Below are 88,697 nucleotides of genomic sequence, written 5' to 3'. Positions count from 1 at the left end.
TGACGTTCACGTTGTTTGTTTCATTCAGTTTTCAAAGAACTAAAAGCGGGTGAAGAGAATCGAACTCTCGACCAGAGCTTGGAAGGCTCTTGTTTTACCACTAAACTACACCCGCGTGGTCGGGAAGACAGGATTTGAACCTGCGACCCCCTGGTCCCAAACCAGGTGCTCTACCAAGCTGAGCCACTTCCCGTTATAGCGCGCCCGAGAGGAGTCGAACCCCTAACCTCTTGATCCGTAGTCAAACGCTCTATCCAATTGAGCTACGGGCGCTTATTCATGATGTTTTTTCGTCGTTGTATTTTGGCGACTCAATTATCTTACCATACTACATTTTCAAATGCAAGTACTTTTTAAAAGATTTTTTGATGCGGCCGAGAGGACTTGAACCTCCACGGGGTTTCCCCCACTAGGCCCTCAACCTAGCGCGTCTGCCGTTCCGCCACGACCGCGCGGAAAAAACAAAAGTGAGCCATGAAGGATTCGAACCTTCGACCCTCTGATTAAAAGTCAGATGCTCTACCAACTGAGCTAATGGCTCGTAAATGGCTGGGCTAGCTGGATTCGAACCAGCGCATGACGGAGTCAAAGTCCGTTGCCTTACCGCTTGGCTATAGCCCATCGAAATAGTTATCTTCTTTTCAAAGACAAATGTTATTTTACCATAATGTCCAATAAAAAACAACTGCTATATAGCAGAAGTTAAAATGGCGGTCCCGACCGGGGTCGAACCGGCGATCTCCTGCGTGACAGGCAGGCATGTTAACCACTACACCACGGGACCATTTGGTTGCGGGGACAGGATTTGAACCTGCGACCTTCGGGTTATGAGCCCGACGAGCTACCGTACTGCTCCACCCCGCGATAATATTATTTATATAATTTATATGGTGGAGGATGACGGGATCGAACCGCCGACCCCCTGCTTGTAAGGCAGGTGCTCTCCCAGCTGAGCTAATCCTCCGAAGTGGTGACCCGTACGGGATTCGAACCCGTGTTACCGCCGTGAAAGGGCGGTGTCTTAACCACTTGACCAACGGGCCAATATGTATGGCAGAGAAGAAGGGATTCGAACCCTCGCACCGCGTTAGCGATCTACTCCCTTAGCAGGGGAGCCCCTTGAGCCACTTGGGTACTTCTCTGTATGGCTCCGCAGGTAGGACTCGAACCTACGACCGATCGGTTAACAGCCGATAGCTCTACCACTGAGCTACTGCGGAATAATGAAGACAATTTGTATCTTATAAAAAATCTCATCGTAAGTCAAGAGGTTTTTTCACAACATCTTGCGCAAACGTGACATGTTTATAATATACTGGATTACGTTTTCACTGTCAAGATGTTTTCACTACCAGTTTTAGTTGTCCTTTACACTTTCCACATACATATCTTTGTGTATTTATTTGGCGTCTTCTTACATATTGAAAAGAACACCCCATACATTCATACATAGAAACTCTCGTTTCCTCCTCACTAATCATTCGTTTACAAAAACGTGGTGCACCTACTTTCTTTAATAACTCACGAAAATCTCTATCTCGATGCTTATACCCTTTTCCTGTGATATGTAAGTGATAATGACAAAGTTCATGTTTAACAATCCCGACTAACTCTTCTTTTCCATATACTTCGTAATATCGATAATTCAATTCTATATTATGATTCTTCAATAGATAACGCCCACCAGTTGTACGTAACCTACTATTAAACATCGCTTTATGTAAAAACGGCATTCCAAAGCATTGTAACGATACCTCTTCCACTAACCGCTGAATTTCTTGTTCATCCATTCTCATTCCTCCTAAACTAAAAAATATTTCCACACTTTTCTCCCTTCTTATACATATAGTAAATAGTACATATACCCATCCTCATTCAAGAAGCGTGATTTCTAAAAATGCAGCATTGCTAGAAATCCACTCACCAACCTCTCATCAAAGTTACTTTAACTAAAAGGAGCTACTTTTTTTGAGAGCAGGATTAAACAAGGAGGGATTCCTATGCCCACGTGGCTAAAGAAACAAATGCAACGTGCATATTTTGAGAAAAACCGGTATCAAATCAAGTTACTAAATGAATGCTGGTTTTATTATAGTAAAATACATCAAAGCTCATAATCAATTAAACTTTCCAGTTCATAAAAAAAGAGCAGTTTCATCTGCTCTCTTTTCTTACTATTCAATCGGTAACATTGATAATGCAACACGACCTTTTTTCGTATCAATATCATCTACCCATACCTTTACAATTTGTCCCACGGATACAATATCTAATGGATGCTTTACAAATTGTTTGCTTAGTTTAGAAATATGTACTAAACCATCTTGCTTCACACCAATATCAACAAAGGCACCGAAATCAACAACATTGCGGATCGTTCCCTCTAATTCCATACCACGCTTTAAATCTTCTAATTTTAAAATCCCCTTTTTCAAAAGTGGCTTTGGCAACTCATCCCTCATATCTCGCTCCGGGCTAATTAAAGCATCCATAATATCAACTAATGTCGGCTCACCAATCTCCGTCTCTTGAGATAATTTAGAAATATCTACTCCTTCGAAACTCTTTTGCAAGTTTGGTTTCCCCACATCATTCTTTGATAACCCTAAGCTCTTCAATAGCAATTCAACATTTTTATATTGTTCTGGATGAATCCCTGTGCGATCTAACGGATTCGCTCCTTCTAATATACGTAAAAACCCGATACATTGTTCATATGTTTTTGCACCTAAACGTGGGATTTTCTTTAATTCAGTACGCTTCGTGAATTTCCCATCTTCCTCACGCTTAGCTACAATGTTTTTCGCAACTGTTTTTGATAATCCCGAAACATATTGCAACAATGCAACTGAAGCTGTATTTACATTAACACCAACTCGGTTAACTGCTGTCTCTACTACAAATGTTAATGATTCATTTAATCTCTTTTGAGATACATCATGTTGATATTGTCCCACCCCGACAGATTTAGGGTCAATTTTCACAAGTTCTGCAAGTGGATCTTGTAGACGTCTCCCAATTGAAACAGCACTTCTTTCTTCAACCTGTAAATTTGGAAACTCCTCGCGAGCTACATCAGATGCTGAGTACACACTAGCACCCGCTTCATTTACAATAATGTAAAATACATCTCGCTCTACATTTTGTAATACATCTACTATAAATTCTTCCGTTTCCCTCGAAGCTGTACCATTTCCAATCGCTATCATTTCAACTTCATATTTATCTATAATTGAAATGATTTTCGTTTTTGCATCCTCATATTTACGAGCAGGCGGATGCGGATAAATAACATCTATGTGAAGAACTTTTCCTGTATCATCTACTACAGCTAATTTACAACCGGTTCTATATGCTGGATCTACCGCTAACACAACTTTCCCTTTCATCGGAGGTTGTAATAATAAATTACGTAAATTCTCAGAGAAAATATGAATCGCTTGTTCTTCGGCCGTTTCCATTAATTCTTTACGAATTTCTCTTTCTATTGAAGGTTGAATTAATCGCTTATATCCATCTCCCATCGCTAATTGTACATAATGCGCACTTTTAGAAGCTTCATCAAGAATCATTTTTTTATGTAAAAACTGAAGAATTTCTTCAATTGGCGTGATAACAGAAACTCTTAATACGTCTTCCTTTTCACCACGATTCATAGCTAGTACACGATGCGGCACTACTTTTTGCAACGGTTCTTCATAGCCATAATACATTTCATATATATTCTTTTCATCTTTTTCTTTATCTTTTACAGATGAAGACATAATCCCTTTTCGGAAAGTAGTATTGCGAATCCAACTACGATATGCCGCATTATCCGAAACAAGTTCCGCAATAATATCTTGCGCACCTTGCAACGCATCTTCTGCAGACGCCACTTCCTTTTCTGCATTAACAAATTCCATAGCCTTCTCTGCTGGATTTTCTTTTTTATATAATAATAGCCACTCAGCTAACGGTTCTAATCCCTTTTCTTTAGCAATTGTAGCTTTCGTTCTTCTTTTTTCTTTATATGGACGATATAAGTCTTCTACTTCTTGAAGTTTTGTTGCAGCAACAATATGACGACGCAACTCTTCGGTTAGTTTACCCTTTTCACCAATAAGACGAAGAACCTCTTCTTTCCTATCTTCTAGTTGCATCATATATTGCCATCTTTCTAAGATTGCACGAATTTGCACCTCATCAAGAGACCCTGTCCATTCTTTTCGGTAACGAGCGATAAATGGAACTGTGTTACCTTCTTCTGTTAATTGAATAACATGACGAACTTGCTTTTCTGTAAAGCCTAATTCTTTCACTAACATTTTCATTAACCCTTGTCGATTATCTACCATTTCCATATCCAACCGCAACCTCCTCTATAATAAAAAAAAGTTGCCCTGTAAAGAGAGCAACTTAAACTGCCGATTTAAAAATCTATTAGTCCTAAACTAATTTGTAACGCTTCATCTACACGACTCATCATCACTTCATCCAAATGAGTGATTTTGTCCGTTAAGCGTTGCTTATCGATTGTTCGAATCTGCTCAAGTAAAATAACAGAATCCCTCTCAAAACCGTACTTTTTCGCATCAATTTCCACATGAGTGGGTAATTTCGCTTTTTGAATCTGTGCAGTAATAGCCGCTACAATCACAGTCGGACTAAAACGATTTCCGATGTCATTTTGAATGACAAGAACCGGACGAACGCCTCCTTGCTCAGAACCAACAACTGGGGAAAGGTCTGCAAAATACACGTCGCCGCGTTTTACAATCAAAATATTACCCCCCGCTAACTAAGCGTTCTACTGTATGAGCTGCTTCATACTCTGCTAAGAAAGCTTCAGATGCAATACCAAGATTAATTTTTCCCATTTCAATGTACCCACGTCGCATTGATTCATGTTGGTAGCGTTTCTTCGTCTTATGTTGACGCAATAACAGTTGTGTTGCCTGGCAAATTAGTTCATGGCGATTCTTATTCTCTTGTTTTCCAATTCCGTCCAATTCCGTTACCATTTGCTTTGGCAACCGAACCACGATTTCAGTAGTTACACTTGATTCGGACACAAAAATACACCTCCACCGTCAACTACACACCCAAATATATATATGACACCTATTGTAATAATACCATTGTATGGAGCCTGTTGCAAAGACTTCCTTATTCCTTGCTTATGTTTTCCAATTCATAAATAAAACATTCATCTTCTTTTACTTTTTATCTCTTTCAAACAAGAAATAAAGCAATCCTTCAGTAATATTTCATTGCAACTTATATTAATAACAAGTATAAAAAGAAGCTCCCCAGCGAAAAAGAGCCTATTCTTTATTAGTGAAACTCCTCCAAATGACGAGATGCTGAGTAATAATACCTTCTTCTATATATCGTTCAAATAATTGATTACTTCTACAACTTTACCGTGTCGTATAAATATTCTAGGTACACGGAAGCTTATCGTTGCGATAATTTCATAATTAATAGTCCCGGAATATTCAGCAACCTCGGTAGCACTAATATACTCATCACCTTGTCTTCCAATGAGTGTAACTTTCGTACCAAGTGGCACTTCACAAGGCAGATGTATCATGAATTGATCCATTGTTACTCGCCCTACAATCGGTACTCTTTCACCTTTTACAAGTACCTTAAACCCTTGCAATCTTCTAAGCCAGCCATCTCCATATCCAATTGCAACTGTCGCAATCCATTCTTCAGTTCTCGTTCGGTATGTGACATTATAACTAATCCCATCTCCTTTAATCACTTGCTTAATATGAGCAACTTTCGTGTGAAGTGACAACGCCGGTTCCAATTTAAATGGTAAAAAAGGACGTATTTCTACAGATGGGGATAATCCATACATCGCAATACCAATTCGCACCGCATTAAATGTAATCCCTTGAAACCTTAACGTTGCGGCACTATTGGCTGTATGGACAAATTTAGGATTCACTACAAATTCTTTCAACCAACGTAACTGCTGCAAAAATGTATTATATTGCTTATCAAAGTAAGAAGTCTCAACCTCATCCGCTGTTGCAAAATGCGTATATACTCCTTCTAACTCTAAAAATGGCGCACCTTCTAAACTCTTTAAGAACCCTTTTAATTCTTTTCGTTCACGTATTCCGATTCTCCCCATACCACTATCAAAATTAATATGGAATTTCATTATTGATGAACCATCCCAGAGCTTTATCGCTTCTTCCACCCATTCTTTTTGAAAAACAGTTAATGCTACATCATTTTCAGCAGCTACATTTACATCACGGGGCGGGGAAGGACCTAATACTAAAATCGGTGCAGTAATACCAGCCCTCCGAAGCACTAAAGCTTCATCTAAAAAAGCAACTGCTAATCTTGTTGCTCCTGCTTCTAATGCAGTTTTAGCCACCGGTACATAATCGTGCCCATATGCATTCGCTTTAACTACAGCAAAAATCTCTACATCACTTGGAATGTACTCTTTAATATGTGTAACATTGTTATAGATCGCATCTAAATCCACTTCCACCCACGTGTCACGGTAAAACGGTGCTTCTTCCATAAATACACTTCCTTATACACGATATGCGAAGCTTATTCTTTTATATGCTTCTTTTATGAAATCCACCTTCAAACTAAGAAAAGACGTGGTGCACATATATCACCACGTCTAAGAAGTTTACTTCACCTGCTTCGCTGTAACCGAACGAGCAACCATCAACAACTCATTCGTCTCTAAACCTTTAGACACGAGCATATATTCTACTCCGTTATGTGACCACGTTACAGAGTCTTTCGTCAATGCACCAATCGTGAAACCAAGATCAACCGGCTCTCCACTTACACTTACCGCCGATGAGGCCTCTGCAACTTTTGACTTTTCTTGTATTAAAGTAAAGGATTTCTTACTTCCAGTGTATGTGAGTATTGCACGCTTGCCACTGTCTGTCTTCAACTCTTCTTCCTCTTTCAAAGTCATACCTTGCGGTGTATCACGTGGATACAAAATAGCAAACGGTTTGTCTTCTTTCGCTGCCGTCTGAACATCCACTTGTGCTCTAGACATATTTTGTTTCGTATCAAATGCACCTTTATCAAACTTTGCATCAAACTTTACTTTAGTGAAATCTACTTTTACAAGGACATTTTGATCATTATCCATCAGTTTCACAGAAACTGGTGTTAAATCACTTTTATTCAGCTTAATTTCTTGTTTCGGCAACATATTTTGATGTTGATAATTTGTTTTTGTTTTAAACACATAATACTTATCTGTTTTCTCGAAAGAGAGATTTTTCTTATCTTGCAAAATATCTCTTACAAGTGATTCATATAAATAAGCCTGGCTACTATTTTGCGGCCAATCACTTTGAAAACGGAAACTCTTATTAAGTGCCGGTGTTAATACAAATACACCTTCATCATTCCTTAAAATAATTTGACTCTGATCCTTTTTCGCATTCTGCAAATTCACACGATAATACGAAGGTTCTTTATGCCAAATTTCTACATTGTACTCTTGAGGTTCATTTCCTGTTTTAATAGATAATTTCGCTTCAGCTTGATAACTCTTCATACTTTTAACTTTCGTTTCTAAATCTCTCACAACATCTTCCTGTTTCTTTTCCATACAACCCGCCAACACAAAAACGGTCAATAAACCGACAAGAACTAAAAACAGACGCCTTTTCATCACTTCAGCCCCTTTGCCCCTATAAATGAATGGAAGATATGCCTTCCTTATCGCTACCTCAAATATATGAGACAAAGATATAAAATATGCAGACTAGCGTGACGAGCTTTCCAAAACAACTTGAGCAACGGCAAATTCTTTACTATGACTAATTGATAAATGAACAATATGCTCTGTATTTGTAATGATAATCGGCTTACCTCTATCATCATTCCTTACTTCAATATCTAAAAAACTCACTTCTTTCCCGATACCGGTCCCTACCGCTTTAGAATACGCCTCTTTTGCTGCAAATCTTCCAGCTACAAATTCTGTAAGACGACTTCCTTTCAGCCCCTCGGCAACACCACGTTCTCTTTCAGTTAAAATACGTTCCATAAATTTAAGCTTTCCATCTAGCATTTTTTCAATTCGATTTAACTCAATAATATCGATTCCAATCCCTACAATCATTTCAAAATCCCCTTCTTCTATTTAGCTTTCTTCATTCATATTGTAAGAATAACAGGAATCTTTCTGATGCAAAAGGAGTGATACTAACAACATGCTAATACCATCCACTCGCATTTCCTTACAACCGATTATCATTTCTTTACTTCTTATACAATTAGTCATGATTATATTGAGCGACTTTTCCCTCTTTCACCTGGCAGCCTACAATGAATATATCGCTAAAGGAGAATGGTGGCGTGTCATAACTTCCTTACTTGTACACGTAGACTTACAACATTTCCTTTCTAATAGTATTTGTTTATTCGTATTTGGTTCTTCCATCGAAAAACAACTAGGACACTTTTCTTTCATCATTATTTTTTTCCTTTCTGGCATTCTCGGGAATATTTCTTCTTATATTATTATGCCTCTTGAATATATTCACGCCGGAGCATCTGGTGGTATTTTCGGATTACTAGGCGCCCAATTATTTTTATTGTATAGTCGATATCGTTCTTCAAAACCAAGAGACATCGCTATTTTTTCAATAATGATACTTATATTACTACTATTTACTTTCTTTAATCCCTCTGCCAATCCTATAAGCCATTTAACAGGACTGATCATCGGCGGCATGTGCACCCCTTTTTTAATAAAGTGAAACTTTAATCAGTGGGGGGGTTCCATCCCCCACTGATTATTAGCCCGCACCAATCGGGCTTTTACGGGCAGCCCGACTCCCACCTAACTCCCTCGCATTCGCCGAATTTTGAGGCGGGAGTCTTACTGCCCGGCAAATAGCGGGACAAAAAAAAACGATGGCGCAGAGCTTATTTAATATAGAAGCTCGCACCATCGATAATTTCCACATCTGTTTGTTTACTTAACTCTCTCATTAGTTGAAATAAAGACTCGTCCTTTTTCTTCGCCTCAATCATACAATCAATTCGCGGAACACTCCCCTTTATCTTTTTCAAAAAAGATAAGAAAGTATCTACATCAATAAAATCCGCATGTGCTCTCGGGTTTTTTCCATCTCTAGGACTGGAGATGTGCATTTTAACCGGTAACAAAGACGATTCCCACGTATGTACAACACGCGCCCAATCTTCATGCCAATCTTCCTGGTCATTATTCATCATATGATGGTGCAAATCAAACACGACTGGAATGTCTAATTTCTCACCTAAATACAATGTTTCTTCTAAAGAAAAGGTCGTGTCATCATTTTCTAATATAATCATCTCTTGAATACCTCTTGGAACAGTTGACCAATTTTCTATAAAGCGTTCTAATGCAAGCTCCTTATCTTTATAACCTCCTCCCACATGTAATACACATCGTTGCTTATGTTCAATTCCCATACCCTTTAACAATTTTTTGTGCATCTGCAATGTCTTTACAGATTGTTTGAGAATACTCTCCTCAGGTGAATTTAGTACAACAAAGTGATCTGGATGGAAGTCAATTCGCATATTCATACGAATTGCATATTCACCTAATTCTTTCAGATTTTCTTTTAACGGACGAATATAGTTCCAATCTAACAACTCCTCATGATTCGCTAAAGGAATAAGCTTGGAACTAAGTCGAAAGAAAGATATATCATGCCCTTTATTATGTTTTAATAACCGTAAGCAATTTTCCAAATTCGAATTAGCGATTCTTTCAAGTTTACGAATCGCAGCCTCTCGATCATCAATCCGCTGAAACTGTGCATACGTCATCGTTTGAGATGGAGAAGCATTCTTCAAATGTACACTCATCGCAACATACCCAAGTCTTACAAGCATATAGCACCTCATTTCTATACGAGTTACTATGTAGTATGCACAATTACAGAAATAAAAAAAGAGAATGCCAGCAAAGGGCATTCTCTTTTTTATTAAGCTTGTGGACGGCTATGATGTTTTCTTTCGCCGCGTCCATTTGAAGATCCAGGGCGACCTTCACCTTTACGACCACGGTTGCCATCACGGCTACCAGCATCACGGCTACCGCCATCACGATTACGATCACGGTTACGACCATCGCCACTTCCGCTTCCACGTCCATCACGATTGCGATCACGGTTACGACCATCGCCACCGCCGCGTCCATCACGACTACGATTACGGTTACCATCACGGTATCCACTTCCGTTACCACCGCGTTTTTTAGAACCGCCACCGCCACCTCTTGAAACAACTGGTGGTTCTGATGTTAAAGCGATCGGAGTTGTATCCGGCTCTTTTGTCATCATTTTTAAAGCAGCAGCTACTACTGTTACAGAATCATTCTCTTCTAACATTTCTTCTGCAATACGCTTGTAGTATGATAAGTTATCATTTTCAATTGTGCTTTGAAGTTTTTCAGCGATTAAACGTTGTTGACCTTCTAACGCCTCGTCAAGTGTCGGTGCGTCCATACGATCAACCTTACGTTTTGTTGTACGCTCGATATTTTTTAATTGTCCTGATTCACGTGGTGTTACAAATAACATTGCAATACCTTTTTTACCGGCACGGCCAGTACGACCGATACGGTGAACGTATGATTCTGGATCTTGTGGGATATCGAAGTTGTATACGTGTGTTACGCCTGAAATATCAAGACCACGTGCAGCAACGTCTGTTGCAACAAGAACTTCAATAGTACCTTCTTTAAATTTACGTAATACAGACATACGCTTCGCTTGTGTTAAGTCACCGTGAATACCTTCTGCTGCATAACCACGTAAGTTTAATGCTTCTGATAATTCATCAACACGACGCTTTGTACGACCGAATATGATTGCAAGCTCTGGAGATTGAATATCTAGTAAGCGTGTTAACACGTCAAACTTTTTCTTTTCTTGCACTTCTAAATAGAACTGCTGAATGTTTGGCATTGTTACTTCTTTTGCTTTTACTTTAATGTGTTGAGGCTCAGTCATGAAACGCTCAGCAATACGACGGATTGGATCTGGCATTGTCGCTGAGAATAATAATGTTTGATGTGTTTCTGGCACATCTGTTAAAATCGCTTCAATATCTTCAATGAAGCCCATGTTTAACATTTCATCCGCTTCGTCAAGAACAACAGTCTCTACGTTTTGTAAGCGAAGTGTTTTACGGTTGATATGATCTAAAATACGACCCGGCGTACCTACAATAATGTGTGGGTGTTTTTTTAGAGCACGAATTTGGCGGTTAATATCTTGACCACCATAAATTGGTAGAATACGAACACGTTTATGTTTACCAATTTTGTATAGCTCTTCTCCAACTTGAATTGCTAATTCACGCGTTGGCGCGATAACAATACCTTGAACTGCTTCTTTATTTGTATCCACTTTATCTAATAGTGGTAATCCGAATGCTGCTGTTTTCCCTGTACCTGTTTGCGCTTGCCCAATAATATCCTTACCTTGCAATGCATGTGGAATTGTTTCAGCTTGAATCGGCGTAGCCTCTTCAAAGCCCATACTTTCAACAGATTGTAGTAAAGACTCACTTAATCCTAGTTCTCGAAATGTTGTCAATGTTACTTCTCCTTTTCTATCCTATACTTATCATTTAAAAAAAGGCGTTTTCCGAACTTGCGGAAAAGCCATTTTCCTGAATACTTACGTATATAACCGGGCGTATATTCTTCACGAAAATACTTCTAAACGTTATTACACTTTATCAATTATAAGTTTTGTAGGTGTAAAAAGCAAACCCCAACTGTTACCTTATTTCATATTCAGAGCTTTTTTCTTTACTTTTATTTTTTTATCGTTTACTGTAAGCGCTTATTATAAGTTTCCACTATTTTCGTGGCTATCATCCCTATTTATATACACCAATTATTTCAACATCGTAATTACTTCTTCTAATTTCATGCCGCGAGATGCTTTTACTAATACAACATCTTTCGTACCGACTACTGCTTGCAACTCTTTTATTAACTCTTCTTTACTATCATACGCTTTTACACGGTCTTTAGGGAAATTAATTTTTGCACCTTCAGCAATTTGAGCCCCTAATTTACCATATGTGAATACATATGAAATTTTTGCTGGATCAATTAATTTACCTACTTCATAATGAAATTGCACTTCTTGATTTCCAAGTTCTAACATATCACCAAGCACAACAATTTTTTTAGCAAATCCATCTAAACCATTCATTAGGTGGAACGCAGCTTCCATAGCTGTTGGACTAGCATTATAAGCATCATTGATAATTGTTAAACCACTATCTGTTTTTACAATTTCCATACGCATACCTGTCATTTGAAGTGTTACTAAACCTTGTTTCATTTCTTCCCACGTTACACCAAAATGTTTTGCAATTGCCATTGAAGCAAGCGTATTATATACATTATGCTTTCCTAGTACTGGCAAATAGAATGACAAAGTTTCATCCCTGTTCATCTTAAAGTGTGTCCCAGTAGCCTGCAATGTTACAGTAGTTGGATAGTAATCATTTGCTCTCGCATCACCAAATGTAACTGTTTCAGCTGCTAAATTCATTTCTGGAACACGATTCGTTAATAGCGGCTCATCTCCATTATATACGAACACGCCACCCTTTTGTAAACCTGTAACAATTTCTAACTTCGCTTCAGCAATCGCCTCACGAGAGCCTAAATCCATTAAGTGCGCCTCACCAATGTTCGTGATAATAGCTGCATTAGGACGAGCTAACTTAGATAGAAATTCAATTTCTCCTCGGCTTGACATGCCCATTTCTAATACAGCTACTTCTGTATTTTCCTCTAAATTTAAAATAGTAAGAGGTAAACCGATGTGGTTGTTGAAATTACCTTCTGTTTTTTGAACTTTAAATTTAGTCGCAAGAATACTTGTTACAATATCTTTCGTAGATGTTTTACCATTACTACCCGTTACACCAATAACTTTTACATCCAATTGATCACGATAGTTTTTCGCTAACATTTGCAATGCTGCTAGTGTATCTTCTACAAAAATAACCGGAAGATTTTCAGGTGGGTTTTCTACATCTTTCATCCATAATGTAGCAATCGCCCCATTTTCAACAGCTTTGTCTACAAAAGCATGTCCATCGAAACGTTCACCTTGAATTGGAACATATAAATTTCCATTTTCAATTTTCCTCGTATCAATAGACACTCCTTGTATAGTAATTCCCTCATACCGCTCTGCTAATCCAGTACCATTTATCATCTGCTCTACTTGTTTTAACGTTCGATTTATCATGAAAACACTCCCTACATAGAGGAAGCACTATTCCTTCGAATAGTGCTTCCTCCTTTTTTGTTAGATTGTATATTTAATTTTTTGTTTTTCTTCGTGACGCTCAATCGCTAAGCGAATTAGCTCTTCAATTAATTCCGGATACGGTAACCCTGTATGTTGCCATAATAGAGGGAACATACTAAACGGCGTGAATCCTGGCATTGTGTTTACTTCGTTAATATATACTTCTCCATCTTTCGTTAAGAAGAAATCAGCTCGTGTTAAGCCCGAACCATCTAATGATTGGAATGCGATAATTGCATCTCGCTTAATTACATTAGACTCTTCTTCTGTCATTTCAGCTGGAATAATTAACGCTGTATCACCATCGATGTATTTCGATTTGTAATCATAAAAATCTTTTTTCGGTACAATTTCACCTACAACTGAACATTTCGGCTCATCATTACCTAATACACCAACTTCTACTTCACGACCTACAATATTTTCTTCTACAATAATTTTACGGTCAAATTGGAATGCCTCTTCGAATGCATTCTCAAGCTCTTCACGATCATTACACTTATTAATACCAACACTTGAACCAAGGTTTGCTGGTTTTACGAAGCAAGGATATCCTAATACTTCTTCTACTTTTTCATACGCTGTTTCACGATCTTTTTCCCATGCACTCCGAATGAAAGATGCATATTTCGCTTGTTTCAATCCAGCTTCTGCAAAGATATTTTTCATAACAACTTTATCCATACCAGCAGATGATGCTAATACACCGTTACCTACATATGGAATGTTTAGTAATTCTAATAACCCTTGTACTGTTCCATCTTCGCCATTCGGTCCATGTAATAATGGGAAAATAACATCAATTGCATCTTCTTGTTTAGAAGTTGCCGTTGGGATAATTTCTGTACTTAATGATACAGGAGAAATTGTATTCTCTTCCCCACTCATTTGTAATGCCTCAACATTTGTTACTTCGCCTTCAATACGCTCTCCACGCATCCATTGGCCTTGTTCTGTAATATAAATTGGATGAATCTCGAATTTATCTTGATTTAATGCTTTAATAGCAGCAAGAGCCGTTTGTAACGAAACTTGATGCTCAGCTGATTTTCCACCGTATAATAAACCTAATTTAATTTTTGTCACTGAAATCACCCTAACCAATTGTTTTCATTTTTCTATTTTAGCACTTTTTATAAAAATAGGTAGTTCCTATTTGAAATAAAATGTAACTTCCACAAATAATTAAAAGACACCACTTATTGGTTTTCTACACTTTTTCCCTTTAATTTCTACACACCTAAACAAAATTAAACTTTAGAGCAAAATTGCTATCTAATCTAGTTATGTACCTAAAATATGTAGAAATCCACTTTGTGTGTATGTCATCTATATTACCTTACCATTTGTGGAGAATGAAAAAACACTGATTAAAGTTTCATTTTATTAAGAAGACTGTTTTGTAGGCGTATCTTTTTGCCTCTGCTCAACAAGACGATCTAAAGAAACATATACAAAGCCTGCAACTACACACCCTACACTTAAAATTGTAAATAAGTAGTGACCAAGCAAACGATCCAATAAAAAACCACCAAGAAGTGGACCGAATGCACTTCCTGTAATCCACTGCAAACTCGCCGCCCCCATATAGGTTCCTCTCAAATGCTCAGGCGCCAAATTCGCTACAAACGTCATCTGTACAGGCGACATAATCATCTCGCCTAACGTATATATGGCATAAACAAACATTAACGTCATTAAAATAATTGTAGCATTTGTATCATATTCTCCAAACCACTTCGGTAACCATCCTATAAAAAACAAACCAATTCCGAACAAACACGCACCGTATAACATCGTCTTTCCAACAGGTTTATCTGTCGCCCATTTTGAAATTTGAAATTGAAATAAAACAACTAATAGACCATTTAATGCCATTAAATATGGGTATGGATTGTTGACTCCAAAAATATCCTTCATTTCGTTATCAAAGTGAAGCGGTAACATGCCTTCTGTTTGAGAAAACCCCATAGAAATAATGATCCCCGCTAACAAATAAATCATTAACGCCTTATCTCTCATTAAAATTTTCCAAACTGCTCCGGATTCCTGCTCTTTACTTTTTTCCGTCATATCCGTAATTTTTGGCATTGTTTCTTTAATAAGTACTAACACTAGTAGCGCATAAAACAACATAGCGGATGAAGCAATAATAAACACGAGGTTCTTTGATAAAACAACTACTGATGCTCCCATTATCGGTCCAATTGCAGCACCAATATTGTGTCCCATTCGCAATAAACCATATGCTTCTGTTCTTTTTTCTGGCGCCGTCACATCTGCAACCATCGCTGATGCTGCTGGATGAAATAAAGAATTACTTAACCCTAAAAAAATAGATAAAATAGCGTATGGAATAAATCCTTCGATAAATAAAAAACCGAGCATTAATAACGCATTACTCGCCATTGAAAATATCATAATTGGCTTTCTTCCATATATATCAGCTATTCTTCCGCCTATAAGCGAGCCAAAGCTTGCAGCAATTGGAGAAAGCGCCATAATAATCCCAACTTGTAATAAAGAATCTACCTTATCTTTTAAATATAGTGCAAAAAAAGGCATTAACATCATCATCGCAATTCCGTTCAAAGTCTCACCGATAAATCGAATCCATACGTTACGATCCATCTCTCTTAGCTCACGCCATGTATTTTTCACATTTTCACCCCTTTAGTTCGCCAACAATTATCTTATAATACATTCAGAAAAATGTAAATTTTCAAAACAAAAATCCATCCTAACAGAATTAGAATGGATTTTTCCACTTATAAATTTGCTACATCTTCTTCTTTTTTACTATTATTTAAAACACTACGCTTTCTACTATAGGCGAAATAAACTACTATACCGATAACCATCCAAACACCAAAACTAATCCAAGCTGTCGCTGATAATTGAAGCATCAAATATAAGCAAAAGATAACTGTTAATGCCGGTAAAAATGGTACGAGCGGCGCCTTAAACGCCCTTGGTAAATCAGGATGAGTTCGTCTCATCACAATGACAGCAACAGCTACAAGTGCAAATGCTGACAAAGTTCCCATATTTACAAGATGTGCTAAAACATTTAAATCTATTAATCCTGAAATAAGTGCTGCAATAATACCTGTTGTCCATGTATTTAAAAATGGTGTTTTAAATTTCGGATGAACTTTAGCAAGACGCTTCGGTAACAATCCATCTCTGCTCATTGCATATGAAACACGAACTTGCCCATACATCATAACTAGCATTACAGTTGTAATTCCTGTAATTGCTCCTACTGATATCACTCCCGCCAAACTATCTTGTCCAATAAATTGAAGTGCGAAAGCAACTGGATCTGATATATTCAACTGACCGTATGGAACAATCCCTGTCAAAATAAGTGAAACAACAATGTAAAGAACCGTACAAACTAGTAACGATGCAATAATTCCAATCGGCAAATCGCGTTGTGGGCGCTTCACTTCTTCTGCGGCTGTTGATACAGCATCAAATCCAATGAATGCGAAGAAAACTGTAGCTGCTCCAGCCATTACACCATCTAACCCAAATGGCATAAAAGGTGTCCAATTTTCAGGTTTTACATAATTAAATCCGGCGAAGATAAAAATGAGAACAACTGCTAGTTTAATAAATACCATTATATTATTTACACGTGCACTTTCACGAACACCTCTAGATAAAAGAACCGTCATAACTAGAATAATTAGAACTGCAGGTAAATCAATTATTCCACCCTTTCCAGTACCAGGGGCCGAGGAGAGAATGGTGGGAATATGAATCCCAAATCCCTTTAATAACGATTGCAAATACGCTGACCATCCATTGGCTACAGCAGATGTGGCTAATAAATACTCGAGCATTAAATCCCATCCAATTAAGAATGCAAATACTTCTCCCATCGTCGCATACGTGTACGTGTAAACACTCCCTGAGACAGGAACTGAAGAAGCAAATTCAGCGTAACAAAATGCAGCAAAGGCACAAGCTAATGCAGCTATAGCAAATGATAATATAATAGCTGGTCCAGAATGTTTCGCTGCTACAACGCCAGTAAGAACAAAAATACCAGTTCCAACAATTGCTCCGATTCCAAGCATTGTTAAATCAAGTGCCCCTAACGTTCTCGATAATGTCTTTTGTTTACTTTCTTGCAGTAACGTTGAAATCGGCTTCTTTTGAAAAATTTGCTTCATACTGTGCTCCTCCATGATTTTAGTTTTCTGAAAATTTAATTTACTTTTTCATTTTACCCACGGCATGTTTTTTAGTCAATACTTTTGTCGAAATAAACAGAAAACTATCGAGATACATACTATACTCTTATCATCCTTTCGATAAAAAGATTCAGACAATCATATCTATATATATTTTCATAACTTTTTTTGGTATTATTATACATGTCGATTCCATAAAAGAGGCATGCTCCCGTAGTGAGCATGCCTCTTTTTACTTATTTCACAGTATATGAACCCTCTTCAATCCAGCTATACATATATTTTTCATCTTCCGTCTCATGTGCTTGTTTTACAATACGAAGCGGACGGAATGTATCTATCATAACAGCCAGTTCAAGTGTCTCTTTCTTCCCTATACTCGCTTCTGTTTTCCCTGGATGTGGCCCATGCGGGATCCCGCTTGGATGAAGCGTAATAGAACCTTCTTCTACACCTTTTCGGCTCATAAAATTACCTTCTACATAGTACAGTACCTCATCACTATTCACATTACTATGATAATATGGTGCCGGAATAGATTCTGGATGATAATCGTATAAACGCGGTACGAAAGAGCAAATGACGAAATTATGCCCTTCGAATGTTTGATGTACTGGTGGTGGCTGATGAATACGACCTGTAATTGGTTCAAAATCCTCCACATTAAAGACCCACGGATATAAATACCCATCCCACCCAACAACATCTAACGGATGGTGCCCTAACACATGCTTGTGCATATAACCTCTCGACTTTGTCATTACGACAAACTCACCTTTTTCATCATATGTCTCCAATTTCTCCGGTCCACGCATATCTCTTTCACAAAACGGACTATGTTCTAACAATTGCCCATATTCATTGCGATAGCGACTTGGTGTTGTAATTTGGCTATTTGCCTCTACAACAAGAAACTTAGTCTCTCCCTCATCTGGAATAACACGATAAATCGTTCCAATTGGAATTGTTACATAATCACCTTTTCTATAGTGAATCGTTCCAAACATCGTTTCAATTTTTCCTGTTCCATAATGAACAAATAACATTTCATCGCCATCACCATTACGGTAAAAATAATCCATTTTTTCTGTTGGACTCACTACTCCAATTAATAAATCCTCATTCCCAAGCATAAAGTTTCTTCCGCTTACTGCATCACCAGTTTTTTTATTTTCTTTCGTACGGAAGTGGCGATGAGCAAGAAGGGCATCCTCTTCATACTGTAACTGACAAGAATGCGATAATGCCGCGTGCCCTACTTCTGTTGGCATATAATGATGATACAAAATAGACTGGGTACCAGAGAAACCTTTTGTCCCCATTACCTGCTCACGATAAAGCGATCCATCTTTTTTACGAAATTGTACATGTCGTTTATGAGGTAGCTCCCCCATGTGACGATAAAACATGCCCATCACCTGCTTTCATGTCTTTTTTGACCGTATTACGTAACGTACCTAAACCAGTAATCGACAGCTCTACAACATCTCCATCTTGTAGCCACTCTTCTGTACCAAGTTCTAAAATACATCCTGTTCCTACTGTCCCAGAACCAATCACATCTCCTGGATATAACGTAACGTCTTCCGAAGCACGTTCAATCATTTCAGCAAATGTATAGTAAATATCTTGGAAGTTTCCCTTTGATAATATCTTTCCATTTACATGAGCAGTCATCTCTAAATCATAACGATCACCGTTACGATAAACGTCTAATTCCTCTTTCGTAACGAGATACGCTCCTAATGAAGTTGCAAAATCTTTTCCTTTCGCTGGACCGAGTCCCACTTTCATTTCTGTTGCTTGTAAATCCCTTGCACTCCAGTCGTTCATAATGCAGTAACCAAAAATATATTCCTCTGCTTGTTCACGAGAAATGTTTCGTCCCTCTTTCCCAATTACGCAAGCAATCTCTAACTCATAATCAAGCTTTTTAGACTTCTTCGGACCAATAACAAAATCATCTGGACCAATAACAGCACGGTGGTTCGTAAAATAAAAAACCGGGATATCATACCATTCAGGTACAACATCTAGCCCTCTTCTCCCGCGAGCTGTTTTTACATGCTGCTCAAATGCATAAAAATCTCGAATGCTACTCGGATTAGGAATTGCCGCTGCTAATTGAACTTCCTCTAAGGAATATATACCCTTTTCAGGATTCTTAATATTACGCAATACTTCTACATACTCATCTGCTTTCTCTAAAAAGGCGAACATAGAAGAAGGTAATTGTCCATCACTCGCAAGATTCATATCGATTACTTTGTCACCTTCAAGCCATCCAGCTCGCATTTCTTTCGATGGGAGACGAAATGTAACAAATTTCATCGTGATTCCTCCCTATGAAAATGAAATTTCCACCAACAAAGGAACTCTTGCTGGTGGATACAAATTTTATAAATTTCCGCGACGCTCTTGTTCTCTTTCAATTGATTCGAATAAAGCTTTAAAGTTCCCTTCGCCAAATCCACGAGAACCTTTACGTTGGATGATTTCAATAAATAGAGTTGGACGATCTACAATTGGTTTCGTAAAGATTTGTAATAAATAACCTTCTTCGTCACGGTCTACTAGAATCTTCAATTCTTTTAATCTATCAATTTCTTCATCAATTTTCCCAACACGTGCAGTTAACTCATCGTAATACGTATCTGGCGTATCTAAAAACTCCACGCCATTCGCACGAAGCACTTCAATTGTTTTTACAATGTCACTTGTTAATAAAGCAAGATGCTGTACACCCGCTCCGTTATAGAACTCTAGATATTCTTGAATTTGTGACTTTCTTTTTCCGTCTGCTGGTTCATTAATTGGAAACTTAATACGGCTTCCATTCGTCATAACTTTTGACATTAATGCCGAATACTCTGTGCTAATATCGTCATCATCAAAGTGAATCATTTGTTTAAATCCCATGACGTTCTCATAATAACTAACCCATTCTTCCATTTTCTCAACGTTACCAACGACATGGTCTACAGCAATTAAACCGGATTCTTCAAATGGAATATTGAACTCTACCTTTTGAAATCCTGGCATGAATGTTCCTTTATAATTTTTACGCTCTACAAGCGTATGAATTGTATCACCATACGTACCAATAACCGCTTTCTTCAAGGTACCGTCCTCATCTGTTAACTCTTCAGGAGGAGCAATCGCAACAGCGCCACGTTTTACAGCTTCAGAGTATGCTTTATCAACGTCATCAACAAGTAAAGCTACATCTTTCACTCCATCACCATGAGTCTTTACAAACTCTGCAATACGGCTATCGCTACTTAAAGCTCCAGACACAACAAAACGCATATTTTTTTGCACAAGAACATAAGATACCTTTTCACGGTTTCCTGTTTCTAATCCAGAATAAGCAACAATTTTGAATCCAAACGCTCTCGCAAGATAATAACTTGATTGCTTTGCATTCCCTACGTAAAATTCCAAATGATCTACATCACGTACCGGAAAAAAGTCCTCCATTTGTGCAGCTAGCGTATCCATAGATTTTTGTTTCATAATATCTTCATCCCCCTGTAAATAGATTAAATAGTCCATACTTAAAACCAACCGAAAACGCTTCCAACATCAATTAATAGAAATTAGTTAGCAAGCTAACAATTTCCGACCTTTAAAATTTTCTATCTTTTCTGTCAAATTCCTCTTTTTTTCTTACATATAAAATTCGACTTTTTTCTCTTTAAAGTAAGGGGAAAATATTAATACTTGAAGGTATATATGAGAGGAAAACAAAAAAGACTCCAACATATTAACTACTTACTAATACGTTAGAGTCTTTATTTTTTTTGAATGATTGTATTTATATTTTTCATACTAATATATTTGCAAGGAATAGAATAAATGATGTTAATATTACCGCTCCGCCTAATGATCCTAATAAATCTGTTTTTGTTACTTGTAACACTTGTTCACTGTTCATATTCCTCATTCTCCTTTCATTTCGTACAATTTAAAACTTTTATTATACTAATACGCTTGATAGAAATACGATTAATGCTGTTAATACTACTGCTCCGCTTGCTGATCCTAAGAAATCACCTTTTGTTACTTGTAATACTTGCTCTTTCATATCTTTCATTCTCCCTTCATTTATCTTTTGTTACAAAATTTCTATTATACTAATACACTTGATAGAAATACGATTAATGCTGTTAATACTACCGCTCCACTTGCTGATCCTACGAAGTCACCTTTTGTTACTTGTAATACTTGCTCTTTCATATCTTTCATTCTCCCTTCATTTATCTTTTGTTACAAAACTTCTATTATACTAATACGCTTGATAGAAATACGATTAATGCTGTTAATACTACCGCTCCACTTGCTGATCCTACGAAGTCACCTTTTGTTACTTGTAATACTTGCTCTTTCATATCTTTCATTCTCCTTTCATTTATCTTTTGTTACAAAACTTCTATTATACTAATACGCTTGATAGAAATACGATTAATGCTGTTAATACTACTGCTCCGCTTGCTGATCCTAAGAAGTCACCTTTTGTTACGTTTAATACTTGCTCGTTGTTCATATCATTCATTCTCCTTTTTTATAAGTTATCTATATGTAATTACTAAGAAATGATTAGTTCATAGTTTTCATGTTAACGTTACATTGAAATTAATTACGTAACGTTTGTAACACTAATGTAACATAACTATTATTACGTTGCAATATAATTACGTAAATTTTATTACACTTTTTTTACGTTTTTTTAAATAAACACTCAAAAACCTTGTTTTAATGCGTTTTCTACTACAATCATATTTGTAACACTAGTGTAACATTAAGGTCATAAAGCGAAATATAATATTATTCGTCTCTATTTTGTTAAAAACCAAAGTGAAACTTTAATCAACGAGAGTTCCATTCCCTACTAATTATTCCCCTCACCAATCGCACTTTTACTAGAAATTAATGCGGGATAAAATACTATCTTTCCAAGATAAGTTTATATGTTTCCTCTATATAACTATGTATAATGGAAACAAAGAGGTGGTCATTTTGAAATTAATCGCACTAGATATGGATGGTACACTACTATCATCTAATCTTGAAATCTCCAAAGAGAACTTACAAGCTATCCAAACCGCAAAAGAGGCTGGTCATATTGTAATGATTTGTTCTGGCCGCGCGAAAGAGGATGCTTTGAAATTATTGGAAGAATATAAACTATCTCTTCCAGTTGGAGCAAGCAATGGGGCAATTGTTTATGTGGACGGAAAAGTAATTAACTCGCGTTGTTTACAAAATGATAAAGTATACAAGCTTGCAAAATTACTAGAATCTGAAGGTTTTCCATATAAGTTGTACACAAATAAAGGGGTTTACTCTCCTTATACATGGCAAGATCAAGTTATGCAGGCATTCGAAGAAAATAAACATACACTAGATGTTACACTTGAGGAACTTGAAAGAATTACAGAAAAACAAAAGAAATCAAACTTAATTACTGATTTCCAAAAAATCGAAGATGTCGTAAATAATCCAGAATTAGAAATATCTAAATTCTTCATTTTAACATTTAATGCTGCTCATCGTTCACAGCTATTACAAACTTTACAAGAAGATACGGACATTTCAGTTACGGCATCAGCTCCTACTAATGTAGAAATTATGGATAAGCATGGCCATAAAGGCAATGGTTTGCAAGAAATGGCAGCTTATTTCAATATACCAATTGAAGATACTGTTGCAATCGGCGATAACTTTAATGATGTGCCAATGTTACAAGTAGCTGGCTTATCAGTTGCAATGGGAAATGCTGAAGAAGACGTAAAAAAATTATGTGACGTTGTTACATTAACAAATAATGAAAACGGTGTTGCTCATGCAATTGAGCAATTTGTATTAAAACAAACTTCATCTAGTAAATAAAGTTCAACTTTAATCAGAGGCGGGGTAAAAAAAGGACTCTTTCATATTTTGAAAGAGTCCTTTTCTTTTACACATGATGACAAGCAACAAAATGATCTTCACCCACATTACGAAATTCTGGTACATTCGTTTTACAAATATCTGTAGCAAAGGGGCAACGTGTATGAAAACGGCAACCTGATGGTGGATTTGCAGGACTTGGAATATCCCCTTCTAGAATAATCCGTTCTCGCTTAACCGTTGGATCCGGTATTGGCACTGCTGATAACAATGCTTTTGTATATGGATGAAGCGGATTCGCAAATAACTCATCACGTGGTGCTGTTTCCACAATAGTTCCTAAATACATAATTCCAATTTTCGTACATAAGTGCTCCACAACACTTAAATCATGTGAAATGAATAAATAGGATAATCCCTTTTTCTCCTGTAATTCACTAAACAAATTAATGATTTGCGCTTGAATAGATACATCTAATGCCGCAACAGGCTCATCAGCTACAATAAATTCTGGATCTAATACCATCGCCCTTGCAATAACGATACGTTGACGTTGCCCACCGGAAAACTCATGAGGGTACCGGTCAATATGATACGGCGCTAAACCACATAACTCCAATACTTCTATCACCTTTGCACGGACATTTTCTTTCGTCGCTAGTCCGTGAGCCAACATTGGCTCACCAAGCGCTTCTCCAATTCTCATTCTTGGATTTAATGAGCTAAATGGATCTTGAAAGACGAGCTGCATATTAGGACGATGCTTTCTCAGCTCTTCTTTTGATAAAGCATGAACATCTTGACCTTTAAATTTCACTTCGCCTTCTGTTTTTTGAACGAGACGGAGAATTGTTTTTCCTATCGTCGTTTTCCCACTTCCAGACTCTCCTACAAGGCCAAACACTTCTCCTTTATCAATTGTAAAGCTTACCCCATCTACCGCTTTCACATGTCCAATCGTTCTACTAAATACGCCGCCCTTAATCGGAAAATACGTTTTTAAGTTCTTCACTTCTAATAATGGTTCACTCATTGCCCAGCACGCTCCTCATATAACCAACAAGCTACTTTATGATCCTCGTCATGCACATTAAGATTTGGCGCTTCATTTTTGCATATTTCCATGCAATGTTCACAGCGACCACTAAAGTAGCAAAACTCATCTAAGCCAACTAAATTTGGAACTTGCCCTGGAATAGAATAAAGTTTATCTGTTCGTTTCCCCATTACTGGTTTTGATTTTAGCAACCCTTGCGTATATGGATGTTTCGGATTTTGAAATATCTCTAGTACCGGTGCCTCTTCAATAACTTTTCCACCATACATAACGACAACATAATCGGCCATTTCTGCTACAACACCTAGATCATGTGTAATTAATAAAATCGATGTTTTAAATTCCTCTTTTACTTGCCTTAGTAAATCTAATATTTGCGCTTGAATCGTAACGTCCAGAGCTGTTGTCGGTTCATCTGCAATTAATAACTTTGGATTACAACTAAGTGCAATAGCAATCATAATACGTTGTAACATGCCACCGCTTAATTCGTGCGGATAAGAATGGACAATTTCATCAGCACGAGCAATACCAACTTTACGAATTAATTCAATTGCTTTTTTGTATGCTTCGTTTTTGCTAAGTAGTTCATGCTCTCTTAACGTCTCAACAATTTGCTCTCCAACAGTAAAGACCGGATTAAGTGATGTCATCGGTTCCTGGAAAATCATCGCGATATCATTTCCTCTTAAACTACGAAGTTCTTTCTCTTTCATTCCTAAAAGACTTTTTCCTTCATAAAGAATATCGCCACCAACGATGCCGCCAGATTCAGCAATAAGTCCCATAATAGATAAAGCCGTTACACTTTTCCCGCAACCTGATTCGCCTACTACACAAACTGTTTCACCTTCTCGAACTGAAAAGCTAACATGATTGACGGCCTTTACTGTACCTTCTTCCGTCTGAAAGTGTGTTTGTAAATCCTTTAGCTCTACTACTGCCCTACTCATGCTTTCTCACCTACCGCTTCATCTTTGGGTCTAATGCATCACGAAGTGCATCGCCAAGTAAATTAATTGATACAACTGTTATAAAGATTGCAAAACCAGGTGGTATCCATAACCACGGACGCTTTTGGAAATCGATTAATGAGTTTGCTGCGCTAATCATATTTCCCCACGATGGTGTAGGCGGGACAACACCAAGACCTAGGTAGCTTAGTGCAGATTCACTTAAAATAGATCCTGCCACACCTAATGTCGCTACAACAATTAATATCGGAAAAACGTTTGGAATTAAATGATGGAGAATTTTACGAGAATCTTTTAATCCCAATACGTCCGCTGCCTGCATAAATGCTTGCTCCCGCAGCGTTAAAATCTGCCCTCGCACAAGACGAGCAAGTCCTGGCCATCCTACTAAACTTAAAATAATCATTACGACATATAACCGGTATTCTGATGGTAGTTTCCATTCTGATAAAATTGCCCCCATTATAATAAGCAACGGTAATCCTGGAATGGACATTAACACATCTGCAATACGCATAATTAGATGGTCTACAATGCCACGATAAAAACCAGCAATGGCTCCTAACAAAGCACCGAGTATAACAGATAGTAACATCGATGCTAAACCGATTGTTAATGAAATACGTCCTGCTTGCATAAGCCTAGTTAAAATGTCTCGTCCTAATTGGTCTGTTCCGAGCCAATGTGAAAGGTTAGGTGGTTTATTAATTTGCGTTACTTGTACTGTCCCCGAAGCATATGGTGAAAAGATTGGACCAATGAAACTAAATAAAAACATAAATATTAAAACGTATAAACCAAACAATGCCATCTTATTTTGCTTTATTTTTTTATAGGCTTGACGCCATGGTGATGATTCGTTTCTTTTTTTCGGTTCTTTCTTTTTCTTTATTGTTGTAATAGTCTCCATATCTTCCCCCCTTACTTCAGTCGAATTCGTGGATCAACAAGCCCATATACAATATCTGCAAAAAAGTTCGCCATAATTGTTAAACAAGAAAGAAACATCGTAAATGCCATTAATACTGTATAATCACGAAAGTTCAATGCTTCTAATTGAATACTTCCAATCCCTGGCCAGTTAAAGATTTGTTCAATAATAATTGCGCCAGAAAATAAGCCTGGTAATTCAAACGCAAGTAAAGTAATCGCTGGTAAAATTGCATTTTTCAATGCATGCCTATAAATAACTTTTCTTTCTTTCAACCCTTTTGCACGTGCAGTACGAATATAGTCTTGTCTTACAACATCCAACATACCTGTTCTAAAATATCGTGTTAATGACCCTACACCGAGAAGCGTTAAAATAAATACAGGCAGAATCATATGACGTAGTACTTCCAATATGTATGTGATACCTGTCGAATTACTTCCAATATCAATCATGCCGCCAATTGGTAATAAATTTAAATCAACTGCCAATAATTTAATTAAGAACAATCCTATAAAAAATGATGGGAATGACATTGCAGCAAAAACACCAATTGTTACAAGTCTATCAAACCATGAATGCTGTTTTGTCGCTGAAACAACACCAATTATAAGAGCAATAATCCAAGTGAAAAATAAAGCTGCAACTGCAACAATAAATGTATTCCAAATGAACTTATTAAGTAATGATGTTACTGGTTCTTGATATTGTAATGAGAAACCAAAATCACCGTGCAATGCGTTACCTAGCCAGTGAAAGTATCTTTCAATAATCGGCTTATTTAAACCATACAGTTCCCTTAATTCTTGAGCTCTCTCTGGTGTTAACTTTGGATTTGAATCAATATAATCACCTGGCAAGAGTGCAAATAAGAAAAAGATAATAATGGACGTACCAAACAATGTAGGAATCATTTGTAGAAACCTACGAATGATGTATGTTTTCACCTTTTGTCTCCCCAATCCTATTTACTTAAAAATAGAAGAACATTTTTTCAAAGCAGCGTTTATTCCTTGCTGTATGAAAAAATGTCTTCTATTATTTCAGTTAATCTTTATTTTTCAACTGATAGCACTGGTAAGTTAGAACTAATACCATCATATTTTTCTGGATTGATGCCTTGTATACGTGCATTGTGAGCGTAAAGTAGTTTACGATAGTTTAGTAAAATAACCGGTGGATCATCGCTTAACTCTTTATACAGTTCTTTATAAACTGCTTTACGTTTTTCAATATCTGTCGTCTCTATGCCTTTTACAATTAATTCATCAACTTTCGGATTACTATAACCTGTATCACTTTTTGGGTTAGTTGATAAGTAGTCACTTACCACTTCACTTGGATCACTAATTCCTGGTGTTGAAACCGCTGCTAAATCATAGTCACCTTTTCCCACTTTTGAAAGCATCGTATTAAAGTCCATTAGCTCTGGATTTATTTCAACACCGATTGCTTTGTAGCTTTCTTTTGCAATTGGAATAAAGATATCATTTGTTTTTCCTGTATTTGATGCGTAGTATGTTAATTTTAATTTTTGACCATCTTTTTCACGAACCCCGTCAGAACCTACTTTCCAACCAGCTTCATCCAATAATTTTTTAGCCTTTTCTACGTCGTATGGATATTTATTAATTCCTTCTTCCGTATATGCCCACGAAACTGGAGCAATTGGTACGTTAGCAACAGAACCATATCCTTGTAAAGCTGTATCAACATACTTCTTACGATCTAACCCATAAGTAAGTGCTTGGCGGACTTTCTTATCTTTCAAATATGGCTTCTTATTATTCACATAAATATAAGCGATATCACTAGAAGACTCGAGATTAATATTCGCAAAACCTAATCCTTTTAATTGTTCTATATTTTCAGGATTTGCTCTAAATCCACTATAATCCAGTTCACCTGTTTGGAATAATTGGAATCCAGTATCGCCTGATGTTATTTTGTAAATAAAGTTTTTGATTTTCGGTTTTCCTGCATAATAATGTTCATTGGCAACAAAGCGAACTTCTTGACCTGGAACATATTTCTCAAATTTATATGGTCCCGCAGCAATTGGTTGCCCATATAATGCTTTTAAATAGTCTAAACTTGTATTTTGTTTATAATCTTTTCCATAATAAGCTTTTGATAACACTGACCCACCTAAAGCAGTTAATGCCTGAGAATTAACTTTTTCAGTTACAATTTTAATTGTTTGTGGATTAACAACTTGAATCCCTTCAATAGAAGTTGCTTTTCCTTCTTTATATTCTTTCCCACCTTTAATGGCATACTGAGCAATATCCACCCCACCTTCATATGCTTTATCATGGAGTAGTGTTAATGTGAATGCTACGTCATCCGCTGTTAAAGGGGAACCATCACTAAACTTTAAATCTTTACGTAAATGGAATGTATATGTTAACTGATCAGCAGAAATATCCCATTTTTCTGCAAGGTCTAGAGCAGGTTTACCTTGTTTGTCTGTTGTTACTAATGATGCAAAAATAACAGACGTTACGTTTCCATCCCAACCATTCTCTTGGAAATATGGTAAGAAAACGCCTCCTGGCTTAGAAATAGCCGTGATAAAAGTGTCCTTCCGCTGATTTGCTTTTTCTGGACTTTTCTTCTTATCTGTAGCTGGAATTGTTTCAATCTTAGAGTCTTTTAAATCCTGTTTTTGCACTGGTTCTGTAGAAGCCGTATCCTCCTGTCCCCCACAAGCAGATAACACAAGCGAACTACTCAGTAATACCGAAAATACACCAGCCCATTTTTTTGTCTTTTTCTTCATTGTCCCCACCCTAACTTTTTTTTAATAATTACACCTTATGAACTGCTTGACTAATGTATGCCTCCCACAGCAACATTTATAGCCAATCGGAAAAGTCGGTTTTAATCGTAAAAAAAATAGATGTTTTTGAGGGGTAACAATCTTATTCCGACCTTTCCGGTAGACTTTATGGTTATTAGCTTATATCTTTCAGTATATTTTGTCAATTATTTCTATATAAATATTTTGAGAGTTTTTTCAAAATTATTTATCAATCTTTAATTTAGGCAAACTTAGTAAAAAATTCATTCTATTATCTAATAGCCCAGCATAGAATAATAACAATTAACTACCAAGAAGGGGGCGAAAATATGGACAACCTATTCCAATATGTCCTGCACTATGTATTATTAACAATCATAATAGTCGGGGCGTTATTACTGTTCCCTTTCTTCCCAAAGTTCGTCCTCTTTTTAGCTTTTTTTATTATGCTCGGGATCGCTATTATAATTTCAACGAGGGAAGATACCACACAAAAAGAAAGCAGAGTTCAGCGCGTAAAGCTGTAACTCTGCTTTCTTTTTTTACTTTCAACCATGAGTCTCTATCACGCATACTTATGTCTCGGGAAATAATTAGCCTACACTTCTTTAATTACTATTATTGAAAAAGCTTTTGATAACATTTATTTTTCTCTTTACCAGTTCTTCAATTTCGATATGGAATTTTTGCTGGATGAAAATTGCGTAACATAAATTTATCAAAATTACTGTTTCACGTGAAACACATTTTTTATTTATCCCTTACGTAAAATATTATTATAAAGTTAAACTTTAATCAGTGGGGGTTTTGTTCATCCCCCACCGATTATTAACCCTCACCAATCGGGCGTTTACGGGCAGCAGGGCTCCAACCTAATTTTGAGGTGGGAGTCTTACTGCCCCGCAAATAGCGGGATAAAAAAGAAAGCTAATCCCTTCAGCAAAACTGAAAGGAATTAGCTTTCTACTTTTTACTCCACAATATTCTCTAACTCATTATATAACTCCGCTCGAAAAAACTCTTTTTTCGTTTTTTCTTCATATAATTGTTCAAGCATTTCAACATCAACTACATTTTCCATTTTACATTCGAGTGCATATATATCTTCTTCTATATGCATTAACTCATTTTCAACTGCCTCTAAATCCCTAGACTTCTTCTTTTTTATAGGCATTACTTCTAACGCTTTATTCCCTTGCTGTTGCTGCTTCTGTTTTACTACTTGTTTCTCAATTCTTTCTTCCCACTTTTGACGAGCCCATGCATAGTTCCCTGCAAACTCAAATAATTTGTGCTCATCAATCCAATATGTCTTTTCAAACAATTTATTTAAGAAATAACGATCATGTGAAACAGCTAAAATCGTCCCATTATATTGTTCAAGGGCCTCCTCTAAAACTTCCCTTGATTCAATATCAAGATGATTCGTCGGTTCATCTAAAATAAGAAAGTTAACATCTTGATACATAAGTTGCGCGAGCCTTAACCTCATTTTTTCTCCACCGCTAAGTTGTGTTACTTTCTTAAAAACAGCTGGACCATAAAATAAGAAACGAGCTAATATATGTCTTGCTTCTCCCTCTGTTACAGCCACGCAATCTCTGAAAGCTTCCAATACATTGTTCTTCATATTCTCGTACGCATGTTGCGATAAATAACCGATTTTCACACTACTACCAATCCGAATTTCTCCAGCATCTTGCTGCATTTCTTTTAGTAATAGTTTTAATAACGTAGTCTTTCCTGTACCATTACGTCCAACGATAGCTGCGCGCTCCTGAAAACGAATATGCAAATTTACTTTCTCGAATAAAGATCGTTCATCAAATCCTTTACTCACTTCTTTCATTACAACAACATCTTTCCCGCTTCTCTCTTGCCCTTCAAACTGAAGTCCCATCTGTTTTCTATCCAAAATGGGTCTCTTTAGTTTCTCTATGCGCTCTAATGCACGTTCCATATTTCTGGCTCTCTTATGCAATCCTTCATTCGGCGGATTCGCTTGATTTGCCCATTCACGTAGACGCTTAATTGCTTCTTTCATTTTCTTTATTTTCTTTTGCTGTTCTTGATACGCTTGAAATTCTTGAAGCAGCCTTTCTTCCTTTTCCTCAACAAACTGTGAATAGTTCGTATGATATACGTGAATTTCTCCATCTTCTAAATCAAAAATTTTCGTTACAACTTCATCAAGGAAATAGCGATCATGCGAAATGACCATAACTGTTCCTGTATATTCTTTTAGAAATTGCTCTAACCACTCGACTGCAAATAAGTCCAAATGATTTGTTGGTTCATCTAACAAAAGTAGATCTGGTTTCTGCAATAGCATATACGCAAGGCTTACTTTTGTTTGTTCTCCACCACTTAACTCCATAAATGATCTTGGAAATAGTTCCGTCACCTGTAGACCATTTGCTACCTTCATAATATTCGCTTCTATTTCATAACCACCGAGAAACGCGTACCTTTCTTGAATTACTCCGTATCTCTCCATCAATTTTTGTAAAGCAGATGATTCCTGTTCTTCCGCCATATTTTTTTCTAAAGCATGCATTTCTATCTCCAACTCTTTTTCCTTTTTAAAAGCGGAGCTTAATACATCATATACATTCATTTCATTATTAAATTTTGGAATTTGTGCTACATGACCAATGCGCGTACCTTTCTTCACATGAATAGCCCCTGCATCCAAACCCTCAATTCCTGTTAAAAGCTGAAAGATAGTTGTCTTCCCACTACCGTTACGACCAACTAATCCAATACGTTCTCCATTCTTTATTTCAAGCGATATATTTTCAAATATGATGTTTCCACCAAAAGATTTCTTTACATTATTTACACTACAAATTGTCATTTTCCGTACTCCTTTCAATATAAAAAACCATGGGAAAGAAACATTCCCCATGGTTTTTGTCATAGAAAAAGGAAGCCAAATAGCTCCCTTTTCACACGTTTATCAAAAATGGGTGAAGAGACTTCTATCGTTCAATAGCTACTATGCAATTGTTAAAAAAGGGCATACGTATCCCGTTAACAACTGCATCATGAAAAATCGCACGACAAATATAGATATAATCTAAAAATTTTGCGCGCGTAGCTAAAGAACATTTCATCTCATTCACTCCTTTCGTACGGAATTTAATACTTACTTCTTTATTATACTTCCCCGATTTATGTTTGAATAGTCATTTTTCTGAAAATAATGAAGATAGACTAAACATTTCAATAAGTGACATCAAATCTTACAAAACTGTTATGTTCACGTAATGGAAAGCGATAGTACGAAAAGATGCCTCCCTATACAATAAAGATATAAACAAGAGAGACAAAAACAAGGAGGAAACAATCATGATGAAAGAAATCGTAAAAGCAATCTTTGAGGTATTAGTGAACGGACAAGCAGTTGTAAAAGAACTAAACGAACTATAAAAGGGAGGAAAGAACTATGATGAACATGGTAAAAATGATCTTACATGCTTTAGTTGATGCGAAAGCAGTTAGCCAAGAATTAAACCAACAATAAAAAGGGGTATATGAATATGAAGAAAGCCATTATTGTAATCGCAAGTACAGCAATTGCCTTATACACAATAAAAAATAGAAAAAAGAAACAAAATGAAAATGCTCTATATTATCCATACACACTATTAAAGAAAAAATAAAAGACAAGGTACCCTATTGCAATGAGGATATCTTGTCTTTTATTTTTCCCTATTCCCTTTAAAGGATTTCCTTCTCCTTTTCCCGAATGTATTAAGCGGGATTTTTACATATATTTTAAAGGGGCATATACAAATGGATACACAACAACTATATTTTTTAAACGATATCGGTAAACAAAAACCAGAAAGCATTCGGAACAGAAGCGCTGCATGTCCTTTTTGTGACAGAGAAAATTTAACGGATATTTTAGCAACTGAGGGCTCTATTATTTGGTTAAAAAATAAATTCCCTACATTAAAGGATACCTTTCAAACCGTGCTAATCGAAACAGATAATTGCGAAGACCATATCGCAACATATACAGAAGAACATATGAGAAAACTAATTCGCTTCTCTATTCTCCATTGGTTAAACTTACAGGAAAATGAAGAATTCACTTCTGTGATTTTATACAAAAATCATGGTCCATTTTCAGGCGGAAGTTTGCATCATGCACATATGCAAATTATCGGAATGAAACATGTAGACTATCTTGAAAATATTGAGGAAGCAAATTTCCAAGGGGTAATTGTTCAAAAAAATGAACGCATTGAACTCAACATTTCAGGGCGTCCTATTATCGGCTTTACTGAATTTAATATCATCATTGAAGATATTGCATTTATAGATGAAATGGCCAATTATATTCAGCAAACTGTACGTTACATACTGACAGATTTCCATAAAGGATGTAGTAGTTATAACTTATTCTTCTATCACTTAAACAAGAAAATCATTTGTAAAGTTGTTCCTAGGTTTGTCGTTTCACCGTTGTATGTAGGATATAAAATACCGCAAGTTTCTACAAAACTAGAAGATGTGAAAATACAACTAGCGCAGTATTTCACGAAAGAAAAGGATGAAATTATTCATAAAAAAACAGAGTAGGTATAGAAAACCTACTCTTTGATTACACCTTTATTTCGATAGTATACATCCTCTAATCCGATGTTATACTTCATATTGTTATCCGTCCACTCTGGTCCTAAATTCCCTGGCCATCCAGATGTATTCGCTATATATTTCAGTAATGCAAAATCAGTCAAACCTTTTTGCACCCCGCGCTTATAACCTTTCATTAAATGCGGCATTGCAATTTGCGCATTTGTACGTGGATCTTTCAACTCTTCATCAGTTAAATGATCTGGCGCAAGCCCACCACCGCGGTGTAATTGAAACAATCCGAATGAAGTTCCGTTATCTCCAACACTTCTTGGATTTAACCTACTTTCGTGTTCGGCAATTGTAAGAGGTATCCATTCCGGAAGGTTTACTTTCTTTGCTTCCTCTATAATGATTTGTTTCATCTGTTTTGCTTCTTCTGAATCAACATAGCTTGTCTCATTCATTAGCTTACCCATTCCTTCAGACTTTCCTTGGAAATATAAATACACTCCAAGAACAACTAAAAATCCTACAAAGAATTTCTTCACTACCTCTACCTCTTTCTCCGCTGAAATTTGTCCCCTTTCAGCCTTTCTTTTACAATTACCAACACTCTATCATTCTCTTGCCTTTCAATCATAGCAAATTACTATACATATTATCATCATGCTTTAGACCGATTTTGTGAAAAAACAGTTGGTAAATACGTGCAAAAATGTAACTTACATGGACTATAACTTATTTCTTGTATATAATTGTAAATTGAATTCTACATATAGAATAGGAGCACACAAAATGAAAAAATGCCTAATACTCTTGTTCAGTATTTTACTACTCATACCTGTACACACATCCGCACAAACATCATCAAAACCAAAGGTACTTATTTTATATAGTACAGAAAATAATACAGTTACAAACAATGTACACATCCTTAATACTCAGTTAGGGCACTTTACAAAAGATATAACAGTGAAAAGTTTAAAAGAGATAAATCAAATTACTAACTCATCTTCTTATACACATATCGTTTATATCGGAGAGAAAAAAGAAGATCTTTCTACTGAAGTAAAACAATTTCTGGAAAGCTTCTCAGGTCCAGTATTAGTTTTAGGTCAAAATGTTGAGCAATTATCTAATCGTTTTTCGTTCATTACCTCGGATGAAACTGATATACGAACTCATACTATAGAATATCCGACACACAAATTTAAAAATGAATTACAAGAAGAACGCTTAATGAAGAAAATTGAAGCAAAAGGAACAACTCTTGCTTATGCCTTGAGTGCCGATGGAAACCATCCGTTAATCGTTCACCAAGGAACATCATATTATGTTGCAACTCCAAACCTTTTCGATTGGATGTCTCATTACGTCGGTGAAATGTTATTTTCTTATTTCGGACAAAAACCTGAAACAAATAAAACTTCAGCTTATTTACGTCTTGAAGACGTTCATCCAGCTGTAGATGTAAAGCAATTAAAAGAAATCGCTGAATTACTAAAAGAGAAAAAGCTCCCTTATATGATTACCGTTATCCCTGTTTACAAAGATCCAGACACAGGAAAAACAGTACATTTAAAGGATAACTCTGAATTAATCGATGTTTTACACTTTATGCAAGATAATGGTGGCTCTATCGTTATGCATGGTTACACACATCAGTTTTATGATAGTGAAACTGGCGAAGGTTTTGAATTTTGGGATGTAAAAACAGATCAACCAATTCGCCAACCAAACCATGAAAAATCAAAAACAAAAAAAGATTTTCAGTCTACAGAAGACTATAATAAATACGTAAAAAACGGGAAAGCCTTCGAAGAAAAATATATTAAAGATCATATTGAAAAAGGGATTACAGAGCTTGTAGAAGCTAAATTATATCCAGTTGCCTTTGAAGCTCCGCACTATACAATGTCTCAAAAAGGATATGAAATACTATCACAATATTTTTCAACTTATGTAGGACAAATACAACTAAACGATACAACTTGGAAATCAATGCACTCACCAGCTTATATAAGTACACCGTCATTTTTGCATGGGATGAAATTAATTCCTGAAACTGTTGGCTTTATTGAAGAAGGTAAGCCACAAGCTATAGCAAAAATGAAAGAACGTGCTTTATCTATCACTAAACTATATGATGGAATTATCGGTGCATTTTATCATCCTTACTTGGGCGTTGAACCATTAAAAGAAGTATTAAAAGAACTAGAAAGTATTCCAAACATAGAGTGGATTGATTTACAAAAAGACATAAATGAAGTAAAAATGAAAGATATTCATATTACTACTAATAAAGAAGGCATTCACGTTGAAAAACCAACAAGTGCGAATGACATAATTGATTATATAAAACAATATGGGTTCTTCCTTATAATTGGGTTCATTATAATTGTCTTTCTTTTATTATTAAGACGTGCGAAAAAATTAGAGTCATAAAAAAAACACCAAGCGAGATGCTTGGTGTTTTTTTATGACTCACTAACTTTATAAAATCGCACCGTATTCGCATATATTTGCTCAGTAACTTTCTCTACTGATATTTTTTTTATTATACTAATTTCTTGTAATACATCTTTTATCATATAAGGATGTGTCATCACATCCTTCTGAAATTCCCACGGCCCATCTGTTTCTACCATCATATATTCAAGCGGATAATACGAAACTATTTTTCTAATTTTCTCCTTATGTAAAACATCCGGTGTGATAGAAATATAATAACCGTTCCTCATCATCCGTTTCATTGTCTCTTCACTTCCTTTAAACCAATGAAAGTGTGCACGCGAAACTTTATATTCTTCAAGTAAACCACATACAGTGTCAGTATCTTCATAAACCGCATGCAATATAATTGGTAAATCGTATTTACTAGCTAGTTCCACAAACTTTTTTAACACCGCTATGTATGGATCAATAGCAATATTTTCATCTTCTTTCCTTAAATAATATGGCAAGCCCACTTCACCAATCGCAACGATTTCCTCTACATGATCTTCAATTAATTTATAAATTTGCTCACATTCCTCTTTATGAATCGGCTGCTCCGGATGAAAACCTATTGCTGGATGTACAAAAGGATATCGCTTTGCTAAAGATAAAGTTTCTAGACATGATTGATAATTCATAGATACTGCAATAAGCCCTTGTATCTCTTTACTGTTTTCCACATCTATAAATAATCTACTTTTCTCTTCATTCTCATATTGATCAACATGTATATGACTATCAATCAATTTCATCTTTATGCCCCCATAAAAAAAACAAGAAAGGGTCTTCCTTCTTGTTTTATCATCTATATTAGTTAACAATTAAATTTGTTATTATATCAAATAATCCAATACATACTACGGCAACAGTAAAGTAGCTACAGAAATCTTTAATTGGAAACTTCACTATTTCTTCTTTACGCATCCCAGTTTTCTCCCTTCTTAATATATCCCTAATTATTTTTTATCTATTTGTATCTATTATGCAAAAAATATGACAAATTTACTATCGAATTAACTTACGTAAACCTTACAATGTTGTAAGGTTTGAAAAAGAGCCTCATCTAAATAGAGATGAGGGCTATTAAAAATTAGTTGGTTTTTCATTCTTCATTAACATTACAAACAGAAAGTGATACAGTGAGACTTTCTAGTTACACTATATGAAATTTACTATATTTTAACCATCGAATTACATTACAGAAGGCTTACATGTTTGTAAGCTATGTGTAATGTAATTCGATAGTTTCCCTTACCTATATTTCGTACAATAAAGTTAGAAAGTAAGCCAAATAAGAAGAACACTCACATAACCAAATTACATTGCTAGTAGCCGACTCTTCTTATACCTTTCACTCATGCTACTACAATGTACCCCCTTCCCCTTTATATAATAAGAAAAGCCTTAGTCCATATGGACTAAGGCTTTTCCACGAACCTAAAATACCCCTACCTAGTATTTTTATTTTCGACAAAAAATAGGCGGGGGTATAATTCGCTATCTCATCGTTAAAAGTTTACTCTTCGCATTAATAGGAATATTTACAGCTTCAATTTCTTCAATTGCCTCGCCGTAGCGTCCTTTTGCGTACACCTTTAATGCTTCATCTCTCTTTAACATATGCTTAACAGTCTTCTTTATTTTTTGTTCTCTTCCACGTTCATCAAATGCAATAAATTCATATTCATACCATTCATCACCGACATGCTGACCAATCGCATCCACAATTGTATAGTATTCTTTCGTCGTATAAAGCGGATTATATTTATCAATAACTGGTCCAAGTTTCGTAGGTAGTAATACTACTACTATCACTACCATAGCTATTACAGTAGTAATTATTTTTTTCTTCATAATACTGATCTTCCTCCTCTGCAGGATACTTATACATCCATTCTAAAGAGCAGGAATTTAATCTACCATTCAATCCCATTACATTACCCTTACATTTTTGTAAGAATAAAGTGAAACTTTAATCAGTGGGGGTTTTGTTCATCCCCCCACTGATTATCGGCCCTCACCAATCGGGCGTTTACGGGATAAAAAAAAGATGAACGAATTTTCTCGTTCACCTTTTAGCTTGCTTTAAAGCCACCGCCAAGTACATCACGCACATCGTGAATGACAACAAAGGCATCTTCATCAACTCTACTAATAGCTTGCTTTAACTTAACAAGCTCTTGTTTATTAATAACGATATATAAAACTTCTTTATTTTTACCAGTATATCCGCCGCGTCCTTCTAATACAGTGACACCGCGTGTCATGTTTTTTGTAATAGTTTCACGTATTAAATCCGGTTGATTTGAAATGATTGTAACAGCTGTTTTTGTATCCATACCTTCCACGATGAAATCAATTACTTTCGCTCCGACAAATACAGCTACAAGTGTATACATTGCCTTTTCTTGTCCTATTATAAATACAGAACCCGCAATTACAACGATATCAATAATAAGTACGCCTTTACCAACGCTCCAACCTAAATATTGATTTGCTAGTCGAGCTAAAATTGCCGATCCTCCTGATGTACCTCCAGCTTTGAACATACAGCCTAATCCGATACCTACAAATACACCAGCAAATAAAGCTGCTAGTAACGTATCACTATTTACTTGATATTCGATATGTTCTGTAACATATAAAAACAAAGAGGTTTCCACAATACCTATAATTGTGTAAACCATCGTTTTCTTATCAAAAAATTTATAACCTACAGCTAATAAAATTGCATTCAAACCAAAATTCACAATTCCTGGTGACCAATCAAATAAATAGTACGTAACAACCGTTAAACCAATAATTCCACCCTCTGATAAACGGTTTGGAATTGCAAAGTAATTAATACCAATTGCGAATAATAATGAACCAATTGTAATTAGTGTTATTTCCTTTATACGTTGATTAACCATAGTTCATACCTCCCCCCATTTGACATTGTATCACTATCTCCTAGAGGTTTAGAAGTTGTTTTTATTCCGCATTTCCCCTCACAAAGACCAAGATATTATGTTTAAACAAAGGGGTGATTAATTATTCATATTCGCTCTAACTGTACGGACAAAGCGCTCCACATTCCCACTCTGAATATACTTAGCTCTAATGGTTTCACGATTACAAGTACATTCGAAATATGGACGGAAATCTATGTCATCTATATGCAAATATGAATACTCTTCAAATATCGCAGGATAGCACGAAAATTTCCCGTAAAACAGAAGACGTCTAGTAGTGGCAACAAAAATCCCATGTTGATAACATAAAGTAAAGTCATCCTTTTCAAATATCCCTACGACAAACGCTAAAATCTTTTCGTCATCCTCTACATATTTTTTCATACTTAATAAAAGTTCATTCATGCATATTCCTCCAAATTCTATTCATTGTTTTAATACTTGAAAAGAATCCATGGATTATTACAGACCGGTGTAACTCTTTTATAAAGTATGAAACGCGTTTCCTGTCAAAGACATTTCAAAAAATAATCCGTTATGTGATTATACACATAACGGATAAATACTAAACCGTCGAGCGTTCCACAAGTTTATACGGAATTTCCATCTTTTCTTGTTTAGAACTCTCATCACTTACTTGCCTATAAAACATTTCAAAAGCCGTCTTACCTATTCCCTTTAAATTTTGGTCAATGGTTGTCAGTTGTAAAACTTGAGAAATCGGTTGATTATCAAAACCAATAATCGCTAAATCCTCAGGAACTTCAATACCTAATTTTTCAACTTCTGTCATGATCCCAATAGCAACTTCATCTCCTGCCACTATTAATGCTTCAGGAGGATTCTCCATCTCCTTGAATTGATGTGCAACTCTTACACCATCTTCTAACGTAAAGCACTCTGTGAAAATTCGATCTTCCATCACTTCTTCATCTATTAATTGTAGCTGTTGTTTATAAGCATCAAAACGTTTCTTACTACTTGGCCCTAACTTTCTTCCCGTACAATATCCAATCTTCTTATAACCTTTTTCAATAAGGTAACTCATCCCTAATTGAAAGGCATTAAAATGATCTGTATATACACTCGATATGCTTTCAATATCATTATCCTCACAAGCAATAACCGCCCCATACGCTGCATAAGGCTCTATAGTTTCCCACTCATTGGCACGAGAACAAATGATAAGACCGTCTAGTTGCTTTGTTTTCAACATATGTAAACTTTTCATTTCTTCTTTTTTATTGTAGTTCGTTTGACAAAGAAGCACTCTGTAATTATGAGCTAACGCAACTTCCATCATTCCACCCACCATCGCATCAAAAGACGGATGATTAATATAAGGTAAAATCACGCCAACAATATTCGTCTTCCCTTTTGATAAATGAACAGCATTTGCATTTTGCGAGTAATTCAATTTCTCAACTATTTCTAAAACAACTTTCCTTTTTTCTTCACTTACATATGGATGATCATTTAATACCCTCGAAACAGTCGTAACTGAAACCCCAGCCATCTTTGCAATATCTTTAATATTAGCCATACACTCACCTCTACTTTTAACTTAATGAATCACATGAACATATGTCAAATCTTCTCATCATGACACTTTCATTCGTTTTTCTTACAAAAGTGTAATTTTCCTGTAAGCTAATTCGATAGTGACTCTCCGCAACATTTCATATAATTAAGTCAGAAACAGGGCAACAACCATTTGAAAAGGAGCGGATCTATATGATGAACAAAATGAAAACGAACAATTTCTTAAATATAATGAGCTTGATATTTTCCGCTCTTATCGATGCAAAAGCTGTTGCTTCTACATTAAACAAGTAAGGAGAATGCATTATGAACAACATCACTTTTAATAAATTAGATTTTTTAGGGCTAGCTAGCGGCACGGTTCTTCTTACTACTTTCATTTACGCTGCTACACTATAACTTCGTGTCCCCTTTCCCCTTTATATAAATAATAATAGAAAAGACGACCGTCTATGCACGATCGTCTTTTCTTATTTTTGATTTGGCTGCAAAACTTCCTTTAGTTCTTCAAACTTTTCATTTAATTCATCTGTCATCATTTTCATAGCCGTTTTTCGGTCTATTTGTTCTTCAGCATCGATTTGAATTGGGTCTCCAAAAACTAATCGCGCTTTTTTTCCTTTTATCAATTCTTTTATACTTGATGGACCAACATAAGCTGCCGGTATTAACGGAACGTTAGAACGCATTGCAATCGTAACAGCCCCAGCTTTTAGTGAAACGTCTTCTGATGACCTCGTCCCACTCGGGAAAATCCCTACTACTTTTCCTTCTTTTAATAAACGTGATGGAATTTTTAATGTGCTTGGCCCTGGATTCGCACGGTCTACAGGGAATGCATTTACATTTTTAAAAAACCAATTTTTAAATTTCCCTTCAAACAATTCTTTTTTTGCCATGTAATGAATTTGGGTTGGGTACATTCCTGCCGCTAACATTAAAACATCCATAAAACTTGTATGTGTACACGCAACAACGTAAGGGCCATCTTCCGGTAATTTCTCTCTCCCTTGTACTTCTACCTTCCCAGCCATTTTAAATATATATTTCAACGAAAATGTAATTGGTTTATACATTTGTTTCGTTCCTTTCTGAATATCCGAAGTATAATTATTTTCTTACAACGATTATAACACTAAGTTTTAGGAGTTGGTAATAAAAATAAGTATTTATTGTTAAATTTCAATTCTTACAAAAGTGTAATTTTCTTGTAAGCTAATTCGATAGTGACTCTCTCCACTATCTTATACAATTAAGTCAGAAAGTAACAACAACCATTTGAAAAGGAGCGGATCTATATGATGAACAAAATGAAAACGAACAATTTCTTAAATACAATATGCATGGTATTCTCCGCTCTTATCGATGCAAAAGCTGTTGCTTCTATATTAAACACGTAAGGAGAATTTATAATGAATAACATGACTTTTAATAAATTAGATTTTTTAGGACTAGCTAGCGGCTCGATTCTTCTTACTGCTTTCATTTACGCTGCTACGCTTATATAACTTTGTGTCCCCTTTCCCCTTTATATAAATAATAATAGAAAAGACGACCGTCTATGCCCGGTCGTCTTTTTAATTTTTTCTTTCCTTCAAGTCTTTTAAAAGCTGTATCAGTTCAGCTTGTTGTTTTATATTTTTACGACCGTTTCGATTAATTGCTGCAAGCTCGCAGGCAACTCCAGCAGCAAAGAAAAACAATAAACTTTCTAACATATAAAATCCTCCAGTTGCCTATTAAACAGCTTGACGCAATTGCTTTTCTTGCAAAATTTGTTTATTTATATTTTCTTCTTTTCTCTGACAAACATTATTACGAATAAGCGCTGCAATAACAAATAATGTTCCTAATACATCAAATGTCGTTATTTTATATCCTTGTATCATCATAATAACTAAAGTAGTAATTGGCACAAAGTTAATAAATAAAATACCATTAATTGATGATAAGATTTTCACACCGTAGTTCCAAGCAAGTAGCGCTACAATACCTGGTAATGTCATCATAAATAATAAATCATATTTCACAATAGAAATCGTTTCCATACTTGGAACAGATACATATCCAAGTGACGTAATGATTATAGTTATAATTCCTGTAACTGCTGTCCCAAATATACAAGTTAATGTTGAATAACGTAATGTTGACCAATCGCTACACGTTTGACCACCCATCGTATAAATAACCCATCCTACAACACCAACAAATATAAATACTAGTGAAAACATATTATCTTTCAATGTTAAAAAGAAACTCATATCACCTTTCGTAATAACAAATACAGCCCCTACAAACGCAATAATCATGCTCGTTATCATATATTTCTTCGGCTTTATATTTTTATATCCCCATAAAATACAAATTGAAATCATTGGCATAAGCGCCTCCATAATAGAAGCTACCATTACACCTGATTTTCCCATTAACATTTGTCCTAGAAAAATTAATACATTATATACGGTAAAAGCCATTGTTCCAAAAAAGACGAGTAACTTCCCTCTTCCTTCTAAGCGAAATGCCTTCTTTCCTTCTTTCATTAGCAATAATACAATCAATACAATTGCTACCGCACCATAACGAATAAACGAAAAATAAAATGGATCTATGTATTCTAGAGCATGATCAGCAACCGGAAACATCGCTCCCCATGACATACTTGCAATTAAACATGCCAAAGCACCTATTATCATTTGACCTTTTCTCACCACAATCCCCCGCTTCTTTCTATTTGCACAAAGAGAATTGTAAAAGAAAAAATATATCACGTAAAATGATTCAAAATGATGTTAACTATCATTTATAATGATAGTTAACATCAAGGAGGAGCATAAAATGGAATTACGAGACTTACAAATCTTCCAGAGCGTTGCCGACCGCGGTAGTGTAAGCGGCGCAGCAAAGGAATTAAATTACGTACAATCAAATGTAACCGCACGTATTAAACAATTAGAAAACGAGCTGAAAACACCTCTCTTTTACCGTCATAAGCGAGGCATGACTTTAACAGCTGAAGGAAGAAAAATGCTCGTTTACGTTCATAAAATTTTGCAAGATGTTGAAGAGCTAAAACAAGTGTTTTTAGATAGTGAAACACCATCTGGTATATTAAAAATCGGTACAGTCGAAACAGTCAGTACATTGCCTACCATTTTGTCTTCTTACTACAAAAGCTATCCAAATGTCGATTTATCATTACAAGCCGGTCTAACGGAAGAGCTTATTAGAGAAGTACTCGATCACCAATTAGATGGCGCCTTTATATCAGGTCCTATTAAACATCCACTAATTGAACAATACGATGTTAGTACTGAGAAATTAATGCTTGTTACACAAAATAAAGCTTTTCATATAGAAGAATTTACTACGACGCCCCTACTCGTTTTTAATCAAGGATGTGGATACCGTTCCAAGCTTGAAAGATGGCTTAAAGATGAAGGTTTGCTACCAAAAAGAATTATGGAATTTAACATATTAGAAACTATATTAAATAGCGTAGCGCTCGGTCTTGGGATTACACTCGTCCCCCAGTCTGCGGTGCAGCACCTTTCTACAGCAGGTAAAGTCCACTGCCATCCAATTCCGGAGAAATACGGCAGTATTTCAACTGTTTTCATACGCCGTAAAGATAGTTACATGACCAATTCGATGCGCAGCTTTTTAAAAACAATTAAAGAGCACCATCATATCAATATGCTTTAAAAGACATTCTTACATGAATGTCTTTTTTTCTTACAAAAGTGTAATCCTCCCGTAAGCTAATTCGATAGTTGCAGGCGGCCATATTTCATATAATTAAGACAGAAAGCAGGGCAACAACAATTCGAAAAGGAGCGGATACGCATGATGAACAAAATGAAATCAAACAAATTTTTCAATACAATGGGCATGGTGCTATCCGCACTTGTCGATGCAAAAGCAGTTGCAACTACATTAAACAAATAAGGAGAGATTATAATGAACAACATTACTTTCAACAAATCAGACTTTGTCCCGCATTAACGGGCAGTAAGACTCCCACTTCAAAATTCAGCGAAATCAAAGAAGTTAGGTTTGGGATCAACTGCCCGTAAAAGCCCGATTGGTGAGGGCTAATAATCAGCGAGGGATACCCCGCCCTCACTGATTAAAGTTTCACTTTATCGGACTTGCAAGTGGAGCTACTCTTCTTACTGCATTCATTTATGCACTTGCTCAAAGTCTTATTTAACACTTTGTTTCCCCCAACCCCTTTATATATAGAAAAGGCTGCTCGTCTTATAGACAAGCAGCCTTTTAGTTTGTTTCATATATAATTTGGCCTGTTTTCGTAATATCGTATCCGCCAATCGCTTTTAACTCATTATGAAATTCTTCCGATTGCAGAATGTCTTTCATAACCTCAATAAGTTCCTCATTTTCTTTATTCTTCAGAAGTACTAAATCATACTGTTCTTTCATTATTGGAATAAAGTCCACGTTCACAATTTGGGAAAACTTTTCTGATCCTACCCCAACATCAGCTTTTCCATTCGCGACTTGCGAGGCAACGCCAAGGTGATTCGATTCTTCCCATTCATACCCGTTAATATCTTCTTTACTTAATTTTTGAATTCGCAATTGCTCATCCACTAACACCCTAATACCAGAACCTTTTTCTCGATTTACAAATCGTATAGATGACTGAGCTAAATCAGCCCATGTTTTTATATTTTGTGGGTTCCCTTTTTGCACATAAAACCCAACATTTCTTGCTAATAAATTCATCATAATATATGGTTGTCCAACTAAAATACGTTTTACGTAAGGAACATTATATGTACCCGTTTCACCATCAAATAAGTGTAAACTAACGACGCTTCCTTCTCCCTGGTACATCTTCACTAAACTCGTTAAACTACCTTGATACGCTCTCAATATATTAGAATTTGGCAATCGATTTTCTATATGCTTTGCCAACATATCTAACGTTAGTTCTTGACCACTAATGATGCGTGTATTCGAACTACTAATTTCGTCCTTCTTTACAGGAGTAAATTGTACCTTCCCTGTTTTCATTTGCTTTATATATTGTTCTAAATCAGCTGCATCAATGCGCATTTGTCTACCAACCCTATAAGAAGGAAGTTCTCCTTTTTTAATTAGGTCGTATACAGTTAATTTTGATACTTTTAATTGCTTTGCTACTTCTTCCGTTGTGTAGGAATGATGATCCATAGACGATTCCTCACTTTCTTCCTTCATTGTAACAAAGAAAAGAATATTTCTCCTAGTTTTAAAAAACAACTATATCGTTCAAATTATATTCAATTATAACTAGTTATAATTAGTTATATTTAGTTATAATTAATTTAGTAAACGAAGGGAGATTTTTTATGAACAAATTTACTTTACTATCCATTGGGGTACTTATACTTTCTTTTCTTCTTATATTCAGTGTAGCTTGTTCAAGTGAAGAAAAGTCAGCTGCTAAAGAGGGAAAATCAGTGGAGCTGACTATATCAGCGGCTGCAAGTTTACAAGATTCACTAAAAGAAATTGAAAAACAATATAAAGAGAAAGAACCAAACATTAAACTTTCTTTTAACTTCGGTGCTTCTGGTGCACTTCAACAACAAATCGAACAAGGTGCGCCTGCTGATTTATTCTTCTCTGCAGCAGAAGATAAATTCCAAACTCTTGTTAAAAAGGGATTCATTAATGAAAAAGAAGGGAAAAACCTTCTTGGAAATGAACTAGTTCTAGTCGTTCCAAAAGATAGTTCTCTTACAAAATTTCAAGATTTAAAGGATGCGAAAATCAAGAAAATCGCACTTGGTACACCCGAATCTGTACCTGCAGGAAAATATGCAAAAGCTTCTCTCACATATGAAAATCTTTGGAATGACGTTCAAAATAAAATCGTATTTACAAAAGATGTTCGCCAAGTGTTAACATATGTAGAAACAGGTAATGTTGATGCCGGTATTGTATATAAAACAGACGCTCTCGTTTCAGACAAGGTAAAAATTGTAGAAGCGGTAGCAGCTAATTCTCATGAGCCAATCCACTATCCTTTAGGTGTTATAAAGGAATCTAAGCATAAGAAAGAGGCGACTTTATTCTATGAGTATTTACAATCAAAAGATGCACAATCTATCTTTAAGAAATATGGATTTACAATCCTGCCATAATCGCTATGAACTTTGATGCAATTTTGTCACCTGTCTTTCTATCCTTGCGAGTAGCTGCGTGCGCCACAATAATCGTTACGATCTTAGGAACGATTATTGGACGAGCATTAGCGCGCTCCTCGTGGCGATATAAAGTACTACTAGAAACTATTTTCTTATTACCAATGGTGCTTCCACCAACTGTTATCGGCTTTTTTCTAATTATCATTTTTGGAAATAACAGTCCCATTGGAAAGTGGATTGAATCATTATTTCAGCAGTCCATTATGTTTACATCTACTGCTGCTATCATTGCTTCTACAGTCGTTGCATTTCCGCTCATGTACCAATCAGCAAAAACAGGATTTTCTATCGCAAATGTACAAATTGAAGATGGCGCGCGCGATCTTGGTGCAAGTGAATATCAAGTTTTTCTACATGTTACACTCCCGCTTGCATTCCCCGCACTACTTAGCGGTATGATTTTAAGCTTTGTTCGCGCACTCGGTGAATTTGGTGCAACTTTAATGTTTGCAGGAAATATACCTGGCAAAACTCAGACGATTCCAACGGCGATTTATATGGCTATTGATGCGAGTAATATGCAACTAGCTTGGACGCTTGTAATCATAACGATTAGTATGTCCCTTCTATTCTTACTATGCATTCAACTCATTAATAGAAGAATTACTACTTCTTAAAGCAACTTTCGACAAAAGTTGCTTTTTATTTCCCGGAAAATAAAATGATTTGATTAATAACTGAATTTTTTCTCTTATTTAAATATACATTTTATTTGAATTCACTTTCTAAAATAGGTAATTTCCTGTTATTATATGAAAGTGTTTCAAAAAATGAAGAAATGAAAACGCATTTATATCGTAAATTCTTCATCCTGTTTTAGCGATCGGTAATCTTCTACTCTATTAGTGGGGCATTACCGATCGTTAGAACGCTATGTAATTATATTGGTATAGAAAACCGAAGGGAGTCTTGTAATGGACATTTTATTAGCGCTTCTTCCTGCAATCGCATGGGGAAACATCTTATTAGTAAGCGTAAAAATGGGCGGTGGTGCATATAGCCAAACGGTAGGTATGACAATCGGTGCTCTATTCTTCGCAACAACTATGTATGTATTTACTCAACCAACTTTAACAATGACAGTCTTGATTGTTGGCTTTATTTCAGGTTTATTCTGGGCTTTAGGACAAGTAAACCAATTAAAAACAGTTGAAAAACTAGGTGTTTCAACTACTGTAACTATTTCTACTGGTATGCAACTTGTTGCAACTTCTATCTTTGGAGTTATCGCTTTTCGTGAGTGGACTACTACTACAACGATTGTTCTGGGAACGATTGCAATCCTATTAATCGTAGTTGGTGTAGTATTCACATCACTAGATGATAAAGAAAATGCACAGCCACCAGGACAATTGAAAAAGGGACTTCTTACTTTAATTGTTTCTACTTTCGGCTATCTTGTATATGTAATTATTATTCGTTGGTATAATATCGATGGTTGGTCTGCTATTTTACCACAGGCAGTTGGTATGTTCGTTGGTGCGGTTGTACTGACGTCTAAACATAAACCATTTAACAAATATGCAATTCGTAATGCTGTATCTGGTTTACTTTGGGGAACAGGAAACTTATTCTTACTTCTTTCATTACCACGTGTCGGAGTAGCGACAAGCTTCCCATTATCTCAAACTGGAATCGTTATCTCAACATTCGGTGCGATTGTCTTCTTAGGTGAAAAGAAAACAAAACGTCAATTGATCTTTATTGCCCTAGGTAGTGTTTTAATTATCGGCGGCGCTGTATTGCTTGGTATGACAAAAGCATAAATTCACACTATATTTAAACCCCCTGAAACGTATATGCTTCAGGGGGTTTTTTGATTACAATTATTTTCTAAATATAATTATTTACACGTTCTCGCTCTTTATGGTTTTTCTTCCATTCTAGCAAGCCATCGATACATAAACATAGATTAATAATAGCTAATACTAACATGACGTATAAGCCCGTTGAAATATAAATCACAATGCTAACTATGTTATACAAAATCCATAAATGCCAATTTTCTAAGATTTTTCGGCTCAGCATAAATTGAGCTACTAATCCTAATACAGCGTTTAAAGCATCTAAATATGGACTTGTCGATTCTAAATAACGGACTTGATAATATCCCCAACCAATCCAAGCAACTAAAATAAAAAGTATATAAATAATCCATCCTTTCAAATCTAAGCGAACTGTCGGTTTTACCTTCTCCTCCCCACTACGCGCAATCCAGTAATACCAACCGTACACATTAAATATAAATTGGAAGGCTGCTAATACTGCCATTGCGTATAAGCCTTGTGTAGTGAAAATATACAGAAATACCGCAACTGTAATCATCCCAAATAAAAAGTTTGATACCTTTTCCCTTGCAAGTAACCAAACATTAATAACCCCCATAACCGATGCGAAAATTTCAATATAACTTGATCGGATATAGAATCCAACTAATATGCAAACAATACTAGAAATGAGTAAAAAAAGTGGACTTCTAACCATATTTATCTCTCCCCAGATATGTAATAAACTCCCTATCAACAGTATAAGAAATAACTCTTATACTTACTATAAATTTTCTCCTGTAAAACTCCCCACTCATCTATTCCACTTACGATAAGCCGTTTCTTTTTACAAAATTCTCTTAAAAATGGTATCGTTTTTTATAACATATTCTCATCAGAAAGGAATAAAGGATATGCCTAATAAACATCGAATTTTATTTATTGGTGCCGGTCGTATGGCAGAAGCTATATTTGCTGGACTACTTACAACAAGTAAAGAATACATCGAAGAAATTATTGTTTCCAACCGAAGTAACATAGAAAAACTAACGCAATTACAAACTCAATATGATCTATCGATTACAACAGATTGGAAACAGCATATTAAATCTGTAGATACAATCGTTTTAGCAATGCCGCCTGTCGCACATGAACAGCTATTAGCGGATCTATCCCCTCTTCTAACTAATCAATTTGTCGTGACAGTTGCTGCCGGAATCGGACCATCTTATCTAGAAGAAAGACTTCCCCAAGGGACACCTGTTGCTTGGATTATGCCAAATACAGCTGCTGGGATTGGAAAGTCTATCTCCTTATATACGACGGGACATTCTGTAGATGAAACACATCAAGAAACGTTACAACTTCTTTTAAAAGGTATCGGTACCTCACAGTTTTGTACCGAAGAGGAAGTTCACCAACTTACCGCAGTTACTGGTAGTGCACCCGCTTTTCTCTATCACTTTGCTGAAGGTTTAATTGAAGCAACGAAAAGCTATGGTATTGATGAGGAAACAGCAAAACACCTTGTCATTCAAATGATTGCTGGCTCTGCCGCTATGCTCCAGCAAAATCAGGATCCAGCTATGCTCCGCGAACAAGTAACAACACCAGGAGGTTCAACGGCTGAAGGCTTAAAAGTTCTATATGAAAATAATTTTTCAGAAGTCATTCAACAAGCAGTTGAAGCGACCAATAAAAAAGCTAGGGGGAATTAATATGACTTTAACAAGTTTAAACGACTATACAACATTACATAACGGCGTGAAAATGCCTTGGTTCGGCTTGGGTGTTTTTAAAGTTGAAGATGGTACAGAAGTAATTGATTCTGTAAAAGCAGCTATAAAAAATGGATACCGTAGTATCGATACTGCTGCGATATATAAAAACGAAGAAGGCGTTGGACAGGCAATTCAAGAATCTGGTATTCCTCGTGAAGAGTTATTCATCACTTCAAAAGTGTGGAATAGTGATCAAGGTTACGAGTCAACACTACAAGCATTTGAAACTACATTAGAAAAATTAGGTCTAGAATATTTAGATCTATATTTAGTACATTGGCCTGTAAAAGGAAAATACACTGAATCATGGAAAGCTTTAGAGCAGCTTTATAGAGATGGTCGTGTTCGTGCTATCGGTGTGAGTAATTTCCATATTCACCATTTGCAAGACGTATTTGAAATTGCAGAAATTAAACCAATGGTTAACCAAGTGGAATACCACCCACGTTTAGCACAAGGAGAATTACATGCCTTCTGTAAAGAACATAACATCCAGCTTGAAGCTTGGTCACCATTAATGCAGGGGCAGCTACTTAATCACCCAACATTACAAGAAATCGCTACGAAATATAATAAATCGACTGCACAAGTTATTTTACGTTGGGATCTACAAAATGAAGTTGTAACAATCCCTAAGTCTATTAAAGAACACCGCATTATTGAAAATGCAAACATCTTTGACTTTGAATTAAGCTCGGATGATATGAAAGCAATTCAAGCTTTAAATGAAAATCATCGCGTTGGTGCAGATCCAGATAACTTTAACTTCTAGTAGGGAAACCACTGCCATATGCAGTGGTTTTTTTATTTTTAATAAAACTGAAAATTCAAATTATATTCCATTTGATTGACACTTCATTATCTAAGGTGTAAGATTTTGAATTATCAAAGAAACACAAAAATTAATAAAATTTATTTGTTTACTCATTGTATCAAGAGAGGTGGAGGGACTGGCCCTTTGAAACCTCGGCAGCAGGTTCATTTTGAATACTGTGCCACTTCCTGCAAGCTTTGTGCTTGAAAGATAGAATGAGGGACTTCGTTTATATACGGGTGCATAACTTGTACGTAAAAATCCCTCTTTCTCAATACGAAAAGAGGGATTTTTTGTTTTTCATTTCCCTCATCATCATCCAATCTTATTAACTATTTAGGAGGAAAATCAAATGAAAAAGAAGTTTGTACCCGGTATTGCATCAGTTGTAGGAGTAAGTATTTTATTATCTGGTTGCGGTAGTTATAAAAACGAAGCGAGCGGAGCAAATGCAAAAGATGAGGCACCTAGTAAGCAAGTTTTAAACTTATCTTCACCTACTGAGATTCGAACAATGGATACGGCTCGTGCTACAGATACTGATTCTGGTCAAGTAATGAGAAACGTATTTGAAGGTTTATACAATCTTGGTGAAGGTAATAAACCTGTTCCTGGCGTTGCGAAATCTCATGAAGTAAGTGCTGATAAAACGAAATACACATTCCATTTACGAGATTCAAAATGGTCGAACGGCACACCTGTAACAGCGAAAGATTTTGTCTTCGCTTGGCAAAGAGCTGTCGATCCAGCAACAGCTTCTGAATATGCTTTTTTATTCCTGGATATTAAAAACGCTAAAAAAATTAATAGCAAAGAACTCCCATCCGATCAACTTGGTATAAAAGCAGTTGATGACCATACGTTTGAAGTAGAATTAGAGCGCCCTGTTCCGTATTTTATTAGCTTAACGGCGTTCCCAACATTTCTACCAATCAACGAGGAATTCTTTAAAGCACAAGGTGATAAGTACGCTTTAGAAGATAACAAAATCTTGTACAACGGAGCTTTTACACTAAGCGATTGGAAGCATGAACAAAGCTTTAAATTTAAGAAAAACCCTACCTATTGGGATAAAGATAATGTCAAACTCGAAGAAATCAATTTCAACGTTGTGAAAGAGAAATCAACAGAAGTAAATTTATTCGAATCCAAACAATTAGACCGTATAAAACTAACATCTGACTTCGTTGATAAATATAAAAAGGATGCTAACTTTAAAGAACGTCCGAACGTAGGGGTACAGTTTTTACGTATGAATCAGCAAAACAAAGTACTTCAAAACGTTTCTGCACGCCAAGCAATCGATCAAACAATTGATCGAAAATCTTTTGTAAATACGTTATTAAATGATGGCTCTACACCAACCTTTAGTCTCGTGCCGAAAAACTTTGCAAAAGGGCCTGATGGAAAAGACTTCCGTACTGCAAACGGCGATTTAACAAAAGTTGATACAACATCTGCACAAGAATTATGGAAGAAAGCAAAAAAAGAACTTGGTTCTGAAAAGATAACATTAGAATTATTAACAAGTGATGGTGACCTTGAGAAGAAAACTGGTGAGTTCCTAAAAGGACAACTAGAAAAGAATTTAGATGGCTTAACGGTAAATATAAAACCGCAACCACGTAAACAACAAGTTTCACTCTTATTAAAAGGTGACTACGAGATTGGAATTGACGGTTGGAGCCCTGACTTTGCTGATCCAATTACATTCCTTGAACTATTTACGACGAATAACCCTTACAATTTAGATCATTACTCTAATAAAGAGTTTGATGACACAATTGAAAAAGTTAAAACTACTTTGGCTGGTGATGAAAAAGCTCGCTGGGAAGCGTTACTAGCATCAGAAAAAATCTTATTTAAGGACTCTGTTATCGCTCCTCTTTACCAAAAAGGAGAATCTTATTTAGAGCGTTCTTATGTGAAAGGCATTGTGCAAGTAGACTTTGCAGGTCAATTAAACTTCAAATGGGCAAAAATCGAAAAATAAAGTGAAACTTTAATCAGCCCTCACCAATCGGGCTTTTACGGGCAGTTGATCCCCCCTAACTTCTTTGCTTTCACTGAATTTTGAGGTGAGGATCTTACTGCCCGTTAATGCGGGATAAAATGCAACTTAGATCATCGTGTTCTCACCCACACCCATTGTTTTTTTAGCAAAATATATTAAAAGCAGATTCCCTAATATGAGGAAATCTGCTTTTTCAATATATTATTCCAAGAAATTAACACTCCACTTTTTATTATTGACATATAGTTCTTTCTAGTGTTAATATTCTAAATAATCAAAGAAACAAAATATTTTACCATCAAAATGTAATGTCTACTAAGTTGAAACATATAACGATAGATTATAGTTCAACATGTATATACATATAGAATACCTGATTACCTATATACACATATTTATAATAGGTTTTCTCTCCTTCTATAGCTACACTTCAAGACATGGACATTATGACGTTACGAACAACACATTTAGGGAGGAAAGAACAATGAAGAAAAAAGTTGTACCTGTTGTTGCATCTGTTTTAGGGGCAATTCTACTACTAACTGCTTGCGGGGGAAATAAAGATAATGCAGGCGGAGCAAAAGCGAACGATAAAGCACCTGATAAACAAGCGATTAACTTATCATTTGCTTCAGAAATTCCAACAATGGATGTTGCAAAAGCGACGGATGGGGAATCCATGAATGTAATGAGAAATGTTTTTGAAGGTTTATATGCTATAGGAGAAGATAATAAACCGATCCCTGGTGTTGCTGAATCGGTTGACATTAGTCCGGATAAAACAAAGTATACTTTCCATCTTCGTGATTCAAAATGGTCAAACGGTACTCCTGTTACAGCAAAAGATTTTATTTTCGCTTGGCAACGTGCCGTTAACCCTGAAACAGCTGCTGAATATGCATTCTTATTCTTTGATATAAAAAATGCGAAACAAATAAACCAAAAAGAAGTAGCAATCGATCAATTAGGCGTTAAAGCTCTTGACGATAAAACTTTAGAAGTACAACTGGACCGCCCTGTTCCCTACTTCTTAAGCTTAACGACATTTGCAACATTCTTACCAATCAATGAAGAGTATTTAAAATCTCAAGGCGATAAATACGGTTTAGAAACAAATCATTTAATTTACAATGGTGCTTTCACATTAGATAACTGGAAACATGAACAAAGCTTCCAATTGAAGAAGAACCCTAACTATTGGGATGCTAAAACTGTAAAACTAGAAGAAATCAACTTCAATGTCGTTAAAGATAAATCTACAGAAGTTAACTTATATGATTCAGGACAAATTGATCGTGTTGCTTTAACTGCGGAGTTTGTTGATAAGTATAAGAACGATTCCAACTTCAAGGAACGCGCTGAAGTCGGTATCCAATTCTTACGACTAAATCAGAAAAATGCAGTATTAAAAAATCAACATGCACGCCTCGCTATTAACGAAGCAATGAATAAAAAAGCGTACGTAGAAACAATTTTAAATAACGGTGCAATCCCAGCAGAAGGAATGGTTCCTGCGAAATTCGCAAAAAGTCCAGACGGTAATGACTTCCGTAAAGAGAATGGAAATCTAGTCAAAGATGATGTGAAATCTGCAAAAGAAAACTGAAAAAAAGCGAAACAAGAACTTGGTACTGACAAAGTAACAATTGAACTATTAACAAGTGATAATGCTTTAGCTAAGAAAACTGGTGAATATTTAAAAGGTGAATTAGAAAAGAATCTAGATGGATTAACAGTGAATTTAAAACCTCAACCACGTAAACAACAGTTAAAACTACTATTAAGTGGTGATTACGAAATTGGAATCGATGGCTGGGGCCCTGACTTCGCGGATCCTATTACATTCTTAGATCTATTCACAACAGATAGTGCTTATAACTTCGATAAATACTCTAACAAAGAGTACGACGAGCTTATTCGTAAAGTAAAAGCTGATTTAGCTGGTGATGAAAAAGGTCGCTGGGAAGCAATGAAGCAAGCTGAAAAAATCTTATTACAAGATGGTGCTGTCGCTCCTTTATACCAACAAGGTCGCTCTTACTTACAACGCTCTTTCATTAAAGGACTTGTAACAACTGACTTCGGCGGTGAATTTAACTACAAGTGGACAGAAGTTGCAAAATAATAAACACTAGTAAAAAAGGTATCCCACGAAGGATACCTTTTTTACTTTATGCTTCTTTAACTACAGAACTTCCCCTCTTTACTATCACTTTTATACCTATAGTGATTCCCGCTACCAATTGTGTAACTAGTATAATAAGTAATAATGAAATAATATTTTCCGCTAAATTAACTCCACCGAATATTATTGTGTAATAACCATTCGCTGCATGTGTTGCGGGAAATAATCCACCGATTGTTTAATATGTTTTAGAAAGCATCACTGCATTTCCAAATACAGCGATGCTTATTTGTGTTAATGATTAGAAAGCGCAAAGATATTTTTTTAAAATCTCCATATACATACAAATTACTTTCAATTTAATTAATAAGCATGTGTGTCCCCCTTAAGGAAATAATTTATTAGGTTTATACATAATTACATAAAATTAGGAAAAACTTGTATAGAAAGAAGTTACATAAGGAGGAATTTATAATGAGAATTTTACTATCAATTTTATTAGCTCTTATGCTAGTACCTGCATTAACAGGATGTAAAGCTCCTGCAAAAGAAGATACAACTTCTAATAAGAAAACGACTGAAGAAGCAAAAAATGAGGCTCCTGCAGATTTAAAACTAAACTTTAATGAATTTGATTTAAAAGCAGACTATCAAGATACGAAGAAAGACTACGAAGCTGATTATAAAAGTGTAGCAGCGGACAAGAAAATGGAAGCAAAGATTGAAGACCATAAAACAGATGTAAAGTTCACAGGCGACGAGGCTATTACAAAATTAAGCCCACTTCTACAAGAATTAAAATTTGATAAAGATACTCCTGACCAAGAAGTAATCGATCAAGTAGTAAACGTGTTCAAACTTGATAAAGACTACCAAAAATTCGATTTAGAAGTTGTCTTCTCTGATGGAACGAAAAAAGAATATAAAAGAGAAATAAAATAAAGAAGTAGGCGGTTGCCTACTTCTTTATTTTATTTTTTAGCATATCGTAAGCTCGGTTGAGATCCTACGTAGTATTCTAATCCAGATACAGATGATTTTTGTAAATAAGAATCTGTTGGGAATACAAGTGGGATTAAAGGATATTCGGTAAACATAATATCCTCTGCTTGATGTAATAAGTCAAAGCGTTTATTTTCGTCTTGTTCTAATTTTGCTTGATTAATTAAATTATCGAAGTCTTTATTAAACCATTTTGCATAGTTATTTGGTCCATCCCCTGCATAAATTTCTAATTGAGCAGCTGGATCTAATGTAGATCCTCCCCATCCCATATATGCGATTTGGAAGTCACTTTGTTTATACATATCAATATAACTTTTCCACTCTTTACCTTCTATTTTTACATCTACACCAAGATTTTTCTTAAACATTTCTTGAAGTGTTTCAGCTATTTTCTTCTTAACTGAATATTTCACTGTCACTTCTGGAAGAGTAGTCCATCCTTCTTCTTTCATTCCTTCTTCTAATAACGTCTTAGCCACCGCAGGATCATATTTAAAATAGTCACCTTTCTCTTTACGGAAGTCGCGACCACTTTCTGTTTTTGCTCCTTCTGGTACAAATCCATATGCTTCTTTTGCATTATTCTTTAATACTTTCTCTACGATAAACTTACGATCTACAGCCAATGCAAAAGCTTTACGAATTTTCGCATTTGTAAATGGTGGCTTCTCTGAATTAAATGAGTAAATATGAGTTGAGTAGTCTTGCATTTTTTTAAACTCTTTATTTTTTTGTTCTTTTTCAACTAAATCTGTTGGCATGTTAGATAATAAATCTAATTCTCCAGATTTATATAATTGATACGCTGTTTTACCTTCAGGAATAATACGGAATTCGATTTCCTTTGATGCTACTTTTTTATCATGAAACTCTTTATTTTTTTCTAGAATAATCGCTTGATTATGCTTCCATTCTTTCAATGTGAAAGGACCATTTGTAATTAATTCCTTTGGATCTACTTTTAGTTTACCTTTTTCATCAATAGATTTTTTATTAAGTGGAATATATAACGACTGAGATAATGTTCGTTTAATAGATGTTACTGGATGTTCAAATTGTAGCTTTAGAGTTACATCATCTACCGCTTGAATTCCTACTGCATCTTCTGCACCTTTCCCTGTATTAAATGCTTCTCCACCTTTAATGAAATATAGTTCTGTTGCATTCATAGAACCCGTTTTAGGATTTAATATTCTCTTCCAAGCGAATTCAAAATCTTTTGCTGTTAACGGGGAACCATCAGACCATTTCAATCCTTTTTTCAAATAGAATGTGTACTCTTTTCCATCTGCCCCAGCTTCCTCTTTCTCTACTAAATCCTTTTCAAATTTCCCATCAGTTGTCTGTCTATACAAAGTTGCAAATAAATGCTCAATTACATAATTAGAGTTATTATCCGTTGAAATTGCTGAATCTAGCGTATAAGGATCACTACCAAGATTCGTTACAAAACGGTCTCCTTTACTAGCACTTGCTTTTGAAGTATCTTTCTTGCCACAAGCGACAGAAGTAATTGCTAATACGGTCATAATGACAAATAATAAAAACTTCTTCATCTTACATTCCCCTTTAACCTAAAATTTTTGGTGTTGATGCCAATAATGTTTTTGTATAAGAATGTTGAGGATTACGGAACACTTCATCCGTATTTCCAAATTCAACAAGTTCTCCTTTATATAAGACAGCCACTTTTTCACATAAGTAGTGAACCCTCGGTAAATCATGTGCGATAAATAAATATGTATAGCCTTGTTCCTTTTGAATCTTTTGCAGCAAATGTACAATTTGGATTTGCAGTGAAACATCTAATGCTGAAATTGGTTCATCAAGGATTAATACTTCTGGCTCACATAATAGCGCTCTCGCAATGGCAATACGTTGACGTTGTCCTCCGCTAAATTCGTGTGGGTATCGATCAATATATCGCCTATCTAATCCAACACGTTCTAGCGCATCACCTGCCACCTTATCTTTCAATCCTTTATCTCCTAAACCGAATGAGATATATCCTTCTGTTACAATATCGCGTACTTTCCAGCGCGGATTTAATGCAGCTGTGGAATCTTGAAAAATGAACTGTACTTTCTGTAAAAAATCTCGCTTATGAGCTGACTTCAGCTTGTGAACAACTTGGCCGTTATAATCAATTTCACCAGACGTTGGGCCCTCGATCCCAGCTATGAGCTTACCAAGTGTTGTCTTTCCTGAACCACTTTCTCCAATAATGCCAAGAGTTGTTCCTTTTGGGATAGAAAATGATATATCTTTTAACGCTGCGATTTCTTTATTTTTACTTCCATACGTTTTCGTTACTTGCTTTACAGTAATTAAATCTGTCGTCATGAGGCATTCACCCTCTCTTTTGATTTCGCTTTATTATGCTCCAGAATATGCTGCCAGCAATGTGAACTATGCTCCTCAGAATATGTTGTTCTCTCTGGGAAGCGATGAATACATTCTTTTATCGCTACAGGACAACGATTCACAAACGGGCATCCAAAACTATTTAACGTTTCAATTGAAGGTGTTGTTCCCTCAATTGCTCTAAGTACCTTTTCTGAATCATCCATATTCGGAATTGCTTGCAATAAACTTTTTGTGTAAGGGTGCTTAGGTGAGCCAATTACTTCTTGAATCGTTCCTTTTTCAACAACACGTCCCCCGTACATAACTACTACTCGGTCAGCTACTTCACGTACAAGTGCCAAATCATGTGTAATTAATAAAATACTCGTATTTTGTTTTTCCTTTCTTTCTTTTAACAACTCCATAATTTGCTTTTGAATCGTTACATCTAATGCTGTTGTAGGTTCATCTGCAATAACGAGCTTCGGTTGACAAGCAAATGCAATTGCTAAACAAATACGCTGCCTCATACCTCCGCTCAACTGATACGGGTATTGTTCAAAGCGTTTCTCTGCTTCATGTATCCCTAAATCATTTAGTAAGTTAATTGCAATTTCTTTTGCCTCTTTTTTCGATTTCTTTTCATGCTGCACAATTACTTCTGTAATTTGTCTTCCAACCTTCATCGTCGGATTTAAAGATGAAAGCGGGTCTTGAAAGATAAAGGAAATATCTTTCCCGCGAATTTGATTCCATTCTGATTCTTGTAAATCCGTTAATTCCTTTGATTGGAAAGATATATTTCCATCATCAATATGAATCGATTCTTGATTTAAGCCGATAATTGATTGTGCTGTAACACTTTTCCCTGAACCACTTTCTCCGACAAGTGCAACTATTTCACCTTCGTTAATAGAAAAGGAAACATGCTTCACAATTGCTTGCTTACTATTCTCTTTTTCAACGGCCAACGTTACGTTTTCTAAAGATAAGATTTGTGCCATGTTTTTTCTCCTTTCGATTACGTTTTACGATTTTTGGATCAATCGCATCTTGCAAACCGTCACCAATCGCATTAAATGCGAACATGATGAGCGCAATCATCAGCGATGGGAAGAAAAGTTGCCACCATTCCCCGCTTAATAATGTCCCGAGCGCATCATTTGTCATCGTCCCCCAGCTCGCTGCTGGTGATTGTACCCCTAGTCCGATAAAGCTTAAAAATGATTCCGAGAAAATAGCTGCTGGAATTGTAAATGATAAATTTACGATAATAATACCTGTTAAATTCGGAATGATATGTCCGTATATAATCTTCATATGCGATGTACCTAATCGTTCTGCCGCAATAACAAATTCTCTTTGCTTTAAAGATAAGACTTGCGCCCTAACGAGACGTGCCATACCAATCCACCCTGTTAATGCAAGAGCAATAATGATTGTAAAAAGTCCTGGTTTCATAATGATTAGTAGTAAAATAACAATTAATAAATATGGAATACCGTATAGTACTTCAATCCCTCGTACAATCCACTCATCAATTAACGTTCCAAGGCGATTACGCCCTCTCACATATCCACTAAAGCCACCGATAAGTACACCAAGTCCTATATCAAGAACGGCCGCTACTAATCCAACTACTAATGAAATTTTCCCTCCAGCCCAAGTACGTGCCCAAATATCCCGACCTAAATCATCTGTTCCAAACCAATGCTCACTACTAGGAGGTAAATTTGTCGCCTCTTTTACTTGTTCACTCGCAGTAAAAGGAGTTAAACTTTCACCGATAAGAGAGAAAATAATAATGAGTAATAATGTCACCGTTCCTAGAACTGCGATTGGATTTGATACAAACTTACGAAACACTTTTTTTTTCGGCTAATCGTTTGCTGCTCTTTATTTATTGTTAATTCTTTTTTCTCTTCATTCGTTAATAGCTGTTTATTGATTTCATAAGCTCCCATTTAAATATCCTCCCTCCTTATGTAATAGAACGAATACGCGGATCAACAATACGGTGAATAATATCTGTAATGAAAATACAAGAAATTAATAATGAACTATAGAAAATTGTTGTTCCCATAATGACTGGATAATCCCGGTTAAAAATACTATCTACAAAATATTTTCCGAGACCAGGAATTGCAAAAATCTTTTCAATAATGAACGTCCCTGTTAAAAGCCCAGCCATTAACGGCCCAACAAACGTTAGTACTGGAACAATCGCATTTCGAAGGGCATGCCTTATAATAATCTTCTTAATTGGTATACCTTTCGCTCTTGCTAATTTAATATAATCACTCTGCAAAACCTCAATCATATTAGAGCGAACAAATCTTGTAATAACCGCGATTGGCCCTAATGCTAATGCAAAGGATGGCAATACCGTATGTTCGAATGTGCCCCAAGATGCAACCGGTAAGAGTTCAAATTGAATAGCAAATACTTGTATAAACAATGGTGCTAAAATAAAACTTGGAATAGAAATACCGAGAATCGCAAGTAAGCTCACACTATAATCAATTACTTTCCCATGATATAGCGCGGCAAATGTACCTGCTGCAATTCCGACTAATAATGAAATAACAAGTGCTTGTAAACCAATAATCGCTGATGGACCAAATCCTGTCGTTATAATTTCTGATACGCCTTGCCCCGTCGATTGAACGGATTCACCAAAATCAAAATGAACTACACCGTCTAAATAAGCAACATATTGATTCCATAATGGTTCATCAAGGTGATACTTTGCTCTCATGTTCTGCACAACTTCCGCCGGAAAGATCTTTGCATCCGATGAAAATGGATCCCCCGGAATAATGTGCATAATCAAAAATGTTACTGTTGTAATAATCCATAGTGTAAACACCATAACTGATAGTTTCTTAACAACATACACTCCAATAACCCCCTAAACTCATAAATTTACTTTGTTTTATTAACGTATCTTTCCCATTACTCCCTTTCCTCTTCTTAAAACACAAAAAGCCTTGATCTTAAAAAATAAGATCAAGGCTTAATAAACGAAGGCCCATCACTTATCTTTCAAGACTTGCTTGCTGGAATTAGCACGGTGTTCCTGTTACAGAACCCGCTGCTGAGGTGTCATAGGGCCAGTCCCTCTACCTCTCTGGATAAGTAAATTGCTATATTATTATTTGGTTCAAATTGTATATTTTGAATTATAATTCTGAAAAAATGAAAAGTCAATCAAATTTGATATTTTTAGAAAAATCAGTTTTCTATTATATTAGTTATTGAAATTACAATCTTTCGCTTATAATAAAAAGAAATTGTATTAAAGGAGTTATAAAATTGATCCCTTACTTCTTGCTACTATAGGATTACCATTAACAATCGTAATACTTGTACTTGTCATCATCGGCTTCTATAAAGTGAAACTTTAATCAGTGGGGGTTTTGTTCATCCCCCACTGATTATTAGTTGAACCAATCGGGCTTTTACGGGCAGTTGATCCCCTACCTAACTTCTTTGCTTTCACTGAACTTTGAGGTGGGGGTCTTACTGCCCGTTAATGCGGGATAAACTCTTCATTAAAAAGAAAAGCATCACTTCTTTTTACACTCCATTCGATAATATTACTGGCCAAACAATTTCAGAATTTCACGAAGAACAGAAGGTATTAGTATCCGAGGATAAAGACGGAGATGGTAAAAAGAAAAAATAACCTTGCGCATGCGCAAGGTTATTTTTTCGCCTCTGTTTGAAAGCGTTTATAGTATGTCGATGCTGTTGAAAAATTAATTTCTATATCACGAATCAACGATGAATCTTCTTCTTTAGCTAACTTCTGTAATTTTTTCATCGCTTGTTCTGCTTCATTTAAGAAACCAACATATAGTTCATGTTCGTCCTCTTTCGACTTCGGCACACGAATTTCTTTACGCATATGATCAATATCTTCTAACATGCCCGTCGTTACCTTCTGCACGTCTTCTTTATATTTAGCATTCGTTATTTCCTTACCGCCCTTTTCTTTTGCCACTTCCCATAACTGTAATGCTTTATTAATTTCTTTGTTCATCTTCATATCATATTTTTCATGTATTTCGCGATACACTTTCATCTCTTCTGTTTGTTCAGTAGATTGCTCTACCTTTTCTTTCGGTTCTTTCGTATCTTTATTTCCATTACACCCTGCTAGAAGGAGCATACTTCCCATTACAGCAATACCCAAAACCTTCTTCATCTCTTCTTCTCCTTTTATCTACAGCTATTACTCATTATAGTTTCTTTTATCTCCACTTGTTATTATACCGAGAACACCCTACTTTTTACACTTAAGACGAGATCTTAATATACACACCAACATTTTTGTCACAGTATCGTCACTTTATGCAAATAACTTTTGCATCACCTTACAACACTGTATAAGTTATTTCAAAGAAATGAAAAAAGAGCTGATTCAAAACATGTTTGAATCAGCTCTTTTTTATAAATTAAGCCTCTAAATTTGGTCTTTGTTGCAGTTCAAACTGCTTCTCACTTCTTCTGGCCATAAATAGATAACATAACACAGCACCAATTTCACAAAGAGCTATAACAACCCCCATAGGAAGTGCTGTATTGCTTCCACCAATACCTACTAGCGGTGCAACAAGCGCTCCTGAAATGAACTGTAATAAACCTAGTAAAGCTGATGCTGTTCCTGCTGCTTGTTTTTGATTTCTCATCGCTAACGAGAAGCCAGTTGTTGATACAACCCCAACACTTGATACAACAAGAAATAGCGAGCATAAAACACCGATTAGCCCTATTCCTAATACGATTGTAAGTAGTAATGATAGACCGCCAACAGCCGCAATAATAATACCAGCAACAAATAAAGTTTTCTCATTAACTTTCCCCGCTAAGCGGCCAGTAACTTGGCTAGCAATAATAATACCAATACCGTTAATTGCAAAGAACAAACTAAACTGTTGTGGTGATGCCCCGTATATATTTTGCAACACAAACGGTGAACCAGAAATATAAGCAAACATCGCAGCTGTTACTAATCCTTGCGACAATGCATACCCCATAAATAAACGATCTTTCAGAAGCTTTCCGTATGTTGCAAGCGTTCCTGATAATCCACCTGTCTCTCTTTCTTCAGGAGGTAATGTTTCACGTAATACGAAAGTAGCTGATATTAGCATGAATACACTAATTGCTCCAAGAACGATAAAAACGCCGCGCCATGATGTGAACTGTAATAATTGTCCCCCGATAATCGGTGCCAAAATAGGCGCTGCTCCGTTTACTAACATAAGCAGTGAGAAAAATTTCGTCATTTCAGAACCTGAATACATATCACGTACCATTGCACGTGATATAACGATACCAGCAGATCCTGAAGCACCTTGTAAGAAACGTAAAAGCACTAAACTCCAAATCGATGGTGCAACAGCACAAAGTAAAGAAGAAGCAACATAAATAATAAGAGCGATAATAAGAGGTTTGCGTCTTCCGTAAATGTCACTAATTGAACCAATAAATAACTGCCCTACTGAAAGCCCAAGCAGACAAGCAGTTAATGTAAGCTGCGCGAGGGATGCACCCGTTTGTAAATCATCCGTTAACTTTGGTAAAGAAGGCAAATACATATCAATAGATAATGGCCCAATTGCCGTAAGTGTCCCTAATACAAGAATCATCCATAACCTGTTTGTCTTTACAGGTTTATATATTTCGTGATTAACTCCATTCACTTTTTCCATTCACCCTTTCATATAAACACTTAATCGTAACAATTATAGTTACAACATGAATATACGTCAAGTATACCGTATTTTCCTGTTTAATAATGTAAAAAAAGCGATAGAATCTCTATCGCTTTACTTTTTCAAATTACTATTTGTAAATTTAGATACAGATGCCATCATTTCTCCTGTGTCTAAATATGTGATTTGAATTGGATCTCCTACTTCTGTAAACATTGCATATGGGAATTTCTTCGCCGGTACCATGAATACTTTTTGCTCGTTTTCTAATAGTACGTACACAATCGTATTTTCACCTGATTTTTCTTTATACACACGTTGTACAGTACCTTCTTTTTGCGCTTCTTTCCCATTTGAAGTCGGTCTAAATGAATCACCACTTCCGCTCAGCGCATTTTTATAATTCTCAAGTGCTTCTTTTTGCGTTGAACCTGTTGCAAACACTTTTGCATTAGAAGCATATATGACAGTATGAGCACGTACTAATCCGCCGTCATCAATAACCGGTACAATCCAAGAAGGTTTACCATATACGTTATAAATAACCGGCATTGTTCCATGCCATTTCTCTCTCTTAAAGGAATTATCCACTACTTCTGTAGCAGCCGAACCATCCATAATTCCCTTTACTTCTTTTCCGTTATAGTAATACAACTTACCTGTACGCGCATCAATAAGCGAATAGCCTAGTGCAGAATCTACTCCTTCTTTCGGAGAGGTGAAATCAGTAAAATAATATAACGTTCCATCCTTACCAAAGATTGGTGTAACTCCTTCTTTCGTTCCCCACTCAGTCGGAATCTTCATATCCGTTTGTGAGAATTTTGTATTCCAAAATCCGTGAATATATTTACCAAAATACGTATTTAATGTAGATGCAGTCTCGTGATTTAATACGCCATCAACGAATTTAGGTGCCTTTCCTTTGTTGTATCTTTTCACTTCACCTGTTTGTGCGTCTACTACTACAACACCTTCTACTTCAAATCCAGATCTTCCTGAAATAAATTCACCATACGTCATTGTATAATACGGTTTCCCTTTATCATCAACTTCAAATTTTGGTTTCCCTTTAAAAACTAAATCTGGCTCTGCTTTTCGAACGACACGTTCTAATTTATTACCGAAAAACATGCTTGGCACATATTTCATTTTATAACCAAGGTGCAGTTTCGCTTCCGCATCAGGATTCGTACCTGACATCGTTACGTACCCTGGAATTGTCTCAGCTTTACGTGCTTTAAAAAATCCTGAAACTTCAATTGGTGCTACATATAAGGCCTCGCCATTTACCATTTGTGGCGTTAATTCTCCTAGCTCAAAATAAGCTACTTTCGGAATATCCCCAAATACTTTTTTCATCTTATTCTCCGCTGTCTTTGGCGGCACTGTAAACGGCTGATCATTTTCAGTAAATGGCTCTGAAATATCTTTCTCGATCTTCACAACAGAATCATATTTTTTTTGCGTGATTACTATATCGTGCAAATAACCAAAATAGCCGTAACTTGCGAGTAAAACAAACATTAGAAGTCCCTTTAACGTACCTTCTAATTTCCCTACCTGCTCTTGTGAGAATAAAACAAGCCCAATTAAAATCGCTACTGCAACAGAATAATGAGTAAGAATAGAATCTGCTCGATCATCAATTAGCCAGAAATATTCATAGATTGCAATACCTATCCAAAATAAAACAGGAATAACTAAAATAGATGATTTCTTACCCTTTACAACTTTCTCATTTCCTCCTTTATCCACCGCGCGAATTTTATTACCGCTTCTAGTCCATGGAATCAAAAACAAAGTGAGAATAGCTAAAACTATAAATTTCATCAAAGGCAATGTCCCCTTTTCTTTTGTCTTCTCCATAAGTATAACAAATAAAGGGTAATCAGGTAAAAATGGGTATGATTATATTTTTTTGCTACTTAATACAATTCCACTCACTGCATATAAAATAGATGCTATATAAAAAATGGTGCCAATCGTAAAGAAATCTACTAAATATCCCGTTGCAATAACTGCTACTGCTCCTCCAACCGATGTCCACACATGATATTTTCCAATCTCATAACCAGCTTTTTTCTGTTCTACCTTTCGTGCTAACGATGTCTTCTCCGTATTACGCTGCACAGCACCTAAAATACCCATTAAAATTTGGAGAATGTATACATGCCAAACTTCTGTTGCAATAGGGAAAAAAAGCATTAATATAGCCATGGACCATGCGTATATAATTAATAACTTTCTATCACCTACCCTATCAGAGATTCTTCCAACTAACGGATATACTAGAGCTGAAGTTAAGGCAAATAAGCCGTACGCCCAGCCAAATTGCGAGAAACTATTTCCTACATTTCGAAGCAATAGTATATAAAAAGGAAATACCATACTACCTGCCATCATAATAATGCTTTGTGAGGCTACAAATCTTCTATATGTCATTTGCTATACTCCTTATAAAATAAATTCACAAACCTTTCCTCTGGGTCTACTTCCTTCTTCTTCTGAAGGAATTCTTCTATGCGAGGATACGCTTTCTTTAGTTGCTCCTTTTCCGGATAAGAATAATACGGTAAATAATAACTTCCATTATGCTTTAACGTAACATCAATCATCTTTTGAATGACCACTTTTGTTTTCTTTATTTCATCTTCAGAACGCCCTTGATTAATTAGAAGCACAAGCGCAAACATATCATCTTTCGCATAAGATAGCACCGCATTCTCATTCTTTTCTACATAGCGGATTGTAATGTTAAGAAGGTTTAATTCCTCTTCATTTAAAACGCTTCGCAAATCATCTATATACTCTGCAAAACCATCTATCGGTACAAAGTACTCTTGTAAAACTTCGGTCAAGTTTGGATTATCGTATTCCATAAAAGCACTATCAGATCTCATTACGTTATTTCGAGTTTCGTACTTACCATCTGTACGTTCAAAATAACTTCTTTGTATATCCCAAAATGCGCCCTTTCCCCAGTCACTATAACGTGATAACCCAAGTAAAAATTTCGGTGCAGCTATAATATTTTCTTCTTTTAATTTGCTGTACTCTCCCAGCTTCTGTTGATCTTCTGCCAGTACATAATCTGTTACATACATTTCTTTTAAAAATGAATTTGGGGCAACAGAAATACGTGCTAAATGCATACGTATATTCTCATCCCTTCGCACTTTATTCTTAAAGTATGAAGAGTATTCTTTATAATCTAGTACTTTCGTATGCGTTTCATACAATTCATCGTTTGTTAACTGTAGCGTCACATCTAAAATCACACCAAATAATCCATATCCCCCAATTACATATGGAAACAAGTCAGCATTTTCTTCTCTATTTACATTACGCACCGTACCATCTGCCATTAACAATCTGAACGACTCTACTGTATCAATCAATGCTTCATGACGAATATCACGCCCATGTACATTTACACTTAATGAACCACCAACAGTAAAAATATTTTGAGATTGCATCACTTGAACTGCAAGACCATATGGATTGATTTTCTTTTGAATGTCATTCCATGTGACACCGCTTTGCACCCTAATCCTCTTCTTCTCCGGATCGAATTCTAATATTTCATTATATCCTTTCATATCAAGCATCGTACCGTTCGGATAATACGTCTGTCCGCCTTGGCTATGTTGCATACCTGCAATAGAAATCTTCTCTCCAGAAACATTTGCATCTTGCACTAACTGTTTTAATGAACGTTCATCCTCAGCATTTTCAACACGTTTAATTTTCGTTGGAAGCAACTTCCCTACATCACTCATAATAGGATGATCCAGTTGCCCTTTGTATGTATATACAGATGTCGCGAGCAACACTGTATACGCTACAATAACAACTGCTATCTTTCTTTTTTTCAAATGGCACTCTCCTCTTCTAACGTTCTTCCTCTTCATATTGTACCTACTTTCCTACGAAGAAGGTATTAACAAAAAAGAGAGAGACCCTTTATTTTAGGTCCCTCCCTCATCAAGACTGTTACTTTGCTGCTGGCAGCTGTATTGGCTCAAACTTTTCGTACGATGTATATTTTGCATTCGTAATAATGTGTGCCTTATCCTTACCATTACTACTCATAATCATATCTATCTTCGCTGATTCATATTTAAAATCTTTTGTAATGATATATTCTGCATCCACTTCTTCTATCTTTGCGTTTTGTGCTTGTAGCATTTTCTTCTGCGTTTCATCCATGCTAGTTAACATACTTTCTGTTTCTTGCCCTTTTAATGTAAATTTCAGTTTATATTTATCTCCGCTTTTCTCCATCTTCATTTTATCTAAAACTACTGCTGGTACTTCTAACTTATCTATAATATCTTGAGTCGCTTTCATTCCACCAGCGTTTAATTGCTCCTCTGGTACGGTTATAACTTCTCCTGTATTAGGGTTTTTCACCTCACCAGCAACTTTACCATCCACTGTATACACTACAACATCTGTACCAGAAATATTCATTTCAGAACGAGAATTCTTTGTCTTTGGCTCTAATTGCATCTTAGCCTTTAATATATCCATCTCTGTTCCCTCAGCTTTTATCCCTACATCATATGTCATCGTTACATTTTCTTCATTTTTAAAAGCTTCGTTCGTTTTCTTGAAAACATCCTTCGCTGCTAATTCCTTTTCTTTTTGCATGGCTTCTTTTTTCGGTTCATCAGTCTTTGTTGTTTTCTCATTGCTACACCCTACCCCCAGACTGATTGCAAGCACTAAACTTGAAATAAAAATAGTTTTTTTCATAATGTCGCCCCCTTTCTCAAAATAATATCACCTCTTTTCCTACGAAATCTATATAATTTTTAATCTTTATTCGCTATATAGCGACATGTTTGATGAGAGTTTTAAATATGATGTAAATAACAACAACTCATTTCAGGAGGTCATTATGAAGGCGATCATTTGCACACAGTATGGACCACCTAACGTTCTTCATCTTCAAAATATAGAGAAACCTACACCTAAAAAGAACGAAGTATTAATTAAAATTCACGCAACAAGTGTAACGACTGGAGATTGTAGAATACGCGGCTTTAATAGCCCCCTCTTATTTTGGATTCCTATGCGGATCATATTAGGTTTCAGAAAACCGAGAAAACCTGTACTCGGCGTAGAGTTATCCGGTGAAATCGAGGAAGTAGGAACAGATGTAACTCAATTTAAAAAAGGTGATCCAATTTTTGCATTAACAGAACTAAACCTCGGTGGTTATGCCGAGTACACATGCGTACATGAAAGTGGATTAATAACATTAAAACCTACCAATGTGACGTATGAAGAAGCGGCAGTTATTCCTTTTGGTGGAACTTCAGCATTACATTTCCTGAGAAAGGGCCGTATAAAAAAAGGGCAACAAGTGCTCATATATGGTGCCTCCGGATCAGTAGGAACAGCTGCTGTACAACTTGCTAAATATTTCGGCGCGACCGTTACGGCTGTTTTTAGTAATTCAAATTTTGAACTCGTGCAATCTTTAGGAGCTGATAAAGTAATTGATTATACGAAAGAAGATTTTACTAAGCAAGGCAAATGCTACGATATTATATTTGATGCAGTTGGGAAGTATAAAAAATCCCTTTGTACAAATACATTAACACCCAATGGAAAATATGTATCTGTTAATGGAATGATGGCCAAGGTAAGTAAAGAGGATATGATTCTATTAAAAAAACTAGTCGAAACGGAAAAACTAAAGCCCGTTATTGATAGAACTTACCGATTAGAAGAAATTGCTGAAGCTCATATGTATGTGGAAAAGGGACATAAAAAAGGGAACGTTTCGATTACCTTAAAATAAAATATATTCAGAAAATAATATTGACAATTCTTTTTGTAAGATTTACTATTAGTACCATATTTAAAAACTACATACACATACTCTTATCAAGAGTGGCGGAGGGACTGGCCCGATGATGCCCGGCAACCGAGCTTAGAACGTATAAGCTAAGGTGCTAATTCCTGCAGAACGATTTTCGTTTTGGAAGATAAGAGAGGAACCTATTTCGTCTATTCGGCACCTCTCTTATTTTTGAGAGGTGCTTTTTATTTTGGAACGTATATTAAGGGGGAATTATAAATGAAAAAGGTATTATTAAGTATTGTAAGCGGAGCTGTATTATTGTTAGGTGCGTGTGGCGCTAATTCTGATAAAGAGGTAAAAGCATTAGATGAGAAAAAGATTACTGTCGGTGTAACAGGCGGACCGCATGAACAAATTTTTGAAAAGGTAAAAGAAGTGGCAGCAAAAGATGGTCTCGAAATTGATGTAAAGGTATTTAATGATTATGTAGCACCAAACGTATCTTTAGATGAAAAAAGCCTCGATGTAAATAGCTATCAAACTAAATCTTATTTAGACGTATTTAAAGCTGAACGCAACATGAAATTAACTGAAGTATTTTCCACAGTAACATTCCCTATGGGTGTATATTCTAAAAGCTTAAAAGATGTAAAAGAATTAAAAGAGGGCGATGCAATCGCTGTCCCAAATGATCCAACAAATGAGCTTCGTGCTTTAAAGCTATTTGAAAAAGCAGGTGTTTTAAAGGTTGATCCAAAAGCTACAGAAAAAGCGACTGCAAAAGATGTAATTGAAAACCCGAAAAATTTAAAGATTGTTGAATTAGAGGCATCTCAATTACCAACACAACTAAGTGAAGTAAAGGCAGCTGCAATTAATACAAACTTTGCATTAGGTGCAAAATTAAGCCCAGCGAAAGATTCTATTTTCCGCGAAGGAAAAGATTCACCATATGTGAATTGGGTCGTTGTTCGTACTGAAAATAAAGATGATGCTGTTGTTAATAAATTAAAGAAAGCTTATCAATCTAAAGAAGTAAAAGATTTCATTGAGAAAAAATTCGATGGTTCTGTTTTACCGTCTTGGTAGGAGCTGACTATAATGATTGAATTAAAAAATGTCTCCAAAGTATTTACAACAAAAAAAGGGAATGTTGAGGCTCTTAAATCAACTTCCCTTAAAGTAAAAAAGGGCGAAGTATTTGGAATCATCGGATATAGTGGCGCTGGTAAAAGTACATTAATCCGTTGTGTAAATTTATTAGAAAAACCAACGACAGGAGATATCATTGTAAATGAACAAGAGTTAACAACCTTATCGACGAAAGAACTCGCAAAGGCGAGAAAAAAGATCGGCATGATTTTTCAAGGATTCAATTTACTTAAAACCGTTACCGTTTATGAAAATATCGCACTACCCTTACGTCTATCTGGTCTTCCCAAAAATGAAATTGAAAAAAGGGTAGAAAAGTATTTACGCATTGTTGATCTCTTTAATAAAAAAGATGCCTATCCAAGTGAATTATCTGGTGGTCAAAAACAACGTGTAGCGATCGCTCGCGCACTATCTTATGAGCCTGAAGTTTTATTAAGTGATGAAGCAACGAGCGCATTAGATCCGGAAACGACCGATTCTATTCTTGATTTATTATTAAAGATCAACGAAGAAATCGGAATTACGATTTTGCTAATTACACACGAAATGAATGTCATCCAGCGTATTTGTGACCAAGTTGCTGTAATGGAACATGGGGCGGTAGTCGAAAGTGGAACCGTAAAAGATATTTTCACAAACCCACAACATGTAACAACGAAGAAATTTGTAAATAGCGCGTTTGCAGCTAAAATTCCAGAAGATGTGCAGAAAGAACTACAAAGCACCGGGGAAATCGTAACACTTTCATTTATAGGAACCGCTTCAGGAGAACCAGCGTTAGCTATCGCTACAAAACGTTTCCACGTATATCCGAATATTTTATCAGGCAATATTACGCAGTTAAAACATGAGGCATATGGGAAACTGACCGTTCATATGCAAGGTGAAAAAAGTGAAGTACACCGTGCCTTATCATTTTTACAAGAACAAGGGATCATCGTAGAAGGAGGTAGAACAGATTATGGGAAACAAGTCCTTTTTGGATGAGTGGGGTAACGTAATATGGGAAGCAACAATTCAAACATTTCAAATGACATCTATTTCACTACTTATCTCTATTCTTATTGCATTACCACTCGGCGTCACACTTGTTTTAACGAGACCTGGTGGACAGCGAGAAAATAAAATTATCTATCCTATTCTTAATACAGTTATTAATATCATTCGTTCTCTTCCGTTTATCATTCTATTATTCTTCATTTTACCTTTTACAAAGTTTCTAATGGGAACGTCCATTGGCGTGCAAGGTGTTATCGTACCACTTGTTGTCTTCACAGCCCCTTACATTGCCCGTTTAATGGAAACTGCTTTATTAGAAGTGGATCGCGGTGTCATTGAAGCATATCAAGCAATGGGGGTCTCTACTTTAAAAATCATTTGGCACGTTATGGTTAAAGAAGCTCGCCCGTCTCTCGTACTTGGATTAACAATCGCAACGATCGGCTTAATCGGTGCAACAGCAATGGCTGGACTTGTAGGTGCTGGCGGCCTTGGTGATTTAGCATATCGATTCGGACATTTACGCTACGAACCTGAAGTAATGTATGCAACAGTCTTTATTTTGATTATCCTCGTTCAAGGATTACAGTCTTTAGGGAATGGTGTTGCACGAAGATTGAAGAAAGATTAAAAAGAAGGTATCTCATTGAAATGAGATACCTTCTTTTTAATTATAAAATTATCTCTTAAATCCACCTTCTGAATGAATAACTTGCCCTGTAATCCATTCGGCTTCTTCGCTCACTAAAAACTTAATAAGTCTTGCTGCATCCTTTGGCTCACCAATTCTGCCGAAAGGAAACATCGGTCTTAATCCTTGCTTTATCTCCTCAGTCATCCATCCTGTACTAGTTGGACCTGGATTAATTGCATTCACTGTTATCCCTAAATGGGCCACTTCCGCTGACAACGTACTAGTAAGAGCGTCAATTGCTCCCTTCGTTGTTGCATACGCTAATTCTCCTGCCATAGGTCCTTTAAATTGTCCCGACGTCATATTCACAATTCTACCACCAGATTTCTTATCAAAACCTTGGGCAAATTGACTACTTAACAATGTAGTCGCACGAACATTTACCATGTAGTGCTTATCTAGTTCTTCAGCAGTCAAATTAGAGAAATCATTATTTGTAGAATATGCTGCATTATTAATTAATATATGGGGGTACCCTAATTGTTCAGTAACTTTATTTATAAGCTGATTTGATGCATCATTCTGAGTTAGATCTAACTCCATGCTCGATACTTTGACACCGTTTTGTATCAACTTTTCTTTTAATTGTATTTGTTCATTTTTATCAACGCCCCAAGGCATCTCTTTATCGTATTCTGTCCAATACGTAAAAAATATATCGTATCCAGCCTCTGCTAACTCGGTGCAAATAGCTGCTCCTATACCGTCTAGACGACTAACACCTGTAACAACAGCTACTTTATTTTTCAATTGATTCATCATATACTCCTCCAAGTTTAAAGGACGCATATTTTATATAAGAGATATAAATTTCCCCACATAGGCATCTACCCTTACAAAGGGGATGTACAAGCTAAATATGCAGTCCTTGAATGATTTACAGATAGCTAAATAAACCCTCACTTATGAGAGAAAAATTCATCTATCTAATTTCTAATCATTACAAGTTCGTACACATATCGAGTCTTTGTCCCCTTTCAATATATCTCTATTATTTACTCTAACAAAAAGATTCAATATTTAAAATAGAAAAGATAATCTTCTCTCTCTTTTGGCGGAAAAATATTGTAATTACCTATATAAGCTTTAACTATGTTTCTATTAAAAATAACCATTAAGATATCAAAATAATAAAAACAATCAGAAAAACACTGGTAAATACTGGTTCACTTTCTTATAATAAAACGTGGGGCTAATGTGAGAGATATAAAGGGTCTGATTATACAGACCCAACTGGTTTTAAACAAATAGGGGGAAGAAACATGTCAAAAAAATTACTTTCTTTATTTTCTACACTAATCGTAGCAGCTTTTGTAATAACTGGCTGTGGTCAAAGCGATACGACAAATAAAGAACAAAAAGAAGATGTAACGCAAGAAAACAAAACAGAAAAAACGGATACAACGAAAGAAAATAAACCTGAAGAAAAAAAATCCGAAGATAAAAAAGCTGAAGATAAAAAGCCTGAAAATACAGCTACTAGCTCAAGCGATTACTCTAAGCTGATTTCCTATATGGAAAAAGAAACAGGTGGTAAAACAAAAGTTCTTTTTGAAAATAAGGAACCACAAGTCTATAAAGCTGAAGATGTTTCAGTAACAATGAATGGTTATACATTAGTTGAATTAAATGGATTCCATACAAACTTCGACATTCCGTTTAATCGTCAAACAGAGGGCGGAGTTATTCTTGTGAACTACAGCGTAAAAAATAGTTCAGCTAAAGATATTTATTATATGCCAGCATTGGACATGTCATTTACTGGTGCTCAGAAAGCATATAGTAACTATAGAGATTTAATTCCAACAGAAGATCAGCTACCAACTAAGCTTGCTCCAACGAATGATTACTTAGTAAAAGCAGGAGAAACTATTTCTGGTTATATCGCTTATCCATTCGGAAAAGATGATCTAGCAAAAATTTCAAATCTCTCAACGGTCTCAGTCACAGTCCCAACTGCACAAGCTAATAAAGGAAAATTTGATGCTCCAATCGGAAGTCCTGGAAGCTTTTCATTAAGTTTAAACAAACAAGGTGCTGAAAAGGTTGCAACAGATAACACTTTCTACCAAGATAAAGCTACAGCTAATAACATGGGCGATAAAAAAATGTTAAAAGAGAAATCAAGTATTAATAACAGCCAAGAATTAGGCGCTGTTAATGTTACATTAGACGGATACCAATTCACTCAATTCACACCAAATTCCGTCGAAGCTCCACGCTTTGCAAATTTTAAAAACGGTCTTGTTCTGTTAACAGTAAAATTCAAGCTTGATAACAAAGATGCTCAAGACGTTTCACTATCTCCTATAAGCTCTACATTAAGAGTGAATGATGGTACACAATATACGATTAATGAAGGTATGCTATTAAATTACGACTATAACGCTGCAGTTAAAACTGGAACATCTGGAGAATTGCTGCAAGTATATATTTTAGATCAAGAGCAGTACGAAAAGATTTGGAAAGAAAAAAGCTTTGAGATTGAGTTAGGACCTATGAGAAATAAAGAAGCTAAAGATATTTCACAAGGTAAAAAAGTTAAATTTACATTACCTAAATAAATTACTAAGTATATATTAGAAAAGGCATATAACATATGATTGTTATATGCCTTTTTTATTTTATAAAAACACCATTTTTGTTCACACTTTATCCATTGTGAATTTATTCACAATGGATATATAATAAACATGTAAATACAATACATTGGAGGGATTTCAATGGTTATCAATTTTTTAAGAACTGATAAACGCGCTACTTTCATATTATTATTTTTACGACTTTACATAGGATATGCATGGCTCGCTGCTGGAATAGGAAAAGTTTTTGGACAGTCTTTTGATGCAAGTGGTTTTCTAAAAGGAGCTATCGCTCAAGCATCAGGTGACCACCCTGCAGTACAAGGTTGGTGGGCAGATTTTCTTCAACATTTTGTTCTTCCAAACGCAGACCTATTTAGCTTTTTAGTTCAATGGGGAGAAATTTTAGTAGGACTAGGTTTGATTTTAGGTGGATTAACAAAAACAGCTGCATTTTTCGGCATCATAATGAACCTTTCATTTTTATTAAGCGGAACTGTTAGTGTAAACCCAAACCTACTTATTTTAACTATGTTCATTTTAGTTGCAGGACAGAATGCTGGACGTATTGGATTAGATGGTTATGTTTTCCCAAAACTTTTCAAAAAAAATAACCGTGAAGCATATAAATTAAGTAAAACTGCATAAGAACAGTTCATCTTTTAAATATAAATAAGAAAAGAGCCTACATTCAGGCTCTTTTCTTATTTACACCAAAATATTTCACAGTTTGCCTTATCCGAAATGTTAAACTCAATCATATATAACCGGATAAATGTGTACGACTTTATTTCAAGCATCTAAAAAGCTTAAAGACTAAAACAAGCCATTATAAAACCCTAAAACCTTTCATACTTTCCCCAAGAATATAGTGTGAAAACCACATCAGATTCTGTTTCATAATAGCTACATTCATTCCCGGCTGATCAGGACTATATGCCATTCCTTTAAATATAATTAATTCTGTATCAACTTCCATGTCCCTTAATCCTTCATATAGTTCATGTGCGTTTAGAGTTGGAATTCTTGCATCCTTTTCGCCATGTTGGATTAAAGTGGGCGTACAGGCTGATTTAATATATGTCATTGGTGATGTTTTCTTATATATCTCTGGATCATTCCATGGAGTATTTCCTAAATACATTCTAATAAAGTAAGGGATATCTGTATTTACATAATGGGTACCCCAGTTAGTGATTCCGCCCCCAACTGAGATAGCTTTAAATCTATCACTATATGTAGAACAGAAAGCTGATATATATCCCCCGTTACTCCATCCCATAACCCCTACTCTATTTTTATCTGCAATCCCTTTTTCAACTAGTTTATCCACTCCAGATATAACATCCTCGTAGTCAGCAATCCCCTGTTTTCTATAGTTTGCTTTTAAGAATTCATTACCATAACCAGAACTTCCCCTGTAGTTTGGTTCTAAAACGATAAAGCCTTTTTCGATAAACTGCTCAATAGGATATTTTTCATTAAAACAATCTGAAAATATTGGGAAGGATGCCCAAGCCGGACCACCATGGATTACTACTAATAAGGGATATTTTTCATTTGTGTCAAACTCTACTGGAGTCGATAAAACACCCTCTATTTCAAGACCATCACTACTTTTCCATGAGATTATTTCCCTATTACTTTTAAGCTCTCCTTCAAAAAAGCTATTTTCATTCGTTATTTTTTTATCGTCTAAATAGATTTCAAAGGTTTCATTTGTAATAGCCTTATTATAGGATATATGATTTCCATCCCTTGTTATAGAAGCATCCATTATAAAGCCATCTACGTTTTCACTTAACATTTCTACAGTGCCATCCTCACATAGCAACCCAATAAGATAATTCGTTTTATCCTGCCATCTAATTAAAATCCCTTTAGCTGTCCACTGTAATGGCATAACCGTACTATCAAAATCTAGTAAAGGTCGAATTAGCTCTCCATTATTCATATCATAGATTTCTAATGTACTGTCTTGTATATGAGTCTTATAGTACTCCTTCTCCCTTATGCTTGCCGAGTAACATATTTTGCTGCCTTCAGGAGAAAAGCAAACGCTCCCTCCCAACAACTTATCTATATTCATCTTTTGTAGTTCTCCAGCTTCAATATCTAATATGTATAGATCACCATTCATATAATCGTTTAGGCTTGGTGTAGCTATAAATACAACCTTTTTCCCATCATTTGAAATATCAAAGTTATGTATATAAAAATCCTTACCCTCAGTTAATTGATAAACACCGCTAATCTCTCGTTCCCCTTTATCATTTTGTATCACTTTTTCTATTTCAATGTAATATAAACAATTATGCCGATGTTCCTTACCTACATGTTGGAAGTCCCCATATAGCTCTTTACGTTTCTTTATTCCCTCACATTCTTTTGACTGTGCCACATAATAAAAGCCTTTGCCACTAGGCTCCCATTTAAAATTACTGACCCCTTCTTTCTCATCAGTAATTTGAACCTCACTACAACCGTCTATTGACTTAACAAAGATCTGATTTTTATTAGCCCCTTCACCGCCTGGGCTAAGGTATGCAATAGTCTTGGAATCTGGAGACCATAATGGATGTGTACTATCTATATCTCCAGTTGTTAGTGGATAACTCTGCCCTTTATCTTTCTCATATATCCATACATGATTTCTATATGTATTGTCTTTCCAGTTAGCTGTCTTCTTAACAAATGCTACATTTTTGCCATCATCACTTATGTTTGTACCTGATAAGGTTGGTAACGAAATAATCTCTTCTATACTTAAATATGTTTTTTCTTTCACCTTCATTAATAAACCCCCTTGTAATGTCTAGTAATCTAATTTGTTCAATAAAGTGAAACTTTAATCAGTGGGTTTTTTCCATCAACGAATATTCGGAATAACAACAGAAAATTCAGTTAAACAAAAGTGGTTCCGTCCCAAATCCGATAAAAACTTATGTTGTCTGCCGGTTTTTATACTTTTTAAATCCTACTGACCAATCTAATGAGGGACCGTCTTGAATTTCAAGACAAGGCTGATAATCTCTCCCACTGCCAGTTCCTTTCCTCTCTTTAATCCACTTATCAATATTAGATGTTCTTTTTTTCGACACAAAAATGCCCCTTTAGATAATCATATCCAAAGGGGCAAAGCTTCACAACTTTTTTATAAACGTCGTGACTTTATTTTAAATTTACAATAATCTAGTTACTCTACCAATCTCCTACTCAACAGTAACAGATTTAGCTAAGTTACGTGGCTTATCAACGTCACATTCGCGGTGAAGCGCTGCGTAGTATGAGATAAGTTGGAATGGAATAACTGCTACTAGCGGTGCTAGTGCTTCGTGTACAGCTGGTAATACGAAGCTGTCACCTTCCATTTCTAAGCCTTTCATTGAGATGATACATGGGTTAGCTCCGCGTGCTACTACTTCTTTCACGTTACCACGAATTCCAAGGTTTACGTGCTCTTGTGTAGCAAGTGCGATAACTGGTGTACCGTTTTCGATTAAGGCAATTGTACCGTGTTTTAATTCTCCTCCAGCAAATCCTTCTGCTTGGATGTAAGAGATTTCTTTTAGTTTTAACGCACCTTCTAAACCTACGAAGAAGTCTACGCTACGTCCGATGAAGAAGCAGTTACGCGTTGTTGCTAAAAATTGTTTTGCTAATGCGTCCATTTCTTCTTTTTGATCACAAAGTTCTATCATTGCATTTGCTACAAGTCCTAATTCGTGTGTTAAATCAAAATCAAGAACTTCGCCTTTTGCTTTAGCAATGTCCGCAGCTAAAATTGAAAGTACCGCAAGCTGTGCTGTGTAAGCTTTCGTTGATGCAACTGCGATTTCTGGTCCCGCGTATAACGGAAGTGTATAATCAGCTTCACGAGAAAGCGTAGAACCAGGTACGTTTGTAATCGTTAATGCTTTATGACCCATTTCATTCGTTTGTACAAGTACTGCACGGCTATCAGCTGTTTCACCACTTTGTGAAATGTAAATGAAGAATGGTCTCTCTGTTAATAATGGCATGTTATAAGAAAATTCACTTGCTACATGCACTTCAACTGGCATTTTTGCAAACTTCTCGATAAATTGTTTTCCAACAAGACCTGCATGATAACTTGTTCCACATGCAATGATGTAAATACGATCGCTATCTAAAATTGCGTTACGGATATCTTCATTCAGTTCAATCTCGCCATTTTCATCTTGGTACTTTTGAATTATATTACGGATTACAAGTGGTTGCTCATCGATTTCTTTAAGCATGAAATGAGGGTATGTTCCTTTTTCAATATCACTTGCGTCTAATTCCGCTGTAAACGGTGCACGTTCAATCGTTTCACCTTGTAAGTTTTTAATTGTAATACTTTCTTTCGTTACGATTACGATTTCTTTATCCATTAACTCAATAAATTGATCTGTAACTTGTAACATCGCCATAGCGTCGCTCGCCACAACATTAAAGTTGTCACCAACACCTACTAATAGCGGGCTTTTGTTTTTAGCAACATAAATCATGTTTGGATTTTCAGCATCAAGTAATCCGATTGCATAAGAGCCATGTAAAAGAGATAGCGTATTACGGAACGCTTCTTCTACACTTAGTCCTGTGCTCACTTGTTGTTCCATAAGTTGCACGATAATTTCTGTATCTGTTTCACTTACGAACGTTACATCTTGTAAATATTCCTTTTTCACTAACTCATAGTTTTCAATTACACCGTTATGAACTAGTGTAAAGCGTTTTGATGTACTTTGATGCGGATGCGCGTTTAGTTTGCTTGGAACACCGTGTGTAGCCCAGCGTGTGTGACCGATTCCCACGCTTGCTGCTACGTTCTCTTCTACGACTTCGCGAAGTTTTGCAATACGGCCTTTTTCTTTGTATACAACAACACCGTTCTCTGCTTGTACTGCAATACCTGCTGAATCATATCCGCGATATTCTAGCTTTTCTAAACCTTTTAATAAAATTTCCTTTGCATCTTGCTCTCCAATAAATCCTACGATTCCACACATGTTTAGTCGCCGTTACAAATGCTTACACTGCTTTGCGAACATGTAACGACATAGTCCGATACCATTTATTTATATTAAAAAAACGGATTACATATTGCTAGCCCTGTAAGCTTGTAACGGCTTTCACCTTCCTCTCGATTGGGTTAAAGTCCGTATATACTTATACAGCTAGTATTCATCCGTTCCTTTTCTCTCATCACACTTTCACCTTTGTCCACTAAGTCACCTTAATGTTTTAAGTAAAAGATTGCGGTTATGATGAACAACCGGGAGTCATCCGCCGAAATCTCGATAAACTCCACCTCGTCAACTACACTACTTGTAGTTCTGGCGCTTTTATAATTTACAATATTTCCTTTGAGAAAAAGAACAAGACCATCGTATAACAAACAATATAAATCGTCAATGAATTTTTTTTCATTGTCTATAAAACATATGAAAAAGGAGCACTTTTTGTGCTCCTTTTAAATAAAACCAGCTAATTATTCAACGCCAACTTCAGCTTTCACAACTTCTACAATACGATGTACATACCCATCACAAATTTCTTGTGTCGGTGCTTCTGCCATTACACGAATAAGTGGTTCTGTTCCAGATGGACGAACAAGAATACGACCGTCTCCATTCATTTCTTCCTCTACAACACGAATAATTTCTTTAATTTTCTCATTTTCTAATGCTAGTTTTTTATCTGTTACACGAACGTTTACTAGTAATTGTGGGAATTTTGTCATCTCACCTGCAAGCTCAGATAATGGCTTTTTCGTCATTTTCATGATGTTTACAAGTTGAAGTGCACTTAACATTCCATCACCAGTTGTAATGTAATCAAGTAAGATAATATGACCTGATTGTTCTCCGCCCAGGTTATATCCACCACGTTTCATCTCTTCCATTACGTAGCGATCACCAACTGCTGTTTTATCACTTGTAATACCGTTTGCTTCAAGCGCTTTGTAGAAACCTAAGTTACTCATAACTGTTGAAACAACTGTATTATGTTTCAATTGACCAGTTTCTTTCATATACTTCGCGCAAATAAACATAATTTGATCGCCATCAACGATGTTTCCTTTTTCGTCTACTGCGATTAAACGGTCTCCGTCACCATCAAAAGCAAGACCAATGTCAGCACCTTTTTCTTTTACTAATTCAGCTAACACTTCTGGATGCGTAGAACCTACTCCAGCGTTAATATTCATACCGTTCGGTGAAGTTCCCATTGTTGAAATATCAGCTTCTAAATCTGCAAATAAATATGGAGCTAAAGAAGATGTAGCACCATGTGCACAATCTAAAGCAATATGTAAACCAGAGAAATCTTCCTCTACAGTTTGTTTAATGTATTGTAAATATTTTTGTCCACCTTCAAAGTAATCACTCACTTGTCCAAGGTTAGTACCTGTTGGACGTGGTAGCTCATCAACTTCTTTGTCTAATAACGCTTCAATTTCTGCTTCTTGCTCATCTGTTAATTTAAATCCATCTGAACCGAAGAACTTAATTCCATTATCTTGTACTGGGTTATGGGATGCAGAGATCATAACACCTGCTTGCGCCCCTAAAGCTTTTGTTAAATAAGCCACACCTGGTGTAGAAATAACACCAAGGCGCATTACTTCCGCTCCAGTTGATAATAGGCCTGCTACTAAAGCTCCTTCTAGCATATGTCCAGATACACGTGTATCACGGCCAATAATTACTTTTGGACGATCTGTATCTTTTGTTAATACATAGCCGCCAAAACGTCCTATTTTAAAAGCTAATTCAGGTGTTAATTCCTTATTTGCAACCCCACGTACTCCGTCTGTACCAAAATATTTACCCATTATTATTCGCTCCTTTTTCGTGCTCTTTTTGATTATCTACTGTTGGTTCTTGGCTTGGTTCTTGGCCATTTTCTTTTTCTTTTTCTTTGTCTTTTTCTTTGTCTTTTTCTTTGTCTTTTTCTTTTTCTTTTTCTTTTTCCTGATCCTTTTCTGGATCTGGTTCAGGATTTTTTGGTTTTTCAGTTTGATTTTCTTGATTGTTTTTTGAATCTGGTTGTTCAATATTACCCTGTACTTCTTTATCCGGCTTTTCTTTCTTCACAATTGTGACTTTAGCACTTTTTTGTTTTGCTTCTATCGAAATATTACCAGGACCACTCACTTGAATAGAAACATCTTTCGTCCCCGGAGATACATTTTGCAGATTAATCGCCGCTGTTATTTGAGCAGCTGTTATTTTATCTACTATACTTGCTTCTCCTGAAATATCAACGCTTATCTTTCCATCTTGTGGCGAAAGTAGCTGCGCAGTAACATCATTCGGAATTCCACTTTTTTGAATCGGGATACCATCAATAGTTTTACTTTTCGTTTGTTTTACCTTTTGTACCCCTACGGAAACCTTCACTTGATTTGGTTTTGCACTTGTTACACCTTTTGGCAATAAAACAGAGGCATCGAATGTTGTAGAATCCGTCAATTGACTAAAATCTACCTCGACCCCCTCTATAGATTGTATATTATCCAAAATGTCTTTTGGACCTGCTATCGTTACTTCTCTTGGCTCAACGCTAATATTTGTAACAGTCAATCCTTCTGGCAAACTCCCCTTTTTCGTATACGTCACAGGAACAGTTTTTTCAGTATTATTGGCCGTAGCTTGCGTCGCCACATTCAATGTTACACTAATTTTAGATGGACTCGTTCTTACATTTAAACGTTTTCCTTCTTTATTGTATAATGTAACTTCGGCTGTTTTTGTAACAGTTTTATTAACACCTTTTAAATCAATATACGCCTTAGCAGATGAAATACTTTCAATTTCTTCTTTCGTCCCAACTACCTCAACAGTATCAGGTTTAATGTTTGATTTTTCGAGAGTAGAACCCGCTGGCATTTGATCCTCATTTGATAATTTTAAGTCTACATGAACGTATTTTCTCGCTTTTTCATGTAGAGTAATTTTAATTGTTGATGGCTGAACTGTTCCTTTCACATCATCTGGAAGCCCGTTCGTTTTCAAAGAAACTTCATAAGTTCCTTTTTCGCTATCTCTCAAATCAACTGGTATATCAAATTGTTTTTTTGCTTTTGCTGTAGCAACTGCTGATTTTGGACCTTCCAACTTCACCTTGACTCCACCTGATGGAATACCACTTACAATATATTTCTCTTCATCATACTTAAGGGTAATATGATAATCAGTTAATGTTTCTTTCGTTTCATTTACGAAAGGTAATATACTCGATGTCGTATTTTTTTCAGTTAAAGTTGCTGACATGAAAAGCATACACGCCAATAGTAATGAGATTCCTTTTAAAAACCAATGATTCTCCATTAACTTATCCATGACGCTTTCTCCTCCAATTCCATAAAGACGAAGAAGTCGTTTTTTCATTCCCACTAAATTCTGCTAACAACATGTCCTTCAGCTGTTCTGTCTTCAAATCACGATGTAACTTCCCGTTTTTCGTTAAAGAAATTTGGCCTGTTTCTTCCGACACAACTACTGTAATACTATCAGTGACTTCACTAACTCCCATTGCAGCGCGATGCCTAGTTCCTAACTCCTTAGAAATAAATGGGCTTTCTGATAACGGAAGGTAACATGCTGCTGCTTTAATTGTACTTCCCTGCATAATTACTGCTCCATCATGAAGAGGGGTATTAGGGATAAAAATATTAATGAGTAATTCCGATGACACATTTGCATTTAGCGGAATACCCGTTTCTACATAATCATCCACCCCAGTCTCTTTTGACAAAGTAATTAGTGCACCAATTCTACGTTTTCCCATATATTCCGTTGCTTTCGCTATCGCTGTTGCAACAATTTCAGGTTCATCGTCCTCGTGAGTTCCCACACGCGAAAATAAGCTACCCCGTCCTAGCTGCTCAAGTGCTCTTCTCAATTCTGGCTGGAAGATAATAATAACGGCTAAAAATCCCCACGTTAATACTTGTTCCGTTAGCCAATATAGCGTATGCAATTCAAGTAAAATACTAATCATCCGGACGACAATAATAACTGTAATACCTTTTAAAAGTTGCACAGCCTTCGTGCCCCGAATTATAAGAATTAGCTTATATATAATAAACCATACAACAGCAATATCTAATGCCGTACTAAGATATTTCAAAATGGTCGTATCTTCAAAAGGCATGCTAACCCTTCCTCCTACTTACGAGCAATTCTATCCATATATTGAAATATTATTTTATGCTCTATCTGTATGTATTTCCAACAACTAGTTAATTATACCATACATGAACCAAACGACAATTACAAACGCCCCCCTTTAGCTTAAATTGGTAAGATGTCAAACTTTCTTATCCTACAGTATAATATAAGTCATTATTATACGCCTATTTTCAAATAAAAAAAGCAACTTCTCAGTTGCTTTTCTTACATTTATTTTAGTTTTTCACCGAATAAAGAACCCATTAAAGCAACCGCTGTTGTTGCTGTTCTATTTCTCTCATCTAAAATCGTATTTACTTCAACAAATTCAGCAGATGTAACAATATCAGCTTCTGCTAACATTTCCATCGCTAGGTGGCTTTCACGATACGATAAACCACCAATTACAGGCGTCCCAACTCCTGGTGCATCATGAGGATCAAGACCATCTAAATCTAATGATAAATGAACACCGTCAGTATGAGATAAGTAAGCAATTGTTTCTTCCATAACAGCCGTCATACCCATACGATCAATTTCATGCATTGAAAATACTTTAATGCCTTCATTACGAATAAAGTCTTTTTCCCCTTCATCTAATGCACGTGCACCTATAATTACAACGTTCTCTTTTTTTACTTTCGGGTATGCCCCGTATAAATCTACAAGTGAAGAATGTCCATAACCTAAACTTGCAGCAAGTGACATACCGTGAATATTTCCAGATGGTGATGTTTCTTCTGTATTTAAATCACCGTGTGCATCATACCAAATAACACCTAAATTTTTATAATGTTTCGCCACACCAGCTAGCGTACCGATAGCAATACTATGATCACCGCCTAATACAAGTGGAAAACGGCCTTCTTCTATAATATGATCAACCTTAGTCGCTAGTTCATTACATACAGTTGCAACTTGAGTAAGGTTTCGTAACTTTGTATTTTCATCTACTTCTTTTTCTCTCTCTATACATATATCTCCCATATCTTTTACGTCATATCCAATTTGTTCAATTCTTTCAACTACCCCTGCATAACGGATCGCGCTTGGTCCCATATCAACCCCGCGACGCATCTGTCCTAAATCCATTGGAACTCCAATAACTGAGATTTCTTTTTTCATAGATAGTATCCCCCTTTTATGCCTTCACTAAATATTTTAAATCTTTTATATAGTCTGACTCAACTCGACATTTTTCTGCATGGATATACATTTTATTCACTTATATTTACGTTGGACTCCCGATTTTTAAACTATTCTATGTATAAAGTTAACTTAATGAACCAACTAACTTTTCTATCAGCTAATATTTTTATCCGTGCCTTTCTCCATCAATACCTAGAATTACACAAAATATCCTCAAATAACTGAATTTAAAAAACACTTCTACACTTAGAAGCTTTTTTCTGATGCTAGTTTCCACACTGCTGCAATATTTTTTGCTGTCATTTCGATATTCTCTTCTGCCGCTTTATATGCTTCTTCTAATGTCATTGGGCTAGCCGTAATACTAAACACTGCATCAATTCCCTTTTCGTAAACAGTCGTATAATTCGAGGATACAGATCCACCAATAGCAATTACAGGAATATGACGACATTTCGCCCGCTTCGCGACACCAACAGGAGCTTTTCCATAAGCTGTTTGTTCATCTATCCTTCCCTCACCAGTTACAATAAGATCGGCACCCTCTATACACTTATCAAAATTTGTATAATCTAATACAATTTCAATCCCTTTTCTTAGCTGTCCCTTTAATACTGCAACGACAGCGGCTCCCATTCCTCCAGCTGCCCCTGCACCAGGTATTAGGGACACATCAAAAGATACGTACTGTTTAAGTATATTAGCATAATGTTTTAAATTCCCGTCTAGCTCTTTCATCATCTCTACATTCGCACCCTTTTGTCTCCCAAATACAAAAGATGCTCCCTTTGGTCCAACTAATGGATTGTCGACATCACATGCTGCTTCTAGCTTTATATCCTTCAAACGTGTATCCATACGAGAAAGGTTAAGAGCAGTAATCAAATGTAATGTTCCTCCAGAGGGCTCAATTACTTCACCTTTCCTATTAATAAACTCTACGCCTAAAGCAGACAACATACCTGCCCCACCATCATTTGTAGCACTTCCTCCAAGCCCTAAAATAATGTGTTTAGCTCCTTGATCTAATGCATGTAATATCAGTTCACCTGTCCCTTTTGTCGTTGTAATAAGTGGGTTTCTCTTTTCAATTGGAACATGTTGTAATCCTGATGCTGCCGCCATTTCAATAAATGCTGTCTCCTTATCCTTAGACATACCATAATAGGCTTGCACACTCTCCCCAAGCGGCCCTGTCACATTAAGTGATATAATTCCCCCCATTGTAGCACCAACAAGAGATTCGACCGTTCCTTCACCTCCATCTCCAATTGGTACTTTAACGTACTCTGCTTTAGGAAAAACTGCTGCAAAGCCCCTTTCAATAGCTTCACATACCTCTATAGCTTTCAGGCTTTCTTTATATGAATCCGATGCAATGACAACTTTCATAATTATCCCCCCTTATTCAATCCCTTTTTTTCATTTTAAACGATATACGGAAAAGTTTCCTTTTTGAGTGGAATTTAAACACAAAAAAAGCTTACATCATTTGATGTAAGCTTTTCCTATTTATATGGAGCCTAGCGGGATCGAACCGCTGACCTCCTGCGTGCAAGGCAGGCGCTCTCCCAGCTGAGCTAAGGCCCCTTAGTAATTAAGCGGAAGACGGGATTCGAACCCGCGACCCCAACCTTGGCAAGGTTGTATTCTACCACTGAACTACTTCCGCGAAAATGGTGAGCCATGAAGGATTCGAACCTTCGACCCTCTGATTAAAAGTCAGATGCTCTACCAACTGAGCTAATGGCTCGTAAATGGCTGGGCTAGCTGGATTCGAACCAGCGCATGACGGAGTCAAAGTCCGTTGCCTTACCGCTTGGCTATAGCCCATTAATATTTACTAGTATGGTTATCTTTTCAAAAAAATAAACCCTCTCAGGTTATTTTAAAGAAAATGGTGGAGGGGGGCAGATTCGAACTGCCGAACCCAAAGGAGCGGATTTACAGTCCGCCGCGTTTAGCCACTTCGCTACCCCTCCGACATTTAAAAATATATGGTGGAGGATGACGGGATCGAACCGCCGACCCCCTGCTTGTAAGGCAGGTGCTCTCCCAGCTGAGCTAATCCTCCAAAAGTGGTGACCCGTACGGGATTCGAACCCGTGTTACCGCCGTGAAAGGGCGGTGTCTTAACCACTTGACCAACGGGCCAAAAAAAAACAAAACTTTTCCCAAGCTTCCAACCGGGCTTGAACCGGTGACCTCTTCCTTACCATGGAAGTACTCTACCAGCTGAGCTATGGAAGCATAATGGCTCCGCAGGTAGGAATCGAACCTACGACCGATCGGTTAACAGCCGATAGCTCTACCGCTGAGCTACTGCGGAATAATATAAGCCTGGCAACGTCCTACTCTCACAGGGACAAGGTCCCAACTACCATCGGCGCTAGAGAGCTTAACTTCCGTGTTCGGTATGGGAACGGGTGTGACCTCTCTGCCATCATTACCAGACTTTTATCATTATACACATTCTTTTGAGAATGTCCAAAGGAATTTTAAATATATATTCCTTCAAAACTAGATAACATTAGCT

Annotated in this window: 83 protein-coding genes, 21 tRNA genes, 1 rRNA gene, 4 pseudogenes and 3 riboswitches; of the genes and pseudogenes, 26 read left to right on the top strand and 83 right to left on the bottom strand. The window is 36.1% G+C overall.

The features are described 5' to 3' along the window. Positions 1-44 precede the first annotated feature (44 nt). The 13 genes from B5P40_RS27885 to B5P40_RS27825 all read right to left on the bottom strand — a co-directional run bounded on the left by B5P40_RS27885 (position 45) and on the right by B5P40_RS27825 (position 1,790). Positions 45-115, bottom strand: a tRNA-Gly gene (locus B5P40_RS27885). A 1-nt stretch (position 116) separates the two neighbouring features. Beyond that, positions 117-193, bottom strand: a tRNA-Pro gene (locus tag B5P40_RS27880). Positions 194-199: 6 nt separating this feature from the next. Continuing rightward, positions 200-273, bottom strand: a tRNA-Arg gene (locus B5P40_RS27875). Positions 274-369: 96 nt separating this feature from the next. Beyond that, positions 370-452: transfer RNA gene (locus tag B5P40_RS27870), tRNA-Leu, on the bottom strand. A gap of 16 nt (positions 453-468) precedes the next feature. Beyond that, positions 469-541 (bottom strand) — tRNA-Lys (locus tag B5P40_RS27865). Positions 542-546: 5 nt separating this feature from the next. Beyond that, a tRNA-Gln gene (locus tag B5P40_RS27860) sits at positions 547-621 on the bottom strand. Positions 622-708: 87 nt separating this feature from the next. Further along, a tRNA-Asp gene (locus B5P40_RS27855) sits at positions 709-784 on the bottom strand. 3 nt (positions 785-787) lie between these two features. Beyond that, positions 788-864: transfer RNA gene (locus tag B5P40_RS27850), tRNA-Met, on the bottom strand. A 24-nt stretch (positions 865-888) separates the two neighbouring features. Then, positions 889-964, bottom strand: a tRNA-Val gene (locus B5P40_RS27845). Between the two features lie 4 nt (positions 965-968). Further along, positions 969-1,043, bottom strand: a tRNA-Glu gene (locus B5P40_RS27840). 8 nt (positions 1,044-1,051) lie between these two features. Continuing rightward, a tRNA-Ser gene (locus B5P40_RS27835) sits at positions 1,052-1,142 on the bottom strand. A gap of 3 nt (positions 1,143-1,145) precedes the next feature. Next, a tRNA-Asn gene (locus B5P40_RS27830) sits at positions 1,146-1,220 on the bottom strand. Between the two features lie 114 nt (positions 1,221-1,334). Further along, complete coding sequence (locus tag B5P40_RS27825; RefSeq protein WP_016095131.1) at positions 1,335-1,790, bottom strand: SprT family protein; 456 nt, start codon at positions 1,788-1,790, stop codon at positions 1,335-1,337. Between the two features lie 210 nt (positions 1,791-2,000). Between B5P40_RS27825 and cmpA the strand changes: the two genes are divergently transcribed. Then, positions 2,001-2,117: a cortex morphogenetic protein CmpA gene (gene cmpA / locus B5P40_RS27820; RefSeq protein ID WP_001143642.1), complete on the top strand. Its 117-nt coding sequence runs from the start codon at positions 2,001-2,003 to the stop codon at positions 2,115-2,117. Positions 2,118-2,174: 57 nt separating this feature from the next. Here the strand turns inward: cmpA and B5P40_RS27815 are convergent, their stop codons facing one another. The 6 genes from B5P40_RS27815 to acpS all read right to left on the bottom strand — a co-directional run bounded on the left by B5P40_RS27815 (position 2,175) and on the right by acpS (position 8,119). Continuing rightward, complete coding sequence (locus B5P40_RS27815) at positions 2,175-4,343, bottom strand: Tex family protein (RefSeq protein ID WP_113710264.1); 2,169 nt, start codon at positions 4,341-4,343, stop codon at positions 2,175-2,177. Between the two features lie 68 nt (positions 4,344-4,411). Continuing rightward, the gene (gene ndoA, locus B5P40_RS27810) at positions 4,412-4,762 is read right to left on the bottom strand and encodes a type II toxin-antitoxin system endoribonuclease NdoA (protein WP_000635965.1); all 351 of its coding nucleotides are present in this window, start codon (positions 4,760-4,762) and stop codon (positions 4,412-4,414) included. Positions 4,763-4,766: 4 nt separating this feature from the next. After that, positions 4,767-5,054, bottom strand: a complete 288-nt coding sequence (locus B5P40_RS27805; protein WP_000004570.1) for an antitoxin EndoAI — start codon at positions 5,052-5,054, stop codon at positions 4,767-4,769. Between the two features lie 311 nt (positions 5,055-5,365). Beyond that, positions 5,366-6,535 carry an alanine racemase gene (gene alr / locus B5P40_RS27800; RefSeq protein WP_113710263.1) on the bottom strand — a complete coding sequence of 390 codons (1,170 nt, stop codon included), beginning with the start codon at positions 6,533-6,535 and terminating at the stop codon, positions 5,366-5,368. Between the two features lie 117 nt (positions 6,536-6,652). Next, positions 6,653-7,603, bottom strand: a complete 951-nt coding sequence (locus tag B5P40_RS27795; protein WP_002124820.1) for a LolA family protein — start codon at positions 7,601-7,603, stop codon at positions 6,653-6,655. A gap of 156 nt (positions 7,604-7,759) precedes the next feature. Further along, on the bottom strand, positions 7,760-8,119 hold the full coding sequence (gene acpS / locus B5P40_RS27790; RefSeq protein ID WP_002009969.1) for a holo-ACP synthase: 360 nt from the start codon (positions 8,117-8,119) through the stop codon (positions 7,760-7,762). Positions 8,120-8,210: 91 nt separating this feature from the next. On the opposite strand from acpS, the gene B5P40_RS27785 reads away from it, so the two are divergent. Beyond that, positions 8,211-8,759 carry a rhomboid family intramembrane serine protease gene (locus B5P40_RS27785; protein ID WP_002139859.1) on the top strand — a complete coding sequence of 183 codons (549 nt, stop codon included), beginning with the start codon at positions 8,211-8,213 and terminating at the stop codon, positions 8,757-8,759. Between the two features lie 169 nt (positions 8,760-8,928). On the opposite strand, the gene uvsE is transcribed toward B5P40_RS27785, so the two are convergent. From uvsE to B5P40_RS27715, 14 genes are all read right to left on the bottom strand, one after another. Then, on the bottom strand, positions 8,929-9,891 hold the full coding sequence (gene uvsE / locus B5P40_RS27780; protein WP_002009966.1) for a UV DNA damage repair endonuclease UvsE: 963 nt from the start codon (positions 9,889-9,891) through the stop codon (positions 8,929-8,931). A gap of 92 nt (positions 9,892-9,983) precedes the next feature. Then, positions 9,984-11,600, bottom strand: coding sequence for a degradosome RNA helicase CshA (gene cshA / locus B5P40_RS27775; RefSeq protein ID WP_002063522.1), 1,617 nt, complete (start codon positions 11,598-11,600; stop codon positions 9,984-9,986). Between the two features lie 306 nt (positions 11,601-11,906). After that, positions 11,907-13,283 carry a UDP-N-acetylmuramoyl-tripeptide--D-alanyl-D-alanine ligase gene (gene murF, locus B5P40_RS27770; protein ID WP_113710262.1) on the bottom strand — a complete coding sequence of 459 codons (1,377 nt, stop codon included), beginning with the start codon at positions 13,281-13,283 and terminating at the stop codon, positions 11,907-11,909. Positions 13,284-13,343: 60 nt separating this feature from the next. Next, the gene (locus tag B5P40_RS27765; protein ID WP_002009961.1) at positions 13,344-14,432 is read right to left on the bottom strand and encodes a D-alanine--D-alanine ligase; all 1,089 of its coding nucleotides are present in this window, start codon (positions 14,430-14,432) and stop codon (positions 13,344-13,346) included. Positions 14,433-14,732: 300 nt separating this feature from the next. Continuing rightward, the gene (locus B5P40_RS27760; RefSeq protein WP_002009960.1) at positions 14,733-16,007 is read right to left on the bottom strand and encodes an MDR family MFS transporter; all 1,275 of its coding nucleotides are present in this window, start codon (positions 16,005-16,007) and stop codon (positions 14,733-14,735) included. A 107-nt stretch (positions 16,008-16,114) separates the two neighbouring features. Next, positions 16,115-17,530: a branched-chain amino acid transporter BcaP gene (bcaP, locus tag B5P40_RS27755; RefSeq protein ID WP_113710261.1), complete on the bottom strand. Its 1,416-nt coding sequence runs from the start codon at positions 17,528-17,530 to the stop codon at positions 16,115-16,117. Between the two features lie 257 nt (positions 17,531-17,787). Next, positions 17,788-18,960 (bottom strand): homogentisate 1,2-dioxygenase, encoded by a 1,173-nt coding sequence (locus tag B5P40_RS27750; protein WP_002140161.1) that lies wholly within the window; start codon positions 18,958-18,960, stop codon positions 17,788-17,790. Beyond that, the gene (locus B5P40_RS27745) at positions 18,926-19,882 is read right to left on the bottom strand and encodes a fumarylacetoacetate hydrolase family protein (protein WP_002191747.1); all 957 of its coding nucleotides are present in this window, start codon (positions 19,880-19,882) and stop codon (positions 18,926-18,928) included. The genes B5P40_RS27750 and B5P40_RS27745 overlap by 35 nt, the downstream gene beginning before the upstream one ends. Before the next feature lie 66 nt (positions 19,883-19,948). Continuing rightward, positions 19,949-21,067, bottom strand: a complete 1,119-nt coding sequence (gene hppD / locus B5P40_RS27740; protein WP_000810917.1) for a 4-hydroxyphenylpyruvate dioxygenase — start codon at positions 21,065-21,067, stop codon at positions 19,949-19,951. A 310-nt stretch (positions 21,068-21,377) separates the two neighbouring features. Further along, positions 21,378-21,488, bottom strand: a complete 111-nt coding sequence (locus tag B5P40_RS27735) for a DUF3948 family protein (protein WP_001083697.1) — start codon at positions 21,486-21,488, stop codon at positions 21,378-21,380. 42 nt (positions 21,489-21,530) lie between these two features. Then, positions 21,531-21,647 carry a DUF3948 family protein gene (locus B5P40_RS27730; protein ID WP_002029425.1) on the bottom strand — a complete coding sequence of 39 codons (117 nt, stop codon included), beginning with the start codon at positions 21,645-21,647 and terminating at the stop codon, positions 21,531-21,533. A 35-nt stretch (positions 21,648-21,682) separates the two neighbouring features. Then, the gene (locus B5P40_RS27725) at positions 21,683-21,790 is read right to left on the bottom strand and encodes a DUF3948 family protein (RefSeq protein ID WP_000664237.1); all 108 of its coding nucleotides are present in this window, start codon (positions 21,788-21,790) and stop codon (positions 21,683-21,685) included. A gap of 44 nt (positions 21,791-21,834) precedes the next feature. Then, complete coding sequence (locus tag B5P40_RS27720) at positions 21,835-21,951, bottom strand: DUF3948 family protein (RefSeq protein WP_000654250.1); 117 nt, start codon at positions 21,949-21,951, stop codon at positions 21,835-21,837. A 35-nt stretch (positions 21,952-21,986) separates the two neighbouring features. Continuing rightward, complete coding sequence (locus B5P40_RS27715) at positions 21,987-22,097, bottom strand: DUF3948 family protein (RefSeq protein ID WP_001058532.1); 111 nt, start codon at positions 22,095-22,097, stop codon at positions 21,987-21,989. 473 nt (positions 22,098-22,570) lie between these two features. Between B5P40_RS27715 and B5P40_RS27710 the strand changes: the two genes are divergently transcribed. After that, positions 22,571-23,443 carry a Cof-type HAD-IIB family hydrolase gene (locus tag B5P40_RS27710; protein ID WP_002091393.1) on the top strand — a complete coding sequence of 291 codons (873 nt, stop codon included), beginning with the start codon at positions 22,571-22,573 and terminating at the stop codon, positions 23,441-23,443. 67 nt (positions 23,444-23,510) lie between these two features. Here B5P40_RS27710 and B5P40_RS27705 read toward each other — a convergent pair whose 3' ends face one another. The 5 genes from B5P40_RS27705 to B5P40_RS27685 form a co-directional block, all read right to left on the bottom strand. Continuing rightward, the gene (locus tag B5P40_RS27705; RefSeq protein ID WP_078176780.1) at positions 23,511-24,476 is read right to left on the bottom strand and encodes an ABC transporter ATP-binding protein; all 966 of its coding nucleotides are present in this window, start codon (positions 24,474-24,476) and stop codon (positions 23,511-23,513) included. Next, positions 24,473-25,453, bottom strand: a complete 981-nt coding sequence (locus B5P40_RS27700) for an ABC transporter ATP-binding protein (protein WP_002091396.1) — start codon at positions 25,451-25,453, stop codon at positions 24,473-24,475. The genes B5P40_RS27705 and B5P40_RS27700 overlap by 4 nt, the downstream gene beginning before the upstream one ends. A 10-nt stretch (positions 25,454-25,463) precedes the next feature. Continuing rightward, the gene (opp4C, locus tag B5P40_RS27695; protein ID WP_078176781.1) at positions 25,464-26,384 is read right to left on the bottom strand and encodes an oligopeptide ABC transporter permease; all 921 of its coding nucleotides are present in this window, start codon (positions 26,382-26,384) and stop codon (positions 25,464-25,466) included. Between the two features lie 11 nt (positions 26,385-26,395). Then, entirely contained in the window at positions 26,396-27,352 is a 957-nt protein-coding gene (locus B5P40_RS27690) for an ABC transporter permease (protein WP_113710260.1), read from the bottom strand. A gap of 107 nt (positions 27,353-27,459) precedes the next feature. After that, positions 27,460-29,187 (bottom strand): ABC transporter substrate-binding protein, encoded by a 1,728-nt coding sequence (locus B5P40_RS27685; protein WP_113710259.1) that lies wholly within the window; start codon positions 29,185-29,187, stop codon positions 27,460-27,462. A gap of 350 nt (positions 29,188-29,537) precedes the next feature. On the opposite strand from B5P40_RS27685, the gene B5P40_RS27680 reads away from it, so the two are divergent. Continuing rightward, entirely contained in the window at positions 29,538-29,735 is a 198-nt protein-coding gene (locus B5P40_RS27680) for a hypothetical protein (RefSeq protein WP_002115459.1), read from the top strand. Positions 29,736-30,178: 443 nt separating this feature from the next. Here the strand turns inward: B5P40_RS27680 and abc-f are convergent, their stop codons facing one another. Both abc-f and B5P40_RS34135 read right to left on the bottom strand, forming a co-directional pair. Further along, positions 30,179-32,065 (bottom strand): ribosomal protection-like ABC-F family protein, encoded by a 1,887-nt coding sequence (gene abc-f, locus B5P40_RS27675; RefSeq protein WP_113710258.1) that lies wholly within the window; start codon positions 32,063-32,065, stop codon positions 30,179-30,181. Positions 32,066-32,189: 124 nt separating this feature from the next. Then, complete coding sequence (locus B5P40_RS34135; RefSeq protein WP_000650295.1) at positions 32,190-32,324, bottom strand: RAxF-45 family protein; 135 nt, start codon at positions 32,322-32,324, stop codon at positions 32,190-32,192. Positions 32,325-32,744: 420 nt separating this feature from the next. On the opposite strand from B5P40_RS34135, the gene B5P40_RS27670 reads away from it, so the two are divergent. Together B5P40_RS27670 and B5P40_RS27665 are read left to right on the top strand one after the other, a co-directional pair. Further along, entirely contained in the window at positions 32,745-32,873 is a 129-nt protein-coding gene (locus B5P40_RS27670) for a hypothetical protein (protein ID WP_002029408.1), read from the top strand. A gap of 133 nt (positions 32,874-33,006) precedes the next feature. Further along, positions 33,007-33,801, top strand: a complete 795-nt coding sequence (locus B5P40_RS27665; RefSeq protein WP_113710257.1) for a DUF4931 domain-containing protein — start codon at positions 33,007-33,009, stop codon at positions 33,799-33,801. A gap of 11 nt (positions 33,802-33,812) precedes the next feature. On the opposite strand, the gene B5P40_RS27660 is transcribed toward B5P40_RS27665, so the two are convergent. After that, positions 33,813-34,346 carry a transglycosylase SLT domain-containing protein gene (locus tag B5P40_RS27660; protein ID WP_000713256.1) on the bottom strand — a complete coding sequence of 178 codons (534 nt, stop codon included), beginning with the start codon at positions 34,344-34,346 and terminating at the stop codon, positions 33,813-33,815. 247 nt (positions 34,347-34,593) lie between these two features. Between B5P40_RS27660 and B5P40_RS27655 the strand changes: the two genes are divergently transcribed. Continuing rightward, entirely contained in the window at positions 34,594-36,243 is a 1,650-nt protein-coding gene (locus B5P40_RS27655) for a DUF2334 domain-containing protein (RefSeq protein ID WP_113710256.1), read from the top strand. Positions 36,244-36,275: 32 nt separating this feature from the next. Here the strand turns inward: B5P40_RS27655 and B5P40_RS27650 are convergent, their stop codons facing one another. The 5 genes from B5P40_RS27650 to B5P40_RS27630 all read right to left on the bottom strand — a co-directional run bounded on the left by B5P40_RS27650 (position 36,276) and on the right by B5P40_RS27630 (position 40,791). Next, positions 36,276-37,046: a TatD family hydrolase gene (locus B5P40_RS27650; protein ID WP_113710255.1), complete on the bottom strand. Its 771-nt coding sequence runs from the start codon at positions 37,044-37,046 to the stop codon at positions 36,276-36,278. A 745-nt stretch (positions 37,047-37,791) separates the two neighbouring features. Next, entirely contained in the window at positions 37,792-38,148 is a 357-nt protein-coding gene (locus tag B5P40_RS27645) for a YxeA family protein (protein ID WP_002029403.1), read from the bottom strand. Positions 38,149-38,369: 221 nt separating this feature from the next. Further along, a complete protein-coding gene (locus B5P40_RS27640) occupies positions 38,370-39,206 on the bottom strand; it encodes a YitT family protein (protein ID WP_113710254.1) in 837 nt (278 codons plus the stop codon). A gap of 117 nt (positions 39,207-39,323) precedes the next feature. Then, positions 39,324-39,653 (bottom strand): PH domain-containing protein, encoded by a 330-nt coding sequence (locus tag B5P40_RS27635; protein WP_002091410.1) that lies wholly within the window; start codon positions 39,651-39,653, stop codon positions 39,324-39,326. Between the two features lie 160 nt (positions 39,654-39,813). Beyond that, positions 39,814-40,791, bottom strand: a complete 978-nt coding sequence (locus B5P40_RS27630) for a LacI family DNA-binding transcriptional regulator (protein WP_002009913.1) — start codon at positions 40,789-40,791, stop codon at positions 39,814-39,816. Between the two features lie 305 nt (positions 40,792-41,096). Between B5P40_RS27630 and B5P40_RS27625 the strand changes: the two genes are divergently transcribed. Beyond that, complete coding sequence (locus B5P40_RS27625; RefSeq protein WP_113710253.1) at positions 41,097-41,189, top strand: DUF3948 family protein; 93 nt, start codon at positions 41,097-41,099, stop codon at positions 41,187-41,189. Positions 41,190-41,260: 71 nt separating this feature from the next. Here B5P40_RS27625 and B5P40_RS27620 read toward each other — a convergent pair whose 3' ends face one another. Continuing rightward, the gene (locus B5P40_RS27620; protein WP_113710252.1) at positions 41,261-41,866 is read right to left on the bottom strand and encodes a lysophospholipid acyltransferase family protein; all 606 of its coding nucleotides are present in this window, start codon (positions 41,864-41,866) and stop codon (positions 41,261-41,263) included. A 336-nt stretch (positions 41,867-42,202) separates the two neighbouring features. Here B5P40_RS27620 and B5P40_RS27615 point away from each other — a divergent pair, with 336 nt between their 5' ends. Next, the gene (locus B5P40_RS27615; protein ID WP_002124767.1) at positions 42,203-42,298 is read left to right on the top strand and encodes a DUF3948 family protein; all 96 of its coding nucleotides are present in this window, start codon (positions 42,203-42,205) and stop codon (positions 42,296-42,298) included. A gap of 69 nt (positions 42,299-42,367) precedes the next feature. On the opposite strand, the gene B5P40_RS27610 is transcribed toward B5P40_RS27615, so the two are convergent. Together B5P40_RS27610 and B5P40_RS27605 are read right to left on the bottom strand one after the other, a co-directional pair. After that, complete coding sequence (locus tag B5P40_RS27610; RefSeq protein ID WP_002063481.1) at positions 42,368-42,508, bottom strand: YrzO family protein; 141 nt, start codon at positions 42,506-42,508, stop codon at positions 42,368-42,370. A 21-nt stretch (positions 42,509-42,529) separates the two neighbouring features. Further along, positions 42,530-43,498, bottom strand: coding sequence for a DMT family transporter (locus B5P40_RS27605; RefSeq protein ID WP_002140144.1), 969 nt, complete (start codon positions 43,496-43,498; stop codon positions 42,530-42,532). A 127-nt stretch (positions 43,499-43,625) separates the two neighbouring features. Between B5P40_RS27605 and B5P40_RS27600 the strand changes: the two genes are divergently transcribed. Together B5P40_RS27600 and B5P40_RS27595 are read left to right on the top strand one after the other, a co-directional pair. Further along, a complete protein-coding gene (locus B5P40_RS27600) occupies positions 43,626-44,492 on the top strand; it encodes a LysR family transcriptional regulator (RefSeq protein ID WP_002063480.1) in 867 nt (288 codons plus the stop codon). Between the two features lie 427 nt (positions 44,493-44,919). Further along, positions 44,920-45,000, top strand: a pseudogene (locus tag B5P40_RS27595) (DUF3948 family protein); the annotation flags it as partial. Positions 45,001-45,065: 65 nt separating this feature from the next. Here the strand turns inward: B5P40_RS27595 and B5P40_RS27590 are convergent. Next, complete coding sequence (locus B5P40_RS27590; protein WP_113710251.1) at positions 45,066-46,013, bottom strand: substrate-binding domain-containing protein; 948 nt, start codon at positions 46,011-46,013, stop codon at positions 45,066-45,068. 131 nt (positions 46,014-46,144) lie between these two features. Here B5P40_RS27590 and modA point away from each other — a divergent pair, with 131 nt between their 5' ends. The 3 genes from modA (at position 46,145) to B5P40_RS27575 (ending at position 48,771) form a co-directional block, all read left to right on the top strand. Then, positions 46,145-46,942: a molybdate ABC transporter substrate-binding protein gene (gene modA / locus B5P40_RS27585; protein WP_113710250.1), complete on the top strand. Its 798-nt coding sequence runs from the start codon at positions 46,145-46,147 to the stop codon at positions 46,940-46,942. Between the two features lie 5 nt (positions 46,943-46,947). Beyond that, positions 46,948-47,622, top strand: a complete 675-nt coding sequence (gene modB / locus B5P40_RS27580; protein ID WP_113710249.1) for a molybdate ABC transporter permease subunit — start codon at positions 46,948-46,950, stop codon at positions 47,620-47,622. 297 nt (positions 47,623-47,919) lie between these two features. After that, positions 47,920-48,771: a GRP family sugar transporter gene (locus B5P40_RS27575; protein WP_002009926.1), complete on the top strand. Its 852-nt coding sequence runs from the start codon at positions 47,920-47,922 to the stop codon at positions 48,769-48,771. 67 nt (positions 48,772-48,838) lie between these two features. On the opposite strand, the gene pnuC is transcribed toward B5P40_RS27575, so the two are convergent. After that, positions 48,839-49,489: a nicotinamide riboside transporter PnuC gene (gene pnuC, locus B5P40_RS27570; protein WP_113710248.1), complete on the bottom strand. Its 651-nt coding sequence runs from the start codon at positions 49,487-49,489 to the stop codon at positions 48,839-48,841. 196 nt (positions 49,490-49,685) lie between these two features. Between pnuC and proC the strand changes: the two genes are divergently transcribed. The 4 genes and pseudogenes from proC (at position 49,686) to B5P40_RS27550 (ending at position 55,505) form a co-directional block, all read left to right on the top strand. Then, positions 49,686-50,489 carry a pyrroline-5-carboxylate reductase gene (proC, locus tag B5P40_RS27565; RefSeq protein ID WP_002091431.1) on the top strand — a complete coding sequence of 268 codons (804 nt, stop codon included), beginning with the start codon at positions 49,686-49,688 and terminating at the stop codon, positions 50,487-50,489. A 1-nt stretch (position 50,490) separates the two neighbouring features. Next, a complete protein-coding gene (locus B5P40_RS27560; protein WP_113710247.1) occupies positions 50,491-51,324 on the top strand; it encodes an aldo/keto reductase in 834 nt (277 codons plus the stop codon). A 154-nt stretch (positions 51,325-51,478) separates the two neighbouring features. Then, positions 51,479-51,583, top strand: a riboswitch (SAM riboswitch). A 135-nt stretch (positions 51,584-51,718) separates the two neighbouring features. Further along, positions 51,719-53,359: a peptide ABC transporter substrate-binding protein gene (locus tag B5P40_RS27555; RefSeq protein WP_002009939.1), complete on the top strand. Its 1,641-nt coding sequence runs from the start codon at positions 51,719-51,721 to the stop codon at positions 53,357-53,359. A gap of 505 nt (positions 53,360-53,864) precedes the next feature. Beyond that, positions 53,865-55,505 (top strand): annotated as a pseudogene (locus B5P40_RS27550) (peptide ABC transporter substrate-binding protein). A 46-nt stretch (positions 55,506-55,551) separates the two neighbouring features. Here the strand turns inward: B5P40_RS27550 and B5P40_RS34130 are convergent. After that, positions 55,552-55,740 carry a hypothetical protein gene (locus B5P40_RS34130; protein ID WP_309252112.1) on the bottom strand — a complete coding sequence of 63 codons (189 nt, stop codon included), beginning with the start codon at positions 55,738-55,740 and terminating at the stop codon, positions 55,552-55,554. A 239-nt stretch (positions 55,741-55,979) separates the two neighbouring features. Here B5P40_RS34130 and B5P40_RS27540 point away from each other — a divergent pair, with 239 nt between their 5' ends. After that, on the top strand, positions 55,980-56,447 hold the full coding sequence (locus tag B5P40_RS27540; RefSeq protein ID WP_061674532.1) for a YusW family protein: 468 nt from the start codon (positions 55,980-55,982) through the stop codon (positions 56,445-56,447). 29 nt (positions 56,448-56,476) lie between these two features. On the opposite strand, the gene B5P40_RS27535 is transcribed toward B5P40_RS27540, so the two are convergent. From B5P40_RS27535 to B5P40_RS27510, 5 genes and pseudogenes are all read right to left on the bottom strand, one after another. After that, positions 56,477-58,066, bottom strand: a complete 1,590-nt coding sequence (locus B5P40_RS27535; RefSeq protein WP_113710246.1) for a peptide ABC transporter substrate-binding protein — start codon at positions 58,064-58,066, stop codon at positions 56,477-56,479. Positions 58,067-58,079: 13 nt separating this feature from the next. Next, positions 58,080-58,853: an ABC transporter ATP-binding protein gene (locus tag B5P40_RS27530; RefSeq protein ID WP_113710245.1), complete on the bottom strand. Its 774-nt coding sequence runs from the start codon at positions 58,851-58,853 to the stop codon at positions 58,080-58,082. Further along, complete coding sequence (locus tag B5P40_RS27525) at positions 58,850-59,860, bottom strand: ABC transporter ATP-binding protein (protein WP_113710244.1); 1,011 nt, start codon at positions 59,858-59,860, stop codon at positions 58,850-58,852. The genes B5P40_RS27530 and B5P40_RS27525 overlap by 4 nt, the downstream gene beginning before the upstream one ends. Further along, positions 59,817-60,820 (bottom strand): annotated as a pseudogene (locus B5P40_RS27520) (ABC transporter permease). The gene B5P40_RS27525 and the pseudogene B5P40_RS27520 overlap by 44 nt, the downstream one beginning before the upstream one ends. 17 nt (positions 60,821-60,837) lie before the next feature. Further along, complete coding sequence (locus B5P40_RS27510; RefSeq protein WP_000289679.1) at positions 60,838-61,755, bottom strand: ABC transporter permease; 918 nt, start codon at positions 61,753-61,755, stop codon at positions 60,838-60,840. Between the two features lie 136 nt (positions 61,756-61,891). Further along, a riboswitch (SAM riboswitch) is annotated at positions 61,892-61,997 on the bottom strand. Between the two features lie 394 nt (positions 61,998-62,391). On the opposite strand from B5P40_RS27510, the gene B5P40_RS27505 reads away from it, so the two are divergent. Continuing rightward, entirely contained in the window at positions 62,392-62,544 is a 153-nt protein-coding gene (locus B5P40_RS27505; protein ID WP_431184101.1) for a DUF3951 domain-containing protein, read from the top strand. 18 nt (positions 62,545-62,562) lie between these two features. Here B5P40_RS27505 and B5P40_RS27500 read toward each other — a convergent pair whose 3' ends face one another. From B5P40_RS27500 to B5P40_RS27475, 6 genes are all read right to left on the bottom strand, one after another. Further along, a complete protein-coding gene (locus B5P40_RS27500; RefSeq protein WP_016121352.1) occupies positions 62,563-63,066 on the bottom strand; it encodes a lipoprotein in 504 nt (167 codons plus the stop codon). A gap of 250 nt (positions 63,067-63,316) precedes the next feature. Then, positions 63,317-64,576: a multidrug effflux MFS transporter gene (locus B5P40_RS27495; protein WP_113710241.1), complete on the bottom strand. Its 1,260-nt coding sequence runs from the start codon at positions 64,574-64,576 to the stop codon at positions 63,317-63,319. A 117-nt stretch (positions 64,577-64,693) separates the two neighbouring features. Beyond that, complete coding sequence (locus tag B5P40_RS27490; protein ID WP_113710240.1) at positions 64,694-66,412, bottom strand: DUF3981 domain-containing protein; 1,719 nt, start codon at positions 66,410-66,412, stop codon at positions 64,694-64,696. 78 nt (positions 66,413-66,490) lie between these two features. Next, the gene (locus tag B5P40_RS27485; protein WP_012260185.1) at positions 66,491-67,024 is read right to left on the bottom strand and encodes an MFS transporter; all 534 of its coding nucleotides are present in this window, start codon (positions 67,022-67,024) and stop codon (positions 66,491-66,493) included. Then, positions 67,021-68,457, bottom strand: a complete 1,437-nt coding sequence (locus tag B5P40_RS27480) for an FAD-binding oxidoreductase (RefSeq protein ID WP_002191719.1) — start codon at positions 68,455-68,457, stop codon at positions 67,021-67,023. Before B5P40_RS27480 ends, B5P40_RS27485 begins: the two co-directional genes overlap by 4 nt. 118 nt (positions 68,458-68,575) lie before the next feature. Continuing rightward, positions 68,576-69,340: a DUF6612 family protein gene (locus B5P40_RS27475; RefSeq protein WP_002191718.1), complete on the bottom strand. Its 765-nt coding sequence runs from the start codon at positions 69,338-69,340 to the stop codon at positions 68,576-68,578. A 145-nt stretch (positions 69,341-69,485) separates the two neighbouring features. Here B5P40_RS27475 and B5P40_RS27470 point away from each other — a divergent pair, with 145 nt between their 5' ends. The 4 genes from B5P40_RS27470 (at position 69,486) to B5P40_RS27455 (ending at position 73,182) form a co-directional block, all read left to right on the top strand. Continuing rightward, positions 69,486-70,394 carry an NAD(P)-dependent alcohol dehydrogenase gene (locus B5P40_RS27470; protein ID WP_113710239.1) on the top strand — a complete coding sequence of 303 codons (909 nt, stop codon included), beginning with the start codon at positions 69,486-69,488 and terminating at the stop codon, positions 70,392-70,394. 80 nt (positions 70,395-70,474) lie between these two features. Then, a riboswitch (SAM riboswitch) is annotated at positions 70,475-70,588 on the top strand. 85 nt (positions 70,589-70,673) lie between these two features. Continuing rightward, positions 70,674-71,486, top strand: a complete 813-nt coding sequence (locus B5P40_RS27465; protein WP_000756967.1) for a MetQ/NlpA family ABC transporter substrate-binding protein — start codon at positions 70,674-70,676, stop codon at positions 71,484-71,486. Positions 71,487-71,498: 12 nt separating this feature from the next. Beyond that, positions 71,499-72,539 carry a methionine ABC transporter ATP-binding protein gene (locus B5P40_RS27460; protein WP_113710238.1) on the top strand — a complete coding sequence of 347 codons (1,041 nt, stop codon included), beginning with the start codon at positions 71,499-71,501 and terminating at the stop codon, positions 72,537-72,539. Then, entirely contained in the window at positions 72,514-73,182 is a 669-nt protein-coding gene (locus tag B5P40_RS27455; protein ID WP_002124718.1) for a methionine ABC transporter permease, read from the top strand. Before B5P40_RS27460 ends, B5P40_RS27455 begins: the two co-directional genes overlap by 26 nt. 48 nt (positions 73,183-73,230) lie before the next feature. On the opposite strand, the gene B5P40_RS27450 is transcribed toward B5P40_RS27455, so the two are convergent. After that, entirely contained in the window at positions 73,231-74,007 is a 777-nt protein-coding gene (locus tag B5P40_RS27450; RefSeq protein WP_002124715.1) for an SDR family oxidoreductase, read from the bottom strand. A gap of 500 nt (positions 74,008-74,507) precedes the next feature. Between B5P40_RS27450 and B5P40_RS34460 the strand changes: the two genes are divergently transcribed. Together B5P40_RS34460 and B5P40_RS27440 are read left to right on the top strand one after the other, a co-directional pair. Further along, positions 74,508-75,809 (top strand): DUF5068 domain-containing protein, encoded by a 1,302-nt coding sequence (locus B5P40_RS34460; RefSeq protein ID WP_002191716.1) that lies wholly within the window; start codon positions 74,508-74,510, stop codon positions 75,807-75,809. A gap of 159 nt (positions 75,810-75,968) precedes the next feature. Further along, positions 75,969-76,475, top strand: a complete 507-nt coding sequence (locus B5P40_RS27440) for a DoxX family membrane protein (protein ID WP_000236347.1) — start codon at positions 75,969-75,971, stop codon at positions 76,473-76,475. A 181-nt stretch (positions 76,476-76,656) separates the two neighbouring features. On the opposite strand, the gene B5P40_RS27435 is transcribed toward B5P40_RS27440, so the two are convergent. The 19 genes and pseudogenes from B5P40_RS27435 to rrf all read right to left on the bottom strand — a co-directional run bounded on the left by B5P40_RS27435 (position 76,657) and on the right by rrf (position 88,615). Next, positions 76,657-78,621 (bottom strand): S9 family peptidase, encoded by a 1,965-nt coding sequence (locus B5P40_RS27435; RefSeq protein ID WP_113710237.1) that lies wholly within the window; start codon positions 78,619-78,621, stop codon positions 76,657-76,659. A gap of 148 nt (positions 78,622-78,769) precedes the next feature. After that, positions 78,770-78,928 (bottom strand): hypothetical protein, encoded by a 159-nt coding sequence (locus B5P40_RS27430; protein ID WP_232301892.1) that lies wholly within the window; start codon positions 78,926-78,928, stop codon positions 78,770-78,772. Between the two features lie 111 nt (positions 78,929-79,039). Beyond that, positions 79,040-80,842: a glutamine--fructose-6-phosphate transaminase (isomerizing) gene (gene glmS, locus B5P40_RS27425; protein WP_002029375.1), complete on the bottom strand. Its 1,803-nt coding sequence runs from the start codon at positions 80,840-80,842 to the stop codon at positions 79,040-79,042. A 12-nt stretch (positions 80,843-80,854) separates the two neighbouring features. Continuing rightward, a pseudogene (locus B5P40_RS34455) lies at positions 80,855-81,039 on the bottom strand (hypothetical protein). Between the two features lie 285 nt (positions 81,040-81,324). Continuing rightward, a complete protein-coding gene (gene glmM, locus B5P40_RS27420; protein ID WP_002091472.1) occupies positions 81,325-82,671 on the bottom strand; it encodes a phosphoglucosamine mutase in 1,347 nt (448 codons plus the stop codon). Next, positions 82,664-84,181, bottom strand: coding sequence for a CdaR family protein (locus tag B5P40_RS27415; RefSeq protein WP_113710236.1), 1,518 nt, complete (start codon positions 84,179-84,181; stop codon positions 82,664-82,666). Before B5P40_RS27415 ends, glmM begins: the two co-directional genes overlap by 8 nt. Beyond that, entirely contained in the window at positions 84,174-84,995 is an 822-nt protein-coding gene (gene cdaA, locus B5P40_RS27410; RefSeq protein WP_002191712.1) for a diadenylate cyclase CdaA, read from the bottom strand. The genes B5P40_RS27415 and cdaA overlap by 8 nt, the downstream gene beginning before the upstream one ends. A gap of 248 nt (positions 84,996-85,243) precedes the next feature. Further along, a complete protein-coding gene (gene rocF, locus B5P40_RS27405) occupies positions 85,244-86,137 on the bottom strand; it encodes an arginase (protein ID WP_002009861.1) in 894 nt (297 codons plus the stop codon). Positions 86,138-86,407: 270 nt separating this feature from the next. Next, a complete protein-coding gene (locus tag B5P40_RS27400) occupies positions 86,408-87,553 on the bottom strand; it encodes a glycerate kinase (RefSeq protein ID WP_113710235.1) in 1,146 nt (381 codons plus the stop codon). A gap of 125 nt (positions 87,554-87,678) precedes the next feature. After that, positions 87,679-87,751: transfer RNA gene (locus B5P40_RS27395), tRNA-Ala, on the bottom strand. Positions 87,752-87,761: 10 nt separating this feature from the next. After that, positions 87,762-87,833, bottom strand: a tRNA-Gly gene (locus tag B5P40_RS27390). Between the two features lie 5 nt (positions 87,834-87,838). Then, a tRNA-Lys gene (locus B5P40_RS27385) sits at positions 87,839-87,914 on the bottom strand. Positions 87,915-87,919: 5 nt separating this feature from the next. Then, positions 87,920-87,994, bottom strand: a tRNA-Gln gene (locus B5P40_RS27380). A gap of 65 nt (positions 87,995-88,059) precedes the next feature. Next, positions 88,060-88,143: transfer RNA gene (locus tag B5P40_RS27375), tRNA-Tyr, on the bottom strand. A 16-nt stretch (positions 88,144-88,159) separates the two neighbouring features. Next, a tRNA-Val gene (locus B5P40_RS27370) sits at positions 88,160-88,235 on the bottom strand. A 5-nt stretch (positions 88,236-88,240) separates the two neighbouring features. Beyond that, positions 88,241-88,315 (bottom strand) — tRNA-Glu (locus tag B5P40_RS27365). A 23-nt stretch (positions 88,316-88,338) separates the two neighbouring features. Continuing rightward, a tRNA-Thr gene (locus B5P40_RS27360) sits at positions 88,339-88,411 on the bottom strand. Positions 88,412-88,415: 4 nt separating this feature from the next. Then, positions 88,416-88,490 (bottom strand) — tRNA-Asn (locus B5P40_RS27355). A gap of 9 nt (positions 88,491-88,499) precedes the next feature. Further along, positions 88,500-88,615, bottom strand: a 5S ribosomal RNA gene (gene rrf, locus B5P40_RS27350). Positions 88,616-88,697: the final 82 nt, after the last annotated feature.

Origin of the sequence: Bacillus sp. SRB_8 (assembly GCF_003264205.1) — a bacterium.
GTDB lineage: Bacteria > Bacillota > Bacilli > Bacillales > Bacillaceae_G > Bacillus_A > Bacillus_A mycoides.
Note: the sequence above shows the minus strand (reverse complement) of the source record. Positions and strands in the feature narration are given on the sequence as shown.

Coding starts and splice junctions, on each gene's coding strand:
- B5P40_RS27825 (WP_016095131.1), bottom strand. CDS start 1,790: ATGGATGAACAAGAAATTCAGCGGTTAGTGGAAGAGGTATCGTTACAA.
- cmpA (WP_001143642.1), top strand. CDS start 2,001: ATGCCCACGTGGCTAAAGAAACAAATGCAACGTGCATATTTTGAGAAA.
- B5P40_RS27815 (WP_113710264.1), bottom strand. CDS start 4,343: ATGGAAATGGTAGATAATCGACAAGGGTTAATGAAAATGTTAGTGAAA.
- alr (WP_113710263.1), bottom strand. CDS start 6,535: ATGGAAGAAGCACCGTTTTACCGTGACACGTGGGTGGAAGTGGATTTA.
- B5P40_RS27795 (WP_002124820.1), bottom strand. CDS start 7,603: ATGGAAAAGAAACAGGAAGATGTTGTGAGAGATTTAGAAACGAAAGTT.
- acpS (WP_002009969.1), bottom strand. CDS start 8,119: ATGATTGTAGGGATTGGAATCGATATTATTGAGTTAAATCGAATTGAA.
- B5P40_RS27785 (WP_002139859.1), top strand. CDS start 8,211: ATGCTAATACCATCCACTCGCATTTCCTTACAACCGATTATCATTTCT.
- uvsE (WP_002009966.1), bottom strand. CDS start 9,891: ATGCTTGTAAGACTTGGGTATGTTGCGATGAGTGTACATTTGAAGAAT.
- murF (WP_113710262.1), bottom strand. CDS start 13,283: ATGATAAATCGAACGTTAAAACAAGTAGAGCAGATGATAAATGGTACT.
- bcaP (WP_113710261.1), bottom strand. CDS start 17,530: ATGAAGCAAATTTTTCAAAAGAAGCCGATTTCAACGTTACTGCAAGAA.
- B5P40_RS27750 (WP_002140161.1), bottom strand. CDS start 18,960: ATGTTTTATCGTCACATGGGGGAGCTACCTCATAAACGACATGTACAA.
- B5P40_RS27745 (WP_002191747.1), bottom strand. CDS start 19,882: ATGAAATTTGTTACATTTCGTCTCCCATCGAAAGAAATGCGAGCTGGA.
- hppD (WP_000810917.1), bottom strand. CDS start 21,067: ATGAAACAAAAATCTATGGATACGCTAGCTGCACAAATGGAGGACTTT.
- B5P40_RS27735 (WP_001083697.1), bottom strand. CDS start 21,488: ATGAACAGTGAACAAGTGTTACAAGTAACAAAAACAGATTTATTAGGA.
- B5P40_RS27730 (WP_002029425.1), bottom strand. CDS start 21,647: ATGAAAGATATGAAAGAGCAAGTATTACAAGTAACAAAAGGTGATTTC.
- B5P40_RS27725 (WP_000664237.1), bottom strand. CDS start 21,790: ATGAAAGAGCAAGTATTACAAGTAACAAAAGGTGACTTCGTAGGATCA.
- B5P40_RS27720 (WP_000654250.1), bottom strand. CDS start 21,951: ATGAAAGATATGAAAGAGCAAGTATTACAAGTAACAAAAGGTGACTTC.
- B5P40_RS27715 (WP_001058532.1), bottom strand. CDS start 22,097: ATGAACAACGAGCAAGTATTAAACGTAACAAAAGGTGACTTCTTAGGA.
- B5P40_RS27705 (WP_078176780.1), bottom strand. CDS start 24,476: ATGAGTGAACCATTATTAGAAGTGAAGAACTTAAAAACGTATTTTCCG.
- B5P40_RS27700 (WP_002091396.1), bottom strand. CDS start 25,453: ATGAGTAGGGCAGTAGTAGAGCTAAAGGATTTACAAACACACTTTCAG.
- opp4C (WP_078176781.1), bottom strand. CDS start 26,384: ATGGAGACTATTACAACAATAAAGAAAAAGAAAGAACCGAAAAAAAGA.
- B5P40_RS27685 (WP_113710259.1), bottom strand. CDS start 29,187: ATGAAGAAAAAGACAAAAAAATGGGCTGGTGTATTTTCGGTATTACTG.
- B5P40_RS27680 (WP_002115459.1), top strand. CDS start 29,538: ATGGACAACCTATTCCAATATGTCCTGCACTATGTATTATTAACAATC.
- abc-f (WP_113710258.1), bottom strand. CDS start 32,065: ATGACAATTTGTAGTGTAAATAATGTAAAGAAATCTTTTGGTGGAAAC.
- B5P40_RS34135 (WP_000650295.1), bottom strand. CDS start 32,324: ATGAAATGTTCTTTAGCTACGCGCGCAAAATTTTTAGATTATATCTAT.
- B5P40_RS27670 (WP_002029408.1), top strand. CDS start 32,745: ATGAATATGAAGAAAGCCATTATTGTAATCGCAAGTACAGCAATTGCC.
- B5P40_RS27665 (WP_113710257.1), top strand. CDS start 33,007: ATGGATACACAACAACTATATTTTTTAAACGATATCGGTAAACAAAAA.
- B5P40_RS27655 (WP_113710256.1), top strand. CDS start 34,594: ATGAAAAAATGCCTAATACTCTTGTTCAGTATTTTACTACTCATACCT.
- B5P40_RS27650 (WP_113710255.1), bottom strand. CDS start 37,046: ATGAAATTGATTGATAGTCATATACATGTTGATCAATATGAGAATGAA.
- B5P40_RS27645 (WP_002029403.1), bottom strand. CDS start 38,148: ATGAAGAAAAAAATAATTACTACTGTAATAGCTATGGTAGTGATAGTA.
- B5P40_RS27640 (WP_113710254.1), bottom strand. CDS start 39,206: ATGGTTAATCAACGTATAAAGGAAATAACACTAATTACAATTGGTTCA.
- B5P40_RS27635 (WP_002091410.1), bottom strand. CDS start 39,653: ATGAATGAACTTTTATTAAGTATGAAAAAATATGTAGAGGATGACGAA.
- B5P40_RS27630 (WP_002009913.1), bottom strand. CDS start 40,791: ATGGCTAATATTAAAGATATTGCAAAGATGGCTGGGGTTTCAGTTACG.
- B5P40_RS27625 (WP_113710253.1), top strand. CDS start 41,097: ATGAACAACATCACTTTTAATAAATTAGATTTTTTAGGGCTAGCTAGC.
- B5P40_RS27620 (WP_113710252.1), bottom strand. CDS start 41,866: ATGTATAAACCAATTACATTTTCGTTGAAATATATATTTAAAATGGCT.
- B5P40_RS27615 (WP_002124767.1), top strand. CDS start 42,203: ATGAATAACATGACTTTTAATAAATTAGATTTTTTAGGACTAGCTAGC.
- B5P40_RS27610 (WP_002063481.1), bottom strand. CDS start 42,508: ATGTTAGAAAGTTTATTGTTTTTCTTTGCTGCTGGAGTTGCCTGCGAG.
- B5P40_RS27600 (WP_002063480.1), top strand. CDS start 43,626: ATGGAATTACGAGACTTACAAATCTTCCAGAGCGTTGCCGACCGCGGT.
- B5P40_RS27590 (WP_113710251.1), bottom strand. CDS start 46,013: ATGAAGGAAGAAAGTGAGGAATCGTCTATGGATCATCATTCCTACACA.
- modA (WP_113710250.1), top strand. CDS start 46,145: ATGAACAAATTTACTTTACTATCCATTGGGGTACTTATACTTTCTTTT.
- modB (WP_113710249.1), top strand. CDS start 46,948: ATGAACTTTGATGCAATTTTGTCACCTGTCTTTCTATCCTTGCGAGTA.
- B5P40_RS27575 (WP_002009926.1), top strand. CDS start 47,920: ATGGACATTTTATTAGCGCTTCTTCCTGCAATCGCATGGGGAAACATC.
- pnuC (WP_113710248.1), bottom strand. CDS start 49,489: ATGGTTAGAAGTCCACTTTTTTTACTCATTTCTAGTATTGTTTGCATA.
- proC (WP_002091431.1), top strand. CDS start 49,686: ATGCCTAATAAACATCGAATTTTATTTATTGGTGCCGGTCGTATGGCA.
- B5P40_RS27560 (WP_113710247.1), top strand. CDS start 50,491: ATGACTTTAACAAGTTTAAACGACTATACAACATTACATAACGGCGTG.
- B5P40_RS27555 (WP_002009939.1), top strand. CDS start 51,719: ATGAAAAAGAAGTTTGTACCCGGTATTGCATCAGTTGTAGGAGTAAGT.
- B5P40_RS27540 (WP_061674532.1), top strand. CDS start 55,980: ATGAGAATTTTACTATCAATTTTATTAGCTCTTATGCTAGTACCTGCA.
- B5P40_RS27535 (WP_113710246.1), bottom strand. CDS start 58,066: ATGAAGAAGTTTTTATTATTTGTCATTATGACCGTATTAGCAATTACT.
- B5P40_RS27530 (WP_113710245.1), bottom strand. CDS start 58,853: ATGACGACAGATTTAATTACTGTAAAGCAAGTAACGAAAACGTATGGA.
- B5P40_RS27525 (WP_113710244.1), bottom strand. CDS start 59,860: ATGGCACAAATCTTATCTTTAGAAAACGTAACGTTGGCCGTTGAAAAA.
- B5P40_RS27505 (WP_431184101.1), top strand. CDS start 62,392: ATGCGGGATAAACTCTTCATTAAAAAGAAAAGCATCACTTCTTTTTAC.
- B5P40_RS27500 (WP_016121352.1), bottom strand. CDS start 63,066: ATGAAGAAGGTTTTGGGTATTGCTGTAATGGGAAGTATGCTCCTTCTA.
- B5P40_RS27495 (WP_113710241.1), bottom strand. CDS start 64,576: ATGGAAAAAGTGAATGGAGTTAATCACGAAATATATAAACCTGTAAAG.
- B5P40_RS27490 (WP_113710240.1), bottom strand. CDS start 66,412: ATGAAATTTATAGTTTTAGCTATTCTCACTTTGTTTTTGATTCCATGG.
- B5P40_RS27485 (WP_012260185.1), bottom strand. CDS start 67,024: ATGACATATAGAAGATTTGTAGCCTCACAAAGCATTATTATGATGGCA.
- B5P40_RS27475 (WP_002191718.1), bottom strand. CDS start 69,340: ATGAAAAAAACTATTTTTATTTCAAGTTTAGTGCTTGCAATCAGTCTG.
- B5P40_RS27470 (WP_113710239.1), top strand. CDS start 69,486: ATGAAGGCGATCATTTGCACACAGTATGGACCACCTAACGTTCTTCAT.
- B5P40_RS27465 (WP_000756967.1), top strand. CDS start 70,674: ATGAAAAAGGTATTATTAAGTATTGTAAGCGGAGCTGTATTATTGTTA.
- B5P40_RS27460 (WP_113710238.1), top strand. CDS start 71,499: ATGATTGAATTAAAAAATGTCTCCAAAGTATTTACAACAAAAAAAGGG.
- B5P40_RS27455 (WP_002124718.1), top strand. CDS start 72,514: ATGGGAAACAAGTCCTTTTTGGATGAGTGGGGTAACGTAATATGGGAA.
- B5P40_RS27450 (WP_002124715.1), bottom strand. CDS start 74,007: ATGATGAATCAATTGAAAAATAAAGTAGCTGTTGTTACAGGTGTTAGT.
- B5P40_RS34460 (WP_002191716.1), top strand. CDS start 74,508: ATGTCAAAAAAATTACTTTCTTTATTTTCTACACTAATCGTAGCAGCT.
- B5P40_RS27440 (WP_000236347.1), top strand. CDS start 75,969: ATGGTTATCAATTTTTTAAGAACTGATAAACGCGCTACTTTCATATTA.
- B5P40_RS27435 (WP_113710237.1), bottom strand. CDS start 78,621: ATGAAGGTGAAAGAAAAAACATATTTAAGTATAGAAGAGATTATTTCG.
- glmS (WP_002029375.1), bottom strand. CDS start 80,842: ATGTGTGGAATCGTAGGATTTATTGGAGAGCAAGATGCAAAGGAAATT.
- glmM (WP_002091472.1), bottom strand. CDS start 82,671: ATGGGTAAATATTTTGGTACAGACGGAGTACGTGGGGTTGCAAATAAG.
- B5P40_RS27415 (WP_113710236.1), bottom strand. CDS start 84,181: ATGGATAAGTTAATGGAGAATCATTGGTTTTTAAAAGGAATCTCATTA.
- cdaA (WP_002191712.1), bottom strand. CDS start 84,995: ATGCCTTTTGAAGATACGACCATTTTGAAATATCTTAGTACGGCATTA.
- rocF (WP_002009861.1), bottom strand. CDS start 86,137: ATGAAAAAAGAAATCTCAGTTATTGGAGTTCCAATGGATTTAGGACAG.
- B5P40_RS27400 (WP_113710235.1), bottom strand. CDS start 87,553: ATGAAAGTTGTCATTGCATCGGATTCATATAAAGAAAGCCTGAAAGCT.